102 protein-coding genes and 9 pseudogenes (2 of these 111 only partly in view) are annotated in these 113,364 nt (G+C 60.3%); 55 read left to right on the plus strand and 56 right to left on the minus strand.

What is annotated here, in order from left to right; genetic code table 11:
* Positions 1-176, minus strand: the 5' portion of a protein-coding gene (locus ACZZZP_RS13365; RefSeq protein ID WP_463383035.1) for a hybrid sensor histidine kinase/response regulator. Its footprint begins 1,753 nt before the window's first position; the window shows 176 of its 1,929 coding nt (coding positions 1-176); the start codon lies at positions 174-176; its stop codon lies off the left edge, out of view.
* 441 nt (positions 177-617) lie between these two features.
* On the opposite strand from ACZZZP_RS13365, the gene ACZZZP_RS13370 reads away from it, so the two are divergent.
* From ACZZZP_RS13370 to ACZZZP_RS13390, 5 genes are all read left to right on the plus strand, one after another.
* Complete coding sequence (locus ACZZZP_RS13370) at positions 618-1,403, plus strand: transporter substrate-binding domain-containing protein (protein ID WP_122495268.1); 786 nt, start codon at positions 618-620, stop codon at positions 1,401-1,403.
* Between the two features lie 85 nt (positions 1,404-1,488).
* A complete protein-coding gene (locus tag ACZZZP_RS13375) occupies positions 1,489-2,217 on the plus strand; it encodes an ABC transporter permease (RefSeq protein ID WP_122495266.1) in 729 nt (242 codons plus the stop codon).
* Complete coding sequence (locus ACZZZP_RS13380) at positions 2,214-2,924, plus strand: ABC transporter permease (RefSeq protein ID WP_122495264.1); 711 nt, start codon at positions 2,214-2,216, stop codon at positions 2,922-2,924. Before ACZZZP_RS13375 ends, ACZZZP_RS13380 begins: the two co-directional genes overlap by 4 nt.
* A 9-nt stretch (positions 2,925-2,933) precedes the next feature.
* A complete protein-coding gene (locus ACZZZP_RS13385) occupies positions 2,934-4,061 on the plus strand; it encodes a succinylglutamate desuccinylase/aspartoacylase family protein (protein ID WP_463383036.1) in 1,128 nt (375 codons plus the stop codon).
* Between the two features lie 12 nt (positions 4,062-4,073).
* Complete coding sequence (locus tag ACZZZP_RS13390) at positions 4,074-4,838, plus strand: ATP-binding cassette domain-containing protein (protein WP_122495260.1); 765 nt, start codon at positions 4,074-4,076, stop codon at positions 4,836-4,838.
* Between the two features lie 191 nt (positions 4,839-5,029).
* On the opposite strand, the gene dcd is transcribed toward ACZZZP_RS13390, so the two are convergent.
* The 5 genes from dcd to apbC all read right to left on the minus strand — a co-directional run bounded on the left by dcd (position 5,030) and on the right by apbC (position 11,528).
* Positions 5,030-5,596: a dCTP deaminase gene (dcd, locus tag ACZZZP_RS13395; protein WP_108097498.1), complete on the minus strand. Its 567-nt coding sequence runs from the start codon at positions 5,594-5,596 to the stop codon at positions 5,030-5,032.
* A 675-nt stretch (positions 5,597-6,271) separates the two neighbouring features.
* Positions 6,272-8,728: a TonB-dependent siderophore receptor gene (locus tag ACZZZP_RS13400; RefSeq protein WP_463383037.1), complete on the minus strand. Its 2,457-nt coding sequence runs from the start codon at positions 8,726-8,728 to the stop codon at positions 6,272-6,274.
* Between the two features lie 119 nt (positions 8,729-8,847).
* Complete coding sequence (locus tag ACZZZP_RS13405; RefSeq protein WP_463383038.1) at positions 8,848-9,801, minus strand: FecR domain-containing protein; 954 nt, start codon at positions 9,799-9,801, stop codon at positions 8,848-8,850.
* Positions 9,801-10,310 carry a sigma-70 family RNA polymerase sigma factor gene (locus tag ACZZZP_RS13410; protein ID WP_122495253.1) on the minus strand — a complete coding sequence of 170 codons (510 nt, stop codon included), beginning with the start codon at positions 10,308-10,310 and terminating at the stop codon, positions 9,801-9,803. Before ACZZZP_RS13410 ends, ACZZZP_RS13405 begins: the two co-directional genes overlap by 1 nt.
* 123 nt (positions 10,311-10,433) lie before the next feature.
* Positions 10,434-11,528 (minus strand): iron-sulfur cluster carrier protein ApbC, encoded by a 1,095-nt coding sequence (apbC, locus tag ACZZZP_RS13415; RefSeq protein ID WP_463383039.1) that lies wholly within the window; start codon positions 11,526-11,528, stop codon positions 10,434-10,436.
* A 203-nt stretch (positions 11,529-11,731) separates the two neighbouring features.
* On the opposite strand from apbC, the gene metG reads away from it, so the two are divergent.
* The 9 genes from metG (at position 11,732) to ACZZZP_RS13460 (ending at position 19,478) form a co-directional block, all read left to right on the plus strand.
* A complete protein-coding gene (gene metG, locus ACZZZP_RS13420) occupies positions 11,732-13,777 on the plus strand; it encodes a methionine--tRNA ligase (protein WP_463383040.1) in 2,046 nt (681 codons plus the stop codon).
* A gap of 62 nt (positions 13,778-13,839) precedes the next feature.
* A complete protein-coding gene (locus ACZZZP_RS13425) occupies positions 13,840-14,640 on the plus strand; it encodes a DUF4349 domain-containing protein (RefSeq protein WP_463383041.1) in 801 nt (266 codons plus the stop codon).
* Between the two features lie 79 nt (positions 14,641-14,719).
* The gene (locus ACZZZP_RS13430; RefSeq protein ID WP_463536583.1) at positions 14,720-15,271 is read left to right on the plus strand and encodes an Rnf-Nqr domain containing protein; all 552 of its coding nucleotides are present in this window, start codon (positions 14,720-14,722) and stop codon (positions 15,269-15,271) included.
* Positions 15,268-16,413, plus strand: coding sequence for an electron transport complex subunit RsxB (gene rsxB, locus ACZZZP_RS13435; protein WP_463383043.1), 1,146 nt, complete (start codon positions 15,268-15,270; stop codon positions 16,411-16,413). Before ACZZZP_RS13430 ends, rsxB begins: the two co-directional genes overlap by 4 nt.
* On the plus strand, positions 16,394-17,395 hold the full coding sequence (locus ACZZZP_RS13440) for an RnfABCDGE type electron transport complex subunit D (protein ID WP_463383044.1): 1,002 nt from the start codon (positions 16,394-16,396) through the stop codon (positions 17,393-17,395). The genes rsxB and ACZZZP_RS13440 overlap by 20 nt, the downstream gene beginning before the upstream one ends.
* Complete coding sequence (locus ACZZZP_RS13445) at positions 17,388-17,987, plus strand: RnfABCDGE type electron transport complex subunit G (RefSeq protein ID WP_463383045.1); 600 nt, start codon at positions 17,388-17,390, stop codon at positions 17,985-17,987. The genes ACZZZP_RS13440 and ACZZZP_RS13445 overlap by 8 nt, the downstream gene beginning before the upstream one ends.
* On the plus strand, positions 17,984-18,565 hold the full coding sequence (locus ACZZZP_RS13450) for an Rnf-Nqr domain containing protein (protein WP_463383046.1): 582 nt from the start codon (positions 17,984-17,986) through the stop codon (positions 18,563-18,565). The genes ACZZZP_RS13445 and ACZZZP_RS13450 overlap by 4 nt, the downstream gene beginning before the upstream one ends.
* Entirely contained in the window at positions 18,552-19,190 is a 639-nt protein-coding gene (nth, locus tag ACZZZP_RS13455; protein ID WP_463383047.1) for an endonuclease III, read from the plus strand. Before ACZZZP_RS13450 ends, nth begins: the two co-directional genes overlap by 14 nt.
* 105 nt (positions 19,191-19,295) lie before the next feature.
* Positions 19,296-19,478: a PA3496 family putative envelope integrity protein gene (locus tag ACZZZP_RS13460; protein ID WP_122495234.1), complete on the plus strand. Its 183-nt coding sequence runs from the start codon at positions 19,296-19,298 to the stop codon at positions 19,476-19,478.
* A 147-nt stretch (positions 19,479-19,625) separates the two neighbouring features.
* Here the strand turns inward: ACZZZP_RS13460 and gloA are convergent, their stop codons facing one another.
* From gloA to ACZZZP_RS13475, 3 genes are all read right to left on the minus strand, one after another.
* Complete coding sequence (gloA, locus tag ACZZZP_RS13465; RefSeq protein ID WP_463383048.1) at positions 19,626-20,018, minus strand: lactoylglutathione lyase; 393 nt, start codon at positions 20,016-20,018, stop codon at positions 19,626-19,628.
* Between the two features lie 86 nt (positions 20,019-20,104).
* Entirely contained in the window at positions 20,105-21,322 is a 1,218-nt protein-coding gene (locus ACZZZP_RS13470; protein ID WP_108097514.1) for an argininosuccinate synthase, read from the minus strand.
* 136 nt (positions 21,323-21,458) lie between these two features.
* Positions 21,459-22,370: a flagellar protein MotY gene (locus tag ACZZZP_RS13475; RefSeq protein WP_463536584.1), complete on the minus strand. Its 912-nt coding sequence runs from the start codon at positions 22,368-22,370 to the stop codon at positions 21,459-21,461.
* A gap of 148 nt (positions 22,371-22,518) precedes the next feature.
* Between ACZZZP_RS13475 and pyrC the strand changes: the two genes are divergently transcribed.
* The 4 genes and pseudogenes from pyrC (at position 22,519) to bfr (ending at position 25,310) form a co-directional block, all read left to right on the plus strand.
* Positions 22,519-23,565, plus strand: a complete 1,047-nt coding sequence (pyrC, locus tag ACZZZP_RS13480) for a dihydroorotase (protein ID WP_463536585.1) — start codon at positions 22,519-22,521, stop codon at positions 23,563-23,565.
* A pseudogene (gene rnt, locus ACZZZP_RS13485) lies at positions 23,562-24,232 on the plus strand (ribonuclease T). Before pyrC ends, rnt begins: the two are co-directional and overlap by 4 nt.
* Positions 24,233-24,419: 187 nt before the next feature.
* Positions 24,420-24,638, plus strand: a complete 219-nt coding sequence (locus tag ACZZZP_RS13490; RefSeq protein ID WP_122495230.1) for a bacterioferritin-associated ferredoxin — start codon at positions 24,420-24,422, stop codon at positions 24,636-24,638.
* A gap of 201 nt (positions 24,639-24,839) precedes the next feature.
* Entirely contained in the window at positions 24,840-25,310 is a 471-nt protein-coding gene (bfr, locus tag ACZZZP_RS13495) for a bacterioferritin (protein ID WP_463383051.1), read from the plus strand.
* A 58-nt stretch (positions 25,311-25,368) separates the two neighbouring features.
* Here the strand turns inward: bfr and grxD are convergent, their stop codons facing one another.
* Both grxD and ACZZZP_RS13505 read right to left on the minus strand, forming a co-directional pair.
* Positions 25,369-25,695 carry a Grx4 family monothiol glutaredoxin gene (gene grxD, locus ACZZZP_RS13500; protein ID WP_122450487.1) on the minus strand — a complete coding sequence of 109 codons (327 nt, stop codon included), beginning with the start codon at positions 25,693-25,695 and terminating at the stop codon, positions 25,369-25,371.
* 126 nt (positions 25,696-25,821) lie between these two features.
* Positions 25,822-27,929 (minus strand): annotated as a pseudogene (locus ACZZZP_RS13505) (molybdopterin oxidoreductase family protein).
* A gap of 398 nt (positions 27,930-28,327) precedes the next feature.
* Between ACZZZP_RS13505 and ACZZZP_RS13510 the strand changes: the two are divergent.
* From ACZZZP_RS13510 to ACZZZP_RS13520, 3 genes are all read left to right on the plus strand, one after another.
* A complete protein-coding gene (locus ACZZZP_RS13510; RefSeq protein ID WP_108097521.1) occupies positions 28,328-28,540 on the plus strand; it encodes a cold-shock protein in 213 nt (70 codons plus the stop codon).
* A 278-nt stretch (positions 28,541-28,818) separates the two neighbouring features.
* Positions 28,819-29,739 (plus strand): ornithine carbamoyltransferase, encoded by a 921-nt coding sequence (argF, locus tag ACZZZP_RS13515; protein WP_463383053.1) that lies wholly within the window; start codon positions 28,819-28,821, stop codon positions 29,737-29,739.
* Positions 29,736-30,791, plus strand: a complete 1,056-nt coding sequence (locus ACZZZP_RS13520) for an ABC transporter ATP-binding protein (RefSeq protein ID WP_463536586.1) — start codon at positions 29,736-29,738, stop codon at positions 30,789-30,791. The genes argF and ACZZZP_RS13520 overlap by 4 nt, the downstream gene beginning before the upstream one ends.
* Here the strand turns inward: ACZZZP_RS13520 and ACZZZP_RS13525 are convergent.
* The 5 genes and pseudogenes from ACZZZP_RS13525 to ybaK all read right to left on the minus strand — a co-directional run bounded on the left by ACZZZP_RS13525 (position 30,788) and on the right by ybaK (position 34,836).
* The gene (locus ACZZZP_RS13525; RefSeq protein WP_463536587.1) at positions 30,788-31,324 is read right to left on the minus strand and encodes a GGDEF domain-containing protein; all 537 of its coding nucleotides are present in this window, start codon (positions 31,322-31,324) and stop codon (positions 30,788-30,790) included. The genes ACZZZP_RS13520 and ACZZZP_RS13525 overlap by 4 nt on opposite strands.
* On the minus strand, positions 31,294-31,854 hold the full coding sequence (locus ACZZZP_RS13530; RefSeq protein WP_463536588.1) for a hypothetical protein: 561 nt from the start codon (positions 31,852-31,854) through the stop codon (positions 31,294-31,296). Before ACZZZP_RS13530 ends, ACZZZP_RS13525 begins: the two co-directional genes overlap by 31 nt.
* Positions 31,855-31,935: 81 nt before the next feature.
* Positions 31,936-32,720 (minus strand): annotated as a pseudogene (locus ACZZZP_RS13535) (PhzF family phenazine biosynthesis protein).
* A gap of 97 nt (positions 32,721-32,817) precedes the next feature.
* Positions 32,818-34,305, minus strand: coding sequence for a glycerol kinase GlpK (glpK, locus tag ACZZZP_RS13540; RefSeq protein ID WP_463383057.1), 1,488 nt, complete (start codon positions 34,303-34,305; stop codon positions 32,818-32,820).
* A 60-nt stretch (positions 34,306-34,365) separates the two neighbouring features.
* Entirely contained in the window at positions 34,366-34,836 is a 471-nt protein-coding gene (ybaK, locus tag ACZZZP_RS13545; protein WP_463384715.1) for a Cys-tRNA(Pro) deacylase, read from the minus strand.
* A 130-nt stretch (positions 34,837-34,966) separates the two neighbouring features.
* Here ybaK and ACZZZP_RS13550 point away from each other — a divergent pair, with 130 nt between their 5' ends.
* The 3 genes from ACZZZP_RS13550 (at position 34,967) to ACZZZP_RS13560 (ending at position 39,282) form a co-directional block, all read left to right on the plus strand.
* Entirely contained in the window at positions 34,967-35,725 is a 759-nt protein-coding gene (locus ACZZZP_RS13550; protein WP_122450480.1) for a DeoR family transcriptional regulator, read from the plus strand.
* 131 nt (positions 35,726-35,856) lie between these two features.
* The gene (gene glpD, locus ACZZZP_RS13555; protein WP_463383058.1) at positions 35,857-37,398 is read left to right on the plus strand and encodes a glycerol-3-phosphate dehydrogenase; all 1,542 of its coding nucleotides are present in this window, start codon (positions 35,857-35,859) and stop codon (positions 37,396-37,398) included.
* Positions 37,399-38,112: 714 nt separating this feature from the next.
* Entirely contained in the window at positions 38,113-39,282 is a 1,170-nt protein-coding gene (locus ACZZZP_RS13560) for an integrase core domain-containing protein (RefSeq protein ID WP_463383059.1), read from the plus strand.
* Between the two features lie 420 nt (positions 39,283-39,702).
* Here the strand turns inward: ACZZZP_RS13560 and ACZZZP_RS13565 are convergent, their stop codons facing one another.
* The 7 genes and pseudogenes from ACZZZP_RS13565 to ACZZZP_RS13595 form a co-directional block, all read right to left on the minus strand.
* A complete protein-coding gene (locus tag ACZZZP_RS13565; protein ID WP_463536589.1) occupies positions 39,703-40,866 on the minus strand; it encodes a MalM family protein in 1,164 nt (387 codons plus the stop codon).
* Positions 40,794-42,485: an outer membrane protein transport protein gene (locus ACZZZP_RS13570; protein ID WP_463383061.1), complete on the minus strand. Its 1,692-nt coding sequence runs from the start codon at positions 42,483-42,485 to the stop codon at positions 40,794-40,796. The genes ACZZZP_RS13565 and ACZZZP_RS13570 overlap by 73 nt, the downstream gene beginning before the upstream one ends.
* A 19-nt stretch (positions 42,486-42,504) precedes the next feature.
* Positions 42,505-43,506: a transporter gene (locus ACZZZP_RS13575; protein ID WP_463383062.1), complete on the minus strand. Its 1,002-nt coding sequence runs from the start codon at positions 43,504-43,506 to the stop codon at positions 42,505-42,507.
* Between the two features lie 80 nt (positions 43,507-43,586).
* Entirely contained in the window at positions 43,587-44,348 is a 762-nt protein-coding gene (locus ACZZZP_RS13580) for a C39 family peptidase (RefSeq protein ID WP_122495203.1), read from the minus strand.
* Positions 44,349-44,491: 143 nt separating this feature from the next.
* On the minus strand, positions 44,492-44,956 hold the full coding sequence (locus ACZZZP_RS13585) for a DUF6160 family protein (protein WP_108095687.1): 465 nt from the start codon (positions 44,954-44,956) through the stop codon (positions 44,492-44,494).
* Positions 44,957-45,332: 376 nt separating this feature from the next.
* Positions 45,333-48,065 carry a helix-turn-helix transcriptional regulator gene (locus ACZZZP_RS13590; protein WP_463383063.1) on the minus strand — a complete coding sequence of 911 codons (2,733 nt, stop codon included), beginning with the start codon at positions 48,063-48,065 and terminating at the stop codon, positions 45,333-45,335.
* A pseudogene (locus tag ACZZZP_RS13595) lies at positions 48,062-50,772 on the minus strand (LuxR C-terminal-related transcriptional regulator). The gene ACZZZP_RS13590 and the pseudogene ACZZZP_RS13595 overlap by 4 nt, the downstream one beginning before the upstream one ends.
* A gap of 163 nt (positions 50,773-50,935) precedes the next feature.
* Between ACZZZP_RS13595 and pabB the strand changes: the two are divergent.
* Positions 50,936-52,278 (plus strand): annotated as a pseudogene (gene pabB, locus ACZZZP_RS13600) (aminodeoxychorismate synthase component I).
* Positions 52,279-52,369: 91 nt separating this feature from the next.
* Here the strand turns inward: pabB and thrH are convergent.
* Complete coding sequence (thrH, locus tag ACZZZP_RS13605; protein ID WP_463383065.1) at positions 52,370-52,987, minus strand: bifunctional phosphoserine phosphatase/homoserine phosphotransferase ThrH; 618 nt, start codon at positions 52,985-52,987, stop codon at positions 52,370-52,372.
* Between the two features lie 182 nt (positions 52,988-53,169).
* Here thrH and ACZZZP_RS13610 point away from each other — a divergent pair, with 182 nt between their 5' ends.
* Positions 53,170-53,790 carry a phosphoadenosine phosphosulfate reductase domain-containing protein gene (locus tag ACZZZP_RS13610; protein ID WP_122495193.1) on the plus strand — a complete coding sequence of 207 codons (621 nt, stop codon included), beginning with the start codon at positions 53,170-53,172 and terminating at the stop codon, positions 53,788-53,790.
* 222 nt (positions 53,791-54,012) lie between these two features.
* Here ACZZZP_RS13610 and ACZZZP_RS13615 read toward each other — a convergent pair whose 3' ends face one another.
* Entirely contained in the window at positions 54,013-54,504 is a 492-nt protein-coding gene (locus ACZZZP_RS13615; RefSeq protein ID WP_463536590.1) for a MarR family winged helix-turn-helix transcriptional regulator, read from the minus strand.
* A 114-nt stretch (positions 54,505-54,618) separates the two neighbouring features.
* Between ACZZZP_RS13615 and ACZZZP_RS13620 the strand changes: the two genes are divergently transcribed.
* Positions 54,619-55,812, plus strand: coding sequence for an MFS transporter (locus ACZZZP_RS13620; protein WP_463383068.1), 1,194 nt, complete (start codon positions 54,619-54,621; stop codon positions 55,810-55,812).
* A 41-nt stretch (positions 55,813-55,853) separates the two neighbouring features.
* On the opposite strand, the gene cysB is transcribed toward ACZZZP_RS13620, so the two are convergent.
* The 5 genes from cysB to ACZZZP_RS13645 all read right to left on the minus strand — a co-directional run bounded on the left by cysB (position 55,854) and on the right by ACZZZP_RS13645 (position 59,839).
* Positions 55,854-56,828 carry an HTH-type transcriptional regulator CysB gene (gene cysB / locus ACZZZP_RS13625; protein ID WP_122495187.1) on the minus strand — a complete coding sequence of 325 codons (975 nt, stop codon included), beginning with the start codon at positions 56,826-56,828 and terminating at the stop codon, positions 55,854-55,856.
* A gap of 140 nt (positions 56,829-56,968) precedes the next feature.
* Positions 56,969-57,472: a universal stress protein gene (locus ACZZZP_RS13630; protein WP_122495185.1), complete on the minus strand. Its 504-nt coding sequence runs from the start codon at positions 57,470-57,472 to the stop codon at positions 56,969-56,971.
* A 111-nt stretch (positions 57,473-57,583) separates the two neighbouring features.
* Entirely contained in the window at positions 57,584-58,489 is a 906-nt protein-coding gene (locus tag ACZZZP_RS13635) for a 5'-nucleotidase (RefSeq protein WP_122495183.1), read from the minus strand.
* Positions 58,490-58,514: 25 nt separating this feature from the next.
* Entirely contained in the window at positions 58,515-59,480 is a 966-nt protein-coding gene (locus ACZZZP_RS13640) for a putative 2-dehydropantoate 2-reductase (protein WP_463383069.1), read from the minus strand.
* On the minus strand, positions 59,480-59,839 hold the full coding sequence (locus ACZZZP_RS13645; RefSeq protein ID WP_463383070.1) for a YbbN family protein: 360 nt from the start codon (positions 59,837-59,839) through the stop codon (positions 59,480-59,482). Before ACZZZP_RS13645 ends, ACZZZP_RS13640 begins: the two co-directional genes overlap by 1 nt.
* A gap of 34 nt (positions 59,840-59,873) precedes the next feature.
* Between ACZZZP_RS13645 and ACZZZP_RS13650 the strand changes: the two genes are divergently transcribed.
* Both ACZZZP_RS13650 and ACZZZP_RS13655 read left to right on the plus strand, forming a co-directional pair.
* Positions 59,874-60,296 (plus strand): PilZ domain-containing protein, encoded by a 423-nt coding sequence (locus ACZZZP_RS13650; protein WP_122495178.1) that lies wholly within the window; start codon positions 59,874-59,876, stop codon positions 60,294-60,296.
* 181 nt (positions 60,297-60,477) lie between these two features.
* Positions 60,478-61,554: a 3-deoxy-7-phosphoheptulonate synthase gene (locus ACZZZP_RS13655; protein ID WP_463383071.1), complete on the plus strand. Its 1,077-nt coding sequence runs from the start codon at positions 60,478-60,480 to the stop codon at positions 61,552-61,554.
* Between the two features lie 60 nt (positions 61,555-61,614).
* Here ACZZZP_RS13655 and ACZZZP_RS13660 read toward each other — a convergent pair whose 3' ends face one another.
* Together ACZZZP_RS13660 and ACZZZP_RS13665 are read right to left on the minus strand one after the other, a co-directional pair.
* A complete protein-coding gene (locus ACZZZP_RS13660) occupies positions 61,615-61,884 on the minus strand; it encodes a GNAT family N-acetyltransferase (RefSeq protein ID WP_122450458.1) in 270 nt (89 codons plus the stop codon).
* A gap of 19 nt (positions 61,885-61,903) precedes the next feature.
* Entirely contained in the window at positions 61,904-63,448 is a 1,545-nt protein-coding gene (locus tag ACZZZP_RS13665; protein WP_463536591.1) for a hypothetical protein, read from the minus strand.
* Positions 63,449-63,619: 171 nt separating this feature from the next.
* Here ACZZZP_RS13665 and ACZZZP_RS13670 point away from each other — a divergent pair, with 171 nt between their 5' ends.
* A complete protein-coding gene (locus tag ACZZZP_RS13670) occupies positions 63,620-63,892 on the plus strand; it encodes an Lpp/OprI family alanine-zipper lipoprotein (protein WP_463536592.1) in 273 nt (90 codons plus the stop codon).
* A gap of 285 nt (positions 63,893-64,177) precedes the next feature.
* Here ACZZZP_RS13670 and ACZZZP_RS13675 read toward each other — a convergent pair whose 3' ends face one another.
* The 3 genes from ACZZZP_RS13675 to ACZZZP_RS13685 form a co-directional block, all read right to left on the minus strand.
* A complete protein-coding gene (locus tag ACZZZP_RS13675; protein ID WP_463383072.1) occupies positions 64,178-65,137 on the minus strand; it encodes a L,D-transpeptidase family protein in 960 nt (319 codons plus the stop codon).
* A gap of 75 nt (positions 65,138-65,212) precedes the next feature.
* Positions 65,213-65,494, minus strand: a complete 282-nt coding sequence (locus tag ACZZZP_RS13680; protein ID WP_122450455.1) for a hypothetical protein — start codon at positions 65,492-65,494, stop codon at positions 65,213-65,215.
* Positions 65,495-65,628: 134 nt separating this feature from the next.
* Complete coding sequence (locus tag ACZZZP_RS13685) at positions 65,629-66,234, minus strand: arylesterase (protein ID WP_463383073.1); 606 nt, start codon at positions 66,232-66,234, stop codon at positions 65,629-65,631.
* 10 nt (positions 66,235-66,244) lie between these two features.
* On the opposite strand from ACZZZP_RS13685, the gene ACZZZP_RS13690 reads away from it, so the two are divergent.
* Both ACZZZP_RS13690 and ACZZZP_RS13695 read left to right on the plus strand, forming a co-directional pair.
* On the plus strand, positions 66,245-66,928 hold the full coding sequence (locus ACZZZP_RS13690) for an ABC transporter ATP-binding protein (RefSeq protein ID WP_122495168.1): 684 nt from the start codon (positions 66,245-66,247) through the stop codon (positions 66,926-66,928).
* On the plus strand, positions 66,928-69,432 hold the full coding sequence (locus tag ACZZZP_RS13695) for an ABC transporter permease (protein ID WP_463383074.1): 2,505 nt from the start codon (positions 66,928-66,930) through the stop codon (positions 69,430-69,432). Before ACZZZP_RS13690 ends, ACZZZP_RS13695 begins: the two co-directional genes overlap by 1 nt.
* Positions 69,433-69,605: 173 nt before the next feature.
* Here ACZZZP_RS13695 and greB read toward each other — a convergent pair whose 3' ends face one another.
* The 10 genes and pseudogenes from greB to ACZZZP_RS13745 form a co-directional block, all read right to left on the minus strand.
* Positions 69,606-70,085, minus strand: coding sequence for a transcription elongation factor GreB (gene greB / locus ACZZZP_RS13700; RefSeq protein ID WP_463383075.1), 480 nt, complete (start codon positions 70,083-70,085; stop codon positions 69,606-69,608).
* Positions 70,086-70,155: 70 nt separating this feature from the next.
* Positions 70,156-70,434 carry a DUF971 domain-containing protein gene (locus ACZZZP_RS13705; RefSeq protein WP_463383076.1) on the minus strand — a complete coding sequence of 93 codons (279 nt, stop codon included), beginning with the start codon at positions 70,432-70,434 and terminating at the stop codon, positions 70,156-70,158.
* Positions 70,434-71,399: a HEAT repeat domain-containing protein gene (locus ACZZZP_RS13710; protein ID WP_463384716.1), complete on the minus strand. Its 966-nt coding sequence runs from the start codon at positions 71,397-71,399 to the stop codon at positions 70,434-70,436. The genes ACZZZP_RS13705 and ACZZZP_RS13710 overlap by 1 nt, the downstream gene beginning before the upstream one ends.
* A 5-nt stretch (positions 71,400-71,404) precedes the next feature.
* A complete protein-coding gene (locus ACZZZP_RS13715) occupies positions 71,405-72,259 on the minus strand; it encodes an ABC transporter ATP-binding protein (protein ID WP_463383077.1) in 855 nt (284 codons plus the stop codon).
* Complete coding sequence (locus ACZZZP_RS13720; protein WP_463384717.1) at positions 72,259-73,035, minus strand: ABC transporter permease; 777 nt, start codon at positions 73,033-73,035, stop codon at positions 72,259-72,261. The genes ACZZZP_RS13715 and ACZZZP_RS13720 overlap by 1 nt, the downstream gene beginning before the upstream one ends.
* Before the next feature lie 143 nt (positions 73,036-73,178).
* Positions 73,179-74,588, minus strand: coding sequence for an ABC transporter substrate-binding protein (locus tag ACZZZP_RS13725; protein WP_463383078.1), 1,410 nt, complete (start codon positions 74,586-74,588; stop codon positions 73,179-73,181).
* Between the two features lie 296 nt (positions 74,589-74,884).
* Positions 74,885-75,130, minus strand: a complete 246-nt coding sequence (locus tag ACZZZP_RS13730; RefSeq protein ID WP_108096737.1) for a 4Fe-4S dicluster domain-containing protein — start codon at positions 75,128-75,130, stop codon at positions 74,885-74,887.
* A gap of 39 nt (positions 75,131-75,169) precedes the next feature.
* Positions 75,170-76,906, minus strand: a complete 1,737-nt coding sequence (locus ACZZZP_RS13735) for a fumarate reductase/succinate dehydrogenase flavoprotein subunit (protein ID WP_122450444.1) — start codon at positions 76,904-76,906, stop codon at positions 75,170-75,172.
* Positions 76,903-77,653, minus strand: a pseudogene (locus tag ACZZZP_RS13740) (GntR family transcriptional regulator). Before ACZZZP_RS13740 ends, ACZZZP_RS13735 begins: the two are co-directional and overlap by 4 nt.
* A 359-nt stretch (positions 77,654-78,012) precedes the next feature.
* Complete coding sequence (locus ACZZZP_RS13745; RefSeq protein ID WP_463383080.1) at positions 78,013-79,320, minus strand: dicarboxylate/amino acid:cation symporter; 1,308 nt, start codon at positions 79,318-79,320, stop codon at positions 78,013-78,015.
* Between the two features lie 368 nt (positions 79,321-79,688).
* On the opposite strand from ACZZZP_RS13745, the gene ACZZZP_RS13750 reads away from it, so the two are divergent.
* Positions 79,689-80,687, plus strand: a complete 999-nt coding sequence (locus ACZZZP_RS13750; RefSeq protein ID WP_463383081.1) for an AraC family transcriptional regulator — start codon at positions 79,689-79,691, stop codon at positions 80,685-80,687.
* A gap of 182 nt (positions 80,688-80,869) precedes the next feature.
* Entirely contained in the window at positions 80,870-81,742 is an 873-nt protein-coding gene (locus ACZZZP_RS13755; protein ID WP_463383082.1) for a pseudouridine synthase, read from the plus strand.
* A gap of 99 nt (positions 81,743-81,841) precedes the next feature.
* Here the strand turns inward: ACZZZP_RS13755 and ACZZZP_RS13760 are convergent, their stop codons facing one another.
* The gene (locus ACZZZP_RS13760) at positions 81,842-82,084 is read right to left on the minus strand and encodes a DUF3820 family protein (RefSeq protein WP_463383083.1); all 243 of its coding nucleotides are present in this window, start codon (positions 82,082-82,084) and stop codon (positions 81,842-81,844) included.
* A 296-nt stretch (positions 82,085-82,380) separates the two neighbouring features.
* On the opposite strand from ACZZZP_RS13760, the pseudogene ACZZZP_RS13765 reads away from it, so the two are divergent.
* Positions 82,381-83,092: pseudogene (locus ACZZZP_RS13765) on the plus strand (4'-phosphopantetheinyl transferase family protein).
* Here ACZZZP_RS13765 and fhuF read toward each other — a convergent pair.
* The 3 genes from fhuF to ACZZZP_RS13780 are packed head-to-tail and all read right to left on the minus strand — an operon-like array spanning position 83,089 to position 86,104.
* Positions 83,089-83,733, minus strand: coding sequence for a siderophore-iron reductase FhuF (gene fhuF, locus ACZZZP_RS13770; protein WP_463383085.1), 645 nt, complete (start codon positions 83,731-83,733; stop codon positions 83,089-83,091). The pseudogene ACZZZP_RS13765 and the gene fhuF sit on opposite strands and share 4 nt — an antisense overlap.
* Entirely contained in the window at positions 83,730-85,331 is a 1,602-nt protein-coding gene (locus ACZZZP_RS13775; RefSeq protein WP_463383086.1) for an ATP-binding protein, read from the minus strand. The genes fhuF and ACZZZP_RS13775 overlap by 4 nt, the downstream gene beginning before the upstream one ends.
* Positions 85,332-85,375: 44 nt before the next feature.
* On the minus strand, positions 85,376-86,104 hold the full coding sequence (locus tag ACZZZP_RS13780; RefSeq protein WP_463383087.1) for a response regulator: 729 nt from the start codon (positions 86,102-86,104) through the stop codon (positions 85,376-85,378).
* Between the two features lie 908 nt (positions 86,105-87,012).
* Here ACZZZP_RS13780 and ACZZZP_RS13785 point away from each other — a divergent pair.
* The 6 genes and pseudogenes from ACZZZP_RS13785 to ACZZZP_RS13810 all read left to right on the plus strand — a co-directional run bounded on the left by ACZZZP_RS13785 (position 87,013) and on the right by ACZZZP_RS13810 (position 95,991).
* Positions 87,013-89,925: pseudogene (locus ACZZZP_RS13785) on the plus strand (ribonucleoside-diphosphate reductase subunit alpha).
* 461 nt (positions 89,926-90,386) lie between these two features.
* Positions 90,387-91,559, plus strand: a pseudogene (locus ACZZZP_RS13790) (ribonucleotide-diphosphate reductase subunit beta).
* A gap of 275 nt (positions 91,560-91,834) precedes the next feature.
* A complete protein-coding gene (locus ACZZZP_RS13795; RefSeq protein WP_463536593.1) occupies positions 91,835-93,208 on the plus strand; it encodes a hypothetical protein in 1,374 nt (457 codons plus the stop codon).
* Positions 93,209-93,343: 135 nt separating this feature from the next.
* A complete protein-coding gene (locus ACZZZP_RS13800) occupies positions 93,344-93,568 on the plus strand; it encodes a hypothetical protein (protein ID WP_463536594.1) in 225 nt (74 codons plus the stop codon).
* 791 nt (positions 93,569-94,359) lie between these two features.
* Positions 94,360-94,713 carry a DUF3077 domain-containing protein gene (locus tag ACZZZP_RS13805; protein ID WP_463383090.1) on the plus strand — a complete coding sequence of 118 codons (354 nt, stop codon included), beginning with the start codon at positions 94,360-94,362 and terminating at the stop codon, positions 94,711-94,713.
* A 693-nt stretch (positions 94,714-95,406) separates the two neighbouring features.
* Entirely contained in the window at positions 95,407-95,991 is a 585-nt protein-coding gene (locus ACZZZP_RS13810) for a hypothetical protein (protein ID WP_463536595.1), read from the plus strand.
* Positions 95,992-96,624: 633 nt separating this feature from the next.
* On the opposite strand, the gene ACZZZP_RS13815 is transcribed toward ACZZZP_RS13810, so the two are convergent.
* On the minus strand, positions 96,625-97,032 hold the full coding sequence (locus ACZZZP_RS13815) for a hypothetical protein (protein WP_463536596.1): 408 nt from the start codon (positions 97,030-97,032) through the stop codon (positions 96,625-96,627).
* A 447-nt stretch (positions 97,033-97,479) separates the two neighbouring features.
* Here ACZZZP_RS13815 and ACZZZP_RS13820 point away from each other — a divergent pair, with 447 nt between their 5' ends.
* The 4 genes from ACZZZP_RS13820 to ACZZZP_RS13835 all read left to right on the plus strand — a co-directional run bounded on the left by ACZZZP_RS13820 (position 97,480) and on the right by ACZZZP_RS13835 (position 101,244).
* Complete coding sequence (locus ACZZZP_RS13820; protein WP_463536597.1) at positions 97,480-97,920, plus strand: hypothetical protein; 441 nt, start codon at positions 97,480-97,482, stop codon at positions 97,918-97,920.
* Between the two features lie 4 nt (positions 97,921-97,924).
* A complete protein-coding gene (locus ACZZZP_RS13825) occupies positions 97,925-98,365 on the plus strand; it encodes a PAAR domain-containing protein (RefSeq protein WP_463383094.1) in 441 nt (146 codons plus the stop codon).
* A 62-nt stretch (positions 98,366-98,427) separates the two neighbouring features.
* Positions 98,428-99,339 carry a hypothetical protein gene (locus ACZZZP_RS13830; protein ID WP_463383095.1) on the plus strand — a complete coding sequence of 304 codons (912 nt, stop codon included), beginning with the start codon at positions 98,428-98,430 and terminating at the stop codon, positions 99,337-99,339.
* A 1,518-nt stretch (positions 99,340-100,857) separates the two neighbouring features.
* Positions 100,858-101,244: a hypothetical protein gene (locus ACZZZP_RS13835; protein ID WP_463383097.1), complete on the plus strand. Its 387-nt coding sequence runs from the start codon at positions 100,858-100,860 to the stop codon at positions 101,242-101,244.
* Between the two features lie 182 nt (positions 101,245-101,426).
* On the opposite strand, the gene ACZZZP_RS13840 is transcribed toward ACZZZP_RS13835, so the two are convergent.
* Complete coding sequence (locus tag ACZZZP_RS13840; RefSeq protein WP_463383098.1) at positions 101,427-101,789, minus strand: winged helix-turn-helix transcriptional regulator; 363 nt, start codon at positions 101,787-101,789, stop codon at positions 101,427-101,429.
* A 97-nt stretch (positions 101,790-101,886) separates the two neighbouring features.
* Between ACZZZP_RS13840 and ACZZZP_RS13845 the strand changes: the two genes are divergently transcribed.
* The gene (locus tag ACZZZP_RS13845) at positions 101,887-102,690 is read left to right on the plus strand and encodes an alpha/beta fold hydrolase (protein ID WP_463383099.1); all 804 of its coding nucleotides are present in this window, start codon (positions 101,887-101,889) and stop codon (positions 102,688-102,690) included.
* Between the two features lie 35 nt (positions 102,691-102,725).
* On the opposite strand, the gene ACZZZP_RS13850 is transcribed toward ACZZZP_RS13845, so the two are convergent.
* Entirely contained in the window at positions 102,726-103,472 is a 747-nt protein-coding gene (locus ACZZZP_RS13850) for a class I SAM-dependent DNA methyltransferase (RefSeq protein ID WP_463383100.1), read from the minus strand.
* A gap of 179 nt (positions 103,473-103,651) precedes the next feature.
* Between ACZZZP_RS13850 and ACZZZP_RS13855 the strand changes: the two genes are divergently transcribed.
* The 6 genes from ACZZZP_RS13855 to bamE all read left to right on the plus strand — a co-directional run bounded on the left by ACZZZP_RS13855 (position 103,652) and on the right by bamE (position 106,959).
* Entirely contained in the window at positions 103,652-104,152 is a 501-nt protein-coding gene (locus ACZZZP_RS13855; protein ID WP_463383101.1) for a hypothetical protein, read from the plus strand.
* 267 nt (positions 104,153-104,419) lie between these two features.
* On the plus strand, positions 104,420-104,983 hold the full coding sequence (locus tag ACZZZP_RS13860; protein WP_463383102.1) for a hypothetical protein: 564 nt from the start codon (positions 104,420-104,422) through the stop codon (positions 104,981-104,983).
* Positions 104,984-105,444: 461 nt separating this feature from the next.
* On the plus strand, positions 105,445-105,723 hold the full coding sequence (locus ACZZZP_RS13865) for a type II toxin-antitoxin system Phd/YefM family antitoxin (protein ID WP_463383103.1): 279 nt from the start codon (positions 105,445-105,447) through the stop codon (positions 105,721-105,723).
* The gene (locus ACZZZP_RS13870) at positions 105,683-106,006 is read left to right on the plus strand and encodes a type II toxin-antitoxin system RelE family toxin (RefSeq protein ID WP_463383104.1); all 324 of its coding nucleotides are present in this window, start codon (positions 105,683-105,685) and stop codon (positions 106,004-106,006) included. The genes ACZZZP_RS13865 and ACZZZP_RS13870 overlap by 41 nt, the downstream gene beginning before the upstream one ends.
* 79 nt (positions 106,007-106,085) lie before the next feature.
* Entirely contained in the window at positions 106,086-106,649 is a 564-nt protein-coding gene (locus ACZZZP_RS13875) for a hypothetical protein (RefSeq protein ID WP_463536598.1), read from the plus strand.
* Between the two features lie 28 nt (positions 106,650-106,677).
* Complete coding sequence (gene bamE, locus ACZZZP_RS13880) at positions 106,678-106,959, plus strand: outer membrane protein assembly factor BamE domain-containing protein (RefSeq protein ID WP_463383106.1); 282 nt, start codon at positions 106,678-106,680, stop codon at positions 106,957-106,959.
* A 141-nt stretch (positions 106,960-107,100) separates the two neighbouring features.
* Here the strand turns inward: bamE and uraH are convergent, their stop codons facing one another.
* On the minus strand, positions 107,101-107,511 hold the full coding sequence (gene uraH / locus ACZZZP_RS13885; protein ID WP_463383107.1) for a hydroxyisourate hydrolase: 411 nt from the start codon (positions 107,509-107,511) through the stop codon (positions 107,101-107,103).
* A 15-nt stretch (positions 107,512-107,526) separates the two neighbouring features.
* On the minus strand, positions 107,527-108,063 hold the full coding sequence (locus tag ACZZZP_RS13890) for a GlcG/HbpS family heme-binding protein (RefSeq protein WP_463536599.1): 537 nt from the start codon (positions 108,061-108,063) through the stop codon (positions 107,527-107,529).
* Positions 108,064-108,168: 105 nt separating this feature from the next.
* On the opposite strand from ACZZZP_RS13890, the gene ACZZZP_RS13895 reads away from it, so the two are divergent.
* Both ACZZZP_RS13895 and ACZZZP_RS13900 read left to right on the plus strand, forming a co-directional pair.
* Positions 108,169-108,840 carry a heavy metal response regulator transcription factor gene (locus ACZZZP_RS13895; protein ID WP_463383109.1) on the plus strand — a complete coding sequence of 224 codons (672 nt, stop codon included), beginning with the start codon at positions 108,169-108,171 and terminating at the stop codon, positions 108,838-108,840.
* Entirely contained in the window at positions 108,837-110,201 is a 1,365-nt protein-coding gene (locus ACZZZP_RS13900; RefSeq protein ID WP_463383110.1) for a heavy metal sensor histidine kinase, read from the plus strand. Before ACZZZP_RS13895 ends, ACZZZP_RS13900 begins: the two co-directional genes overlap by 4 nt.
* Positions 110,202-110,443: 242 nt before the next feature.
* Here the strand turns inward: ACZZZP_RS13900 and ycaC are convergent, their stop codons facing one another.
* The gene (gene ycaC / locus ACZZZP_RS13905) at positions 110,444-111,076 is read right to left on the minus strand and encodes an isochorismate family cysteine hydrolase YcaC (protein ID WP_122495088.1); all 633 of its coding nucleotides are present in this window, start codon (positions 111,074-111,076) and stop codon (positions 110,444-110,446) included.
* A gap of 163 nt (positions 111,077-111,239) precedes the next feature.
* Between ycaC and ACZZZP_RS13910 the strand changes: the two genes are divergently transcribed.
* A complete protein-coding gene (locus ACZZZP_RS13910) occupies positions 111,240-112,148 on the plus strand; it encodes a LysR substrate-binding domain-containing protein (RefSeq protein ID WP_463383111.1) in 909 nt (302 codons plus the stop codon).
* 367 nt (positions 112,149-112,515) lie between these two features.
* On the opposite strand, the gene ACZZZP_RS13915 is transcribed toward ACZZZP_RS13910, so the two are convergent.
* Positions 112,516-113,364 carry the final stretch of an amidase gene (locus ACZZZP_RS13915; RefSeq protein ID WP_463383112.1) on the minus strand. It continues 855 nt past the right edge of the window, so the window shows 849 of its 1,704 coding nt (coding positions 856-1,704); its start codon lies beyond the right edge, outside the window; it ends in the stop codon at positions 112,516-112,518.

A 113,364-nucleotide genomic window follows, 5' to 3' on the forward strand; every position in this document is an offset into this window, starting at 1 on the left:
TGACCGAGAATTTCGCCTTCTTCGTAGCCTTTGAAGCGCTTGGCGCCAGCGTTCCAGCTGCTGACCAGACCGTTGGCGTCGAGCATATAAATGGCGTAGTCCGTGACCGCATCGAGGAGCATCCGGTAGCGGTCGTCGCTCATGAGAGGGTCGGGCTTGCGCTTTAACTGGGGCATGCAGGCTCCGCGGAGCTGTTGACTGAAGAAAGAGAGGGGCAAATCTTAACGGTCCTCGCAGCGGTGGGTCCATGGTCCACGCCACAGGAGGCAGTGGTGTCGGGCCTGATGAGGTGTAGAGGCCACCCTTGGGGTTTGGTTCTGTGTAAATGCACCCGCCGAAAGTTGGAAACCCCCACCGTCATACGGCATTCGCTACCGCCACGCACCAGGCTGTTACCGAATGCCCCGTGTTGGCGCACCGTTTCGGTGCAATGAAAAATTATCGTTAGTTGCCAAGGTTTTACGGGGCAGGTGGATAGCCAGGCGCGGCGGCTTTCTGATCCAATATGTCGATAGCGGTACAGTGGTTCGAAAATTGCTGGCATACACTCGTTCGGGACTGTTTCCCGTCGTACTTCCGCGTTATCTCACGTGATCTACACACTAAGGACACAAGCAATGAAGAAAGCATGGCTGACTCTTTCTGCCCTGGCCCTTTGCATTGGCGCCGGTGCGCTGCAAGCCAAAGAATTCAAAGAAATCCGCTTCGGTGTCGATCCTTCCTACGCTCCCTTCGAATCCAAAGCCGCTGACGGCAGCCTGGTTGGCTTCGACATCGACTTGGGTAACGCCATCTGCGCCGAACTGAAAGTGAAGTGCAAATGGGTTGAAAGCGATTTCGACGGCATGATCCCTGGTTTGAAAGCACGCAAGTTCGACGGCGTGATTTCCTCCATGACCGTCACCCCGGCCCGCGAAAAAGTTATCGACTTCTCGGACGAACTGTTCTCCGGTCCTACGTCGCTGGTATTCAAGAAAGGCGCTGGCCTGACCGCTGACCCGGCGTCGCTGAAAGGCAAAACCGTGGGCTACGAGCAAGGCACCATTCAGGAAGCCTATGCCAAGGCCGTGCTGGACAAAGCCGGTGTGAAAACCCAGGCCTACCAGAACCAGGATCAGGTTTACGCCGACCTCACCAGCGGCCGTCTGGATGCGTCCATCCAGGACATGCTGCAAGCCGAGCTGGGCTTCCTGAAGTCGCCACAAGGCGCTGATTACGAAGTGAGCGAGGCCATCGACAGCGAACTGCTGCCAGCCAAAACCGCTATCGGCATCTCCAAGGGCAATGACGAACTCAAAGCCCTGCTGAACAAAGGCATCAAAGCGCTGCACGACGACGGCAAATACGCCGAAATCCAGAAGAAGCACTTCGGTGAGCTGAATCTGTACCTCGGCAATAAATAAGCCGACCGGGCCGTCGCAATAACGGCCCAGTAACCGCCCACCCCGTCATACGGGTGGGCGTTTTGTTTAGCGATGAGCGTTCCTCATGTTCGAAAACCTGCTGCAATTTCTCGGGCTGTCGGCCTTCAGCTTGAAAGGCTTCGGCCCGCTGCTGCTGCTTGGCACCTGGATGACCATCAAATTATCGGTTCTGTCGCTGCTGGTGGCCGTTGTGCTCGGCCTGCTCGGCGCCAGCGCCAAACTGTCGAGCCTGCGCGCCCTGCGCATTCCGGCGCAGCTGTACACCACTCTTATTCGCGGCGTGCCCGACTTGGTGTTGATGCTGCTGATTTTCTACAGCCTGCAAACCTGGCTGTCGTCGTTCACCGACGCGATGGAGTGGGATTACATCGAGATCGATCCCTTCGCCGCCGGGGTCATTACCCTGGGCTTTATCTACGGCGCGTATTTCACCGAAACCTTTCGCGGCGCCATTCTGGCCGTGCCCCGTGGGCAGATTGAAGCCGCCACGGCCTATGGCTTGAAACGTGGTCAGCGCTTTCGCTATGTGGTGTTTCCGCAAATGATGCGCTTCGCCCTGCCCGGCATTGGCAATAACTGGATGGTGATGCTCAAAGCCACGGCGCTGGTGTCGATCATCGGCCTGGCCGACGTGGTGAAAGCCGCGCAAGACGCCGGCAAGAGCACCTATCAGTTGTTCTACTTTCTGGTGCTGGCGGCGCTGATTTACCTGGCGATCACCAGCGCGTCGAACTTTGTTTTGCGACGCCTCGAACGGCGCTACGCGGCTGGCGCGCGGGAGGCGGTGCGATGATCGAGTTACTGCAGGAATACTGGAGACCGTTTCTCTACAGCGATGGCGTCAACATCACCGGGCTGGCCATGACCATGTGGCTGCTCAGTGCGTCGATTTTTTTCGGCTTTCTGGTCTCGATTCCGTTATCGATTGCCCGCGTTTCGCCCTCGCGCCTGGTGCGTTGGCCGGTGCAGTTTTACACCTACCTGTTCCGTGGCACGCCGCTGTATATCCAACTGCTGATTTGCTACACGGGCATCTACAGCATTGCCGCCGTGCGCGAAGTGCCGGTGCTCGACTCGTTCTTCCGCGACGCCATGAACTGCACCATTCTGGCCTTCTCGCTGAACACCTGCGCCTACACCACCGAGATTTTCGCCGGCGCCATTCGCAGCATGAACCACGGCGAAGTCGAAGCGGCCAAGGCCTACGGCCTCAATGGCTGGAAGCTGTATGCCTACGTGATCATGCCCTCGGCGCTGCGCCGTTCGTTGCCGTATTACAGCAACGAAGTGATTCTGATGCTGCACTCCACCACCGTGGCCTTCACCGCCACCGTGCCGGACATTCTCAAAGTCGCGCGGGACGCCAACTCGGCCACCTTCCTGACCTTTCAATCGTTCGGCATCGCAGCGCTGATCTACCTGGCCATCACCTTCACCCTGGTAGGCCTGTTTCGCTTGGCGGAAAAACGCTGGCTGGCTTTCCTCGGTCCCGCGCATTAAGGGTTGCCCATGCGTCATCAACAACACGAGCTTCTCGCCCCGGTGCCTGGCACCGCGCGGCAGATTCACAGCTTTCATTTCGGTTCGGCCTCGGTCGATCAGGCCGCCAAGCGCGCCTACATTCAGGCCTCGCTGCATGCCGACGAGTTACCCGGCATGTTGGTGGCCTGGCACCTGAAACAGCGCCTGAGCGAGCTGGAAAACGCGGGCCAGATACTGGGTGAAGTGACCCTGGTGCCAGTGGCCAATCCCATCGGCCAGGCGCAAGTCGTCATGGATATGCCGCTGGGCCGCTACGAGCTGGAAACGCGCGAGAACTTTAACCGCGCCTTTATCAACGTCAGCCAGCACGTGGGCGACGAAGTGGAGCCGCTGCTCAACGACGACGCTGCGCACAACCTGCAACTGATTCGCGCCAGCCTGCACCAGGCGCTTACCCACGCCACGCCGACCACGCAATTGCAGTCGCAGCGCCTGACCTTGCAGCGCCTGGCCTGTCAGGCCGATGTGGTGCTCGACTTGCACTGCGACTTCGAAGCCGTCGCGCACCTGTACACCACGCCCGAAGCCTGGGAGCGGGTCGAACCGCTGTCGCGCTACATCGGCGCCGACGCCAGCCTGCTGGCCAGCGATTCCGGCGGCCAGTCGTTCGACGAAAGCTTCAGCCTGTTCTGGCTACAGATGCAGCAGCGCTTCGGCGAGCGCTTCCCAATTGCCCAGGGCGCGATTGCCGTGACCGTGGAACACCGTGGCGTGCTCGACGTTTCCCACGCGCAGGCGGCGGCCGATTGCCAGGCCATTCTCAATTACCTGACCCACGTTGGTGTGCTGGCCGGTGAAGCCCCTGCCCTGCCCGCGTTGCGCCAGCCGGCAACGCCGCTGGCCGGCGTGGAACCGGTGACCACGCCGGTGGGCGGCTTGCTGGTATTTTGCGCCGCGCCGGGCCAAGTGATGGCAGCGGGCGACCAGATCGCCGAAGTCATCGACCCGATCAGCGACAGCGTGACGCCCATTTATTGCAGCACGGCGGGCCTGCTGTACGCCCGTTCGATGCGCCGCATGGCCACGGCCGGCATGGCCGTCGCCCACGTGGCCGGCAGCCAGGCCTACCGCAGCGGCTACCTACTTTCGCCTTGAGGTTTTTCGTCCATGTACAAACTGACCATTGATGGCCTGCATAAAAGCTATGGCGACAATGAAGTGCTCAAAGGCGTTTCGCTGAAGGCCGCAAGTGGCGACGTGATCTGCCTGATCGGCGCCAGCGGCTCGGGCAAGAGCACGTTTTTGCGCTGCATCAACTTCCTTGAGCAACCCAACGACGGCGCCATGAGCCTGGACGGGCAGCAAGTGCGCATGGTCGCCGACCGTGGTGGCATGCGCGTGGCCGACGAAGACGAACTGCAACGCCTGCGCTGTCGCCTGGCCATGGTGTTCCAGCACTTCAACCTGTGGAGCCACATGACGGTGCTGGAAAACATCACCATGGCGCCACGGCGGGTGCTGGGCGTAAGCAAGGAAGAAGCGGAAACCCGCGCGCGACGTTACCTGGAAAAAGTCGGCTTGCCGGAGCGCGTTGCCAACCAATACCCGGCGTTTCTTTCCGGCGGTCAGCAACAGCGCGTGGCGATTGCCCGGGCCTTGGCCATGGAACCGGAAATCATGCTCTTCGACGAACCCACCTCCGCCCTCGACCCCGAGCTGGTGGGCGAAGTGCTGAAAGTGATTCAGGCGCTGGCCGAGGAAGGCCGCACCATGATTCTGGTCACCCACGAAATGGGCTTCGCCCGTCAGGTGGCGAGCCAGGTGGTGTTTCTGCACCAAGGCAAAATCGAAGAACAAGGCGCGCCGAAGGATGTGCTGGATAACCCGCAGAGCGAGCGGTTGCGGCAGTTTTTGAGCGGGAATCTCAAGTAACCCGTCGTTCATCGTCATCCCCGCGAAGGCGGGGATCCAGAATCTTGAACGGGGCGCGATACGTGGTACGGCTCGATATTCTGGACTCCTATCGTCGGACCGCCGCTTTCCCGGGAATGACTGGATCGGTCTAAACCACAGGGCATAAAAAAACCGGGCACAGGGCCCGGTTTTTTATTGGCTGAAACGAATCAGGCTTTAGGCAAGGTAACGCCCAGTTGGCCTTGGTATTTACCGCCGCGATCTTTGTACGACACTTCGCACGCTTCATCCGATTGCAGGAAAAGCATCTGCGCCACGCCTTCATTGGCGTAAATCTTCGCCGGCAAGGTGGTGGTGTTGGAGAACTCCAGCGTCACGTGGCCTTCCCATTCCGGCTCCAGCGGCGTGACGTTAACGATGATGCCGCAGCGCGCGTAGGTGCTTTTGCCCAGGCAGATGGTCAGCACGTCGCGCGGAATGCGGAAGAACTCAACCGTGCGCGCCAACGCGAAAGAGTTTGGCGGAATGATGCAGACATCGCTTTTAACGTCGACGAAGCTCTTTTCATCAAAGTTCTTCGGATCGACGGTGGCCGAGTTGATGTTGGTGAACACCTTGAATTCATCGGCGCAGCGCACGTCGTAACCGTAGCTCGACACCCCGTAAGAGATCAGCGCGTTAGCGCCTTCGGCCCGCACCTGACGCTCCACAAAGGGCTCGATCATGCCGTGCTCTTGGGCCATGCGGCGAATCCACTTATCCGATTTGATGCTCATGGCGAGGTGTCCTGAATAGCGAGGTGAAAAAGTGTGGGCATCTTACCGGGAGCCACGGCGAGGTTCAAAGGGGCGCACGCCTGAAGCCGCAATCCGCCCCGCCACACACTCCGTGGCACGCGCCGGAACTGTGGGAGCGACTTCAGTCGCGATGGCCGTTACGCAGTCTCGCGCAAGACCGCCTTTTTCAGGGATCGCGACTGAAGTCGCTCCTACAGGTCTGTCGCCGCTGCCTGAATTTGTGGGAGCGACTTTAGTCGCGATGGCCGTTACGCGGTCCACGCTAGGCCACCTTTTTCAGGGATCGCGACTGAAGTCGCTCCTACAGGACTGTCGCCGCTGCCTGAATTTGTGGGAGCGACTTTAGTCGCGATGGCCGTTACGCAGTCTCGCGCAAGACCACCTTTTTCAGGGATCGCGACTGAAGTCGCTCCTACAGGTCTGTCGCCGCTGCCTGAATTTGTGGGAGCGACTTTAATCGCGATGGCCGTTACGCAGTCTCGCGCAAAACCACCTTTTTCAGGGATCGCGACTGAAGTCGCTCCTACAGGTCTGTCGCCGCTGCCTGAATTTGTGGGAGCGACTTTAGTCGCGATGGCCGTTACGCAATCTCCAGCAAAACCTCCTTTTTCAGAGTTCGCCAGCAAGCTGGCTCCTACGGGGTACACCGGTGCGTCAGAACTGCGGGGTGTATTTGACGGTGAACATGACGTTGCGCGGGTCGCCGTAGTAGTTGCCGCCATCAACGTCGTTGTAAGCGGGGATGTAGTACTTCTTGTCGAACACGTTGTTGAGGTTCATCGCCACGCCAATTTCATCGCTGGCCTGGTACGCCACGCGCGCGCTCCATACGGCCAGACCGGGCAAGTCGAATTTGTCGTCCTGGCTGGGTGTATGGCTGCTGGCGTTGACGCCGGCACCAAGGCTGACGCGGTTGAAATCGCCCGGCAGCTTGTAGTTGGACCACACGCGCAGCATGTGCTTGGGCGTCCAGGTGCTGAAGATTTCGCCTTCTTTCTGCGGATCTTTCAGGTATTTGGTGGTGTTGTAGGTGTAGCCGGCCGAGAGTTCCAGATCGGTTAACACCTCGCCACTGACCTCGGCTTCAAAGCCTTGGCTGCGCACTTCGCCCGCCGCTCGCGAACACAGCGAGCCGTTGCAGATATAGCCCAGGCTGGAGAGCTGCGTGGCGCGGTTTTGGTGGTCGTAGCGAAACAGCGCAAAGGACACATTGACCCGCCCGTCAGCCAGCTCGCCTTTCAAGCCGGTCTCGTAGTTGCGGCCTTCGATGGGTTTGAGCGGTTTGTTGTCGAGCGTCGGTTCTGGTTGGGGAATAAATACTTCGGCATAGCTGACGTAGGCCGACCACTCGGGCGTGAGTTCATAAACCAGGCCGCTGTACGGGGTGAAACGCCCGGTGCTGCTGATTTGTGAATCCACGTCCCAGCCGGGCTGGCGCTGGCCGAGTTTTTCCTGGTAGGCGGTGTATTGGTAGTCATACCAACTGGTGCGCCCGCCCAAAATCAGGGTTAGCGGCTCCAGCAGTTTTGCCCGCCAGGTGCCGTAGATGCCTTTCTGGCGAACGTCGTATTCGCTGGGGTTGAGGCTGGCATTCGGTTTGGTGAGGATGTTTTCCATGTCCTCGTACGGCCGGTGGTGGTCGATATCCAGAATGCTTGCCGTCCAATCTCGGTAAGCGGCGTAAGCCCCTTCGCTGGTGTACTTCGAATAGTTGCCGCCCACTACCAGAGATTGCTCAAAACCCAGGCCCTCGAATTTGCCATCCACGAACATGTCGAGGCCGACGTTCTTGCTTTGATAGTCAGTGGCATAGTCGAAATAGCCAGAGCCGCTGCCCTCGGCAACGACCAGATACTGATAAGCCGCCTCATTGCTCTCAACCATGCCAAACGCCGAGCTCTTGAATTTCCAGTCGTCGTTAAAGCGATGCTCCAGGTCCAGATAAACCGAGGTCTGGTCATTCATGCCGCGGTTCCAGGTGGAGCCGGTGAAGGTCGAGCGCGGCAGGCCGATGTCGCTGCCGTCGGCATTGCGCACCAGTCCGAGAAAAAACGGCCGGTAATGCCCTTGATGGTGATTGAAGCCAACGCCTACCGTGGTGCTGTCGCTGAGGTCGACATCCAGCGCGCCGTATACCGTCTGGTCCCAGTTCCATTTGTAGTCGACGAACGAGTCGCCTTGGGAATAGTCCACCACGGTGCGACCACGCACCGTGCCGGCCTCGTTCAGCGGGCCGCCGGCGTCCAGTTGCAGGCCGTAGCGGTCCCACGAACCGGCCTTGCCGGTGATGCTGACGGTGGGTTTGCCCTGCCCGCGCTTGCGCACCAGATTGACCGCGCCGCCCGGGCTGTTGGCGCCTTGCAGCAGGCCCGCCGAGCCGCGCAGAAATTCCAGACGGTCGTAGATGGCCATCGATTCGGTCAGGTAGCTGCCCAGCGAGTAAATGTTGCGGGGCGTCGGCACGCCGTCGTATTGCAGCGCTTCGATATCGAAGCCGCGCGAGAACATGAACATGCCCGGGCCTGGCGACTTGGTGGAGGTCATGCCGGTGGTGTTGACCAGCGCTTCGGTGAGGCTGGTGATGTTCTGGTCGTCCATGCGTTGGCGGGTGAGCACGCTGACAGACTGGGGAATGTCTTTGAGCTTCTGCTCGCTTTTGCCGATGCTCAACGCGCCGGTGGTGTACGAGCCGCTGCCTTCGGTGGTAGTGCCGAGGGTTTGGCCGTTGATGTCGGTGGCGCCCAACTCCAGCGCCGAACCGGCTTGCACCGTGACCAGGCTATAGCGGCTGGCGCCCTCCTCGCGCAGTTGCAGATGGCTGCCGGCGAGTAGCTTGGCAAACCCTTCCTGAACCGAGTATTCGCCCCGCAAACCCGGCGAGCTGAGGCCGGCTGTTTGCGTGGAAGCGAACGACAGCATCACCCCACTGGCCGCCGCAAACTGGCTGAGCACGGTGCCCAACGGGCCAGCGCCGATGGTGTACTGGGTGCGGCTGGCATCGGTTTGCGCCCAAGCGGGCTGCGCACTGCCAAGTAACAGCGGGCCGCCGAGGGCGAAGCCGAACAATGCCAGGCGAACGCCTTTTGCCAGAAGGGGGTAATGCTGAGTCATCAATCTCGATCCTTGTGCCGTGGGCAGATTTAGTGGCGGTTAAACCGCTCTACTGCTTGAGCCGGACGAGATTCGAAATCGGCAACCCAGATAAGAAATATTTTCATCGGCGCGGTACATCACGCCTCAATACGCACCCAATAGCGGGAAAAACTGCGCAGCCGCACCGGCAGCGAAGCCGTCAGGTTGGCGAGCACGGCGTCGGTATCGTCGAGAGTGAAGGCGCCCGACACGCGTAAATCCGCCACGGCTGGCGCACAGCTCAAGTGCCCGGGGCGATAGCGCGCCAGCTCGTCGATAAAATCGCCCAGACGCCAGTCGATGGCGACCAGCATGCCGGTGGTCCAGGCGCTGCGATTGGGGTCGGCCGGTTGTACGGCGCCCAATTGGCTCGCGCTGAATTGCAGCTGCTCGCCGGCGTTTACCCGCTGCGCAGCCTGCGGCATCTGCTCGCTGCGCACTTCGACCGTGTGTTCGAGCACGCTCACCGAGGTGAAATGTTCGCCCAGGCGGACGTTGAAATCGGTGCCCAGCGCGCGCACGCGACCGTGGCGGCTCTGCACCAGCAAAGGTCGGGGCGCGGCAGTTTGCGTGTCGGCGGCCGTGCGCAGGCGAATTTCGCCATGGCGCAGGGTGATCAGGCGTTCGCTGGCGCTGAAGTGAACGTCGACCTGCGTGTCAGTGTTCAGGTCCAGACGGCTGCCATCGGCAAGCATGACCTGCCGGCGCTGGCCCGTGCGCGAGGCGTAATCGGCGCTCATTGGCGAAAACTGGTAGCCCGCTCCCACCGCCCCAACGGCGGCAAACAGCACCAGCGATTTCATCGCCAGACGCCGCTCCACGCCGGCCTGGGTCAGCACGGGCATGGCCAGTTCCATTGGCACGCCGCGCAACTGCCGTTGCAGTTTCTCCACCCGCGCCCAAGCGCGGGCGTGATCGGGCGAGGCGGCCAGCCAGCGCTTCCACGCCTGGCGCTGCGCCTCGTCGGGCGCGCCGTCGTTGAGCTGCACGTACCAGTGCACCGCCATTTCCAGGCAATGGGCGGTTAGCGCTTGGGCGGCGGGGCTGGTCATCAATCTTCGACCAGCAGCAGGCATTGCAGCAGCGCTTTGCTCAAATGGTTTTTGACCGTGGTGACGGAAACGCCAAGGCGCTGGCCAATCTCCACGTAGCTGAGTTCTTCCAGCTGAGCCATGAGAAAAATCTGCCGCGTGCGTGGCCCGAGGCCGTCGAGCATGGCGTCAATGGCCAGCAGCGCCTCAAGAATCAGGTGGCGGTTTTCCAGGCTTTCTTCATAAGCCTCGGGGCGTGCAGCCAGTGCGTCGAGGTAAGCATTTTCCACGGCGCGACGGCGGAACAGATCCACCAGCAAGCCACGGGCAATGGTGGTCAGGTAATGACGGGGTTCGCGAATGCTCGGCGCCGTGCGGGCATTGAGCAGCCGCACAAAAGTGTCTTGCGCCAGGTCTGCCGCATCCGCGGAGTTGCCGATACGGCTGCGCAGCCATTTTTGCAGCCAGCCGTGATGCTCGCCGTAAAGGCTTTCCACGCTGTGCAACGGGAAGAAGTTGTCGGTAGACATGCCGCCAGAAACGCCACAGATGAGATTTCATCTCATCTTCCACGATTTCTCATCTGCGGCGCAACGGCTGTGTGCAGGCGACTGCTGCATTGGCGCTCGGACGAACGCCAATGTGCAGGCCGATTAGTCGTCGGAAATCACAATATTCGGCATACCCGGCGCGCTCTGCCCGCTTTGCGCAATGCGCGCGCCAACGGCACGGGCGACTTCTTGATAGAGCATGGCGATCTGGCTTTCCGGGTCGGCGATGGCGGTGGGTTTGCCGCCATCCGATTGCATGCGAATCGCCATGGACAGCGGCATCGAGGCCAGCAGATCAACGTCGTATTGCGCCGCCAGCTTCTCGCCACCGCCCTCGCCGAACAGGTGCTCGGCATGGCCGCAGTTGGAGCAGATATGAACGGCCATATTCTCCACCACGCCCAGCACCGGAATGTTCACTTTGCGGAACATTTCCACGCCTTTGCGGGCGTCCAGCAGGGCCAGGTCTTGCGGGGTGGTAACAATCACGGCACCGGCCACGGGCACTTTCTGCGCCAGGGTCAGCTGGATGTCGCCGGTGCCGGGCGGCATGTCGACGACCAAATAATCTAGGTCGCCCCACGCGGTTTGCGTGACCAGTTGCAGCAACGCACCGGACACCATCGGCCCGCGCCAGACCATCGGCGTGTTGTCGTCGGTGAGGAACGCCATGGACATCACTTCAACGCCGTGGGCCTTGATCGGCACGAACCACTTCTGCTCTTTCACCTGCGGGCGGGTGCCCTCAGGAATGCCAAACATGATGCCTTGGCTGGGGCCGTAGATATCGGCATCGAGAATGCCGACCTTGGCGCCTTCGCGCGCCAGGGCCAGGGCCAGGTTGGCAGCCGTGGTGGATTTACCCACGCCGCCCTTGCCCGAGGCTACGGCAATCACATTTTTCACATTGGCCAAACCGGGCACCTGAGCCTGGGCTTTGTGGGCGGCAATGTGGGTGTCGATCTGCACCGTGGCGCTGTCGATGCCGTCGACATTTTCCAGGGCCATTTGCAGCATTTGCGCCCAACCATTCTTGAACAGGTCGGCGGCGTAACCCAGCTCCAGGCGCACGCGCACCTTGGCACCGTCGATGCTGACATCGCGCAGGCAACCGGCGCCGACGGGGTCTTGACTGAGGTTGGGATCAGTGAACTGGCGCAGGGTCGCTTCGACCAGCTGGCGGGTAACGGTGCTCATGGGGCAACTCCGAAAGACTGAGCAAAACAGGCGGGCATCTTACTTCAAGCCAATAGGGTGTGGATTAAAAGCATCGCGGCTGAAGCCGCTCCTACACAACGGTGCGGTCTTAGGAGCGGCTTGAGCCGCGATGCGGATGAAAAAAAACCGCCACGCCTTTATAGTTGCCGACTTCCCTCGTAATGCCAGTGCAGCCGATTACCATGTCCGAGCCCCGCAAAATCCTCGTCACCAGCGCCCTGCCCTATGCCAACGGTTCGATTCACCTTGGCCATATGCTCGAGTACATCCAAACCGATATCTGGGTGCGCTTTCAGAAGCACCGCGGCAATCAATGCATTTATGTCTGCGCAGACGACGCTCACGGCTCGGCCATCATGTTGCGCGCTGAGAAAGAAGGCATCACCGCGCAGCAACTGATCGACAACGTCAAAGCCGAGCACAGCGCCGACTTCGCCGCCTTTCTGGTGAATTTCGACAACTTCCACTCCACGCACTCGGAAGAGAACCGCGCGCTGTCGACCTCGATTTACCTGGCCCTGCGCGACAAAGGCCACATCGCCACCCGTTCGGTTACCCAGTACTTCGACCCGGAAAAAGGCATGTTCCTGGCCGACCGCTTCATCAAGGGCACCTGCCCGAAGTGCGGCACCGAAGACCAGTACGGCGACAATTGCGAAAAATGCGGCGCCACCTACGCGCCTACCGAACTGAAGAACCCGCGCTCGGCCATTTCCGGCGCCGTGCCGGTGCTGAAAGACTCCAAGCACTTCTTCTTCAAGCTGCCTGAATTCCAGGCCATGCTGCAAAGCTGGACCCGCAGCGGCACCTTGCACGACGCGGTCGCCAACAAGCTCGCCGAGTGGCTGGATTCCGGCTTGCAAGAGTGGGATATCTCCCGCGATGCGCCCTATTTCGGCTTCGAAATTCCGGACGAGCCGGGCAAGTATTTCTACGTGTGGCTGGATGCGCCGATTGGCTACATGGCCAGCTTCAAGAACCTGTGCGACCGCACGCCAGAGCTGGATTTCGACGCCTTCTGGAACAAGGATTCGACGGCCGAGCTGTACCACTTCATCGGTAAAGACATCGTCAACTTCCACGCCCTGTTCTGGCCGGCCATGCTCGAAGGCGCCGGCTACCGCAAGCCGACCGGCATCAACGTGCACGGTTACCTGACCGTTAACGGCCAGAAAATGTCGAAATCGCGCGGCACCTTTATCAAGGCGCGCACCTACCTCGATCACCTGTCGCCGGAATACCTGCGCTATTACTACGCGGCCAAACTCAGCCGTGGCGTGGACGATCTGGACCTGAACCTCGAAGACTTCGTGCAGAAGGTCAACTCCGACCTGGTCGGCAAAGTGGTGAACATCGCCAGCCGCTGCGCCGGCTTTATTCACAAAGGCAACGGCGGCGTGCTGGTCGACACCAACGCCGCGCCTGAACTGACCGACGCCTTTCTGGCCGCCACCCCAAGCATTGCCGAAGCCTATGAAGCGCGCGACTTCGCCCGCGCCATGCGCGAAACCATGGCACTGGCCGACCGCGCCAACGCCTGGATTGCCGACAAAGCGCCGTGGGCGCTGGCCAAACAGGAAGGCAAGCAAGACGAAGTGCAGGCCGTGTGTGCCCTGGGCATCAACCTGTTCCGCCAGTTGGTGATTCTGCTCAAGCCCGTGCTGCCGACCCTGGCGCGCGATGCCGAAGCGTTCCTCAACGTGCCGCCGCTGACCTGGAACGACCACAAAACGCTGCTGGCCAACCATCAGCTCAACGCGTTCCAGCCCCTGCTCACCCGCATCGACCCTAAAGCCGTGGAAGCCATGACCGACGCCTCGAAAGAAGACCTGGCCAGCAGCGAAGCCGCTGCACCCGCCGCCGCTGGCAATGGCGAACTGAGCAAAGACCCGCTGGCCGCCGAAATCGGTTTCGACGCCTTCGCCGCCGTCGACCTGCGCATTGCCCTGATCGAAAAATGCGAGTTCGTTGAAGGCGCCGACAAGCTGCTGCGCCTGACGCTCGACATTGGCGATGCCAAGCGCAACGTGTTCTCCGGCATCAAAAGCGCCTACCCGGACCCAAGCAAGCTGGAAGGTCGCCTGACCCTCTACGTGGCCAACCTGGCTGCACGCAAGATGAAGTTCGGCGTGTCGGAAGGCATGGTGCTGGCGGCCGGCCCTGGCGGCGAAGAAATTTACCTGCTCAGTCCGGACAGCGGCGCCAAGCCGGGTCAGCGCGTTAAGTAACGTCACCATCAGACGGGGCTGAGCGATCAGCCCCGTTTTTTTATTTCTGCAAGGAAGCGACGATGAAAGCTTTTTGGATTGTTCCCCTGCTGCTTCTGGCGCTGGCCGGGTGCGGCAAACAAGACGGCTACTCGAGCGATAACGCCGTTTCCGGCAGCGCCGACGTTCAGGGCGAGAAAGCCAAAGCCGGGGCGTTCCTGGCGTACGAACACTACGTCACCCTCGAACTGGACAAAGCAGCCGTGCGCCAGCGCCTGGCCGATACGCGTGAAGCCTGCACCAGCGGCCGCTTTGGCCAATGCGACCTGCTTGGCATCGAACAAGGCGAAAGCAGCTACAACGCCGGGCAACTGCGCGTGCGCATCGTGCCCGACGGCGTTGAAAAGCTCGTGTCCCTCGCGGGCGAAGGCGGCAAGCTGGTCAGCCGCACCACCCGCGCCGAAGACCTCGCCCAGGCCGTCTCCGACAACAACCAAGTGCGCGAGCGCCTGCAACGCCAATACAAAACCCTCGAACAATTCCAAGACCGCAAAGACCTCAGCGTCAGCGACATGCTCGCCCTCGCCCGCGAAATGGCCGAGGTGCAAGTTCAACTCGACGCCACCTCCCAGGAAGCCGCGCAGCAACAACGGCGCATCGACACCAACCTGCTGACCCTCACCTTCAACACCCAAGAACAACGCCCCAGCCGCTTCAGCCGCATCGGCGAGGCCTTCGGCAACCTGCTCGACAACGCCACCGACGGCTCCACCAAAGCCTTGGAAGTGCTGGGCTACAGCATTCCGTTCCTGATCGTGCTGTTCCCGCTGGCGCTGCTGGTGCGTTGGTTGTGGCGCAAGGTGACGCGGCGCAAGACCGCCTGATCTACGCGTAGCTGTACCGAGCTGGCGCCATCCCCGATAATGGCGCCCCTCTCTGGCAACACAACGAAACCCGCGCGCAATGACTGCTTTTTTCCTCGCCCTGCTTGGCGCCGCCTTGGTGAACAACCTGCTGGTGCTACTGCCTGCTGGCGCCGATGCCGTGGGCACGCACCCGGCACGCATGGCGCAGTTGGGGCGGGTGAGTGCGGTGTTGATTGCCCTCGCGACGCCGCTGGGTTGGCTGCTGTTTCACGGCGTGTTGCTGCCGCTTAAGCTCGATTTCCTTCGCTTGTTTCTGTACGTGCCACTGCTGGCCGCGCTCGCCTGGCTGGCGGTTTCCGTTTTCCGTAGGAGCGAGCTTGCTCGCGAAGCTTTGCCCTTGTTTATCTCCAGCGCCGCCGCGCTCGCAAGCATCTTACTGGCCGAACCTCACACCTTCGCGCTGGCCGTGGCGCAAGGCATTGGCGGTGGACTGGGTTTCTGGTTGGCGTTGCAGGTGCTGGGCGATCTGCTTGGTCGCATTGACCACGACGCTGTGCCAGTGGCCTTTCGCGGCGCGCCGCTGTTGCTGATTGGCGCGGGCTTGATCGGCGTTGTGCTGCTGGGTCTGCAAGGGCTGGCGCCGCTATGAGTAGCCTGATCACTGCCATCGACGCCTTGTTGCCGCAAACCCAGTGCGGCAAGTGCGGGCACCCCGGCTGTAAGCCTTACGCCGAGGGCATCGCCCAGGGTGAGGCGATCAACAAATGCCCGCCCGGCGGCGAGGCCACCATTCAAGCTTTGGCGCAGTTGCTGAAGGTGCCGGTGCTACCACCGGAACTGCCGCCCATTGCCCCGCAGGTGGCGTTTATTCGCGAGGCCGAATGCATCGGCTGCACCAAGTGCATTCAGGCATGCCCGGTGGATGCCATTGTCGGCGCGGCCAAGCTGATGCACACCGTGATCACCGACGAATGCACCGGCTGCGAATTGTGTGTGGCGCCCTGCCCGGTTGATTGCATCGACCTGCAGACGCTGCCCGAACCCGCCGCGCAGGAGCAGCGACTGCGTGCCGATCATTTCCGCTGGCGCCATGAAAATCACCAGGCTCGCTTGCAACGGGACGAAGCGCGTCGCCAGCGCGACCGTGCAGCGCGCGCTGAGCGCCAGGCACAACCTCAAGCGATGGCGTTGGATCCCGTGCAAGCGGCCATCGAGCGAGTGAAAACACAGAAATCCGTCAGCCTCGATGAGCGGGTCAAGCGCCTGAAAATCGAAGCGGCCATGGCGCAGGTGGCCTACAGCAAGGCGCAAAAACAACTCGCCACTTACGGCACACCGGAACTGGCGCAGCAGGTTGAGGCATTGGGCCAGGCTGCGGCGGCGGCGCAAGCAGCGCTGCAAGCGGCCAAGCCTGCTGCCAGCGAAGACAGCCAGGTGGCGTTGAAGAAAGCCAAGGTCAATCTCGCCGTCGCACGCGCGGCGCTGAAAACCGCCGAAGGCAGCGGCGCCGGGGCAAGCGAATTGCAGCCGTTGCAAGCGGCTCTGCTGGCGGCCGAAACGGCGTTGCACCAGGCCGAAGACGCCTGCAACAAGCCGGCGCCAGACCTGCAGCGCATCGACAAGCGCCCTGTCGACACCGGCTTGCGCGACCTGAAAACCGACCTGGTGATGGCCCGTGCCGAGGTCAACAAGTTGCAGCGTCGTCAGCCTGTCGATGAGGCGGCGCTGGCCAAGGCGCAGCAGCGTCTGCACCAGGCGCAGGAAAAGCTCGATGCCTACCAGCCCGGCTAATCCGGCGTTCGACCCGCGCCCTGGCATGCAATGGGTGTTGCTCGCCTGCGTGCCCGGTGCGCTGGTGCTGTGCTGGCACTTCGGTTGGGGCACGTTGCTGCAATTGCTGCTCGGCCTGGCCACGGCGCTGGCGTGTGAAGCGCTGACGCGACGTGTGCAAGGGGCAGCGCACTTTTCGCTCGGCGATGTCGAGTGGCTGGGCGACGGCAGCGCGCTGGTGACCGCCACCTTGCTGGCGTTGGCGCTGCCGCCGTACGCGCCGTGGTGGCTGAGCGTCAGTGCAGCGGCGTTTGCTCATCTTGTCGGCAAAGCGCTGTTCGGCGGCTTCGGCAAAAACCCGTTCAACCCCGCCATGCTCGGCTACGCCTTCGCCCTGCTGGCCTTCCCCGCGCAGATGACGCAATGGCCCGCGCCGGGCGATGCCCACGGTTTGTTTGCCGGGTTACAGCACATTTTTATCGGGCCGGTGCCGGTGGACGGCTGGAGCCAGGCCACGGTGCTCGACAGCCTCAAGCACAACGACCGGCTGACGGTGGACGAACTGTTCCAACGCAACCCAGCGTTCAGCCATTGGCAGGCCGGCTGGGTGAATGTGGCGTTTCTGCTTGGCGGCCTGTTGCTGATTCAGCGCAAGGTCATTCGTTGGCACACGCCGGTGGGCGTGCTCGGGGCGTTGTTTGTGGCCAGCTTGCTGTGCTGGAACGGCTCCGGCTCGGATTCCAACGGCTCGCCGTTTTTTCATCTGTTCTCCGGCGCGACGATGCTGGGCGCATTTTTTATCGCCACCGAGCCCGTGTCCGGCCCTGGCAGCGACCGCGCCAGCCTGTGGTTCGGCATCGGCGTTGGGCTGTGGCTGTACGTGATCCGCACCTGGGGCAACTACGCTGACGGCATGGCCTTCGCCGTACTCGGCATGAACCTGATGGTGCCGATCATCGAGCGGCGGGCCCTGAAACCCATCGCGGAGGTGACGAATGACTAGGCGCAATGCGCTGGTTATCGGCGCGTTATTGCTCGCGCTGATGACTGCCGTGGTGGGCGTTCAGCACCTGCTCGGCGACCAGATCGCCAGGGAACGGCAGGCCGCCAGCGAGCGCGCCTTGTTGGATTTGCTGGCGCCCGGCAGTTACGACAATCATCCGACTGCGGCACCGATTGCCTTGGCCGATAGCGAGCAGCTGCGCCTGCCGGAGCCGTCGTTTGGCTACCTCGCCACCTTAAACGGCGTGCCTGTCGCGGTGCTGCTTCCAACGCGCGGCGAAGGGTACGAAGGCAGCATTGAGTTGCTGTTGGCCATCGCGCCGTCGGGGCAGCTATTGGCCGTCAAGGTGCTGAGCGAACGGGAAACGCCAGGCCTGGCAGACCTCAGCAACGCGGCAAGAAGCCCGTGGTTGCGCGGTTTTTTCGGTCGCAGCGCCGGCGATGCCGATTGGCGGATGAAAGCCGACGGCGGCCCATTCGACCAGATGGCGGGCGCCACCGTGACATCGCGGGCGGTCAGCCAGGCGGTACAACAAGGCCTGCGGTATTTCGATGCGCATAAAGCTCACCTGCTTCAAGGGGTGGCGCCATGAGGCCGCTTAATTGGCTAGCCCTGGCGCCGCTGCTGGGTGCCAGCGATATGCTTGTAAAAAGCCTGGGACTGAGCTTGGTGGCGCTACTGCTGCTGATTGCATTGGGCGTGCTGGCTGGACTGTTGCGCCGACTGGACGCCACGTTACGGCGCGCGGTTCTGCTACTGGCGGCGTGCGCCTTGCTGACCGTCGCGGACTTGCTGCTGCAAGCCACCGCGCTGGAGCTGCGCACCGCCCTGGGGATTTTCGTGCCGCTGCTTCTGCTCGCGGTAGTGCAGGCGCCGGCAAACGCGCTACAAGGGCTGCGCCACGGTTTGCTGTTCAGCGGGGTCGCCCTGCTGCTCGGCGCGCTGCGCGAATTGCTCGGCCGAGGCACACTGCTTAGCCATGCCGAGTGGCTGTTCGGCCCAAGCGCTTCTGGCTGGTCTGTTCCCGGCTTTAGCGGATTGCCGCTTTTCGCCCTGGCACCCGGCGCGTTTATAGTGCTGGGCGCGCTGTGGGCGTTGTCCCGATCAGTGTTTCCCTCTTCCCAACCCTCTTCTCTTTCTGCCGACCCGACCGCCGATGAACGCCGCTAAACGCTACGAAATTTTTCGCCGCCTGCACGAAGACAACCCCGAGCCGAAGACCGAGCTGGCCTACACCACGCCGTTCGAGCTGCTGATTGCGGTGATTCTCTCGGCGCAGGCCACCGACGTCAGCGTCAACAAAGCCACGGCCAAGTTGTACCCGGTGGCCAATACCCCGGAGGCGATTTACGCGCTGGGCGTGGACGGGTTGAGCGAGTACATCAAGACCATTGGCCTGTACAACAGCAAAGCCAAGAACGTGATCGAAACGTGCCGACGCCTTATCGAGCTACACGGCAGCCAGGTGCCGGAAGACCGCGAAGCGCTGGAAGCCTTGCCAGGCGTGGGCCGCAAGACCGCTAACGTGGTGCTCAACACCGCGTTCCGGCAACTGGCGATGGCCGTGGACACGCACATTTTTCGCGTCAGCAACCGCACCAACATCGCACCGGGCAAAAACGTGGTGGAGGTGGAGAAGAAACTGCTGAAGTTTGTGCCCAAGGATTTTTTGATGGATGCGCACCATTGGCTGATTTTGCACGGCCGTTATGTGTGCCTCGCCCGCAAGCCACGGTGTGGTAGCTGTCGGATTGAAGACCTGTGCGAGTACAAAGCCAAAACCTCGGACGATTGACTTTTTGATGTTCCTACTATCGCTCGATTGAAAAAATCTTTTTTACCCGTCCCGAATTTGCCTATATAAGGTGCGCCAATGGCCCTGTAGCCGGAGTGGACGTCAATGAGCACTAGCAAAGAAGAACTGGAACTCGACGAAGACGTAGTAAGTGACGAAAGCGAGGAAGTGGTGGAAGCACCGGTTGAGGTGGCAAAAACCAACCTGACCAAGCGCCGCATCATCGACAACCTCTTGGAAGAGCGACGGTTGCACAAACAACTGGCCGAATACGATTTTGATTTCTGATCTGCCAATAAAAAGCCCGACATGATGTCGGGCTTTTTATTGGGCGCTATGTCGCTTTTGTAGGAGCGACCTTGGTCGCGAAGCCTGGAAACTCGGAAATCAGCGTTTGCAGGGTTCGCTAGCAAGCTAGCTCCTACAGGGCATTCTTTAGTCGCCGCGCGAGGGCGACAGCAGTTCAATTTTGTAGCCATCCGGATCTTCGACGAAGGCCAGAATGCTGGTGCCGTGCTTCATCGGGCCTGGCTCGCGGGTGATTTTTCCGCCACGGGCGCGGATGTCTTCGCAGGCTTTGTAGACGTCGGCCACTTCCAGCGCGATGTGGCCATAACCGGTGCCGAGCTCATAGTTCTCGACGCCCCAGTTGTGGGTCAGCTCGATCACGCTGTTGTCCGCTTCGTTGCCGTAGCCCACGAATGCCAGGGTGAATTGGCCGTCGGGGTAGTCTTTGCGGCGCAGCAGGGTCATGCCCAGCACTTCGGTATAAAACGCGATGGATTTGTCCATATCGCCGACGCGCAGCATGGTGTGCAGCAGTCTCATCAGTCGTTCCTCATCGGTTGCCTGTGACAGGCTTATAAATGCAAACCCCGGCTCGTGGCCGGGGTTTGGTCAGCCGCAAAAGCTTATCAGAACAGCTTGCGACCCTTGTTGGCGGCGATGCGCATGCGCAAGGCGTTCAACTTGATAAAGCCAGCCGCGTCGGCCTGGTTGTAGGCGCCGCCGTCTTCTTCAAAGGTGGCGATGTTGGCGTCGAACAGCGAGCCTTCCGACTTGCGACCAGTGACGATGACGTTGCCTTTGTACAGCTTCAGACGCACCACACCGTTCACGTGGGCCTGCGAGGCGTCGATCATCTGTTGCAGCATCAGACGCTCAGGGCTCCACCAGTAGCCGGTGTAGATCAGGCTGGCGTACTTGGGCATCAGCTCGTCTTTGAGGTGAGCGACTTCGCGGTCCAGGGTGATCGATTCAATGGCGCGGTGAGCACGCAGCATGATGGTGCCGCCGGGCGTCTCGTAGCAGCCACGGGATTTCATGCCGACGTAACGGTTTTCCACGATGTCGAGACGACCAATACCGTTTTCGCCGCCGATTTTGTTCAGCGTGGCGAGCACGGTGGCCGGGGACATTTCCACGCCGTCGAGGGCGACGATGTCACCGTTGCGGTAGGTCAGTTCCAAGTAGGTCGGTTTGTCTGGAGCGTTCTCAGGGGAGACGGTCCATTTCCACATGTCTTCTTCGTGCTCGGTCCAGGTGTCTTCCAGCACGCCGCCCTCGTAGGAGATGTGCAGCAAGTTGGCATCCATGGAGTACGGCGATTTCTTCTTGCCGTGACGCTCGATCGGGATGGCGTGCTTTTCGGCGTAGTCCATCAGCTTCTCACGCGAGAGCAAATCCCACTCACGCCACGGAGCGATCACTTTTACGCCAGGCTTCAACGCATAAGCGCCGAGCTCGAAGCGAACCTGGTCGTTGCCTTTGCCGGTGGCGCCGTGGGAAATGGCGTCAGCGCCGGTTTCGTTGGCGATTTCGATCAGACGTTTGGCGATCAGCGGACGGGCGATGGACGTACCCAGCAGGTACTCGCCTTCGTACACGGTGTTGGCGCGGAACATGGGGAAAACGAAGTCGCGAACGAACTCTTCGCGCAGGTCGTCGATGAAGATTTCCTTGACGCCCATGGCCTGTGCCTTGGCACGGGCTGGCTCAACTTCTTCGCCTTGACCGAGATCGGCGGTGAATGTCACCACTTCACATTGATAGGTGTCTTGCAGCCACTTGAGAATCACCGAAGTGTCCAGGCCACCGGAATACGCCAGGACAACCTTCTTTACGTCCGCCATGCCATCACTCCACGGGGTTCTACGGAAAACCCGCGATTCTACTGGCCGCGCCGCACAATTTACAGAGGCGCGACAGCTAATGACGATGAAGCGACGGATTCTTTCGTCTAAACGACGGGAAGCGCACAACCTGCAATCAGGACGTGGCAGCAGGTTTTATCGGCGCGGTCGCGGGAGTGGGGGGCGCTGGCGGCATGGGTTCGCGGGACAAATGCACGGTTACCCGGCGATTTTTCGCACGGTTGGCGGCATTAGTGTTGGGAACCAGCGGATAACGCTCACCGTGGAAGCGAACGACAAACTGGCTTTCAGGGATGCCATTGGCCTTGAAATATTCCTGCACGGCTAACGCGCGACGGCGGGACATATCCAGGTTGGTGAGGCGGTTGCCGCCGTTGTCGGAATGGCCGTCCAGCTCGATATGGTTAACGCTCGGATCAGCCTTGAGGTACTGCAGGATGATTTCCAGCTTCGCGCGAGAAAGTTCATCCAGGTCGGCGCCGCCACCCGGAAAGGCCACTTGCACTTGTTTGATCTGGTCGAAATTGACGGGCAGCAGCTTGGTCGTGCAGTCCAGGTAATCGTGGTAGGCCTTGTTGAACTTGACCGGCAGCAGGCGAACTTCAACGCCCTCGCCGCCGTCCGGCATGCGGTGGCGCACTACGGGACTGCGACCTTCCAGTAACCCGGTGAGCATGCGCGCGCCTTGCTGCTGGCTGCTGTTAAAAGGCATGGCGCCGTTGTCGACCGTGACCCGACCCAGATTGATGTCGCCTCGCCCTGGTTGCCACGGTGCTGCGGCAGCAACCAGGGTGGCCGAACCTGCACCCAGCCAGCGTTCGCGGGCTTGCAGGCGGAAAGTGACCTGTTCACCGGCACGGCGTACGAAGTGGCCTTGGCCGAAATCGGTGATGTCCTGCGACAAGCGGCACTCGAATTGATCGCCGTCGACCTTCCATTCGACCTTTTCCAGGCGCGTTTGGAAGGTGATCGCCATGGCCGGCAGGCTGGCGAATAAGCTGAACAAGGCGAGATAGCGCTGGCGCACGGTAGGCTCCATGAAGAATTACGGCGTTCTGAGTGGGGTATCGGTTGGCGTTTGGAAAACTTGATAGCGGGTGCCGCTACCAGGCTTTTCCGGTAGCATTCGCAGCAGTTTTCACCGCACAAATTTCGCTGATCTGGTATCGCCCCCCATGACTGACCGCCTCACCCTGCTGCGTCCGGACGACTGGCATATTCACCTGCGCGACGGCGCGGTGCTGCCTCATACGGTCGCCGACGTCGCGCGCACCTTCGGTCGCGCCATCATCATGCCGAACCTGGTGCCGCCGGTGCACAACGCCGCCGAAGCCGATGGCTATCGCCAGCGCATTCTTGCCGCCCGCCCGGCCGGCAGCCATTTTGAACCGCTGATGGTGCTGTACCTCACCGACCTCACCAGCCCGGACGATGTTCGCAGCGCCAAGGCATCCGGTTTCGTACACGCCGCCAAGCTGTATCCAGCCGGCGCCACGACCAATTCCGATTCCGGCGTGACCAGCGTCGACAAGATTTTTCACGTGCTCGAAGCCATGGCTGAAGTGGGCTTGCCACTGCTGGTACACGGCGAAGTGACGCGCGGCGAAATCGACGTATTCGATCGCGAAAAGGTGTTTATCGATGAGCACTTGACCCGTGTGGTCGAGCGTTTTCCTACGCTCAAAGTGGTGTTCGAACACATCACCACTGGCGATGCGGTGCAGTTCGTCAACAGCGCCCCGGCCAATGTCGGCGCGACGATCACGGCTCACCACCTGCTGTACAACCGCAACCATATGCTGGTTGGCGGCATTCGCCCGCACTTCTATTGCCTGCCAATTCTCAAGCGCAACGTGCACCAGGAAGCCCTGCTGGACGCCGCCACTAGCGGCAGCGCCAAGTTCTTCCTCGGCACCGACTCGGCGCCCCACGCTCAGCACGCCAAAGAAGCCGCTTGCGGTTGCGCCGGCTGCTACACGGCCTACGCGGCGATTGAGCTGTACGCCGAAGCATTCGAGCAACGTAACGCGCTGGACAAGCTGGAAGGCTTTGCCAGCCAGCACGGCCCGGACTTCTACGGCCTGCCGCGCAATACCGATACCATTACCCTGGTCCGTGAAGAATGGACCGCCCCGACCAGCTTGCCGCTTGGCGAGCACAGTGTCGTCCCGCTGCGCGCCGGTGAAAAACTGCGCTGGCGCTTGCTGGAGCAAACCGCGTGAGTGAAGACAACTACGACGACGAACCGGAAGGCGGCAGCAGCAATTCGCGCCACCCCATGGCCGCGCGTTTCGCGGCTATTTGCCGGTGGTGGTCGATGTGGAGACTGGCGGTTTCAACTCTGCCACCGACGCCCTGCTGGAAATTGCAGCCGTCACCGTGGGCATGGACGAAAAGGGTTTTCTGTTTCCGGAGCACACCTACTTCTTCCGTATCGAGCCGTTTGAAGGCGCCAATATCGAAGCGGCTGCGCTGGAGTTCACCGGCATCAAGCTCGATCACCCACTGCGCATGGCGGTTAGCGAAGAGTCGGCATTGACCGATATTTTCCGTGGCATCCGCAAAGCGCTGAAAGCCAACGGCTGCAAACGCGCCATCCTGGTGGGCCACAACAGCAGTTTTGACTTGGGCTTTCTCAATGCGGCCGTCGCGCGCAATGACCTGAAGCGCAACCCGTTCCACCCCTTCTCCAGCTTCGACACCGCCACCCTCGCCGGCCTCGCCTACGGGCAAACCGTGCTTGCACGGGCGTGTCAGGCGGCGGGCATGGATTTCGACGGTCGCGAGGCGCACTCCGCGCGATACGACACCGAGAAAACCGCCGAGCTGTTCTGCGGCATCGTGAACCGTTGGAAGGAAATGGGCGGCTGGCAGGATTTCGACGACTGATCACTGCCCTGCTCCGCTTAAAAAAAACCCGGCCTCTGCGCCGGGTTTTTTCATGCGTGAAATAATGCGTGGGACCGTTCATCGCCCCGAGTGAATATCAATGAGAAACGCTCGGTCTAGTTTTTGACAAGCATTCTCATTAACATTAATATCCTCCGCATCAAGTCACTTTGAGTCCGGGCCTTATATGTACGTATGCCTCTGCATGGGTGTCACCGACGGTCAGATCCGCGATGCAATCTACGAAGGTTGCTGCAGCTACCGCGACGTTCGTGAGTCGCTGGAAGTCGCCAGCCAGTGCGGCAAATGCGCGACGCTGGCCAAGAAAGTGGTACGCGAAGCGCTGACTGAAGTGCAAAGCAGCCAAGCCGCGCTCGGTTATCCAGCACAATTTTCTGCGGCGTAAAGTAGTCAATTTCCCAAAAAACCGGACCGAGTGTCCGGTTTTTTTATGCCTGAAATTCAACTAGTTAGCGCCAAGACGCAGAATCTAAACATTCGTATTCGGGTTTATTTTCCGTTTAAATTCAACTACTTACATTTGACAGCGTAATGATGCAGGGGCAGACTCTCACGCTATCACCCCTTTGCACGGCAGGCCGCAGACATGAAAGGCGACAAGAAAGTCATCCAGCACCTCAACAAAATCCTCGGCAACGAGCTGGTCGCCATCAACCAATACTTCCTGCATGCGCGCATGTACGAAGACTGGGGCCTGAAGAAACTGGGCGAGCATGAGTACCACGAGTCCATCGACGAGATGAAACACGCGGACAAGCTGATCAAGCGCATCTTGTTCCTGGAAGGCCTGCCGAACCTGCAAGACCTCGGCAAGATTCTGATCGGCGAGAACACCAAAGAGATGCTCGAGTGCGACCTGAGGATCGAACACAAAGCGCACATCGACCTGAAGGAAGCCATCGCTTACTGCGAGAGCATTGGCGACTACGCCAGCCGCGAACTGCTCGAAGACATCCTCTGCTCCGAGGAAGAGCACATCGACTGGCTGGAAACCCAACTCAGCCTGATCGACAAAGTCGGCCTGCAGAACTACCTGCAGTCGCAGATGGACGAGTAAATCGTCAGGCAATAAAAAAGCCCCGCTTCGGCGGGGCTTTTTATTGCGCGTCAGCTAATCAAGCGTCGGCTTTGGCAGCGGCGGCTTTAACCATAGTTTGCAGCTCACCGTTTTCGAACATCTCAACCATGATGTCGCTACCACCAACCAACTCACCACCGACCCACAGTTGCGGGAAGGTTGGCCAGTTAGCGTATTTCGGCAGGTTGGCGCGGATTTCAGGGTTTTGCAGGATGTCGACGTAGGCGAATTTTTCGCCGCATGCCATGACAACCTGAGCGGCTTTCGACGAGAAGCCACATTGCGGGGCGTTCGGCGAGCCTTTCATGTACAGCAGGATGGCGTTGTTCGCGATCTGCTCTTTGATAGTTTCGATGATATCCATGGGTACCTCAGCACTAAGGCCTATCTGACTGTCAAACTCGCCGACTCACGGGCCGACACGGTGACGCGCATTGTATCGGAAAGCCGCGCACTTGGCTCGACCCTCCTATCGTCGTAGTGAGAGTGCCTACGCCGCTGCCACCACAACCGGCACGCCATTGAGCGCCGCATTGCCGGACAGCACGTCGAGGTGGCGTTCATCCGTCAGGTCGTTGGCGCTGGCACCTGGTTGTGCGCTGGCAATCGCCATTTGCACGCCCGGCCGGCCGTGGCCCCAGCCGTGCGGCAAGCTCACTACGCCAGGCATCATGTCATCGCTGCCGGCGACTTCTACTTCAATCATGCCTACACGCGAACGCACACTGACGCGCTGTCCGTCAGTAAGCGCGCGACTAGCCATGTCGGCCGGATTCATCAGCAGTTGATGACGTGGTTTGCCCTTCACCAGCCGGTGATAGTTGTGCATCCAGGAGTTGTTGCTGCGCACATGGCGGCGGCCAATCAGCACCAGCTCACCGGGTTGCGGTACCGGCTGCGCCGCGAAACGGGCGATGTCATCGAGCAAAATCTGCGGCGCTGCCAGCACGGTTTTGCTTGGGGTTTTCAAACGCGCCAACAGATTCGGTTTCAAAGCGCCCAGATCGATGCCATGGGGGTGTTCGCGCAACATGGCGACCGACAACTTGTGCTCGGAGCTGTCGCCATACAGGCCCATGCGCAGGCCCATGTCGATCATCTTCGCCGGCTCCATGGTCGGCTTGAGGGTTGCCTCGGTCTTGCTGGCAAAGGCTTTGGCGAGCCCGACGAAAATTTCCCAGTCATGCAGCGCGCCTTGCGGTTTGGCCAGTACCGGCTCGTTAAAGCGGGTGACGTTGCGCACGGCGAATACGTTGAAGGTGGTGTCGTAATGATCGTGCTCAAGCGGCGCGGTCGGCGGCAGAATCAGGTCGGCGTAGCGGGTGGTTTCGTTGATATAGAAGTCGATGCACAGCATGAACTCCAGGCCATCCAACGCCTGCTCCAATTGGCGGCCGTTGGGCGTCGACAGCACGGGGTTGCCCGCGACAGTGATTAACGCGCGAATCTGCCCCTTCTCCCGGCGTCAGCATCTCTTCGGCCAATGCCGAAACCGGCAATTCACCGCCGTACTCCGGCAGGCCAGACACCCTGCTCTGCCAGCGACTGAAATGACCGCCCGACGTGCTTGCCACCAAATCCACCGCCGGCTCGGTGCACAGCACGCCGCCGACCCGGTCGAGGTTGCCAGTCACCAGATTGATGAGTTGCACCACCCACTGACAGAGCGTGCCAAACACCTGGGTGGAAACGCCCATACGGCCGTAGCACACAGCCGAATCGGCGGCGGCAAAATCTCGCGCCAGCTGGCGAATCGTCTCAGCCGGCACGCCGCAGCGCGCTCATGGCCTCCGCGGTGAAGGCCGCCACGGCGCTGCGCACCTCGTCCAGCCCTTCGACTGGCAGATGGCTGACGCGGGTCAGGCCTTCTTCAAACAGGGTATTGAGCACGCCAAACAGCAGCGCCGCATCCTGACCCGGACGGACGAAAATATGTTGGTCGGCAATAGCCGCCGTTTCGCTGCGGCGCGGATCGACCACCACCACCTTGCCGCCGCGCGCCTTGATGGCTTTCAGGCGTTTTTCCACATTCGGCACGGTCATGATGCTGCCGTTGGACGCCAGCGGATTGCCGCCCAGGATCAGCATAAAGTCGGTGTGATCGATATCGGGGATCGGAATCAGCAAACCGTGGCCGTACATCAAGTGGCTGGTGAGGTGATGAGGCAATTGATCCACCGACGTTGCCGAATAACGGTTGCGCGTTTTCAGTTGGCCTAGAAAGTAATTGCTGTGGGTCATCAGCCCGTAGTTGTGCACGCTCGGGTTGCCCTGATAGACCGCAACGGCGTTCTGCCCATGGCGGGTCTGAATGTCGGCCAAGCGGCTAGCGACCAGTTCGAAGGCTTCGTCCCACTCAATGGCGTGCCATTCGCTGCCGACGCGGCGCATCGGTTGGCGCAGGCGGTCGGGGTCGTGCTGGATATCTTGCAGGGCAACGGCTTTGGGGCAGATGTGGCCTTGGCTGAAGCTGTCCAGGGCATCGCCTTTAATAGAAAGGATCTGCTGGGTGCCGTCGGGCTGGGTTTCGGTCTCAATGCTCAGCCCACAAATGGCTTCGCATAAATGGCACGCACGGTGATGGAGGGTCTTGGTCACGGCCTAGCCTCTTTTTTATTTGGCACGACGCATTCGGTCGTTAAGTGCTGACTATGGAGCGCATCAGGCCGCTGCACCATAGGCTTAAGCCCCATGAATTGGGGCTCATCAGGAGAATCCATACCGTTCTTCAGACGGTCCTTACAGCGTTTTTTACTGCCAACGGAGCCGCGTTTCGGCAGATATATGCCATTTATATCGATTACAGAGGCTTCGCTAGTCGCATTACTCCAACAAAGTGCGTATCTTTAGGCCACTGTGCTGCATGTGTACCGCGAATCGCAACTTGGTGTTTAGATCTCGATCCAACCATCTACACGTATTCCGATAACTCTTTGCACTCAGTACTGGCTGGGCCTGTAGCCCGCCGCAATCCACTCTGTTCAAGGATCTACACCATGGCTAATCGCGAAACTGGTACCGTTAAATGGTTCAACGATGAAAAAGGCTTCGGCTTCATCACTCCAAGCAACGGCGGCGCTGACCTGTTCGTGCACTTCAAAGCTATCCAATCCGATGGCTTCAAAAGCTTGAAAGAAGGTCAGACCGTATCTTTCGTGGCCGCTAAAGGCCAGAAAGGCATGCAAGCTGAAGAAGTACAGGTAGTCTAAGACTCCCCGCGCTTCAAAAAAACCCCGCTTCGGCGGGGTTTTTTTATGCCTGGAAAACAGGCCAGGCCTAGGCGCATAAAGGACCGAGACATCTCGTATAAACGCAACGCGTGCCAAAGATGACACGGCGCGACATTTCCTTATAAGATCCCGCCTCCCCATTTCGTCGCACCGTGCGGCCCACAGCCGCTGGTAGAGCCCTTTTTTCTTTGAAAACCTTTTCCCGAAAAGGCCCGGCTTGTTCACCAGCGCAATCGTTGTACAAAAGGTAGTGAATGATGAGCGCAAGACACTTTCTCTCGCTAATGGACTGCACGCCCGATGAGTTGCTGGGCCTGATCCGTCGTGGCATCGAGCTGAAGAGCCTGCGCAATCGAGGCATCCTTTTTGAGCCGCTAAAAAATCGCGTGCTCGGCATGATTTTCGAAAAAGCCTCCACTCGCACCCGCCTCTCTTTTGAAGCCGGCATGATCCAGCTCGGCGGCCAGGCTATTTTCCTGTCCCCTCGTGATACCCAGCTCGGCCGTGGCGAGCCGGTTAGCGATGCCGCCATCGTCATGTCGCGCATGCTCGATGCCGTGATGATCCGCACCTTCGCCCACAGCACCCTCACCGAATTCGCTGCCCATTCGCGCGTGCCGGTGATCAATGGCCTGTCGGACGACCTGCACCCCTGCCAGTTGCTGGCCGACATGCAGACCTACCAAGAACTGCGCGGCCCGATTCAGGGCAAAACCGTGGCCTGGATCGGCGACGGCAACAACATGTGCAACAGCTACATCGAAGCCGCTCAGCAGTTCGATTTCCACTTGCGCGTGGCCTGCCCTGAAGGCTATGAGCCCAACGCCAGCTTCCTGGCCGCCGCCGGCACTCGCGTGACCATCGTGCGCGACCCGCGTGAGGCCGTGGCCGGCGCCCATCTGGTGAGCACCGACGTCTGGACCTCCATGGGCCAGGAAGAAGAAGCCGCCGAACGCCTTGCTCTGTTCACGCCGTACCAAGTCACCCGCGCCCTGCTCGACCAGGCCGCCAGCGACGTGCTGTTCCTGCACTGCCTGCCCGCTCACCGTGGCGAGGAAATCAGCGAAGACTTGCTCGACGACCCGCGCTCCGGCGCGTGGGACCAAGCTGAAAATCGCCTTCACGCGCAGAAAGCGCTGCTGGAAATGCTGGTCGAGCCCGGCTACCGCCCGGCATGAGTGCGGCGCCACTGCTGACCCTGCGAAACCTCAGCTGCGGCTACCGCGACCACCTCGTGGTGCAGCAGCTGGATCTCACGCTGCATGAAGGTGAAATCGGCTGCTTGCTTGGCCCTTCTGGCTGCGGCAAAACCACGACGCTGCGTGCCATCGCCGGGTTTGAGCCGGTGCTCAGTGGCGACATCCAGCTCGCCGACACCTTGCTCTCGCGCCCCGGCTTCACCTTGGCGCCCGAGAAGCGCCGCATCGGCATGGTGTTCCAGGACTACGCGCTCTTCCCGCATTTAACCGTTGCTGACAACGTCGCCTCTGGCATCCGCCAGCAGGCCAATTGCGCCCAGGTCACAGCGGAATTGCTTGAGCTGGTGAAGCTGTCGACGTTAAGCAAACGCTACCCCCATGAATTGTCTGGCGGCCAGCAGCAGCGCGTGGCGTTGGCGCGTGCGTTGGCCCCGGAACCACAATTGCTGCTGCTGGATGAGCCGTTTTCCAACCTCGATAACGAACTGCGCCGCCGCTTGAGCCAGGAAGTGCGCGAGATTCTCAAAGCGCGCGGCACCAGCGCCATTCTGGTCACCCATGACCAGGAAGAAGCGTTCGCCGTTAGCGATCAGGTTGGCGTGTTCAAAGAAGGCCATCTGCAGCAATGGGACACGCCGTACAACCTCTACCACCGCCCGCAAACGCCCTTTGTGGCCAGTTTTATCGGCCAGGGCTATTTCATTCGCGGCGAGCTGCTCAGCCGCGAATCGGTACAGACCGAGCTGGGCGTGGTCAATTGCCAGGCCCGTGATTGGTCCAGCGGCAGTCCGGTGGACGTGTTGTTACGCCCCGACGATCTCACTTTCACTGAGCAGGGCGAACAACAGGCGCAGGTGCTGAGCAGCAGCTTTCAGGGCGCCAGCACGTTGTACCGCTTGCGCCTGGCCACGGGCGCGCATGTGGACGCGTTGTTTCCCAGCCATGTGCAGCGCCAACCCGGTGAGTACGTTGGCGTGCGGATCGCGGCGCAACAGGTGGTCACCTTCGCCGCGCCCGGCAGTCAGCTCTAAAGCACAACCACCCGATCGCGGCCGCTGTCCTTGGCCTGATACAACGCGCTGTCACTGCGCTGCAGGTGGTTTGCCACGGTTCGGGGCTCACATAGCGGCTGATGCCCACCGACAACGTCAGCCGCAGCTGTGGGAAGCCTTCCCACTGCGTAGTTTTTCAGCGCCTGGCGCAACCGCTCCATGGCGTAGGCAGCGCCGGCTTCGTTGGTGTTCGAAAGCACCAGCAAGAACTCCTCGCCGCCCATCCTTGCGACAAAATCCACGTCTCGCACCATGCGTTGCAGAATCTTCGCCAACTGGCACAGCACCGCGTCGCCACCGGGATGCCCGTAGGCGTCGTTAACGTGTTTGAAGAAATCCAGGTCGAGCATGCACACCACAAAATCGTAGGTGCCGCGATCAGCCAGGGCTTTTTGCTGGTCGAGGATGTCATTGGCGAAGCGGCGGTTGTACAAGCCGGTGAGCTCGTCGGTAATGGCCAATTGCTGGATGCGCTCAAGCGCTACCTGCAGGTCGCGGTTGCGCTCCTGCAAATATTGCGCAGCCGGCTCATCTCCAGACCGAGCATCGATACCCCGCCGGTGAGCACGAAAAACGCCAACGCGCGAATCGCCTCCACGTGCCAGTCGAAGCGCACGCCGCGATACAGCAGCGCGGTCATCAGCACGGCGTAACAGCCGACGGTGAACACGCCAATGCGCACGAAGCCGCCCAACGTCAGCCGGAAGGCGCCGAACATCAGCACCACCAACACCATCATCAAGAACAGCGAACGCAGGCTGTCGGCGTAGTAGACGCTGACGAAAATCACGCCAATCGCCCAGCTCATCTGCGGCACCGTCAGGCTGGGGTCACGAAAACGCAGATTGAAACTGAACCAGGTCAGGGCCAAGAAGCCGGCGGTACTGGCGACCACGGCGATGGTCAGCAGCAGCATGCCGGCAAGGGTCAGCTGCATAAAACCGCCGGCAAATGCCAGCCAGCACAGCAACAGATAGCCCAGCGAAGCGCTGCTGGCTAGGAGGATTCGGCGCACACGCAGCGGCTGGTGGCGAGACGGCATTGGCAATCCTTTTTCCATAAGGAACGTTAGGCCAGTATAACCAGCCGCCCGCGCCTCGCCCGGCTGCTCAGCGGTACGTGGTCACAGATGCAACGTACCGCTTGCCACCAATACCGCGTGGCCGCCAATGCTGACGCGTTCGCCATCGAGACGGCAAAACAGCTCACCGCCGCGCGCCGGCTTGCTGAAACGCTTCGAAGTGGGTTTTGCCCAGACGTTCGGCCCAGTAGGGAATCAGGCTGCAATGGATCGAGCCAGTCACCGGGTCTTCATCAATGCCGATGGCCGGGGCGAAATAGCGGGAGACGAAGTCGTGCCGCTCGCCCGGCGCGGTGACGATCATGCCCAGCCACGGCAGCTGCGCAACGGCCGCCAGGTTGGGTTGGCAGTCGCGTACCGCTTGTTCGGTTTCAAGCACCACCAACAGCTCTTTGCCGGTGTTGAGCACTTCAACAATCGGCGCATTTACCGCCGCTTTAATCGCCGCGCTGGCATCGAAGCGTTCGCCGGGCAGGCTGGGAAAATTCCGCCCCAACCGCTCGCCTTCGCGGCTCACGCTCAGTGCGCCCGATTGGCGGGTGAAATTCAGTTGATCGGCGGTTTCGCCGTGCACGGTGAACAACGCGAAGGCGGTAGCCAGCGTGGCGTGGCCGCACAACGGCACTTCACAGGCGGGGGTGAACCAGCGGATGTGCCAGACATCGCCCTCTTTCACCACGAATGCGGTTTCCGCCAAATTGTGCTCGGCGGCGATGGCCTGCATGCGCGCCTCGTCCAGCGCAACGATCCAGCCGGTAGACAATGGCCGGGTTGCCGGCAAACGGTCGCTGGGTAAAGGCGTCGATCTGGTGAAAGGCGAGGGACATGGGCGCGCTCCTAGCGGATGAAGGCGCTCACGATACCCAGATTGTCAGCGGCCGGCCTGATACAGCCGGCGCTTTTTCCAGCGCAACAGCGGGCGTATCAGCCGTCGCTGCGCACGCGTTTTACCGCGTCCAGCCAACCGGCGTAGAGCTTCTCGCGGTGCGCGGTGGCCATGCGTGGGCCGAACAGATGCTGGCGATGCCAGTGCTGGGCGATGGCGTCGAGGTCGGGATAGATCCCAGCTTGCAAGCCGGCCAGATAGGCCACGCCCAGCGCCGTGGTTTCGGTCACTTCCGGGCGCTCCACCGGCACGCCAAGAATGTCGGCGAGGAACTGCATCACCCAGTTGTTCTCGACCATGCCGCCATCCACCCGCAAGGCGCTGGGGGCGGCGGCGCCGTCTTGGCGCATGGCTTCGAGCAAGTCGCGGGTTTGGTAGCACACCGACTGCAAGCCGGCGGTGACGATTTCCTTGATGCCGGTGTCGCGGGTCAAGCCGAAGATCGCGCCACGGGCTTTTGGATCCCAATACGGCGCGCCCAGGCCGGTGAATGCCGGCACCAAAAACACACCGCTGGCGTCGCCGGTTTGCTCGGCCAACGCTTCCGTGTCGCGGGCATGGCTGATCAACTTGATGCCGTCACGTAGCCATTGCACCGCCGCGCCGGCGACGAAAATCGAGCCTTCCACCGCATAGGTCACCTCGCCTTTAAGGCGGTAACCCACGGTGGTCAGCAAGCGGTTTTGCGACACCACCGGCTGCTTGCCGGTGTTTTGAATCATGAAGCAGCCGGTGCCGTAGGTGCTTTTCACCATGCCCGGCTGGAAGCACGCCTGCCCCACCAGCGCAGCTTGCTGGTCGCCCGCCATGCCCAACACGGGAATGCTGCTGCCGAACCAGTTTTCTTCGGTTACGCCGAAGTCGGCGGCGCAGTCCAACACTTCCGGCAACACGCTGACCGGGATGTCAAACAGCGCCAGCAGGTCGGCGTCCCATTGCTGGGTGTGAATGTTGAACAGCATGGTGCGCGAGGCGTTGCTGGCGTCGGTTTTGTGCGACTTGCCGCCGGTAAGGCGCCAGAGCAAAAAGCTATCGACCGTGCCAAAGCGCAGTTCGCCCTGCTCGGCACGCTCACGGGCGCCGGGCACGTTCTGCAAAATCCAGCGCAGCTTGGTGGCGGAAAAATACGGGTCGATCACCAGGCCGGTTTTCGCCGCCACGGTTGCCTCATGCCCCGCCTCTTTCAGGCCTGCGCAGTAATCGGCGGTGCGGCGGTCTTGCCAAACGATGGCCGGGTAAATCGGCGTGCCAGTGGCGGCGTCCCAGACCAAGGTGGTCTCGCGCTGGTTGGTGATGCCAATGGCGGCCACCTCCGATGCCTGCAAGCCGCTCTGGCGCAGTGCTTCTCGGCAGACCTTGAGGGTGGTCAGCCACAGGTCTTCACCGTCGTGCTCAACCCAGCCGTCCTTGGGAAAATACTGTTTGAATTCCTGTTGAGCGCGAGACACCGGCGAACCCTGGGCGCTGAAGACAATGGCGCGGCTGCTGGTGGTGCCTTGATCGATGGCAAGAAGGTACTGGGACATCTGCGCTTCCTTGTTATTTTGGGTGGGGACATCGCCAAGGCGACGCCGCGGACCGACCGTTTACTCGCGGCCAATGGCCGCAAACTGCCCCTGGCAATGCGCCGCCAATACCTCGGCAGCTAATTCCACTTCCAGGCCACGTCGGCCGGCGCTTACATAAATGTGGGGATGTTGTTTGGCGCTGTCGTCGATAAACGTGCGCAGGCGCTTCTTCTGCCCCAGCGGGCTGATGCCGCCGAGCAAATAACCCGTGGAACGCTGAGCGGCGGCCGGGTCGGCCATGTCGGCCTTTTTCACCCCGGCAGCGTGCGCCAGGGCTTTCAAATCCAGCGTGCCTGCCACCGGCACCACCGCCACCAACAACTCGCCCTTCTCGCTCGCGGCCAGCAGGGTTTTAAACACCTGGGCCGGCTCCAAGCCGAGTTTTTCCGCTGCTTCCAAGCCATAGGAGGCGGCCTTCGGGTCGTGGCTGTAACTCAGCACGCGGTGCGCGGCGCCGGCTTTTTTTAACAGGTCGATGGCTGGGGTCATGTTCGAATGTGAAAATTCCGACAAAGTTCGCGTACCTTAGAGGCAGACCCGGCAAAAGTCGAGCGCCTGTAGACGGCGCCCCAGCCGATGCCCGAGCGCCTATAATGCGGCGCAAAAAAGGAAGCCCTTAATGACCCTGGCGCCCCGGCAGCAAGACATTCTCGACCTCGCCCGCGAACGCGGTTACGTCAGCATCGACGAGCTGGCCCAAGCCTTTGCCGTCACCCCGCAAACCATCCGCCGCGACATCAATCAGCTCGCCGAACAGGGCCTGCTGCGCCGCACCCACGGCGGCGCGGCGAGCGAGGCTTCAAGCACCCAGAACACCGCCTACGCCATGCGCGCCGGGCTGATGCGCGACGAGAAACAGCGCATCGCCGAGGCGATTGCCGCCCAGGTGCCGGACCACGCTTCGGTATTTATCAACATCGGCACCACCACCGAAGCCATTGCCCGCGCGCTGCTCAATCACCGTGGTTTGAAAGTGATCACCAACAACCTGCACGTGGCCGCGCAGCTCAGCGACAAAGCCGACTTCGAAGTGCTGGTGGCCGGCGGCACGGTGCGCAGCGACGGCGGCATCGTTGGGCAGACGGCGGTGGATTTCATCCAGCAATTCAAAGTGGATTTCGCCCTTATGGGCATCAGCGGCATCGACGACGACGGCAGCCTGCTCGACTTCGATTACCAGGAAGTGCGCGTGTCGCAAGCCATCATCGATAACGCCCGGCAAGTGCTGCTGGCCGCCGACTCCAGCAAGTTCGGCCGCAACGCCGTGGTGCGCCTGGGCTCCATCAGCCTGGTCAATCAGTTGTTTACCGACCACACGCCCTCCCCCGCGCTGGCCCGTCTGCTGGCCCAGCACAAAGTGCAGCTCAAGCTGGTTTAACCCCGCCCTTCGGCAATCTCTGGTGCCATTCGGCGTGCAATCGCACGCCCGACTGGTCAGTGGCAAAACATTCCGCTACCATTTTCGGAAACGAACATTCCTACGTTCACTTTCGACTTCAGAGGCTTGCCATGCACGCGAAGCAGAACCCCACCAGCTCGGTTGCCGAAATCTATGACCTCGCAGTAGTCGGCGGCGGCATTAACGGTGTGGGCATCGCGGCAGACGCAGCGGGCCGAGGCTTATCGGTGTTCCTTTGCGAAAAGGACGACCTGGCGCAACACACCTCCTCGGCCAGTAGCAAGCTTATCCACGGTGGCCTGCGCTACCTCGAACATTACGAATTCCGCCTGGTACGCGAGGCACTCGCCGAACGCGAAGTGCTGCTGGCCAAGGCGCCGCACATCGTTAAACCCATGCGTTTTGTATTACCCCATCGCCCGCACCTGCGCCCGGCGTGGATGATTCGCATGGGCCTGTTTTTGTACGACCACCTCGGCAAACGGGAAAAACTGCCGGGCTCGCGTGGCCTGCGCTTCGGTGCCGGCAGCCCGCTGAAAGCGGAAATTGCCCGCGGTTTCGAATACTCCGATTGCTGGGTCGACGACGCCCGCCTGGTGGTGCTGAACGCCATGGCCGCCCGTGAAAAAGGCGCGCACATTCACACCCGCACCCGCTGCGTGAGCGCCCGGCGCAGCAAAGGCCTGTGGCATATCCACCTGGAGCGTGCCGATGGCAGCCTGTTCTCCATCCGTGCACGCGGCTTGGTCAACGCCGCCGGCCCCTGGGTGGCGCGCTTTATTAAAGACGACCTGCAGCAAAAATCGCCCTATGGCATTCGCCTGATCCAAGGCAGCCATATCGTGGTGCCGCGCCTGTACGACGGCGAGCAGGCATACATCCTGCAAAACGAAGACCGGCGCATCGTGTTCGCCATTCCGTACCTCGAACGCTTCACCCTCATCGGCACCACCGACCGCGAATACCAAGGCGATCCGTCGCAAGTGGCCATCAGCCCGGAAGAAACCCAGTACCTGCTCGATGTGGTCAACGCCCACTTCAAAAAGTCCATCAGCCAGGCCGACATCCTGCACACCTACTCTGGCGTGCGGCCGCTGTGTGACGACGAGTCGGACGACCCTTCCGCCGTCACCCGCGACTACACGCTGGCGTTGTCTGCGCAGCCGGGCGACGCGCCGTTGTTGTCGGTGTTTGGCGGCAAGTTGACCACTTACCGGAAACTGGCCGAGTCGGCGATGAGCCAACTGGCGCCCTTCTTCAGCAACATGACCGCCAGCTGGACCGCCGCCTCGCCGTTGCCCGGTGGTGAGCAAATGAGCAGCCGTAGCGCGTTGGTCGAAGCGCTGAATAGTCAGTACGGCTGGTTGCCAACTCAGGTGGCGCGGCGTTGGGCCAGCACCTATGGCAACCGCAGCTTTGCCCTGCTCGAGGGTGCCAGCTCGCTAGAGGATCTTGGCGAACGCTTGGGCGCCGGGCTGTATGCGCGTGAGGTCGATTATTTGTGCCGTGAGGAATGGGCCCGCGAGGCGCAAGACATTCTGTGGCGGCGCAGCAAGCTCGGGCTGTTTATGACGCCTGGGCAGCAAAGTCGGTTGAGTGCCTATTTGCAGGCGCAGCATCCGCGCAGCCCGCAAGGGGCGCATGCCGCGTAGGTTTGAATTCTGTGTGTGCTAAGCAAGACCTTGGCCCCGCGATTGCGGGGCTTTTTTTATGTCGATCAAGAGCATCGCGACTGAAGTCGCTCCCACAGGATGGCAGCCGGCTTGAGTTCCATAGGCTGGGCCGGTCCGCGTACGGTGAGCCGCAGGCGAAGCCCAACGGGGGCGCGGAGTTTCACACCGTCTCGCCAATCGACGCCGTCATCCTCGCGAACGCGGGGATCCAGAATTTCCAGTCGTTCGACTGATTTGGCCTACCGTATTCATTACGGCGAGCGCTGAACGTTTTGTTTCGCGCCTTACGCGCATCTCAACCTAACTCCGTCATCCTCGCGAACACGGTGGTCCGACAATTCGGGATCCAAAATTTCCAGTCGTACGACTGATTTGGCCTACCGTATTCATTACCGCGTGTGCTGAACGTTTTGTTTTGCGCCTTACGCGCATCTCAACCTAACTTCGTCATCCTCGCGAACGCGGGGATCCAGAATTTCCAGTCGTACGACTGATTTGGCCTACCGTATTCGTTACCGCGAGCGCTGAACGTTTTGTTTCGCGCCTTACGCGCGACTCACTTTTTCCAGTCGCTGAAAAAGTAAGCAAAAAAAGCTTGCCCCGGTACGACTCACCCACATAGGTAACAAATCAGTTCAACCACATGGGTAACAGTTTTTAACCTAATGGGGTCTCCCTCAGGAGGGTGCCCTCATGCCGTGGCGAGAACTGAAACCTATGGACGAGAAAGTGTTGTTCATTGCTGATTACCTCAGGCAGGTCAGCAGCTTCACTGCGTTGTGCGAGCACTTCGGCATCAGTCGAAAGACCGGCTACAAGTGGGTGGAACGCTACAACTTAGCCGGCATGGAGGGGGTGGCTGAGCAAAGTCGGCGGCGTCGCGAACAGGTGTGCACGCCCTTTGTTATCCGCGAGTACATCCTTGATCTAAGGCGCCGATCTGCGGTTGAACTGGGGCCGAAGAAGATCCAGGCACTCGTGGAGCAGCGATATCCTGGGCAAAGTCCTTCCCGGACCACGATCTACAGCATCCTCAAACAGGCGGGATTGGTCACGCCCCGCCGGCTTCGTAAGCGGGTGCCTAGCTATCCAAAGCCGCTTAAATCGACCAACGAACCTAATGAACTCTGGAGCGCCGACTACAAAGGTCAGTTCCTGACTCAGGACGGGAAGTGGTGTTATCCGTTGACGGTGATGGATCACGCCAGTCGTTTTCTGCTGGCTTGCGAAGGCATGTCCGGCACACGGCTAAAGGAGACCAAGTCGGCTTTCGAAGATTTGTTTCGCTGCTACGGATTACCTTCGCGCCTGCGAACAGACAACGGCACCCCCTTCGCTAGCGCTGGCAAAACAGGTCTAAGCCAACTCTCCATTTGGTGGCTACGGCTGGGCATCATTCCTGAACGAATAGCACCTGGCCGCCCCGAACAGAATGGGCGCCACGAACGTATGCATCGGACGCTGAAACGGGCCGTCACTCACCCCTGTTCTGCGCATATGGCGGAGCAGCAAAGGCAGTTCGACCTGTTTCGTCATAATTACAATGAGCAGCGGCCGCACGAAGCGCTAAACCAGAGCACGCCCAAAACCCATTACCAGAATTCGCCACGGCCATACCCGGAACGCTTGCCGGAGCCGACATATCCTGGCTATGTCGAACCGCACCGGGCCGACTGCAGCGGGATCATCAATCGCCAAGGTATGCGCATTTATGTGGGGTATCTTTTAAGGCACGAACTAATTGGGCTGGAGCAAATTGGCGATGATCTTTGGGCCGTTCATTTCGGCCCGGTTGTGATAGGTAGGCTGGACGAAAGGGAGCAGAAGGATGGGTATCTATCCTTGAAAGTGTCACCCATGTGATTGAACACTTTTGTTACCCATGTGGTTGTCTCGTACACCCTACCTTGGCCCTACGCTGCGCTCCGGGTCCCCTCCTTCCGTCGCCGCTCCGGGGGCCGTCACAACGGGCCATCCATGGCCCGATGTTCCTTTCGCGGCTCCCGGCCGCTCAACCCCCTGCGCGTCGACTCCACTCGGCCTGCGATGAATGGGGCGGGTAGATCACGAGCCAGATCAAAGGCCAGATCAAAGGCCAGATCAAAGGCCAGATCAAAGGCCAGATCAAAGGCCAGATCAAAGGCCAGATCAAAGGCCAGATCAAAGGCCAGATCAACATCTCGCGACTAAAGTCGCTCCTACAGTTTGTGCGAATTGTGGGAGCGACCGGGCGGCGTTCCGCTTTAGTAGCGATTCCTGCAAACGAAAATCTCGCCCGCGCCGCTATTTAACAATCGCCAATTCAAACCCACCCTCGTCGCTGTGCGCGTGGCTTTGCATGCCGGCTTCGTCCAGTGCCAGGTCTTGCAGCGGTCGTTTGAAGGGTTTGTTGTCGAGGGTTTGCAGGTGTTTGTCTTCTTCGGTGGTCAGCAGCAGTACGTAGCGCTCGCCTTGCGCGGCTTTCACCGGAACGGTGCCTTCGATAAAGGCGTAGCGGTACCAGGTTTCGCCGTGCAGTTGGTACACGGCATCGCTGACCAAGCGGGTTGGGCGCTTGGCTTCGTCGAGGAAGAGCAGCGAGGGGTAGACGACTTTTTTGTTGGCGAAGCTGCGCACGCGCAGGCCGTAGGTGCGGCCGGCGGCGGGCAGTTTCAGGGCGGCGTAGTAGCTGCGGCCCATGGGGAAGTTGAAGCTGGGGGAGAAACGGTTGAGTTCTTCGTAGCGCGGTTCGTCGCTCGACAGTTCAGTGAAGTCGCCCTCGGCCAGTTGGCCGCAGCATTGCTGTACGAGGTTTTGGTACAGCCCGTCGCTGTCGCCCTCGCCGCTGCCGGCCAGCAGCGCTTGCATGGCGGCGGTGGGCTGGCCGTCGAGGCCGGGTAGCACGCTGCCTTTGTTGTTGAACTCAATTTGCCGGCCATCGCTGTAGCGCACGTTCGAGGGCGCTTCCACGCGCTGCGGTGCGTTGCTGCCCGGCACGGCGGAGTTGCGCATGCGCCCCTGCTCGTCAACCCAGGTGTAGTAAGGCGTGCCGTTTTCCGGGCGGGCGAAGTTGCGGCCTTCCAGCACGTCGGCGTCGATGTAGTCGCCCGTTCGCTCGCCGTTGGCTAACAGGCTGTTGCTCTTGGCGCCCGCTGCCTGGGCGCCGGCGTAGAAGCTGTTTTGCAGGTTGCCGCTGGCGTCGACCCAGGTGAAGTAGCGGCGTTTGCTTTCGTTGCTGGTTTTCGCCCCGGGCCAGGTTGTGCCTGCTGTGCTGGCGTTCTGGTTCATGCGTTCCTGGTCGCTCTGGGTAATGCGCTTGGCGGCCTGGCGTTGCTGTTCGCTGTAGTGGCTGTCGACGAAGGTGTTGTGCACGCGCCCTTGGTCATCCACCCAGGTCAGGTAGCGACCAGGCGCGGCCTCGGCGGTGGCGGCCAGCAGCAGTGCGGCGAGCAGAACGATGCGCGGCATAAGCAGACCTCAAAGGTGGTGGTGTAGGTCAGGGCCATGATGTACGCCTTCACGGTGGTGTCGATGTCCAGGTCGGCGTAGGGGTTGTAGACCAGGTTGTCGATGCCGGTGCAGTTGACGTTGCAACTGGTGCCCGCCGGAATGCTTTGTTTGGACACGAAGTAGTTGAAGCCGAAGTCGATGGTGGTGTCTTTGTCCCAGCGATAACCGAAGCCCAGGCCGTAGAGGTTGGCGTCGCCGATGGGCACCAGCACGTCGGCTTTGTCTTTGGGAATTGCCGAGGGCCGGTATTCATAGCCGGCACGCAGGGCCAGGCGGTCGCTGATGTCGTATTGGGCGCCGACGGCGAAGCTCCAGGTGTCTTGGTAGCCACGGTCGAGAATGATCGAGTGATCGGTGGCGTTGCCGCCGCCGAAAATCTTGGCGATGCGCAGCAAGTCCAGCTCGCGGTCGAATTCGATTTCAAATTTGTTCCAGTCGCTGTAGTCGCTCCACTTGGCGTCGAAGTTGAATTGCCATTTGTCGAAGGGCCGTAGCTTGATGCCGGTGCTGAAGTTGTCGGGCAGCACCATGTTCAGCGAGGCATTGCCGCTTTCTTCACTGGCGTTGCCGTAAGGGAACAATGGGCTGAGTACCTGGCCGAACACCGAACCTTGCAGGCCGGACCAGAAGCCTTGCCAGTCTTTGCTGTATTCCATGCGGTATTTGCCCTGCAAGTGCATACGCGCCTCGCTTTGGTACGTCGCGCCCCAGGCGAACCAGTCGGTGGGTTCCCACAACACGCCAAGGTTGTAGGTCGGCGACAGGCTCTGTTGCAGGTCCAGGTCCATGTTGGCCAAGGTGCTGTAGGGGCCGATCTTGCCGCCGCACAGGTTGATCAACGGGCTGAGGATGTCGTCGATGCCGGGCTGGCAGATGGCTTGGTTGAGCATCCGCACCACGCCCGTGAGCATCCCCGGATTACGAAAATCCTGGTTCAGCGCCATCGCCTGGTGCGAGAAACCCACCGACAACCCCAGCGCCAGCGTGTCGTTGGCCTGATAGCCCACAGACGGCGAAAAATACGTGATGCGCTGCAACGCCACTTCCTTGCCTTGGTAACGCCCGGCGTCGTCGCCGGAGTCGCGCGAATAGCCCAGCGCCATCGGTGCATAAATGTTGGTGGCAAAGGTGAATTTGGAACCGGGCGGGTTGATCGAAACGCCGGCCAGCGGCGCCATCAGCACCGGCAGCTCGGTCATGCCGCCCATGCCCGGCAAGTACATCACCGGCGTTAGCGTGCGGCTGCTGGAATTTTTTATTGGGTCGTCGTCGAAGCCCAGCGTGTTACTGCCGTAGTCGGGCGGCGCTTTGAACTTGGCGCGAATGTCCATCACGCCGCTGAGCAGCTTGATGGTGCTCTGCCGGCCTTTGAGTTTGGTCAGCGCGGCCGGGTTGTAGTGCACGGCGTCGATGCCGGTGGAATCGGCGGTCACGGCGTTGCCCATGGCCATGGCTTTGGGGTTGCCGATGGTCAAATCGTTGGCCAGTTGCGCCTGCACCGAGCCGGTGTAAGTCCCGGCAGCAAGCCAGCAGAGCCCGGAAATCGCCCACACCTGCGGCGACGTTCTGATCGTCATGACGGTGGTCGCTCCTGGCTTATTGGGCCTTTAAACCCTGAATATCCAGTGGCATCGACACCCCCAGCAGTACGTCGGGAGAGTCTTCCGTCATGCCGAACCCGGCATTGATGTTGACGATGTAATTGGGCGAGGTGCGCAGGCCCAGCGAGAAGTTCATCAAGGCGCTGGTTTGCTCTTTGCCCTCCAGCGTGGTGTCGGAGAAGGTGTAGGTAGGCTTGAAGGTCTGCGCCATTTGGTACGAGGTGGACAACGACACGTCATACGACAGCGCGTAAGCAAAGCCCATGCTCATGGACATGCTCGAGCCCGGGTCGACTTTCTCCAAGTGCCGCCCGCCGCGCTCCTGGTCGACATTGGCCGGCACGTTGTAGGTGTAACCGACCGAGCCGAACAGCACGACCGGGTCGATCACGTACGACACGTTCACCCCGCCGCCGATGCTGTAAAAGCCGTTGCCGGTGGACAGGTCGTGCTCGGGGTTGATTTCGTACGGGCTGGTGCCGGTCGGCAAGCCGATGGTGCCGTACAAGGTGGTCACCGGCTTGCCGCGGTGGGAGGCCCACGGCTGCCAGCGCAGGCTGGCCGACAGGTCGCCGAGGCTGTACACGTTGAGGTCGCGTTCGGTGTCGTACTTGGCGATCAGCGGAATGCGCATGCTGAAGGTGAGGTTGTCCCACACGCCGTAGTCAAAGGTGAACGAGTTGGTGAAAGTGTGCTGCGCTTCGCTTTCGCCGATCACGCTGTAGACGTTGTTGCCGGTGCGGTACGTGGTGATCTGAGTATCTCGCAGCAGCGAATAGTCGAAGCCGTAGGTCAACGTGCGCTCGCCTTGCTTGAGCAAGGTGTAGCTTTTCTCGGCGGCCTGAAACACCTCGGCCAAGGCCTTGGAGCTGTCGGCATCGTCGTCTTTTTTGCTCAAGGCTTCGCGGGCTTCGTCTACCGTTGGCTCATCGCTCCAGGCAGGCGCGCTCAGCGTTAGCGTCAGCATGGCCACGCAGGCCACTCCCTTAATCCCCATGACGCCAATCCCCAGTTATTTTTTTGTTATGCCGGGCAGGTCTTGCCGTACGTGTTGGCCTTTATGTTTTTCAGGTGCTGCTATTTGCGGCGGATGTGGCGAATGTCGCCGCCCGAACCCAGCTCGTCGGCCTGGTTCGTGGTGAATTTGGTTATCTGGGGAAACTCGCGAAACGCCAGCAGGCTTACGGTGCGGTCGTCCACCAGACGCAGGTCTTTCTCGGTCAAGGCCATGGCGTTTTTCGGTTCCTGGCCACTGGGATAAATCACGAACAACACGTTCTGGTCCCAGATTTCTTCAAAGCGCGCGCGGGTAAAACTGATGTTGCCCAGCGCCGGATCGGCGACGAACACGTGCTCGTTGTACACATCACGAACCACCACAAAATGCTTGAAGCCGGCATATTCGATGGGCACCAAGGCCGGGTGCTCAAGCTCGTCTAGGTCGGAAAACGCCGCCCGGAAGCCGCCGCTTTTGTAGCCAAGCGCGGCCACGAAACGCTTCATATCCAGCAGGGAAAAGCCCCGCCGCTCAACAATCTTGTCGGCCTCGCCATAGCGCAACAGCCCTTCCATGACTTGCCGTTCCTGTAAGTCGCGACCCAGGAAATAGTCGAGCATGGTGGTCAGCGCCGCCGAACCACAGCTGTAGTCGTAGGCCTGACGGATGACGTTGCGAAATTGCAGTTGGCTCATGGGCTCCAGCGTCACCGACTCACGCATGGGCATGCCGGGCGTTAGTTGTTGGGTCAGGTTGACCGTGCCTTGGGCCGGCGGTTTGGTGTCCACCGCTTCGGTGAAACCCAGTACGCCCAGCAAGCTGCCAATCAGAATTTCGATCATTACAGGTCCAAAAACCGTCTGCGCTTAGGCCATGCCTCGTTAAAAAGCCTGACCGTCGCTCGACGCGTTTTAAATCTGAGTATTGGAAAAAGCCTTACCGGCGCGTACCGATAAGGCTTCGGGTTAGCAAGGGTGTTGCTAACTCAGTGTCCCCATACCTTGACGGTGGTGCCCGCCATGTTGATATCGGAGATCGCCAGCGAGCCGATGCTGGCCGCGCCGGTGGTTGCGCCGTTGGCGTAAGTACCGCCCACGTAGATACCGCCGACCGACACGGTACCGGTCATGTTTGGCAGGCTGATGGCCAGTTGCTGAGTGTCGGTGCCACCGATAGAGGTGGTTACTACGTCGATTTTCAGCGGGTTGGCGTCGGAGATGGTGAAGCCGGTGAAGCCTACGTTGGTGATGTTCAAGCTACCGCCGCCGGTGTCGTTGTCGGTGTACTTCACGTTACCAACGCTACCGCCGAAGTTACCGGAGATGCTGATCCCGTCCTGGCCGGTTACGCTCGACAGCGCGGAATCATCCATTGCGCGCAGATCGGCTTGAGCCATGAAAGGTGCAGCCAGTACTGCTGCAGCAAGAGCGAGCTGTTTGAAACTTTTCATTGTTTTTATCTCCAAGATCACAGGTGGGTATCCCCGGGTGTTGCCGGCCACTCCTGTAACCGACAACTGGATCAACTCGCGTCGATCCCCATGCCTGTCGCGCCCTTCCTGGTAACGACAGACCTGGATTCATGAAGCGTGATGCTTCGCGCCCTGTGACAAAGCTACTGAGTGCAGACCCGGCTGCCAGCCCATCCAAGGGATGGACGATGGCCATGCGCTAAAGAGCGGTAGCACATCGCCAGCCTTTGCCTGATTAAAAACGTAGCGAGCGACGGTTAGGCAAGGCAAAAACGGGCGAAAAAGCGCAGTTGGCTGCAGCCAATGAGCATTTGTAGCCCGTTTTTAACGCCGCCAAACCGAGCGCAGCAGTTTTTTAGGCCTCACTCAGTAGGCCCATGCTTTTGCCTTTAAGCACGGCTTGGGTCCGGCTGCGTACACCAAGCTTGTTAAAGAGGTTATGCAGATGCCACTTGATCGTGGCTTCGGAGAGGTGCACCGCCTGGGCAATATCGCGGTTGGAAAGCCCCGCCGCCACGAAGCGCAGAATCTCCCGCTCGCGGTGACTAACGTCCTGATTTTCATTGAAACTTTCCGGGTCTACCGACAGCCGACGGCATTGCTCGCGCAAGGTTTCGGCCAGCCCTTGCCAGGGCGCGGCGCGCTTGGGTTCAGCCGCGCGCCACGCGTCCCAGAGCGGTAGCAGCCATAAAGCGTCGTCTTGAAACAGGCGGCGGTAACCGCTGTTCCAGGCGTCTTCGAGGGTTGGCTGAAACAAGGCAAAGGCTTTTTCGCTGTTACCTTTGCGCCAATACGCCACAGAAAGTAACAGCGACAAACGCAGGCGACGGTCGCGCTGGTGCTCGGCGGTCTGTTTCGCCAGGCACGCTTCCAGGCTGGCCTGGGCTTTGTCGGCACGCCGCTCGCACAAGGCCAGGCGCCCTTCCGACAACGCCAACGCGGTTTCCGCGTCCAGGTAGCGCCCGGGCGGCAATACGGCCAGGTGCTGCTGCATTTGCAGGCAAATACGTTCGGCTTCGTTGGGCCGCTGTAACCACAACAGAAACTGCACTTTGCAGCTCATGCCCAGGGCAAACACGCGCTCGTAACCGGCGCCGTGCAGTTCCCCCAGCCATTCGTCCAGCTGAGCCAAACCCTGCTCCGGCTCGCCGGCAAAGAAGCGCGCGCGGGCCATCACCAACTTGCCCCGACTGATCAATTCGGTGGGCGTGGCCACATCGCGCCACGTTGTCGCCAATGGCAGCTCGGCCAAAATCGCCGCGTGGCGATCCTGCTCATACAGTAAGTCGGCATAGGCCAACGCCAGCGGACCACCCACTCGGCTGCGACGGCCGAACACACGCTCAACCCGGCTGCGCGCCGCCTCGGCCAGTTCACGGCCGCGCTCCAGCTCACCGCTTTCTTTGCAGATCAGCGATTCGATCAGGCTGGTCATCGCGTGCAGGTACTCGCTTTCGGTCTGGCGCAAGTTCTCCCGCGCCAGGGCGATGGATTTCGCCGCCTCGCCGAAGTCGCCGAGCAAGGCGTACGCCGCCGCCTGCACGCACGACAGACTGACGCGAAACACCGGCTGGTTGTCCGGCGCCATGCCCAGCCAATGGCGCGCCACTTTCAGGCAGGCTTCGAGTTTGTCTTGGTACAGCAGCACCAACGCCTTGAGCACTTGCGCGGCGGCAAGCAACTCGACCAGCGCGAAGTGCAACGTCTGCCCGCGGCCTTGCAGCAGGCGCGTGCTGACCTCCTCGATCAAGGCTTCGGCGTCGGCAAACTTCTGCTCGAAGGCCAACTGCCAGGCGTAGAAAATCTGGAACACCGGGTGCTCACGGATCACGTCGGTGGGCACACTTTTGAGGATTGCCAGAATGCCGTACACGCGGTTGCTGGCGATCAGCTTGGCGCCCTGGCGTTCCAGCAGTTCGGCGGCGAACGCATAGTCGCGAGCACGCAGGGCATATTTAATTGAGCGGTCGGGCAAGTCGTGGCTTTCGCACCAGCGCGCGGCGGAATGCAGCAACGTGGTCGGGTCGCCGTGTTTGGCCAAACGGCCCTGGAGGAATTCGGCGAACAGGTGGTGATAACGGAACCACTCGCCGTGCTCGTCCAGAGGAATGATGAACAGTTGCTCGGTTTGCAGGCGCGCCAGCATTTCGATGCCGTCGCGGTGCCCGGTCAAGGCATTGCACAACTCGGCGTTGAATTCATCGAGCACCGAGGTGTGGTCCAGAAACAGCTGCAAGCTGTCCGGCAGGCTGGCAACCACGTCTTCAGCCAGGTAGTCGGCAATGTTGCGCTCGGTACCGGAAAGCCCGGCGAGAAACGCCGCGCGGTCCGGGTGGCGCGCCAAGGCCAGCGCCGCTAGGTGCAGCGCGGTAATCCAGCCCTCGGTGCGGTTCTGCAACAGCGTCAGCTCGTCGCGACTGAGCACCAGCTGTTTCACTTCGCGGAAATAAGCCGCGGTTTCCTCAAAGCTCAGGCGCAGGTCTTCGGCTTTAAGCCACAGCGTCCAAGGTTTCAGCGACGGTTCTTCCACCAGCAATTGCGCCTGATAACGGGTGCTGGCGAGCAGGTGCACGGTGGTCGGCAAGTGCTCGATCAGGTAGCGCACCGCCGGCCCCATGGCCGCGTGGCGAATGTGGTGGAAGTCGTCGAGCATGATGTACACGTCGCCGTCCAGGCGCTTGAGGTCGGCGAGAAAGGCATCGATCAGCGCCTCTTGCGGCCAGCTCACATCGCCCTGCAACAGGCTCGCCGTGTTCGTGCCAAAGCCCGGTGCCACCGCGTTAATTGCCGCCACCAGGTATTGCAGCAGGCGCTGCGGCTCGCTGTCGGCTTCATCGCAAGACAACCACGCCACGCGGGCATTGGTACTGAGCAAACGCTGCCGATACTGGGCCAGCACCGTGCTTTTACCAAAGCCGGCCGGCGCGCTAAGGATGACCAGGCGCTGCGAGCGCGAGGCGTACAAGCGTTCGATAAGGGCTTGGCGCAGCAACTGCGGCCGACCACCCGCATCGGCGGGAAACAGCTTGGTGCGCAGCAGCGGCAAGGTGGGCAAATGAGCGAGTGAACCGGTGACGGAAGTGTTCATTGCAGCAGCCCCAATTCACGGGCGCGGCGGATGGCTTGCGTCCGATTGCGCACCTTGAGCTTCTCGTAAATGTTGTGCAGGTGCCATTTCACCGTGCCCAACGCCAAGGCCAGTTGCTGGCCGATTTCTTCGTTGGACATGCCCTTGGCTGCCAGCAACACCACGTCGCGCTCGCGCTCGGTGAGGCCTTCTTCCAGCACTTCCAGCGATTTGCGCGCGTCCTGCCCCGGCCACACGGCCAGCAGCCCGCGAATAAAGCCTTGCAACGCCGGCTGGCGCTCCGCCGCTTCGAGGTTTTGCAGCAACAGGCGAATGCCCTCGCCTTCTTCGATAAACAGACTGCGCACGCCTTCGCGCTCGGCGCTGATCAGGCACTGCACCAACAACGATTGCGCCCGTTCCTGATAGCCGAGGCGCTGATAACTCAGCGCCGAAAGCAGGTCCAGACGCAGGCGTTGCAGGCCGTGCCAGCCGTTCTGCAGTTGGCCGCGCAGTTGGGTAATTTCGTGCAGCGCCTCGCTGTAATGGGCGCGCGCCTGTTGCAGGCGGATGCGGGTCAGGCCGTGCACCCACATCACCGGGTTGAAGCTCATGGCTTTATAGGGCGCGGCGAGTTTGGGCCAGTCGACGCCTTGAAAACGCGCTTCGGCGCGCTTGATGCGGTCGGTGGCCTGCTCTTGCAAAATCAGGGCAATTTCCTCCCCGGCCGCCTGGGCGTAGAAGCGCCAGGACTGGTTGCGCGCGGCCAGGTTTTGCATCAGCACCAGGGTGTTCTGCGCGTCTTTGGGTTTTTCCAGAATCCGCTGGGTGCGCGCCAGGCTGAGCATGCCTTGGGCGTAAAGGTCGATGGGGTTGATCACGTCGAGCTTGCCCAGCGCCCAGCCGAGGTTTTCCTCCAGCGCCTGAAAGCGCCCCTGCTGATACGCCACCAGCGATTCGGTGATCGTCGGCAGCGCCAGCGCCCGGGATTTCTCGCCAAACCAGGGAATCAGCCGCGCGCGCAGTTGATCGAACAACAGCTGCGCCTGCTTCACCTGCCCTTGCTCCAGGCACAACAGAATTTCGACGTTGGCCAGTTGCATGTCGAGGTAACGGCCTTCGAGGAAGTGTTTGCGTTGCTGGGCCAAGGCCAGCAACCGTCGCGCCTGCTCGGGCTGGGCCAGCATCACCAGCGCCAACGCGCCGATAATCAGCAGTGCCACCTCCAGAAACGCGGTGTGTTGGCCGAGCTGCGCTTCCACCTTGCGCGCCAGGGCGACGCAGGTGTCGAGGTCGTCTTTTTGCAGGGCCAGCACGGCTTTGATCGCCAGAATCGCCAGCACCTTGTCGCTCAGCGGCCCTTCGGACTTGTGCTTGCCCCAACGCGCCAGCAGCTCGTCGAGCATGCCGTTGGCCTCGGGCAACGACAGCTCGGCGGCACGGCTCCAGACGTCGGCCAGCACCAGCACGGGGAAACGCTCGGCAATTTCATCCGGCACGCGCTGACGCCAGCGGTAAATCAGGTTGAGCTGCCCACGGTTGATCAATTCCAGGCCACAGCCATCCACCAGCGCCGCGAGCATTTGCGGGTCATCGGCCAGGCAGGCGTGCTCAATGGCCAGGTTTTGCATGTGGTGATTGGTGAACCACAGGCTGGCGTTGAAATGCAGTTGGCTGAGGCGGTCGGGGTCGCGCTCTTTCAGGCGTGAGCGGAGGAAATCGGCGAACAGGTTATGGAAGCGGTACCACTGTCGCTCGCGGTCCAGGGGCAGCAGAAACAGCTGCATGGCTTCGAGTTTTTCCAGCAACTGTTGGCCATCCTGGCGCCCGGTCAGGGCATTGGCCAGGTCGCCACTCAATTGCGTGGCCACGCCCAAGGCCAGCAGCACGTCTTGCATCTCGGCGCTCAATCGCTCGAAGACGCTGCGCAGCAGGTAGTCGCCGACGGCAACCTGATCGCCGCCCAGTTCAACCATCTGCTCGGAGGCTTGCGGTTGATGGCGCAGCCACAAGCTGGCCAGGTGCACGCCGACCACCCAGCCTTCGGTGTGGGAATGCAGGGCGTCGAGGGCCACTTCATCCAGGTGCAAACCGCCGCGATCGAGGTACTCGCGGGTTTCGGCCTTGCTCATGCGCAGCTCTGTCGCGCCGATTTCCAGCAGCACTTCCTTGGCGCGCCAGGTGGCCAGGTTCAGCGATGGCGTGGAACGGCTGCCCACCGCCAGCACAAAGCCCGCCGGGGCCAGTTTTATCAGGCGATTAAGGCTGCTTAACAGCTCGGCGTCCTGCACCAGATGCAAATCATCGAGCACCAGCAACAGCGGCTGTTCACGCTGCGCGAGGTCGGCCAGCAGGCTTTCCATCAGGGCGGCGGCAGGCACACGCATGGTGTTTTGCAGGTACGCGAGGGCGTCTTCACCCACCCCCGGTATCGCCGCGCGCAAGGCGTCGATCAGTTGCTGGAAAAAGCGCGAGGGGTCGTCGTCTTCGGCGCTCAGGAAAACCACGCCACGGCGCTGCCTGCATGGGCATAGCTCTGCGCCAGCGCAGCCAGGGCGCTGGTTTTGCCGAAGCCGGCCGGGGCCGAGAGGAGAATTAGCCGAGCATGCGGATTGGCTGCCAGCGCGGCTTTCAGGTGCGGGCGCGGCAAATAATCAGCGGGAACATGAGGAGGTCGCAACTTCGAACGAAGGAGGCTACCGGCGGCTGGATTGTGCACTTCATCCATGACCTGGATCCCTTGAAAATTATTATTCTGATAGGAAATTTCGTACCCTTGGGATCTGTCCATACTAATCAGCTCGCTATCTCCGAGTAAACCCACTCACTCGCTCTAGGATCAATGCTGGCGGCCCTCTACAATCGGCGCCCGCGCCCGACTGACTGTGCCCATGCCTACCTGTTCGTTGCATCCGCTGCCCTATCGGGCAGACCCAGCCGAGTACTTTTCCTACATCCGCCAGGCGCCTGGTGCGCTGCTGTTCGACGGCGGTCGGCCGACTTCCCAGCGTGCACGCTATGACCTTATGAGCGCCTGGCCATTGGCAGCGCTGGCACCGGCCGCTGACGAATCGGCCAACGACTTTATCCAGCGCCTGCGCGCGGCCCTGGCTCAACTGGGCGCGGCGGACGTTCCAGCCGGCTATGAGTTGCCGTTCGCGGGCGGCCTGATGGGTTACTTGAGTTACGACTTCGGTCGTCGTCTGGAAACCTTGCCGGCCAACGCAGTGGACGACTTGCACCTGCCCGACGCGCAACTGGGTTTGTATGGCTGGGCGCTGATCAGCGACCACCAGGCCGGCCGCAGCCAGTTGCTGTTTCACCCGGCGCTGCCCGAGGCAGAACGCCAGCGCTTGATCGCGGTATTTGCAGGGCCCACGCCAGCGAGCAGCGCGCCGTTCAACCTGCTCGAAGACTTCGCCGCCAACCTTAGCGAAGCCCAGTACCAACAGGCGTTCGAGCGCATTCAGGGCTACATCCACGCCGGCGACTGTTATCAGGTGAACTTCGCCCAGCGCTTTAGCGCGCCGTGCCAGGGCGACCCGTGGTCGGCTTATCAGGCGCTGCGCCAGGCCTGTCCGACGCCGTTTTCCGGTTATGTGGCGCTGGGCGGTAACCAGGCGATTGTGAGTTTTTCCCCGAGCGCTTCGTGCAGGTGCATGACGGCCAAGTCGAAACCCGGCCCATCAAAGGCACCCGGCCACGGGGCCAGACGCCCGCCGAAGACCAAGCCTTCGCCGACGACCTGCTGGCCAGCGCCAAAGACCGCGCCGAGAACCTGATGATCGTCGACCTGCTGCGCAACGACCTCGGCCGCAGCTGCGCCACCGGCTCGGTGCGCGTGCCGCAATTGTTCGCACTGGAGAGCTACCCCAACGTGCATCACCTGGTGAGCTGCGTAACCGGCACCTTGGCGCCAGGCAACGATGCGTTGGACGTACTCGCCACCAGTTTCCCCGGCGGCTCCATCACCGGCGCACCGAAAATTCGCGCCATGCAAATCATCGACGAGCTGGAGCCGACCCAGCGGGCGATCTACTGCGGGTCGTTATTGTTTCTGGACGTGCGCGGCGAAATGGACAGCTCGATTGCTATCCGCAGCCTGCTGATCAAAGACGGGACGGTGAATTGCTGGGGCGGCGGCGGCATCGTCGCCGACTCGCAGTGGCGGTCGGAATACAACGAATCGATCACCAAAGTGCGGGTGTTGTTGCAGACGTTGGAAGGGTTGTAGCCAACAAACAACCCTGTGGGAGAGGCTTCAGCCTCGATGCTTTTCAGCTAGCAGCATCGAGGTTAATCGGCCTCTCCAACAGGTGCTGGTCTTACAAACTCAGCTCGCGGTTCGACGCTTTCAAGAACTCTTTCTTCAAGTCTTCAAACGTATGCACCGCCGGGAACTGCGGGAATTCGCGGATCACGTTTTCCGGGGCATGGAACAGGATGCCGGCGTTGGCTTCGCTGAGCATGGTGGTGTCGTTGTACGAGTCGCCAGCGGCGATCACGCGGTAGTACAGGCTCTTGAATGCCAGCACCGATTGACGCTTGGGGTCTTTCTGGCGCAGTTGGTAGCTCACCACGCGGTCGGTTTCGTCGGTGATCAGCTTGTGGCACAGCAGCGTCGGGAAGCCCAGTTGGCGCATCAGCGGCTGGGAGAACTCGTAGAAGGTGTCCGACAGAATCACCACCTGGAAGCGCTCGCGCAGCCAGTTAACGAATTCCACGGCGCCATCGAGCGGCTTGAGGGTGGCGATCACTTCCTGGATGTCGGCGAGCTTCAGGCCGTGCTCATCAAGAATGCGCAGGCGCTGCTTCATCAGCACGTCGTAGTCCGGAATGTCCCGGGTGGTGGCTTTGAGCGCGTCGATACCGGTTTTTTCCGCGAAGGCGATCCAGATTTCCGGAACCAACACACCTTCCAGGTCGAGACAGGCGATTTCCACAGGGCACTCCTAAACAGGATTCAGAAAGAAGGCGGCACTCTAGCCGCTCTCCTGCGGCCACGCAACGCGGCTCCGGGCGATGTTCGACGGCGCTGATAGTGCCTATCAGCAGGGCGCGCTGCAGGCTCGCGGCGGTTTTTGCTACCATCGCCCTCCCCGCCGAAATGAACCTGGAGCCCCTCATGGATCTTGATCTGGACAAGCTGAACGCCGAATTCGCCAACCAGCCGGAAAAGCTGGTGGAGTGGGCGCTCGGCCTGGGCAAGACGGCCATTTGCACCACCAACTTCCGCCCCTTCGAAGCGGTGATTCTGCACATGGTCAGCCAGGTGAAACCGGACATTCCGATCATCTGGATGGACAACGGTTACAACACCGAAGCCACCTACAAATTCGCCGATGAAGTGACCCGCGCGCTGAACCTGAACCTGATCACCTACCTGCCCAAACGCAGCCGCGCCCACCGCGAAGCGCTGGAAGGCCCGGTGCCGGCGCTGGACGATCCGCGTCACGAAGCCTTTACCGAAGAAGTGAAACTGGAACCCTTCACCCGCGCCCTGCGTGAAACCGCCCCGCAAGTGTGGTTCACCGCCCTGCGCGCCACCGACACCGCCGTGCGCGCACAGATGGAGCCGATCAGCATCAACCCGGATGGCTTGATCAAAGTTGCGCCGCTGCTGCATTGGTCGTCGAAGGATCTTTATCAGTACCTGACTCAGCATAATTTGCCGAATAACTTCGACTACTTCGACCCAACCAAGGGCGAAGATAATCGCGAGTGTGGCTTGCACATTAACCATTAAAAGCAGGATCAAAAGCTCGCGGCTGAAGCCGCTCCCACAGGCACCGAGGTGTCTGTGGGAGAGACTTTAGTCTCGAGCTTTTTGCTTTTGTGGCGCTCGACCTCGATTTGCGAGGCGGCTGGAATTTTAAAAAGCTCGCGGCTGAAGCCGCTCCTACAGCTTTACATTGCTACTGTGGGAGCGGCTGGGCGGCATTCCGATTGGCCGCGATACTTTTCGGGGCTAACCGCGCAACCCGCTGATTAGCTTGCCCAGCAATTCGCTTAGCTGCGTCTGCTCCGCTGGTGCCAGCACTTCAAGCGCGCGCTGTTCGTTGTCGACGTGCAACGGCAGCACTTTATCGATCAGGGCCAGGCCCGACGGGGTCAGTTGCACCAGGGTGCTGCGCCGGTCGCTGGGCGATGGCAGGCGTTCGATCAGGCCGCTGCGTTCCAGGCGGTCGAGGCGGCTGGTCATGGCGCCGGATGACAGCATCAATCCTTCGTAGAGTTCAGTCGGCATCAATTGGTACGGCGCGCCCGCACGGCGCAACGTGGCGATGACGTCGAACTCGCCTTTTTGCAGCCCGAACTGCGCCGCCAATGGCGATAGTATCTGCCGCTCCATCAGCTGCGCCGCCTCCAATAATCGCCCAACGGTGACCATTACGGCTGCGTCGATATCCGGACGTTCGCGCCGCCATTCTGCTTCTGCCTGTTGCGCTCGATCGTTCATTCGGGCCTCACTTGATAAAACCATCTCGATATAAAGCTAATACTAATGCCTTGCGCAAAGGCACGCTCGAACTTTAATCTTGATGTCGAGATACTTTACAACGAGATACAAGGCATGAGCGTAACCCCGCGTACCCACCTATTTATTGTGCTGGCCGTAGTCGGGCTGGCGTTGAATCTGCGGCCGGCTTTAGCCGCCATCGGTCCATTGCTCGACAGCATCGAATCGGCCACCGGCATGAGTTCCACCCAAGCCAGCCTGCTGACCACCGTGCCGGTGTTCGTGATGGGCGTGTGCGCCCTGGCCGGTGGGCGGCTGCGGCGCTGGCTGGGCGAACGCAACGGCATCGGTTTAGGTATCGCGCTCATTGCGCTGGCGTGCGGCCTGCGTCTGGCGGCCTCGGGCCGCTATGGGTTGCTCGCCACCGCCGTAATGGCCGGCATTGGCATCGCGCTGGTGCAAACCTTGTTACCGGCGTTTATCAAGCGCTGCTTCGGCGCGAGGGCGGGCAATGTCATGGCGCTGTACACCACCGGCATCATGGCCGGTGCGGCAGTGGCCGCCGCGGCTGTAGCGGGTGTGGCGGCGGTCGGCGGTTGGCCAATGGCGCTGGCGGTGTGGGCGGTGCCGGCCGTGCTGGCGGTGCCGCTGTGGTATGTCGCGTCCCGCCAGCAGCGGGTGAATCACACGCACGAAGCCTTGGCCGCCTCCGCGCCGCCTGCGTTCTGGCGCAACGGCCGAGCGTGGCAGTTGATGGTGTTTTTTGGCATTGGCACAGGCGCGTACACCTTGGTGCTCGCGTGGCTGCCGCCCTTTTATACCGGCCTCGGTTGGCAACCGTCCGCTGCGGGTTTTCTGCTCGGCGCGTTGACGCTGACTGAAGTGGTCGCCGGCCTGGCGGTGTCGGCGTTGATCGGCCGTTTCCCGGATCGTCGTGTGCCGCTGTACAGCGTGCTGCTGATGCTGCTGGCCGGCCTGCTCTGCCTGATCATCGCGCCCCTGCCCTTGGCGCTACCGGCGTGCTTGTTGCTCGGCTGCGGCATCGGCGCGTTGTTTCCGCTGTCGTTAATTGTGGCGCTGGACCACGCCGATAGCCCAAGCCGCGCCGGCGAATTGGCCAGCTTCGTTCAGGGCGGCGGTTACATCATCGCCAGTTGTATGCCGCTGTTGGCGGGCGTGCTGCGCGACCGCCTTGCCGACCTCACGCAAGCCTGGATGATCATGGCGCTCGGCGCCGTGGTGCTGATTGGCTTGAGCACCTGCTTTGCGCCGGCCAGTTACGGGCGCATCACCAACCTTCGCCCATAAAAAAGGCGCCGATCAAGGCGCCTTTCTCATCTGTACCGGGCTTAGTGCACCGGCAACTCAACGCCGTGGAACAGCTCTTCCAGCTCCACTTTGTTGTGGCATTGCACCGCTTTGGCCATTACGTCGCGGGTCAGGTGCGGGGCGAATTTCTCAATGAAGTCGCACATAAAACCGCGCAGGAACGTGCCGCGACGGAAGCCAATCTTGGTCACGCTCGGCTCGAACAATTCGCTGGCGTCCAGCACAACCAGGTCCGGATCAAGCTTGGCGTCGACTGCCATCTTGGCCACGATGCCCACGCCCAGACCGAGGCGCACGTAGGTTTTGATCACGTCGGCGTCGGCAGCGGTAAACACCACTTTTGGCGTCAGGCCACGGTGGCTGAAGGCTTCGTCGAGCTTCGAGCGGCCGGTAAAGCCGAACACGTACGTAACGATGGGGTATTCGGCCAAGGCTTCGAGGGTGAGTTTCGGCAGCTTGGTCAGCGCGTGGCCTTGAGGCACCACCACGCAGCGGTTCCAGGTGTAGCACGGCATCATGATCAGGTCGTTGAACAGCTCCAGACCTTCGGTGGCGATGGCGAAGTCGACGGTGCCGTCGGCGGCCATTTCGGCAATCTGCATCGGCGTGCCCTGGTGCATGTGCAGAGCCACGTCGGGGTATTGCTTAATGAAGTTGCTGATCACCGCCGGCAACGCGTAACGCGCCTGGGTGTGGGTGGTGGCGATGGAGAGCGTGCCTTTTTTCTCGTTGGAGAATTCCTGGGCAATCTGCTTGATGCTTTCGACCTTGCGCAGAATTTCGCCAGCGGTGGTGATGATGCGCTCGCCAGCCGGCGTCACGCGGGTGAGATGCTTGCCGCTGCGGGCGAAAACCTCGACACCCAATTCATCCTCCAGCAGGCGGATCTGCTTGCTGATACCCGGCTGCGAGGTATACAGACTCTGCGCCGTGGCGGACACGTTGAGATCGTGGTGCGCGACTTCCCAGATGTAGCGCAGTTGCTGGAGCTTCATAGATATCCCTCAAAGCGAAAAGGCGATGCAGCAGACGCCAAAGGCGTTATATAACCATAGTAGAGGTTAGAAGGCTAAATCTAGACTATTTTATTAGCACACGCAGCCCCATGCGTGTGCGCAGTGCAGCAAAACGTTTTTTAGAAATCGGCCCGCGTGCGGTGCTGCAGCATCGGCACCAGGTACACCGGCACTTCCGCCAGCTGCACCAGGCGCGTTGCGGTTCTGCCCAAGGGAATGTCCTGCGCCCCCGTATGGCTGCTGTGGCTGCCGATCACCAGTAAATCCACATTGAAGCGCTGCGCCTCGGCCAAGATCACTTGCGGTGGGTCGCCCTGCACCACCCGCACCGCCCGAACCATTTGCATGTCTTGCTGGGCATCGCCCATTTCATCTCTGAAGCCTTCAAACACTCGCTGTTCAATACTGGCCAGCACGCCGCTGAGGCCGTTGGTGCGAATTTCCGTGAGCACCGCTTCATCCAGGTAGGTTTTCAATACCGATTCAGCGAACAACCCCAACGGTTCCACGGCGTGCACGACATATAAATCCGCTTTGAAGGCGCGCGTCATGGCCAGGGCGTGTTGCAACACATACGGGGCGTAAAGGCCTAAATCGGTGGCGTAAAGAATCGATCGAATCATGCGGCCTCCTAACTGCATTCTTAACGGCCTGGGTTGAGCTTAGCAGTGCTGGCTATAAATCCAGCCGCTGTTAGTAGTGCAAGACGAACGGGCAGCAAAACGGCCGGGAGACTAGTGCTGTGGCTCGTTACTGATGCCGTGCGGCACGTGGCCGGTGGCAACCACTTCGCGGCTTTTCTCGCAGTGGCCCGGTTGGTCGTCAAAAAACACGTCGGCGCCAAAGGTTTCCAGAATCGCGGTTTTTTCCAGGCCACCAAGAAAGTACGACTCGTCCAAGCGAATATTCCACTCGCGCAAGGTGCGAATCACGCGCTCGTGCGCCGGCGCTGAACGGGCCGTCACCAGTGCCGTGCGGATCGGACAATTTTCCGGCGGGAACTCCTGCTGCAAGCTGTGCAGCGCAGCGAGGAATGGCTTGAACGGCCCGCCGCCTAACAACTCGCGCGCCGACTCGCGCTCGTGGGTTTGGAAGGCCACCAGCCCACCGGCCTGATACACGCGCTCGGACTCATCGGAAAACAGCACCGCGTCACCGTCGAAGGCGATGCGCAGTTCCGTGCTGGCCGCCCGCCGCGCGCCACCGGAGAGGATGGTCGCCGCGCCAAAGCCGGAACGCAGGGCGCTGCGCACGTCTTCGGCGTGGGTGGACAGAAACAGGTGGCAGCCAAACGCCGCCAGGTAAGGATCGGGACTGCGGCCGCCAACAAAGGCGGCGCGGGTGATATCCAGGCCGTAGTGGCTGATGGAGTTGAACGCGCGCAGGCCGGTGTCGGCGCTGTTGCGCGAGACCAGGATGACCTCGACGCGCTGCTGGCCGAGGGTGGTGTTCAGCGCCAACAATTTTTGCACCAGCGGAAACGCATCGCCCGGCTCAAGCACTTCGTCCTCGTGCTCGATCTGGTATTGGCGATACGCCTCCACGCCTTCGCTTTCGTAAATGCGGTGGCTTTCGCGCAGGTCGAACAGCGCCCGCGAGGAAATTGCCAACACCAGTTTGTCCGCCAGCCCTTTGCTCATAAATGCCTCAGTCCGGGTCGGTTAATCAGTGATTGCGCGAGTCGATAAACGCCAGTTGCTGCGCCAGGGCGCGAATGCGCGGCAGCTCGACCCCGGCGCGTTCGGCGGCGGCCAGCGGCTCGGCGTAGATGTACTGCAACTCCAGCGGACGTTTCTCAACAAAGTCGTGGTACATGCTCGGCAAGTAGTCAGGCATGCGGTCGGTGGAGGCCAGCAGTTTCTCGGCGAACACCTCGGGAATGGCGTAACCGCAGGCGGCGGCGCCTTCGATCACTTCCTTCATGATGGCCAGAATCAGCGCGCGGGTTTCGCTGTGGCCCATCAACGCCGTGGTGCCGGTGTTCAGCACCACCGAAAGACCGTTGTACGGCACGTTCCACACCAGTTTCTGCCAGCGCGCCTGGGCCAGATTCGGCATGGCAGTGGAGTCGAGGCCGGCATGTTTGAACAGCGCGGCGCCCTCCTCGGCGATGGCCAGTTGAGCGTCGGCGGCGCTCGCCGGGCCGCTGTGGTAACCGAGGTTCACGCCGCCAAGTGCCTGGTGCTCGATAACGCCCGGTGCCGAGCGGTGGACGCAGATGTAGCAAAGGCCGCCCAGCAAGTGCAGCGAGTCGGGCAACAACGGTTGCAGGCCCTCTTCCACCGCCAGGCCGTTTTGCAGCAGCACCACCTTTGCGCCGGGCGCGGCGGCCTGGGCAATCAGCGGGGCCAATTCGGCGTTACTGGTGCTCTTGGCGCCGACCAGCAGCCAGTCGCACGCTGGCATGTCAGCGACATTGCAATATGCCTGAACGTTTTCAAGCTGCAGTGCACCATGCACGGCACTGTTCAGTTTCAGGCCACCTTCGGCCACCGTGGCGTATTCGCTGCGCAGCAGGAAATGCACGTCAAAGCCGGCCCGCGCCAGCATCAGCCCATAAAAGCCGCCAATTGCGCCGGTACCGATAATGCCGATGCGTGGACCGGTGCCGGATTCAGGGGAAAACGCCATCAGGGAAGCTCCTCAGGTAAACGGGCTAAGGCCGCATCAATAGCGGTCTTTAGCTCCACAGGCTGCAAGCGCGATTGCACCGCGCCGAAAAATTGACCATCGCGCACGACAAACAGCGCGGGTAAGTGAAAAACCTCATAACGCTCGACTAAACCGCCATTGTTGGCGGCATCGACCCAGCACAGGCGCGCCACCGGAAGCGCCATGCCCGGCAGCTCGCGGCGGGCAAAGCGGCAACTGGCACAACCTATGCTGGTAAATATCAGCAGTGAAACGCCCGGCCAATCGAGCAACAGGCGATCCGCGTCGAAATCGGTCAGCTCGGATTGCGTGGCTATACTGCTAGCAGTGATGTCCATGAGCCATCATCCGAACGTGTGGAGTTTTTTGGTAATGCGTCAGTTTTTGCGTCATCCCAGTGATATGCCAGTTGAGCTGATTCAGCGCAAGCACGCCTTCCTGCCGCGTCAGCGGTTGAACAATATCAGCCTCGGCGGCGTGGCCTGCAATTCCCCCAAAGGTTTTCGCCGTGGCACGGCGGTGGAGCTGCGCATTCCGCTGCTGGGCGATCAGGCCCGCTACAGCGGCGTGGTGGCCTGGTGTAAGAAGCAGCCCACCGATTATTTGGTTGGCATCGCTTTTGTGGACGAAGAAACGCTGTTTCGCGCGCGTATGGTCGAGCAGGTATGCCAGATCGAACACTACCGGCATCTGCGCGAACAAGAGCTCGGTCAGCCGCTGCCTGTCGAAGCCATTGCCAAGGAATGGATCGCCGAACACGCGGCGACGTTCTCCACCTTCAGCGGCCTGCATTAATAGTCGTGCCGATAGCGCCCGCTTCGGCCGATTGATTCCCCCTTATAAGCACGACCGCCCCATTGTCGAGGCGGGCTGTACGCGCTAAGGTTCCCACCCCCGTTACGCTCCGCGCTCTGTCGCCAATGGCTGACGGCCAACCTCCGTGACCTGACTGACGACCTGACCAACGAGTAGCACGATGGCTGATTTACCGATCGATGACCTTAACGTCGCCTCCAACGACACCCTCATCACCCCCGACCAGCTCAAGCGTGATATTCCGCTGACTGAAGCCGCCCTGCACACCGTGGTGCAAGGCCGTCAGGTGATCCGCAATATTCTCGACGGCAAGGACCACCGCCTGTTTGTGGTGGTGGGCCCTTGCTCGATTCACGACATCAAAGCGGCCCACGAATACGCCGAGCGCTTGAAAGTGCTGGCCGCCGAGGTGTCGGACACGCTCTATCTGGTGATGCGCGTGTATTTCGAAAAGCCGCGCACCACCGTCGGCTGGAAAGGTTTGATCAACGATCCTTACCTGGACGACTCCTTCAAGATTCAGGACGGTCTGCATATCGGTCGCCAACTGCTGCTCGACCTGGCTGAAATGGGCTTGCCCACCGCCACCGAAGCGCTTGACCCGATTTCCCCGCAATACCTGCAAGACCTGATCAGCTGGTCGGCCATTGGCGCGCGCACCACCGAATCGCAAACCCACCGCGAAATGGCGTCGGGCTTGTCGTCGGCAGTCGGCTTCAAGAACGGCACGGACGGCGGTCTGACGGTCGCCATCAACGCGCTGCAATCGGTTTCCAGCCCTCACCGTTTCCTCGGTATCAACCAGGAAGGCGGCGTGTCCATCGTCACCACCAAAGGCAACGCCTACGGCCATGTGGTGCTGCGCGGCGGCAACGGCAAGCCGAACTACGATTCGGTGAGCGTGGCCGTTTGTGAGCAGGAACTGACCAAAGCCGGCATTCGCCCGAACATCATGGTCGACTGCAGCCACGCCAACTCCAACAAAGACCCGGCGCTGCAACCGCTGGTGATGGAAAACGTTGCCAACCAGATTCTGGAAGGTAACCAGTCGATTGTTGGCCTGATGGTGGAAAGTCATTTGGGTTGGGGTAATCAGTCGATCCCCAAAGACCTCAATGCGTTGAAGTACGGCGTGTCGATCACCGACGCCTGCATTGACTGGAACACCACCGAGAAAACCCTGCTGGGTATGCACAGCAAACTCAAAAGCGTATTGCCCAAGCGTCAACGCGGCTGATTCAAACCGCGCACACAAAAACGCCGGGCTCAGCCCGGCGTTTTTTTTTAACTGCAGAAATCAGTGCCGATTGCGCCGTTCCATGTAGCGCTCTACGTACGAGCACGATGGAATCACGGTGTACCCCATGCGTTCGGCATACTCCAACGCGCGCTCGGTTAATGCCGCAGCAATGCCACGGCCGCGCAACGAGTTGGGCACAAACGTGCGGTAGATATCGAGCGTCTGCTTACCCAGGTCCATATAGGCAAGGTAAGCACGATCACCATCCACGGTGGTCTCGAATTGATGACCTGCCTGGTCATGGTTGATAGACAGCGCCTCGCTCATCACAACTCCTCAGCGGGTCTTAGAACATGACCCTTACCTTATCGATCTTATCCAGGCGCAGAAACATCTCCGCCGACCCCGAGCCAAATTGGACACTGAGGTAGGCTTTGCCGTTCTCCACTTTGCGCAGCACACCCTGATAATAAGTACCTTCGTGGGTAATGAACTGCAAACGCTTGCCAGCGTAATCGGGCAGGCTGGCGACACTCACAAACTCATATTGCTGCGTCGTGGCATTTGACTCAACTTTTTCTGCGACGATCATTTCGTTGGGCAATGGCTCTTTGCGCGCGCCCGGGTCGAACCAGGTGAAACTCACCGGCGAGACCGATTGCTGATTCACCAACAGCGCCGGGTGCAACATGCCCACCACGTCATTGGCCTCGAAGAACTGTAGGCCATCCCAGCTCACCCCGGCGTTCGGATTAAGTTCCAACCGCAGCGATTGTGGGTCTTTCAGATAACGGCCATAGGCTTCAAGCACCGACGGGGCCAGCGCCACACGTTGGCTGCGCATCACTTTGTCGAACTGCTCCACCGCCGTCTTCAGGTACACCTCACTGGTCTGCCCCATCTTGCCGGCGCAGTATTCCAGCACTTTGCGCTGATACTGGTTGTCATTGATTTCCATGGCTACCAACGACAACTCCGGCGGATGCACACGCATGTCGCCCGGGTTATCCGACATATTGGCCAAGGCCAGCGTCAGCTTCACTTCGGCCATGTCGCGCGTGTCGGCGGTCATGGAAAAGTGCACGGTCTTTCGTGCCGGCTCAAAGCGATACGAGAACTCCGCATCGCTTTCAAAGGTGCGATAGCCCATGTCCAACAGTTCGGTGGTGCCAATGAAGCGAACCTTGCCGCAGCTCACTTCACTCATCGCCGTAAACAGGCTGCGCTCAGACGGCGCGTCGTAAAGCTGCTGCATAAACGGGCCATGGACATCGAGCGCCAGGCCTTTAAGGTTGACTGCCATTTGTTCCGGAAACTTGCCTTCGGCCAGGCTTTCCTTGAAGCGCAACAGTTCACCCAGGCCATTGAACTTCAACTGCGCATGCTGAACCCGAACACTGTCGCCCATCATGGGCACACGCACAGTAAGGTTTTCCAACCCTACGCGGCCATCGAACGATGAGGTAATGCCGCCGTAAGTGATATCCATAAAAGGCGATAACTGCGCGATCGCATCGTTCATGATCGAACGTACCGATAGCCACAGCGACAGCTTGATTAATACCGCAAGGGCAATTACCGAAAGCAAACCCCATTTAACGATTCTGGCCACGCTGACGTCCTTTATGTCACGACACGCACGATGCTGTAGGTCTTGTGCGGCGCAGCTTAACAGGCCGGCAAAGTGCCAGCTACTGCTGAAAATGGGCGCTGCGACACGGTGCTTAAAAGACGCTAAACCACACTTCAAACGAAGCGTTTGTTGGTCCGCTAGTTGCGGCAAAAAAGAAGGCGCTGGGTGCGCGAAAGTGTGGCGATGACAATATCCGCCAGCGCTGCGTTTTACCTGTCGTAAATGCGCACGTCGCAGCCGCAACTGGATACTTTTCATCCAGCACTATTACGGCTTGCTTACATAGCACTCAATTTCACCAAAAAAAGTAGGGCGCTGGCGTTACGTCCGTTTACTTACTACAAGTAATGAGTAGTATGTAGACCGGCCAATTACCTCGAGCTCGGGGCAATTCGCTTTATGGAAAAAATGCACCTTAAGGGGAACACAATGAACAACGTTCTGAAACTTTCCGCTCTGGCTCTGGCTGCCGTTCTGGCAACCGGCTGCAGCAGCACCACCAAAGAAACCGAAGCTCGTCTGACCGCTACCGAAGACGCTGCTGCTCGCGCTCAAGCTCGTGCTGACGAAGCCTACCGCAAAGCTGACGAAGCTCTGGCTGCTGCTCAGAAAGCTCAGCAAACTGCTGACGAAGCTAACGAGCGTGCTGCTCGTATGCTGGAAAAAAGCCAGCCGCAAGTAATTGCGCTGAGCCGGGCCTAGTGCCCGGCTTTTTTTCGTGTGTAAAAAAAAGCGATCGGCTGCGCGTCGGCGGGGCTGCGTTGAAAATCACTTTTCAATGCTCATTGGCTACAGCCAACTGCGCTTGAAAAGCGCTTTTCGCCTTGCCCCGCTCTAGCTCGCTCGATCTGGAGCGGCGTGAAGGCTGAGAGCGGAAAATCAAGAACCTGTAGGAGCGGCTTCAGCCGCGAGCTCTTGATTTCTTTACACGCAACAAAAAGCCCGCTGCGGGGTTAACCGGCAGCGGGCTTTTTTTTGTGTGGCGGCTTACTGCACAACCGGTGCGGTGTTGGCGACGACCGAGCCGGGCGTGGCGATTTCCACGGGCAGGCCGTCTTCGGCTGCAACCACGTCGCGCACCACTTCCCAGTCCAGGCTCACGCTGTTGGTGAGGTCTTCGCGTTTGAGCAGGGCGTTGATCACGGCGGTGTGTTTGTCCACGACCGATGGGTTGCCGTTGTCGTCCAGCGGCGTGTGCGCTTCCAGGTAAACCTTGCCGTTGCTCACGCCGAATTTGTACGGGTCGTTGAGGATGCGCACTTTGGTACCCACCGGCACCAGCTTCGCCAGCTCCAACACGTTGTTGTTGAGCATGCGGAAGCAACCGTGGCTCACGCGCATGCCAATGCCGAATTTCTTGTTCGAGCCGTGAATCAGGTAACCCGGCAGGCCGAGGTTGAATTTGAACGGACCGAGCGGGTTGTCCGGACCTGGCGGCACCACGCTCGGCAACGGATCACCGTCGGCGGCGTGTTCAGCGCGAATCGAGGCCGGTGGGTACCACGCCGGGTTGGCGGTTTTGGCGGTAATGGTGGTGACGTTGATCGGCGAACCCCAGCCTTCACGGCCAATGCCCAACGGATAGGTGTGCACCACGTTCTGCCCTTTCGGGAAGTAATACAGGCGGTACTCCGCCAGGTTGATCACGATGCCTTCACGCGGGCCAGGTGGCAGCACGAAGCGCGTCGGCAAAATAATCTGCGTGCCTACGCCTGGCAACCATGGGTCAACGCCCGGGTTGGCGGCGACCATTTCCAGGTAGCCCAGATCATTCGCCACGCCGATGTCGGCGAAGGTGTCTTCGTACTTGGCGGTGATGACTTGAACCTGGCCAATGATGTCTTCGCCCGGTGGCGGCAGCGGAAATTCCAACGCTGCGGCAGGGCCGACCGCGAACAGCGCGGCGAGTGACAGGGAACGGGCGACTGCAGGAGCGCGCGACAACATCCGGTGATCCTTGGCTGAATAGCGAGTGAGAAAAGAACGCGATTGTACACGCGCTCACGGGCGGCCGGGAGTGGCCTAAACGCCCGGCCAGCGTGGGCGGTCGCCGTCACGCTGGGCCTGGAGCGTGGCGTAGCACGCTGTGCACAGGCGCTTGTCGCGCAGCAGCGGTTTTTCCAGATTCACCCATTTGGGCTGGGCCGGCAGCAAACCGCCGCACAAGGTGCGGTCAGCGTGGCCGCTCAATTCGAGCTGGCGAGCCACCAGGTGCACACGCACTTCACGGCACGCGAACAGGTCGAGCTGCTCGTCGGGTTCGATCAGTTGGTAAGCGTGTAAAGACCAAGCGGGGCGCGGCATTGAAGGCTCCTGGAGACGGCGCCACCTTAGCCGAAAGGTGACGCATAAAAAAGCCTTCTCAGCAGACCTTTTTAAACGTTTCGTCCATCAGCCGCGTCCGAACAACGACGCCGAAAACAGCCGAGCGTATCGCCCTACAGCAACGGCTTCAGCGCCGGCCAGGCGTTGTCGAGCAACTTCGATTGCGCACCCGCAGCCGGGTGAATGCCGTCGGCCTGCATCAGCTCCGGCACGCCGCCAACGCCCTCAAGGAAGAACGGCACCAGCGGCACTTGCTTCTGCGCCGCCACCTCAGTAAAGGTCGCGGCGAAGGCCTTGTTGTAGCGCTCGCCATAATTGGGCGGCAGGCGCATGCCGAGCAGCAGCACCTTGGCGCCGGTCTGCTGGGCCTGGTCCACCATCGCCGCAAGGTTCTGTTGCAATTGGCCCGGCGGCTGGCCACGCAGCCCGTCGTTACCGCCCAACTCGATGACCACCACGCTCGGCTTATGCTCTGAGAGCAGCGCGGGCAGACGCGCGAGGCCGCCTGCGCTGGTGTCGCCGCTGATGGAGGCATTAACGACTTTGTCGTCGAAGCCATCGGTTTGCAGGCGTTTTTGTAACAAGTTGACCCAGCCCTGACTGGTTTCCAGGCCCAAACCGGCGCTGATACTATCGCCGACGACCAGCACCGTGCTTGCCACCGCCCCTTGTGCCCAAAGCATTACCACCAGGGCACTCGTTACCCACCATGTACGCATTGGAATCTCCATGACTGCGAGCATTCTTACTGCGCGGAACCTTAGCAAAGTGGTTCCTAGCGCGGAAGGCGATTTGACCATCCTGCACGACCTCTCCCTCGACCTGCTGCGCGGCGACAGCCTCGCCATCGTCGGCACGTCCGGTTCGGGGAAATCCACCTTACTCGGTTTGTTGGCGGGCCTCGACCTGCCCAGCAGCGGCGAAATCATCCTCGCCGGCCACACCCTCAACACCCTCGACGAAGACCAGCGCGCTCGCGTGCGGGCCGAGCATGTGGGCTTTGTGTTCCAGTCGTTTCAATTGCTCGACAGCCTCAACGCGCTGGAAAACGTGATGCTGCCGCTGGAGCTCGAAGGCCGGCGTGACGCCCGCGAGCGTGCCCGCGACTTGCTTGAGCGCGTGGGCCTGGGCAAACGCCTGACCCACACGCCGCGTCAGCTGTCCGGCGGCGAGCAACAACGCGTGGCCATCGCCCGCGCCTTTGCCGCCGAACCCGCCGTGCTGTTTGCCGATGAACCCACCGGCAACCTCGACACCCACACCGGCGAGCACATCAGCGACCTGCTGTTCGAAATCAACCAGGAACGCGGCGCCACCTTGGTGCTGGTGACCCACGACGAACGCCTCGCGCAGCGCTGCCATCGCCGCATTCGCCTGGAAGCCGGGCATATCGTGCAGACAGCGGAGGCGTGATGACGCGCCTACCCTTCTCCCGCCTGCTCAACCTCGCCGCCCGCCAGCTCCGTCGCGACACGCGTGCGGGCGAGTTGCGCGTGTTGTTTTTCGCCTTGGTGATTGCCGTGGCCGCCAGTACCGCCATCGGCTTTTTCAGCGCGCGACTGAACGCCGCCATGCAACTGCGCGCCACCGAATTTCTTGGCGCCGACATGCTGCTCACCGGCAGCACGCCCGCCACCCAGGCGCAACTCGACGCCGGCAAACAAGCGCAGTTGCAACACGCGCAGCTGGTGGAATTTTCCAGCGTTATTGCTGGCGACAACGGCATTCAACTGGCCAGCGTCAAAGCCGTAAGCAGCAGCTACCCGTTGCGCGGCCAGTTGAAAAGCGCACCCGCGCCCTACGGCGAAGAAACCACCGGCGGCGGTCCGGCGCCTGGCGAAGCCTGGGTCGAAGCGCGGCTGCTGGTGGCGCTAAACGTGAAGGTGGGCGACAGCGTGGATGTGGGCGCGAAAACCTTGCGCCTGAGCCGCGTGCTCACCTACGAGCCCGACCGCGCCGGCGACTTCTACAGCCTCACGCCGCGCCTGCTGATGAACATGGACGACCTGGCCGCCACGGGCGTGGTGCAGCCCGGCAGCCGCGTGCGCTACGCCGAACTGTGGACCGGCAGCGCTGAAAACCTTGAGCAGTACCGCCAGGCATTGAAACCGATGCTTGCGCCTAACCAGAAAATTGAAGGCGCGCGCGACGGCAACCGCCAGGTCGGCGGCGCGCTGGGCCGCGCCGAGCGTTACCTGAACCTGTCCAGTCTGGCCGCTGTGTTGCTGGCGGGCGTTGCCGTGGCCTTGTGCGCGGCGCGGTTTGCCGCCAAACGCTTCGACGCCAGCGCCTTGTTGCGCTGCCTGGGCTTGTCGCGTCGCGAAGCGCTCACCGTGTTCACCTTGCAGTTGGCCATGCTCGGTCTGCTGGCCGCGGGTCTCGGCGCGCTGCTTGGCTGGCTTGGGCAATTGGGCCTGTTCCATCTGCTCGGCGGCTTGTTGCCGGCTACCGTGCCCAGCGGCGGCGTTATGCCCGCCGTCGCCGGCATTGCCACCGGCCTGGTCGCCCTCGCCGGCTTTGCCCTGCCGCCCTTGGCTGCGTTGGGCCGCGTGCCGCCGCTGCGGGTTCTGCGCCGCGACCTGATGCCCGTGCCGCCGAGTTCCTGGCTGGTTTACGGCACGGCGCTGGGCGCGCTGACCTTGATCATGTGGCGCCTGAGCCTCGACCTGCCGCTGACCCTCGCCCTGCTGGGCGGCGGCCTCGTGGCGGCATTAGTGCTCGGCGGTGCGCTGGTGTTGGGCCTGCAAGGCTTGCGTCGCCTGCTGGCCGGCGCGCCATTGCCGATGCGCTTGGGCCTCGGCCAACTGCTGCGCCATCCGCTGGCTGCGGCTGGGCAGTCGCTGGCTTTCGGCTTGATTCTGCTGTCCATGGCACTTATCGCCCTGCTGCGCGGCGAGCTGCTGGATAACTGGCAGCAGCAATTGCCCAAAGACGCGCCCAACTACTTCGCCCTCAACGTGCTGCCCGGCGACAAAGACGCCTTCGCCGCGCACCTGGCCAAGCTCTCGCCCCACCCTGCTCCGTTGTACCCCGTGGTGCCCGGTCGCCTGATCGCCATCAACGGTCAGCCGGTTAAACAAGTGGTGAGCAAAGACTCCACCGGCGACCGCGCCGTGCGTCGCGACCTGAGCCTGACCTGGGCCGCCGACATGCCCGTGAGCAACAAACTGGTGGCCGGCAGCTGGTGGGGCGCCGAGCCCAAGGGCGACGTGCCGGGCGTGTCGATTGAAAGCAAGCTGGCCGAAAGCCTGAAAGTGAAACTCGGCGACCGCCTGAGTTTTAGCGTTGGCGGGCTCGACCGCGACGCAGTGGTCACCAGCTTGCGTGAGGTCGACTGGGACACCTTCCAGCCCAACTTCTACATGATCTTCGAACCCGGCACGCTGCAAGACCTGCCCGTCACCTACCTCACCAGCTTCTACCTGCCGCCGCAGCAAGAGCAGGCGTTGGTGGAACTGTCGCGGGCGTTTCCGGCGGTGACCCTGCTGCAGATCGAAGCGATTCTGGCGCAGCTGCGCAGCATCCTTGCCCAGGTGACGCTGGCCGTGGAGTACGTGCTGTTGTTTGTGCTGGCGGCCGGGCTCACCGTGCTGTTCGCCGGCTTGCAGGCCACGCTGGACGAGCGCATCCGCCAAGGCGCCCTGCTGCGCGCGCTGGGTGCCGAGCGCAAAGTACTGCAACGGGCGCGGCTGGCGGAGTTTGGCGTGCTGGGAATTGCCAGCGGTTTGCTGGCCGCGCTGGGCAGCGAACTGGTGAGCTTTCTGCTCTACCGCTTCGCCTTCGACATGGCCTGGGCGCCGCATTGGTGGTTGCTGATACTGCCCCTGATCGGCGCCCTGCTGGTCGGCACTGCTGGCGTAATCGGCACCCGTCGCGCCTTGAATGCCAGCCCGTTAACCGTGCTGCGCGAGGGCTGATTAAAGGTCAACAGCATCGCGGCTAAAGCCGCTCCCACAGAATAATCGTTCGTGTGGGAGAGGCTGGGCGGCATTCCGATTAGCCGCGATGCTATAGGCGGATTGCCGCGCAGCCGCTCCCACTACAATCATTGGCTTTTTGTGGGAGCGGCTTTAGCCGCGATGCTTTTTAATCAAGCCGGCTTCACATACTCGATCACGTTCACCCACCACCACTTCTCGCCTTCAGGCGTCTGCACCATAAATTCGTCGCCCACTGCTTTCTTCAGCAGCGCCCGCGCCATGGGGGAGTCGATGGAGATGTAGTCGTTGCGGCCATGAATTTCGTCGTAGCCGACGATGCGAAATCGCTTGGTTTCGCCGTCGTCATTTTCAATGTCTACCCACGCACCAAAGAACACGCGGCCTTCCTGTTCTGGCGAATAGGCGACCACGCGCATGTCTTCCAAACGCTTGCGCAAATAACGCACGCGGCGGTCGATTTCGCGCAGCAGTTTCTTGTTGTACTGGTAGTCGGCGTTCTCGCTGCGGTCGCCCAGCGAGGCCGCCCAAGTGACTTTTTGCGTGGTGTCCGGCCGTTTCACGCGCCAGAGATAATCCAGCTCTTGCTTGAGCGCTTCATGGCCTTCGGTGGTGATGATTGGCGTGCTCACGCTGCGGTACTTCCCAAAACCTCGAAGCGCCGGATGTTAACGCGTCAATCGCGTCGCGCCAAAGCCGCCGTCACGCTAATCCACGCAGATAGTCCCACGGATAAATGCCGCGCTCGTGCCCGTCGCTGAACACCAGCTGCACGCCATAGCCCTGCGGATGAATACCGGTCAGTTGCACGCTTTCGTCCACCAGCGCGATGCGCCCGCCCATCCGCGCGGCCTTGCAGCCGGAACATGGGCAGGCGACGCGCAACTGCGCGTGGCTCAACTCGACGGTAACGCCGGCCGTCCACTCGATCAGCAATTGCCGTTCTTGCCGGCGGTTGCGCAAGGCCACGGGCGCGTCCATTACGCCTGCACCTGAAGCTGGGCGATGGCGATGCGCACGGCTTTGCGCACTTCCGGATCGCTGTCGTGCTCGGCGGCTTGCAACGCGGGCAGTGCGGCGCCGTCGGCTAGTTCGCCCAATGCCAATGCGGCCTCTTTGCGCAGGTTGCTGATGGAATGGCCCAGCACCTCGACCAGCGCGGCCAAGGCCCCGGCAAAGCGCAATTTCCCCAAGGCTCGCGCGGCGCGCAGCCGCACCTGCCAGTAGTCGTCTTGCAAGGCGGCGATCAGGCTGGGGCCGGCATCGGTAGCGCCGACTTTGCCGAGCGTGGTGGCCGCTTCTTCGCGCACTTGCCAGGCCGGATCCACCAAGGCCGCCTGCAACGCCGGCAGCACGCTGGCATCGGTAGCCAGACCGAGGGCGCCGGTGGCGGCGCGGCGAACTTCAGCATCCGGGTCGCCGCTGGCCAGGCGCGCCAGCTCGGGCAACGCGCTGTGCTGCTTAAGCCAACCCAGAATGCCCACCGCCTCGCGGCGCACAAAGGCATCGCTGTCATTCAGCGCCAACACAGCGGCCGGCGCGCTTTCCGGCAGGCGCAGTTCACGCAACGCGCGCAAGGCACTGGCGCGCACAAACGCATCGGCATGGGCCGCCCACGGCAGCACCACGCGGCCGGCTTCGAGGGTTTTCAACTCGCTCAAGCTTTGTGCCGCCGCGCCGCGCACGGCTTCGTCGGCATCGGCCAGGGCGGCGCACAACGCGTTCACCACCTCGTCTTCCTCCCAGGCTTCGAGCAAGCGCGCGGCTTCGCTGCGCACCTCGGCGGCGTTGTCATCGGCCAGGGCGCGGGTCAGCCACGGCAGGCCGTCGGGGTCTTCGAGGTCGGCCAACTCAATCAGGGCGATGCGGCGCACGCCCGCATCGCTGCTGTCCAGGCGCGGTTGCAGGGCGAGAATGTCGGGGTTGTCGGTGTGCAGTTCAGTCAGATCAGTCATAGGGCTATTCGCAGAGGCGGATGATCGCTGGGCAAACCCAGCGGCGTAAGCCGAGGCAGCTCGCGCCCTTCTTCGTGGCGCAGCAGTTCCAGGCAGTGACGTTTGAGGTGGGTGAAGGCCGGGCTGGTCAGCAGCTCGGCGCGGCGCGGGCGGGAAAAGTCCACGCGCAGGTCTTCGATAAAACGGCCGGGGCGCGGGCTCATCACCAGAATGCGGTCGGCCAGAAACAGCGCTTCGTCGATGTCGTGGGTAACGAACACGACGGTGGTGCGGATGCGCCCCCAGATGTCCAACAGCAGCTCCTGCATGCGCCCACGGGTTTGCGCGTCGAGGGCGCCAAAGGGTTCGTCCATCAGCAACAGGCGCGGCCGATTAATCAGCACGCGGGCGATTTCAGCGCGTTGCTGCATGCCGCCGGAGAGCTGATTCGGCCAACGGCTGGCGAAATCTTGCAGGCCGACCAAACGCAAAAAATCCTGCGCTTGCTGGCGCCGCGCGGTCTTGTTCAGGCCCTGCATTTTCAGGCCGAAGGCAACGTTATCGAGCACGCTGCGCCAGGGCAGCAACGTGTGATGTTGGAACACCATGCCACGCGTTGGCGACGGGCCATCGACCACTTCGCCGTCTACACGCAACACGCCGGCACTGGGCTGCAAGTGCCCGGCCAGGGCGCCGAGCAAGGTCGATTTCCCGCAACCCGACGGCCCGAGAATGCACACAAACTCGCCCGCCGCGACGCTGAAATCCAAGGTTTGCACCGCCTCGAACGCCTGCGCGCCCTGCCCCAGGCGAATGGTCAGGCGCTCGACATCGATACGCCCGGCCGCCAGAAAATGTTCGTGACTGGTCATCAATTGCTCCCCCGATACCATGGCGTCATAAGCGCGCCCAGGCGTTTAACCAGCGCGCTGCTGCCCATGCCCAGCACGCCGATCAGCAGCATGCCGACGATGATGTCCGGGTAGTTTTGAATGGTGTACGACTCCCACGTGTAGTAGCCGATGCCGAACTGTCCGGAGATCATTTCCGCCGTCACCAGGCAGAACCACGAGGTGCCCATGCCGATGGCCAAACCCGTGACGATGCTCGGCGCCGCGCCCGGCAACACCACCTCCCGCAAAATGGCCCAACGCCCCGCGCCCAGGCTGCGCGCCGAGGCGATCAGGCGCGGGTCAACGCCTTCAACGCCATGCACCGTATTGAGCAGCACCGGGAACAGCGCGCCGGTGAAGGTGATAAACACCATCGACAGCTCGGACGAAGGAAACATCAGAATCGCCAAGGGAATCCACGCCACTGCCGGAATCGGCCGCAGCACTTCGAGCGGCGGCAACAGCGTGTCTTGCGCCCACTTCCAGCGGCCGATGGCCACGCCCAACAGCACGCCGAACAACGCAGCCGCCAGGTAACCGGCGAACACCCGCATCAGGCTGCTCGACAGATGCGCCCACAGCTTGCTGCTTTCCACCAGCGCCACGGCGGCCTGCGCCACGGCGCTTGGGGTGGGCACGTAGGTGAACGTCAGCAGGCCGAAATCCAGGTGATGGCTGGCGGCGACGTGCCAGAACAGCAGGCAGGCGGCCAGTGAGGTTAGGCGTAGGGGCCAGCGGTAAAGGGTGGAACGGATCACTGCGTACTCCTACAAAATTCTGGATTCCGGCCTTCGCCGGAATGAGGGTGGTTGGATGAAATGACGCCGTCATCCCCGCGTAGGCGGCGGTCGGACGTTCCGGGATCCAGGGGTTCACGCCTTGCGCGGTCTCGGCGAAATCAAAGCCCCGCCACGGACGGTTGGTTAACACTGGCAAAATCCAGCGCCGTGCCGCCGTTGGCGCTGGCATACGCAACCGCCTGATCCTTCAACAAAAACGCGTTCACCTCGCCCTTGTCGTTGCGCACAAACCAGGCCTGGCTGGCGAGCAGCTTGATGCCGCTGTCGGCTGCCTGGGCGTAGATGGCGCGGATGTCCTTGCCTTCTTTTTCCAACGCAGCCAGGGCCTTCAGCGCTTCTTCCGGCGAGCTGTAGTGGCGCACTTTGTCTTCGCCGCGTACCCAGATTTGCGCCAGGCGTTTAAAGTCGGTGATCGGTTTGCCGGTGATCGCGTCGTTGGCCTTGAGCGGCGCCGGCGCATAGTTGGCCAGCGCTTTGTCGTAGTCCTGGCCGGACTGTTTAAACGCCGCGCGGATGTATTGGTCGTCGACGAACTTGTCGACATCCAGGCCCTTATCGGTCTTCTTCAGCAGCTTGAGCGTGTCGATGGCCGTGGCCACCGCTTTGCGGTATTCCGGCTTCCAGGTCAGGTCGCGCGTCTGCAAACCGAGCGGGCCGTGGAACAGGTAGTTCACCTCGGCTTCGACGCCGGTAACCTTCTCAATCAGCTCGCTGTATTTCTCCGGCTCGGCGGCAATCAGCTGGTCGGCCTCCAAGCTCGCCCGCAAGTAAGCGGTGACGATTTCCGGGTACTGCTTGGCGTAATCGGCCGCCACCAGGGCGCCGTGGAACGTGGGCGCATTGGCTTGTGAGCCATCGTAAATTTTCCGAGCGAAGCCACGGTTGGGAAACAACTCGGCGAACGGCACAAAGTCGGCGTGCGCTTCGATGCGGTTGCTGCGCAGGGCCGAGCCGGCAATTTCCGGCGCCTGGGCGATAATCTTCACGTCTTTCTCCGGGTCCCAGCCCTGAGCCGCAACCGCGCGCAGCAACATGCCGTGGGCGGTGGAGGCGAACGGCACGGAAATGGTCTTGCCCTTCAACTGCGCCAACGACTGCACGCTGGAGCCAGCCGGCACGACGATGCCGTTACCGCTGCCCGTGGTGCTGCCCGACAACACGCTGATAAACAGGCTCTGCTTGCCGGCATCGCGAAACGCCACGCCATTGAACGAGCCGGGGAAATCGGCCATGGCGCCGAAATCCAATTTGCCGGCCACCATCTCATTGGTCAGCGGCGCGCCGCTGGTGAAGTTCTTCCACTCCACCTCGTAGGTGGCGTCTTTGTACTTGCCGTCGTGGGGCAGGTATTTGTCCAACAGGCCCAACTCACGAATCAGCAGGCCGCCGGTGGCGCAGTTGATGGTGGTGTCCTGGGTGCCGATGGCGACACGGATTTTTTCCGCGTGGGCATGGGTGGATGCCAGGCCAATGGCCAGCGCGAGGCTGGCAAGAGTGCGTAAGTGCATGGGTGTTTCCCCTCGAATCGTTGGTTGTTTTATGTCGTCTCCGCCACGGTTTTGGTGGTGGGAAACGAGGGGGTTTTGCGGGCAAGGCGTCCGGGGGTCCGGATGGCGTTCTTAGACATCCCACCGTCATTCCCGCGTAGGCGGGAATCCAGAATTTTGGATGAATCGGAGATTCTGGATCCCCGCCTGCGCGAGGATGACGGAGGTTTGTTTTTAGGTTTTTGTGTTGAGCCGACGCGCCTCTTAAAAGCATCGAGGCTAAAGCCTCTCCTACAGGGACGGTGGCGGCGTCGGGATCACCTCAACAAATACGGAATCTCAACCTTCACCGCCCCGGTCGGGCAGTCTTTTTCGCAGGGCATGCAGTACCAGCACTCGTCGAAGGCCATGTAGGCCTTTTGCGTGGCGGGGTTGATGGCCAGCAGGTCCATGGGGCAGACCTCGACGCAGACGGTGCAGCCTTTTTCGGCGATGCATTTGTCTTCGTCGATGGTCACCGGCGCGTTGCTGCGGAAGAAAATTTCCTGGGGCTGATAGGCCATGACACGGTGTCCTCGGAGCCTCTGGCTCTCTCGTTAGGTTCAGGCGGCCGCTTCGGCCTTTACGCGCAGGCGGTTGTAGGCCTGCTGCTCTTCGTCATCGAGGGCGATCAGGTACGGTTCCACCGGTTTCTTGAAGCTGGTCATGCGCCCGTCCGCGCCTTTGTGCAGGTGGCAGTGCACGAACCAGTCGGCGTCGTTGCGCTGCGGGTGGTCGACGCGGTGGTGGTACAGCCCCCAGCGGCTTTCGGTGCGGAACAGCGAGGCGCGGGCGGCCATTTCGGCGCAGTCGCGGATCACGCTGACTTCCAGGGCGCGCATCAATTCGTGCGGGTTGTTGGCTTTGAGCTGGTCAAGGTCGTGCTCGATGGCGGCGAAACGGTCGAGCCCCAGCTGCATTTTCTTGGTCACTTTCGGCGGTTGCAGGTAGTCGTTTACGAAGCGGCGCAGTTTGTATTCCACCTGGGCCGGCGGCAGGCCGTGCTCGCGCAGCAGCGGTGCGTACACCCGCGCACGCTCGCGTTCGATTTGCTCGGCATCCAGCGCAGTGAAGTCGCGTTCGGCCACGTAATCGGCGGCGTTGTGGCCGGCAAACCAGCCGTAGGTGAAGGCGCCAAGCATGTAGTTATGCGGCACGGCGGCCATGTCGCCTGCCGAGTACAAGCCCTTCACCGAGGTTTCGGCGCGCTCGTTCACCCACACGCCAGAGGCGCTGTGGCCGGAGCAGAAGCCGATTTCCGAGATGTGCATTTCCACCATGCTCTGGCGGTAGTCGGTGCCCCGGTTGGCGTGGAACTGGCCGCGGCTGGGGCGCTCGTTGCTGTGCAGAATCTCTTCGATGTTCTGGATGGTTTCTTCGGCCAGGTGATCGAGCTTGAGAAACACCGGGCCGTTGCCGCTCTCCAGCTCCTGGTGAAACTCCCACATCATTTGCCCGCTCCAGTAGTCGCACTCGATAAAGCGCTCGCCTTTGTTGTTCGCGGTGTAGCCGCCCAGCGGCCCGGTGACGTAGGCGCACGCCGGGCCGTTGTAGTCCTTGATCAGCGGGTTGATCTGGAAGCACTCCAGGTTCGCCAGCTCGGCCCCGGCGTGGTACGCCATGGCGTAGCCGTCGCCGGCGTTGGTGGGGTTTTCGTAGGTGCCCATCAGGTAACCGGAGGCCGGCAAACCCAGCCGCCCGGCCGCGCCGCAGCAGAGAATCACGGCCTTGGCCTTGATCAGATGAAAATCGGCGGTGCGGCTGTCGAACCCCATTACGCCGTTGACCGTGCCGTCGGCATCGGTGAGCAAACGGGTGGCGATCACGCGGTTGGTAATTTCGACCCGGGCGCGTTTGAGCTGGCGGTACAGCACCTTTTTAATGTCGTGCCCCTCAGGCATCGGCAACACGTAGGCGCCCATGTGGTGAACCTTTTTCACCGCGTAGTCGCCGGTTTCGTCCTTCTCGAACTTCACGCCCCAGCGGTCCAGTTGCTCGATGGTTTCGAAGCTGTGGGTGGCATAGGCATACACGGCGGCCTGGTTGACGATGCCGTCGTTGGCCACGGTGATTTCCTTGGTGTACTGCTCGGGCGTGGCGTGGCCGGGAATGATGGCGTTGTTGAGGCCGTCCATGCCCATGCTGATGGCGCCGCTGCGTTTCACGTTGGCTTTGTCCAGCAGCAGCACGCGCAGGTTTTTGTTGCGCTCTTTGGCCTTGATCGCCGCCATGGGGCCGGCCGTGCCGCCGCCGATGATGACGATGTCGTACTCGCGCTCGAGGGTTTGGTACTGGCTCATGCGTGACGTCCTTTGTGGCGGTCAATGCGCAGGCGGTACTGGAAGGCATCGCCGCGGTAATAGAGGTGTTCGAAATCCAGCGGCGTGCCGTCGGCGTCGTGGGTCAGGCGTTCGATGCGCATGATCGGCGCGCCCTCTTCTACGTTCAGCGCGCGGGTTAAATCGGCGTCGGCGAGAATGGCGTCAATGGCCAAATCGGCGTGACCCAAGGCGATGCCGCAGTCGTTTTCCAGAATCAGGAAGATGTCGCGGGTAACCAGATCGGCCTTTTCCAGGCGCTCACCTAAATGTGCTGGCACGTAGGTCACTTCCAGGGAAATGGGTTCGCGGTTCACCAGGCGCACGCGCTTGATTTCGGTCACCGGCGCGCCCTCTTCCATTTTCAGCCGCTCGGCCACCAACGCCGACGCGGGAATGTGCTTGACGCTGTGCAGGCGGTTGATCACCTCGTAGCCCATCTGCCGCATCGACTCGCCGAGGCCCTGCAAGGTGCTGACGTTTTGAAACGCCCTTGGGCTTGGCCACAAACGTACCCTTGCCGTGAATCTTGAAAATCAGCCCTTCCTTCTGCAAATCGCCCAGGGCCTGACGCACCGTAATGCGGCTGACCGCAAAGGCCGCGCCCAGCTCGCTTTCGGATGGCATACGGCTCAGCGCCGGGTACGTGCCGTCAAGAATGCGCGCGCGCAGCACGTCTTTGAGCTGGCTGTACAAGGGAACGGGGGACAGGGGAATTAACTCGGCCATGGGATTTCTCGTCGCTGCTTCGGCACTTGTTATAACAAGTTGTGACGAGAAGATAAGGGCATAAACAAAAGCCGCCAAGGACTTTTATTGCATAAGGATATGAATGAAAAAATGGATGCCGAGTGCGCCTGCCCTCACCCCTAGCCCCTCTCGCCTGTCCGGCCGACCTAGCGGGAGAAGGGAACCAATCGACGCTCGCCGCAATTACTCGGTTACCCCCTCTCCCGCTAGGTCGGCCGGACAGGCGAGAGGGCTGGGGTGAGGGGCGGTTGATGTTCGAATAAGCAAAAAAAAGCCCGTCAATGACGGGCTGTAAAAGCTTCCTCTCTCGTGAAGAGGCAGTAAATCGTAAAACTTAATTAGCCATGCGCAGGCTTGCTCTCGCCTTCAACCGCCACCACTTCAGCGGTAGCGCCTTGTTCCAGCTCGCGCTGCAGGGTTTCGTTATCAACCTGGCCACACCATTTGCCGACCACGATGGTCGCCACGCCATTACCGACGAGGTTGGTGAGGGCGCGGGCTTCGGACATAAAGCGGTCGATGCCGAGAATCAGCGCCAGACCGGCAACCGGCAGGTGGCCAACGGCCGACAAGGTGGCAGCCAACACGATAAAGCCGCTACCGGTCACGCCCGCCGCGCCTTTGGAGGCGATCAGCAGCACCAGAATCAGGGCAACCTGGTGGGAAATGTCCATCGGCGTGTCGGTGGCTTGCGCGATAAACACGGCGGCCATGGTCAGGTAAATGGAGGTGCCGTCGAGGTTGAACGAGTAACCGGTTGGAATCACCAAGCCAACAACCGACTTGTTCACGCCCAGTTTCTGCATCTTGTCGATCATGCGCGGCAGCGCGGTTTCGGAAGACGAGGTGCCGAGCACGATCAGCAGTTCTTCACGGATATAACGCACGAACTTGAGAATGCTGAAACCGTGGAAGCGTGCGATGCCGCCCAGAACCACCAGCACGAACAGCAGGCAGGTGACGTAGAAGCACGCCATCAGGTAGCCCAGTTGCACCAGCGAACCCACACCGTATTTACCGATGGTGAAGGCCATGGCACCCAGGGCACCCAGCGGTGCCACTTTCATGATCACGCCGATGATGCCGAAGAACACCTGCGAGATGCGTTCGATGAATTCGAACACCGGACGACCGTAGTCACCCGCGCGGTGCAAGGCGTAGCCGAACAGGACCGAGAAGAACAGCACTTGCAGGATGTCACCACCGGCAAAGGCACCGACCACCGTGGCCGGAATCACGTTCATGATGAACTCGATGGTGCTTTGTTTTTCACCGGCCGCTGCGTAAGCCGCGATACCCGAGGTATCCAGCGACGCGGGGTCGATGTGCATGCCAACGCCAGGCTGCACAATGTTGACCACAAACAGGCCGATCAGCAGGGCGATGGTGGAAACGATTTCGAAATAGAGCAGCGCGTAACCGCCGGTTTTGCCGACTGCTTTCATGCTCTGCATGCCGGCAATACCGGTAACCACGGTGCAGAAAATGATGGGGGCGATGATCATTTTGATCAGCTTGACGAACCCGTCGCCGAGCGGCTTGAGGGCAACAGCAGTGTCTGGGTAGAAGTGCCCAAGCAACACGCCGATAGCGATGGCTACCAGCACTTGAACATAAAGAACCTTATAGAACGGTTTGCGGGTCATGGCATGTTCCTCAACGACTGCACGGCGTCATTCCAAACGCGCGCGCTGCCTGTGCGCTAACCCTCCTGAACCGGAGGGATTTGTTGTTGGCCAGCCTGCATAGCTGCAAGCCTTGATCGCCTATTGCAGAGGTCATGCCATCCTTACGAAAGCGCTCCAATCCCTTTAAATTCAGCGAGTTGCAAACAAAACCCGAGCAAAATGGCGCCGCTTTTGGCGGCTTTCCGCCAAGCACTGGCGGATATCCCCCGCCACCGCCGCACGACTGGGGGAAAATCGCCTACAAAAAGCATAGCCAAGGACACAACCCTTGTTCCGTTGCAGCGCCGTGCTTACCATCGACCGGCCTTTTCTGCCGAGCCCCGTCCATGCGCGAACGCACCATCGCCAGCCATTTCGTTCGTGCCGCCCTGCGTGGCGCCGAGCGCCAGGGTGTGGACTGCACGGCGCTGCTACGCGAGGCGAACATTCAGCCAGCGCTGCTCAGCGAGCCACGCGCCCGCGTGGCGCCGGAACAGTTCGCCAGGCTGATGCAGCTGCTCTGGGAAAAACTCGCCGACGAATACATGGGCTTTGGTCGCAGCCGCAGCAAACCCGGCACCTTCGCGATGATGTGTTACGCCCTGATCCACTGCCACACGCTGGAAAAGGCACTGCTGCGCGGCACCTTGTTTTACAGCCTGTTCGACGACGCGCCGAAGATCACCCTCAGCCGTGAAGGCGAATGGGCGCGGCTCACGGTGGACGACAGCAACTTGCTCGACCCGGACCACTTTCTGGTGGAAAGCCTGCTGGTGATCTGGCACCGCCTGGCCAGTTGGCTGATCGGGCAACGCATTCGCCTGCAAGAAGCCACCTTTCGCCACGCCGAACCCGACCACAGCGCCGAATACGACCTGCTGTTCCCCAACGCGCGGCGCTTTTCGGCCGACAGCACCAGTCTGCTGTTTCAGGCGCGCTACCTGGCGATGCCGCTGCTGCAAGACGAGCGCACGCTCAAGCATTTCCTCGAACACTCGCCCGCCGACCTGCTCGCCCGCCCCGACGGCGGCGACAGCCTGATCAGCCAAATCCGCCGCCTGCTCGGGCGCGACTGCAGCGAATGGCCCGACCTCGACTCCGTGGCTCAGCAACTGCACATGAGCCCGCAAACCCTGCGTCGGCACCTGCGCGAAGAAGGCTCAAGCTTCCAGGAACTCAAAGACCACCTGCGCCGCGACTTGGCGATTTACCACCTGGGCCGCGACAACCTGGCCATTCAAGACATCGCCGAGCAGCTGGGGTTTTCCGAACCGTCGGCGTTTCATCGGGCGTTCAAAAAATGGACCGGATTAACCCCCGGCGCGTATCGCGCGCAGGAAAGCTAAACGGCGCGCCCGCACCGCCTATCTGTAGGAGAGGCTTCAGCCTCGATAGGCCCACCTTCGATTGATGGCTTGAAAGTACCTTTTCCAGGAATCGAGGCTGAAGCCTCTCCTACAGGTTGCGGGTCCCGCAAAATCTTGCGCAAACACAGGTAGAATTCCGCCTCTTTTTCTGGCGCTTTTTCATGTCCCACCCCGCCCGTCGCAGCACCTTGTACCTTCCCGCCGGCCCGTGGCTCACGGTGCTGGATTGCCTGTGCGCGCACTTCTCGGCGATCAGCCGCGACACCTGGTTGGAACGCATGGCGCGCGGCAAGGTATTGGATGAGCACGAGCAGCCCATCGGCCCGGCGCACCCGTACAAACAGGGCCTGCGCATTTATTACTTTCGCGAGGTGCCGAACGAAACCCCGGTGCCGTTCGAGGAAACCGTGCTGTATGCCGACGAGCATTTAATCGTCGCCGACAAGCCGCACTTCCTCTCGGTAACGCCCGCTGGCGAGTACGTTGAACAAACCTTGCTCGCGCGACTGAGCAAGCGTTTCAACAGCCATGACCTGGTGCCGCTGCACCGCATCGACCGCCTCACCGCCGGCCTGGTGTTGTTCTCCGTGCAGCCCGCCACCCGCGCCGCGTATCAGCGTTTATTTGCTGACCGCGCTATTCACAAAACCTACGAAGCCATCGCCCCCGCCCTGCCCCAGGTGCAGTTTCCCCACGAACACAAAGTGCGCATGGTGGCTGGCGAGCCGTTCTTTTTGATGAAGGAAGGCGACGGCACGCCCAACAGCGAAACGCTGATGGACGTGCGCGAGCGCAACGGCGAGTTGTGGCGGTATGGCTTGTACCCGGTGACCGGCAAAAAACATCAACTGCGCCTGCACATGGCGGCGCTCGGCGCTGGCATTTGCAACGACCCGTTTTACCCGGTGCTGGTGGAGGACGCGGTGGATGACTACAGCAAGCCGCTGAAGTTACTGGCGCAGAGCTTGCGGTTTATCGACCCGTTGAGTGGGGTTGAGCGGGAGTTTCACAGTCAGTTGAGGCTGGATTGGTAGGTTAGCCCTCCCCCCGACTGTGGGAGCGGCTTTAGCCGCGATTGGCCAGGCCTGGAAACCAGTGTCTTGGGCACAACAGCATCGCGGCTAAAGCCGCTCCTACAGGGGTTTGGGGTTGCATGCGCCGCGCGGTTTCTTGCGCAATGGCGTCAACAATTCGCCCAGGCCGTTGTGGTCGATCTCCTGCATTAACTGCAACAGCGCGCCGATCTCGCCTTTTGGGAAGCCTTCGCGGGCGAACCAGTTGAGGTAATGGCCGGGCAAGTCGGCGATCAATCGGCCTTTGTATTTGCCGTAAGGCATCTCGCGGGTGACGAGTAGCAGCAGGTCTTCGGGTTTCATGGCCAACCTTTGCGCAGAACGGAAAGATGCGAATGATCGCCCAAGGCAAAAAAAAACGGGAGCCCAAACGGGCTCCCGCACTTAATCAGTGACTAAGGTTTGGCGCGCTACGCCTCGAAGCGTCAGCGCCAAACTACAACCTCACCTGCGTTCCGAGAAACGCGGCCGCAGTCTGGCAAATGTGGCCGGTACAATCCGTGTCGCTTTGTTACGGTTGTGCAAAGAAATGTAAGTGCCCGCCCCCAAAGCGCCGCGCAACGCTGGCCCGCCGCGCCGCGACCCGGCAGAATGCCGCGATGCACACCTACTCCCTCCCCGCCTGTTGTGGCCCGCTCAACGACCATTGGCCCTTGCCGCAGCCATTGCCAAACAGTCAATTCGTCAGCACCCCGTTCGACCCAGCGCGGGTGCAGCCCGACGATTTTCAGCGCAGCCACATTCCGCCGACCCACGGCGTCGCAAAGCGCCAGGCCGAGTTTCTCGCCGGCCGCATCTGTGCCCGCGAAGCGTTGCGCCGCTTGAATGGCAGCGAAATCGTGCCCGCTGTCGGCGCCGATCGCGCGCCGCAATGGCCTGCCGGCATCAGCGGCTCGATCACCCACGGCAAGCAATGGGCAGCCGCTGTGGTCGCCGACAGCCGCCACTGGCGCGGGCTGGGGCTTGATGTGGAAAACCTGCTCAGCCACGACCGCGCCGCCCGCTTGCAGGAAGAAATTCTCACGCCCGCCGAACTGCGCCGCGCCAGCGCTGCTCGACCCGGAGCAGTTGGGCCTGCTGGTAACGCTGACGTTTTCCCTGAAAGAAAGCCTGTTCAAAGCGCTGTACCCGCTCACGTTGCAGCGCTTCTATTTTGAACACGCCGAAGTGCTGGAGTGGGATGCCGCCGGCAGCGCACGGTTGCGGCTGCTGACTGATCTGTCGGAAGAATGGAAAAGCGGCGCGGAGTTGGTCGGCCAATTCGGGCAGTTCGACGGCCGCTTGCTGAGCCTGGTCGCCGTGGCGGTTTAGCGGCGGCTGATCGGGCAATGCTCGCAGTGGCCGATGCCTTCCACTTCATACGCCAGGCAGCAGGTGCGGCGCTGACGACGCGGCGTATACGCCACGGCCTTATACAGCGGGCTTTCAGCATCGCGAAGCCAGGCGAAACCGCCGTCCAGCTCGGCCTCGGTCAGCGCCCCGAGGGTTTGCAACGTGCTTTCAAAATAATCGCCGACGTTCCCCCACAGCACCGCAGCCGGCACCTGACCAAACGCCGCCAGAGTCTCGATCACGTCGGGCAGATGCCGCTCCATTAAATCGGCAAAACATTTGGCCTGCGTGCCCGGCTCGCCATCGTTGGCGAAGTGAATGGCGCTGGGCAGCCCGCGCTCATCCAGCACCACGCGCAGGCCAGACAACGGCAAGCGCCAGCCGTGCACCAGCGTGGCGACCAGCACGGGCGGCAGCAAGGCCATGAAGTAATACTTGGAATACTGCGAAACCAGCACCGCGCGCTGGTTAGCCAATAACGCGTCGCCGTAAATAGCGCGCAGCCGCTGTTGCAAATCTTCGGGCTGTAAAAACTCGCTCAGGCTCACGCCGCCCGCATCCGCCACTGTCGGCGCGAACGCGGCGAGGCGCCCGGCAAATAAGCGTTCGCGAAGACTCATTGTTTACGCGGCCACACCAGACTGAAACACGCGCCGCCCAAGGCTTCGCTGCGGCTGATCTGCGCGCGGCCGCCGTGCCAGTAGATAATCCGCCGCACGATGGAAAGCCCCAGCCCGTGCCCGCCCGACGCACGAGTGCGGCTGTCGTCCAGGCGCAGGAACGGCGTGAACAGCCGCTCCCACTCGGCTTCGGGAATGCCCGGACCGTCGTCTTCCACGTCCAGACGGCAGCGCTTGAGGCCCACCTGATAACTCAGGCGCACCCGCGACTCGGCGTGGCGCATGGCGTTGCTCACCAGGTTTTGCAGGGCGCGGTGCAGGTAGCGCCACTCGGCTTCCACCAGCGCGCCGCTGCCATCAACGGCGGGAATGCTCGGCCCGCGCTCCACACGCACGCCCGGACGCAGCGGCGCCAACTCGTCGATCACCTGATCAAGCAAGGCGTCGAGGTCGATGGGCTGGAAATTCAGCGCGGGGGCGCCCTGCTCCAGGCGCGCGTAGGTGAGCATTTCGTCGACCAATTTATCCAGGTCCTGAATGTCGCCATCCATGCCATCCATGTACTTGCGCCGCGCCGCGTCGGTCTGCGCGTCGCCAATCATTTCCAGGCCAAAACGCAAGCGCGCCACCGGCGTGCGCAGTTCGTGGGAAACGGCGCGCACCATCTCGCGCTGAATGGTCAGCGAGCGCTGCAAATGCTCGGCCATGGCATTGAACGCCGCCGCCAGCCGCCCCACCGAATCGGCGCCGCCGGCCGGCACCCGCGATTCCAGCTTGCCCAGGGCGATGCGCGTGGCGGTTTCTTCCAGGCCGAGCAGGCGCTGCTCCAACTGGCGCACCAACAGGTAAACGATCAAGCCGATCAGGCTCAGGCCGATGGCGCCGATCAAGAACAACAGTTGCGGCGGATAGGGGTTCATTTGATACAGCGGGCCGATTTCCAGCACCCACGGCGTGCCGGCCACGCCGGAAAACACATGAATGGAATCGCCCTCTTTGCCGAGAGCCATCACGGTGTCGCCTTCGTCGATGCGGCGGCGCTGGTCGTCGTCCAGCTCGGCATCAACCGGTTTGACCAGGCGCAAGTTAAAGCCGAACGACTTCGCGGCGGCCAGCGCCTCCAGGCGTTGCGGTTGTTCGGCGATGGGATAGCGAATCAGCTCATCGATGAGCAAGTACACCGTGGCGCGCGCCAGCTGTTCGCTGATCTGCTGCACCTCGCCCACCAGCACCAGTTGCTCCGCTTCGCTGACCAGGCCGTAGACCTTGGCCGCGTGGGGGCCGGTTTGCTCGACCAGCACCTGGCCGTCGAGAACGCGGCTGCGCGCGCGGCTGTCAAGCACCTGCGCGTCTAACGGCTCAAGCGCCAAAGGAATGCCGAGTAAACGCCCCCAGACGATCACCGCGCGGCGGCGCTCCACGGGGGTCATGCTTTCCAGGTTGTCGCTCATCAGGCTGAAGGTGCCGCGCGCCAGGCGTTCGCGGTATTGGTCGGCACGCGCCTCGTTGAGCCAGTGCAGGCTCAGCACGCCCAGCAACGCCACCAGCACGAAGGCGGCCAGCATGCCGCCGTAAATGCGCAGGAAAATCGAGTTCATGCCGGGCGTCCTGGGTTTGTTCTTATATAAAGAAGCGCCGCCCGTTAGCTCGCGAGCGCTTCTGCCGCCTCAGCTACAAAGAGGTAACCCTTGCTACGCACGGTTTTGATCAGCCGTGGGTGCATCGGATCGTCGCCGATTTTCGGCCGAATACGGGAAATGCGCACGTCGATGGAACGGTCGAGGCCGTCGTACTCAATGCCGCGCAGGGCGGTAAAAATCTCTTCGCGAGACAGAATGCGCCCGGCGTTGGAGGCCAGCAGCCAGAGCAGATCGAATTCCGCGCTGGTCAGCTCGATGCTCTGCTCACGCAGCCAGGCTTCGCGCATGGCGCTGTCGATCACCAGCACGCCGTACTGCAAGCGGCGCTGGGCGTCGGCCGGCACCGGCTCGCTGGCGCCCTCGCTGCGCCGCAGCAGTGCACGAATGCGCGCCAGCAGCACACGCGGGCGGACGGGTTTGCACACGTAATCGTCGGCGCCCATTTCCAGACCGAGCACCTGGTCCATGTCGTCGCTGCGCGCGGTGAGCATAAGGATGGGGCCGTGGTAGCTGCCGCGCACTTTGCGGCAAATAGACAAGCCGTCTTCGCCCGGCAGCATCAGGTCGAGCACCACCAGATCGGGTTGATCCCGCAGAATGCGCGCCGCCGCTTTCGCCCCGTCCGACTCAATGGCCACGCGCAAGCCATTGCCTTCCAGGTACTCACGGGTGAGCTCGGCCAGACGCTCGTCGTCTTCGACAATAAGGATGTGCCAGGCTTCTTGCTCCACCACTGACTCCTAATAAAATGAGGGCGGGACTGCGAAAGGGCGGCATTGTATATCGGCTAAGTCCTGCGTAGGACCTTGCCCTTTCTCGTTCACGGGCGCGCGGCGCGGAACCGCGCGACGGTCAGTCCCCTCGCCCCTCGGGGAGAGGGCTAGGGAGAGGGGGGGAACGCGCCAGCGCCGCACTCGACCAACCCCACGCATAAAGCCCCTATCCCCTGCAACAAAAAACACAACATGTAGTGTTAGCCTCACCACCGCACGATGTAGGACTCGCCCTACAAAACCCAGCATTTCATCAGCGACGAATGGCGTAATCCGGTCAATCCCGCTGATGGTGCGGGCTCAGCGAAGTTACCCCAAAGTAACCCACAGCTTTATCCACAGGTTGTGTGTAACAGTCGCCTTGCAATGCGTCGGTGAGCGCTCTATCTTGTATCCCCATCGCGCCAAACACCTACATGTTGGGTTTTGACCCGTTACCGGACACTAGAAGAATGAAACGCAACGGCCCGTTCGCTGGCCTGCCGCCGGTGGCACTAGCGCTAAGAAATTCACCCAATTGCCGCCTCGGCAGCAGATGGGAAAGCTGGCCGAAATTATGCTCGACGAACGGCCCGCTTCGGTGTAAAGCCTCCAGGCACACACCACTAGGTATTGTGGTTACGTTTTAACCAACGAACGTTGCTTTTTGAGCCAGGGATGAGCTTGAGCAGTACCCCTCAGACCTGTTGAACGCCTTGCTGCCGGCCTCCCCTTACTCGGGCGCGCCAGGCGCAGGGCGATCTGTTTTGTGGCATGTGGTTATTTGAAATACCTGGCTTTGGGCCCTTGGGCTCTAAGACACACGGAATGAACGGCTTCACCAGACAGTGTCCAAACTTAGATAAATGCAGAACACGGAGACATTCATGCAGACCGACCTCTCTCGCGAGAACCCCCAGGCCGTAGCGCCTCAAGTGCCTGACACCACTCAGGACCTGAACGCCACCGCCCCTGGCCAGCTGCGCGTGATCAAACGTAACGGCACCGTGGTGCCGTATACCGATGACAAAATCACCGTTGCCATTACCAAGGCCTTTCTCGCAGTTGAGGGCGGCACCGCTGCCGCTTCGTCGCGTATTCACGAGACCGTTGCACGCCTGACCGAACAAGTCAGCGCCACCTTCAAGCGCCGCATGCCGTCTGGCGGCACTATCCACATCGAAGAAATTCAGGACCAGGTTGAACTGGCCCTGATGCGTGCCGGCGAGCAGAAAGTGGCCCGCGACTACGTCATCTACCGCGACGCCCGCACCAAAGAGCGCGCCGTACGTGGCAGCAACGAACCGGCACAGCCGCACCCAAGCATTCGCGTGACCCACCCCGACGGCAGCGTGACGCCGCTGGACATGGGCCGCCTGAACACCATCGTCACCGAAGCCTGCGAAGGCCTGGCTGAAGTGGACGGCGACCTGATCCAACGCGAAACCCTGAAAAACCTGTACGACGGCGTGGCCCAGAACGACGTCAACACCGCCCTGGTGATGACCGCCCGTACCCTGGTTGAGCGTGAGCCGAACTACTCCTACGTGACCGCCCGCCTGCTGATGGACAACATCCGCGCCGAAGGCCTGGGCTTCCTCGGTGTCGCCACCAGCGCCACCCACCACGAGATGGCCGACCTGTACGCCAAAGCGCTGCCGGCCTACATCGAAAAAGGCGTTGAGTTCGAACTGCTCAACCCCGTGCTGAAAGACTTCGACCTGGAAAAACTGGGCAAAGCTATCAACCACGAGCGCGACCAGCAGTTCACCTACCTGGGCCTGCAAACCCTGTACGACCGCTACTTCATCCACAAAGACGGCATCCGTTTCGAACTGCCGCAAGTGTTCTTCATGCGCGTGGCCATGGGCCTGGCGATTGAAGAGAAGCAGAAAGAAGACCGCGCCATCGAGTTCTACAACCTGCTGTCGTCGTTCGACTACATGAGCTCCACCCCTACCCTGTTCAACGCCGGTACCCTGCGTGCACAGCTGAGCTCGTGCTACCTGACCACCGTGCCGGACGACCTGGGCGGCATCTACGACGCCATTCGCGACAACGCGCTGCTGAGCAAATTCGCCGGCGGCCTGGGCAACGACTGGACACCGGTTCGCTCGCTGGGCGCCTACATCAAAGGCACCAACGGCAAATCGCAAGGTGTTGTGCCGTTCCTCAAAGTAGTCAACGACACCGCCGTAGCGGTAAACCAGGGCGGCAAGCGCAAAGGTGCGGTATGTGCCTACCTGGAAACCTGGCACATGGACATCGAAGAGTTCATCGAGCTGCGTAAAAACACCGTGTGACGACCGTCGCCGCACCCACGACATGAACACCGCCAACTGGATTCCAGACCTGTTCATGAAGCGCGTCTTCGACGACGGCCCGTGGACCCTGTTCTCGCCAAGCGAAGTGCCAGACCTGCACGACCTGACCGGTAAAGCCTTCGAAGAGCGCTACGAGTACTACGAAGCCCTGACTCAGTACGGCGGCAAAATCAAACTGTTCAAGACCATCCAAGCCAAAGACCTGTGGCGCAAGATGCTCTCCATGCTGTTTGAAACCGGCCACCCATGGCTGACCTTCAAAGACCCATGCAACCTGCGCAGCCCCCAGCAGCACGTGGGCGTGGTTCACAGCTCGAACCTGTGCACCGAAATCACCTTGAACACCAACAAGGACGAAATCGCCGTTTGCAACCTGGGCTCCATCAACCTGCCGAACCACATCGTCGACGGCAAGCTGGACCTGGCCAAACTGCAACGCACCGTGAACACCGCCGTTCCCGCATGCTCGATAACGTTATCGACATCAACTACTACTCGGTGCCGCAAGCGCGTAACTCGAACTTCAAACACCGCCCGGTTGGCCTCGGCATCATGGGCTTCCAGGACGCGCTGTACCTGCAGCACATTCCGTACGGCTCGGACGCTGCCGTGCAGTTCGCCGACAGCTCCATGGAAGCGGTCAGCTACTACGCCATTCAAGCCTCGTGCGACCTGGCTGATGAGCGTGGCGCCTACGAAACCTTCCAGGGCTCGCTGTGGAGCAAAGGCATTCTGCCGCTCGACTCGCAGCAAATCCTGATCGAGCAACGCGGCCAGAAATACATCGACGTCGACCTGGCCGAAAGCCTGGACTGGGCGCCGGTTCGTGAGCGCGTACAGAAGAGCATCCGTAACTCCAACATCATGGCCATCGCACCGACCGCCACCATCGCCAACATCACCGGCGTGTCGCAGTCGATCGAACCGACCTACCAGAACCTGTACGTGAAATCGAACCTCTCGGGCGAATTCACCGTGATCAACCCCTACCTGGTACGCGACCTCAAAGCCCGCGGCCTGTGGGACTCGGTCATGATCAACGACCTCAAGTACTACGACGGTTCGGTGCAACAGATCGAGCGTATTCCGCAAGAACTGAAAGACCTCTACGCCACCGCGTTTGAAGTCGACACCAAGTGGATCGTGGACGCCGCCAGCCGTCGCCAGAAATGGATCGACCAGGCCCAGTCCCTGAACCTCTACATCGCAGGCGCCAGCGGCAAGAAACTGGACGTGACCTACCGCATGGCTTGGTACCGTGGCCTGAAAACCACCTACTACCTCCGCGCCCTGGCCGCCACCAGCACCGAAAAATCCACCATCAACACCGGCAAACTGAACGCCGTGTCGAGCGGTGGTGGCGAAAGCCAAAGCGCAGCACCGGCCCAGTCGGCAGCACCAGCCCAACAAGCCGGCCCAGCACCAGTTCCGAAGGCCTGCGCCATCGACGAGCCGGATTGCGAGGCTTGCCAATAAGGTAGTCCCGCGCGAGATTCTGGATTCCGAAATGTCGGACCACCGCCTGCGCGGGGATGACGGAGAATTTTAATCACCCACCGTCATCCTCGCGAACGCGGGGATCCAGAATCTCAAGCCAAGCCAGAAGGCGGCCCACCCCCGCCCCCTCCCCCGGCTACAAACAGCTAGCCCCCTCTCCCCACGGGAGAGGGTTGGGGTGAGGGGAAGCCCCAACACAAATCCCCACCAAACAACCCAACCCAACCCGGCAACCCATCGCCGGGCTGGAATAAAACCAAAAAAGTCAGTCCCTGCTTTGCGTGCACAAGCATCGAACTAGACTAGAAACTCCCAAAGGCCGCCCGCCCCAGGCGCACGGCCCAAAGCCGGGAGCAAACACATGCTGGAGCTGGGATGAATTCGACAAAGAGGACAGCGCCGAAGCCGCTGCCCCTTCCACCAACGCCGCCGTCAACGACATGAGCCTCGACAAGCTTAACCAGGTTGGCGGTAACGCCGCCCTCGAAGCCCGCGCCGTAGACGCCAACGACTCCGACGCCGTGGCCCGCGCCAAATCCGCCCTGAACGACCTGGACATCCAGGAAGGCCTCGACGACCTGGCCGGCACCAGCGCCCGCGTGCACGTCGGCGACAAGCAAATGATCAACGCCCGTGCCGACCTCAACCAACTCGTACCCTTCAAATACGACTGGGCCTGGCAGAAATATCTCGACGGCTGCGCCAACCGTTGGATGCCGCAAGAAGTAAAGCATGAACGCCGACATTGCCCTGTGGAAGAGCAACGACGGCCTTAGCGAAGACGAACGCCGCATCGTCATGCCGCAACCTCGGCTTCTTCTCCACCGCCGACTCCCTGGTTGCCAACAACCTGGTACTGGCCGTGTACCGCCTGATCACCAACCCCGAATGCCGCCAGTACATCCTGCGCCAAGCCTTCGAAGAGGCGATTCACACCCACGCCTACCAGTACTGCATCGAATCGCTGGGCATGGACGAAGGCGAGATCTTCAACATGTACCACGAGATCCCATCGGTCGCTAAAAAAGCCAGCTGGGGCCTCAAATACACCCGCTCGATCTCCGACCCGAAATTCGAAACCGGCACCCCGGAAACCGACCGTCAATTCCTGCGCAACCTAATCGCCTACTACTGCGTACTGGAAGGCATCTTCTTCTACTGCGGCTTCACCCAGATTCTCTCCATGGGCCGCCGCAACAAAATGACCGGCACCGCCGAGCAGTTCCAACTACATCCTGCGCGACGAAAGCATGCACCTGAACTTCGGCATCGACGTGATCAACCAGATCAAAATCGAAAACCCGAGCCTCTGGGACGCGCAGATGAAAGACGAAGCGACCCAAATGATCCTCCAGGGCACGCAACTGGAAATCGAATACGCCCGCGACACCATGCCTCGCGGCGTACTCGGCATGAACGCCGCCATGATGGAGGACTACCTCAAATTCATCGCCAACCGTCGCTTGTCGCAGATTGGGTTGAAGGAAGAGTATCCAGGGACTACTAACCCGTTCCCGTGGATGAGCGAGATTATGGATTTGAAGAAGGAGAAGAACTTCTTTGAGACTCGGGTTATTGAGTATCAGACTGGTGGGGCGTTGAGCTGGGATTGATGGCCAGCTGATATCAGAGTATGTTCACCCTACACCTGCCATGGATGTTGGGGATGAAGCTAAAAAGCCCCGCCTTGTGCGGGGCTTTTTATTGTCGAATTTTTAACAAAGTATAGTTTAAGATTTTTCCACAAATTATTTTCCAAACTCAGCAGCTTTAACCAAACAAGACCAAACATATTAAACCGCTCGCACCTAGTGAAGGGATACCATTGAAACCGAAAGATATCACACCCATCGTAACTCCAGAGATCTAACAACAAGGTAAGCCCTGCATGCACGAATTTTATGAAATACATTACCACGACAAAATACACACAATGAACTCCGAGTCTGAAGTCCGCGATTTCTTATTAAATGAGCTATCATATTGGGAATGGATCAACAACTTAACTACACCCCCAAGATTTGCGAAACGCTGCGGGCGAAGTTTCTCAGCCATTTCTAACGCACCCCACTCATACCTGCGCCTACCAGAATTACCTCAGCACCTAGACCTAGACGCGGGAATCAAATACATCGACCAAAATAGCGAAGAAGCTAAACTGGTTGAATTAACCCATGAACAGTTCGGCGCAATGACCGCGCTTGCTCTTTATATTTTTATTGTAGACATTAATAGCGACCTGGTAAAACGTAGCGGCATCAGTTATTTATTCAACAGCCCCGCCTACAAACTTCAAATAGCATACGCCGCAGGCCTAATGTTCGAAAATAGCAATGCGCGCTCGTTAATTTTTGACTCTAAGGAAAATTACGTTGGAGGCCGAATATTGCAACTTGAAAACTCTATACATGAAGCAAAAAGACGCATGATTGATTTGGAGAAGGATGCTTCTGCGCAAATCGAAGCGCTTGCTCCACAGCGACGCGCGCATTATCAGCGCTTTAAAACCCAACTGCAGCGTCGAAAACGCGTATATATAAACATTTCAAAAAAGATTCATGACGAAGCGAAAGCGAGAAGCTCACAAGCACATACCTTGCAAGCGCAGGCGATATTCGATTTAGAAGCCGCAACTAAAACCATGCGAGATCAAGTGGATTTAGAAGCAACGGCGACATATTGGAATACTCGCCTTACCGAGCACCGTGAGGCAAAACACTATTGGCTATGCGGCGTAATGCTCTCAATGATATTAACATTTGTTTTTCTCGCAATATATTATAGTTACGGCGGACTTTCTGGAATCAGCAGAACAGACTCAAGTTTTCAGCAACCTAGCTTGAGTAGCACAACCTTCTATTCAGGGTCCCTCCCATTTTACCCCGTTACGGTGGAAGCTGAGATAACAAGCGGACAACCAAGCTCTGATGGGTTGGACAGCACGACGCAAAGCTCTTATATTCGACTTATTGAGAACTTAACCGGAGCAGCACTACTGTTGGCACTGATGGCAGTATGCATTAGAGTTTCATTGCGACAGTTCACCTTATATTCAAGTCTTGAACAAGACGCTACGGCGCGAGTCACCTTCACCAAGACCTATCTTGCGTTAATGAACGAAGGAAAACTAAAATCAGATCAAGATAGACATTTAGTTCTGGAAAGTTTATTTAGAACCACTCCCACAGCCTCCGGCGACGCGTCCTTTTCCAGCCCGGTTGAATTTGTTTTCAACAATATCGCCGAGAAGATAGGAAAATAACCAAACAATGATGCAAAAGGGGAAAGTAGGATATTTTTATCAAGAAGCTCGAAATCAAAAACACTTGACAAACCAGACCCCACTGTTTAATCGCCTTATATAGCAAACCTTATCAACCAGCTTTTAGGAGTACATGTGGAAGCAATCATAACGAATCTTGACGATCCAGCCTGGTGGTTCACCGGCATATTTTTCACAGCACTAGGATTGTTGCTACCCAGCCTATTGGCGCATATACCTAAAACCTTAAAAAGTTACTTAAAGGATGCATATTTCGAAGGAAAATTAGAATTAAAAATTCTAGATTCAATCAAAGCTTGGTCAATTACCAAATTGCGAGGACAAATTCATATTTTCTGATCTTCATACTAATTTGCTGCCTTTATATCGTTTGGCTTTTTTCCGGCTCCTTCATGGACATATTCAAAGTATCGCGATGGCTTGCCGCAGTATTAACAGCCCCCATCTATGTAGCGGAAATAATTTGGGTCGTTCAAGACATCTACACAAAGGACTTGGCAAAATCCCGAGGAAGGCTGAACAGCGGTAAGCGGAAACTCTAAGTGGCCGGAAAATAGCTACGCTAATTCGAACGCATTCTGGCTGAGAACGAGATATTAGTAGCCCAACAAGAAAGCGTGAAGCAATGCAAGCTGTGAGAAACTAGGTCTTGGGAATCCAGCGTCGGTAACGTCATGCGCTGGACGTTGCTCAAGTGCTTGTAGGCCGCCGGACAGACCATTTCAAGTGCCAGCACACCAAGTCCGCGCGGCACTTGGCGCAGGTTGAAATTCGTTAACTCCAATTACCAAAACAATGGCGCAATGCCTGCGTTGACCGTGTTCTGACGCCCCCATATCGTCCCTCCCCAGCGCCTAAGAAACGCCAAGTAGCGGCCTAACCGCTCCCGACAGACGCGGCTTTTTAATGCCTACAGTTTTTTCGTGGGGATTTAAATTTGCTTGATGCCGGGAGTGGACGAATACAAGACCCGCAAGGGGAATATGTCCGGCCTTCTACTTGGGTTTCTTAACTCCCGGCGCCTTCGCCAAGAACGATATCAAGTAGAGGTATATGGAAATGCCACACCAATCCGCACTAACCCACCGCATCACCCACTCCCCTCTTGCCGCCCTCCTAGAGGTGCAACCATGAACAGCCAAAACGCTGCTGTCACCGACAGCCGCACCTTCTGCCACGTCGACAGGAAAACATTGTTCTCCGTAAACGCCGGTATCCCCGTGGAGCACGCGCTGGAGCATGCAGCCGATCTGCTGTTCTGCCTCGAAACCCTGATCGTCAGCCACGGCGCGATCAATGAAGTAGCCGAGCGGACCGGCCTGCAATACCTCGCCGAAATGGCCCGCGCCGTGGTCGACGCGTGCCAAGTGCAAGACCCTGAGTTTTTGGCTCAGGCGCAAGCGCGAGCTAAGGCGGCTCGCGAGCCGAAAGCGCAGGAGCAGGCGGCTCGCGAGCCGAAAGCGCAGGAGCAGGCGGCTGCGTAAGGTGGGAGGTTGTTAGGCGTCTGCTTTGAAGTGGGCGCCCGATAACCCGGACGTACAAAACCCCGCTTTGGCGAAGTTTTTGTGGAGGGAGGGAGATAACTTGGTTTATTTCAAAGACAACGAAGCTGAGCAGGATTTGGCTGGAGCCGACGCTGTACGAGCGAGGCAGAATGAGTTGGAAGACTTGCGCAGCGAACGGCTTGCGATAGAGCGTACCGCCAGCTTGGACATGTCCACTACCGTGAGCCTTGAGGAGATAGAGGCGCGAACAAACTACTACCCACTCTGACGCAACCGCCACCTGCGGTTTCAATGGTTATGACCGTCCTTGCAGGCAATGGCCTGCCAACGCGCTCACCCAGCGCGCACCGCTAGCAGTTGCTTTCCTTCACTGCAAAACCTGAACATACCGCCCTTCACGCGGGCACGTTCTGTGCCCCGTGCTATGTACGCGCTGCGCCTCAGCGCTCATTGTTTTACCAAGGAGCTGTACGGTGATGGATCGCGTTCGAGCCTTTTCCCTTTGCCTCTGCCTTACCCTGCTTGCCGGCTGCGTGCACCGCCACCCGATGCCGGGTGCGCAGGAGTACACCGAGTTCATGGCCGCTCAAACCAAGATCGACGCGATGAATCAGGCGGACGCTGGGTAGCCAGGCTAAGCCCCTCGCCTACTCAGAAAAAGACATTCAGCAGTTGGCTGACTACATTGTTCTTATCCAGTCCAACCCCTTCGAACTGTTGCAAACCTCCGCCAGCCTGGGCTTTGCACCCGCGCAGTTTGAGCTGGCGAAACAGCTACGCGTGGCGGCGCTCCACGACGCTGCCAACCGGGCGAGCTTAAACACCAACTCCTGTGAGTTGCTCAAGCGCGCTGCAGCCAGCAACTTATTGATTGCCGCCTTAAGCGTGCGCGCACAATGCGCGGACGTGAGCCTGGCCCGAAATCTGGAGGAAATGCTCCAGGCCGCAGACGATCGCTATGGCGTATTGGTGACGGTCGCCGCCCACAAGGACCCCTACGCCGCCTTCTACCCAATGAAAGCCTTTGAGCCGATGAGTTGCGTCGATTCGCCAAGCACTGAAGACGGCGCGGGCCGGCCGCCGATGCTGACGCTGGAGCAAGCTCGCGCGGAGGCCTTTTATACCTTTGCCATGCGAGAGGCTAAGCGAGTCCCTGCGGTGGCCAAGCAGTTAGGCGAGCGCGCTTTCAGAGCGGGGTGTTCGGCCAAGGCCTATGCCGAACTGCTGAAAGTGATAGCTCCACAATCCGCCCAGTAAACCGAGGTTCGGCTCGTATCGCCTTCGCTAGTTGTGCGAAAAAGGGACAGATTTATTAAGTGGCTCTAAATCCGAGCCACCAAACAAATCCACCCCTTCTCGCCTTTAGATAACGAGCGTCCAACTTCTACCCAAGCCCCCGCTACGGACAATCCACCGCTCTTCGAGACTGATGTTTAGTCCACAACCCCCGACCATTAATCCGCCCCTCAGACCAAGACTCCGTAACCATCGAAAAAGGGGACAGATTTATTAAGTGGCTCTAAATCCGAGCCACCAAACAAATCCACCCCTTCTCGCCTTTAGATAATGAGTGTCCAGCTTCTACCCAAGCTCCCTATGGACAATCAACCCCTCTTCGAGACTGATGTTTAGTCCACAACCCCCGACCATTAATCCTCCCCTCAGACCAAGACTCCGTAACCATTGAGCATTTGCCGTCAAAGCGCTCAACAAACGTTCGCGGATAACCTTCAGGCTCCTCTCCACCCAACCGCATCCAGTTCGGATCAGGCGACGTCACGGTCTGATAAGGCATGCAGCCCACCAACGTGATCAGCGAGAGGGCCACCGCTAGCTTTTCCATATCAAGCCCAGTCCATTTGAAAAATGGGTTAACCGAGCGAACAGCCGTCACCGGCCTAGCACCTTCGAGTTCATCTCCACCAACGCACCCAACCCATTCGCCAGCTCCCCCACCGTGGCCAAGAGCTTCCCTATGTCCTGCTCGGGATCCACATAGAAGTAGTCGATAACAAACCGAAGCGTTGTCCCAAACTGGTCGCCAATCGGCGGAAGCGCCAACGCGCGAATCTGTATCGGATTACCGCCGCGTGCGCTGTCGCGCACCCACCAGGCGATGAATTCGAGGGCGTCGAGGCCCGTGGCGTCGCGGGAAATGCCGAAGTTCACGGCGATCAACACTTCGTCCGACGCGCCGCCTTGGGTGCGGCGTAGCGCGCCCAATGGCAGGTCGCCGTAGAGGCAGGCTGAAGAGGCTTTCGGGAATATCGGAAAGTTCGACCTTTTCCACCACGGCATCGGTGACGCCTGGAATGGATTCAATGGCGTCCTGCAGCTTTTGTACTTCGGGGGCATATCAGCTCCGACGGGTAGGTGAGAGATAGAACTGCGCTGTCGCGCTACAAAAAAACAAACAGAACGCACCGCCCCGGCCAGAGAGGCGTAGGCGGCCGCCTTGAGTTGGCGCTTGCAGAGGGTAACTGATCCCATACCGACAACTCCCGTGCGCGTCCTAGCAGCCCCTGCATTTCGCAGCACGATTCCCGCGTTCATGTAGCTAATTGCATCCCAGCATTCGGCCATTGAGCAGCTCGTTTCCAAGACGCATCTGATTCATCCAACGCAGCGTTTAACGCAAGGTGGTGGTCCGTTCTGCACCGCCCAATTTTGACGAAATACGCGCTACGCGTGTTCCGGGGCTGAGCAGCAACCCAGTAACGCCAAACCAAGGATCAGGACGCTTACATGCACGCCTACTCGCCTTTGCTTTTCACCAACACCGCTTCCTCCGATTACCTGCGTAGGTTGGGCGAGGCGGCACACGCTGACGATCAATCTGCAGGCCGCCATCCAAAGCCCGCCCTCGCTATTTACCGGATCGCCGTCGAAGGCAGCAAAACGCGGCAAGGCGGCGTTGATAAGCGCGGTTCATCAGTGCTGAGGTTCGATCTCGGCGACGGCCACAAAGTAGGCGCCGCGTGTAAAGGGGATTTCGTGGAGTACGCCGATGGCAGCACGGCCACGATCATCACCACTGCGGGGAAAACCAACAGTTTTATCGCTGTCGTGGGAAGTCGGCTTAGCAATGGTGACGAAATCGTCGCCACGCCCCTGGAAGGAGCTTTGTACGTAGCGCGCGAAGACAAACCACTGCCCGAAGACTTCCTTACCGACGTGGAGGCGTAATCCAATGAGCGAGGGTTTCTTCATCGGCCGCGGCGATAGAACCAGCTGTGGCGGGCAAGTGCTCGACGGCGATGCGCGTATCAACCTTTTTGGGCTGCTACATGCACGCGAAGGCGACCGGGTTACGTGTGGAAAGGATGGAAAAATCTACCGAATCGTCGGCGGTATTTCGCACATGGAAAGCCACGGCAAGCTCATGGCGGGTACGCTTGATAGCCGGAGCAGTTGCCCCTGTACCGCCACGCTGATCCCATCGATCCATACCGCTCGTTATCACAACGAAGCTCCAGCACCGCGGGCGGCGAGCGCTTTCACCGAATCGCCGGCCTCGGTTTCAAACAGCGCCTACACAGCGCCGCGCCAGTCTGCGTTTGCCTCTCCAGCGCCGCCGACCTCCCCCTCGTCACCGACGACGAACCTCAGGAACCGGGTTTCTATGTGGTGACCAAAAGTACGAGCCGCCAAGCGCTGGAAGCCACGCTGTTCCCGCAACCGGATCCGGCGGTGATGCGCAAGTTCAGAGCGCTCAACCCTGGAGCGGGTGACTTTAAGGCGGGCTCGATGATCGTATTGAGCGATCCGAGAAACTATCTGTGCATGCGTGAAGAAGCGCTTCTGATGGAGGCAGCGCAGCAAATCAGCAACGATCTGGAACCGCTGACACCGGACGAAGCTGACTTCATGCAACGACACGGCGCCGAGATCGCCGGTTTTACTGGCGAAACCTCGACATGGCTCGGCGTTAGTGCCGCGGTTATGGAAAGACACATCGCAGGCATGCGCGACACTCTCCTTGCCATTGAGCGGTTGCACCATGACACCTATCGACAGCACGGACATTTGAAAACGCCTGAATTCCACGCCGAACGGAAACGCCTTCTCGCTCAACTGGACGCACGCCTGCTGAACTCGACGCAACTTCGCGGTTTTACAAGCCTGGGTGACCACCCCAAGTTAAAAAAATCGCTCGGCCTATCGACCAAGAGCCTCGTGCACCGCTGGGACAAAGCAGGAGCACCCGGCCAGATTCCGGGTTACGCAACGCACGTAAGCGCGGCAAGCCGAGCCGCCAAATACATGTCCGCCGGCGGCTATATCGCTATCGGACTCGGTGGGGTTTCGTCTTTGCTGGCCATACAGGAAGTCTGCAGCGAGGAGCCAGGGGCCGCGTGCGAGAAAGTGAAGTTTGTAGAAGGAGGAAAGTTTTCTGGTGCAACTGCTGGGGGCATGCTCGGCGGCTGGGCAGGCGGAGCTGCGGCTGGCTCGATTTGTCTGGCTATTGGGGCGTCAACCGCCGGTATCGGGGGAGTTGTGTGTGTCGGAGTTCTTATAGGAACAGGGGCATGGGTCGGTACTACCATTGGCGGCAAAACGGGAGAGAAAATTGGTGAACGGTTATATCAGAATACACAGCCGTGATTAATGATGGGTATTTCTGGGCATCGCTTGCCTACAATATCGCACCATTCGCACTTGCTTTCGCGGGGATTCTTTACAACTTGTATTTAATATATTTCGACCTAGATAAAATATTAGCGGCGTTGAGCAACAGTCGCTACAGCTATACGTGGGCGCCTGCACTCCGCCGACAGGGTTGGCTGGGATCCATGCTTTTAACAGCCCACCTATCGGGGATGATACTTATACCCGGCCCAGCTTTAAGGCGCGGAGAGCTAAGTGCTGTGGATTTAAAGGCCTTCCCGCCCCGTCTTAAAACCAAAATTAAAGTTGTAGCGTCGTTGATGATCGGGGGCTTTATCTGGCTCATCAGCACGTCGATATTTCCCATGTGAGCAAATTAAATGCAACGTACTTGTAATCGCCCCCAATTTAGTAACTAGCCTTGCGGGCGTCGCAGCTCCATCGTAGCGTGCCAGAAATTTAATAAATACAGGCAAGCAGTTCGTCGAAGGGCCTGCAATGGCGGAGCGGAGCAAAAATATATGAGGCAACCAAATTTGACCGTCATAGAGAAAGTCTTCCTCACTGCAGCAATGTTCGACTTAGCAGGACTAGTAATTTGGATCGGCGTTTGCCTGCATTTGGCATATACAAAGATGGAGCTGATACTCGACTGCCTACGAAACTGTGCTGCAATAAAAGTGAGAGCGCCTCTTAGACACGCCGGCCCCTGGGGAAAGTTAATACTAATCGGCGGCATATCTGGGATTGTTACATTCCCTGACTCGCACTTGAAACGCGGACAACTGAGCAGGGCGGATTTAGAAAACCTCCCCCTACCCATCAAACGTAAGCTAGTTATAATTCAATGGACCGTAATCTGGTTATTACTACTGATGGCCTTGATAGGAGTGCCGATTCAGCTCGGTCTATTATGAGGTCGCCCTCACCGAAAGACACAATATCCCACTGGCAGTTGAGCAATTCAGCTATCACGCAAAATATAAACGAAACGAAATGAGTACATCTGATTACATCATCGGCTATTCACTCGGGGTGGTTATTTTATCACTTATTATTTGGAATGGTATGGCCCTGCGAATCGGATATACGCAAATGGATTTGATGCTCAGTCATCTAAAGAAAAGCTCTGCGGTTACGGCTCTGGCATCGCTACGGCACGGCGGCCCATGGGGTGTATTGCTACTGGTAGGGGCATTGCAGGATTCGTAGCATTCCCGAATTTCTATATCAAACGCGGAACAATCGGTGCTGACGACATCAACAACTTTCCAGCCAAGCTAAAAATAAAATTAACGAGACTGTACCGGGCCGTAATCCTGTTACTAAGCTGCATGGCTCTTTTATTGATTATAAAGTACACCATTAACCTTGATCTTTAAGGCAACCACGCATCGGGCGGTAGTTAACTGCCGAGCAAAAGTTCTAGGTATGCTTTGCGTTCATGCGAAACCCACAGAACAAAAAACAGATCAAGCTTTTCACCCCTTTCTTTTCGCAGAAGGTAAATCACTAATGAATACCGCCGAGCAAATTCTCGGTACTCTCTGCGGTTTAGTGCTCCTGGCACAAGCCATCTGGTTAGGCATCGCATTGCATATAGGCTATACGAAAATGGATTTAATGCTTTCCCACCTTAAAAATAGCCCGATAATTGTAGCTCTCGCTCCGATACGGTTTGGAGGCGTCTGGGGAACGCTAATCGTCGTCGGAGGAATATCGAGCGTGGTTACCTTTCCTAACTTCTACCTCAAACGCCGCCATGTTGACGAAGAGGACATTAGGCTCTTCCCCAATTCCCTCAAGAGAAAACTAGCTTTTTTCCAGTGGAACATATTATGTCTACTCGGCGCGATGACGTTGTTCACTATCATAATCAAATCGGAAGTTCTTAAGCAGTGAGCACTTCAACTTCAGATCGCGAACTGCATAAAAATGATCAATTATTATTTTTGGAAATCTATATTTGGCTTCGCATTCCTCTGCGGCCCGTTTGTAATAATGACCACAGGGCCTTACTTACAATTTTTAACTAATCGTCACCCTACCCGAAAGCCCCCCTTCCAGCATCTTTGCCAGCCCGTCTAGCCCTCTATCCCAACATCCTCCCCTTCCCACTTAACCGCCAAGCCTTTCAGCGCCTTTATCACTACCTGCATTTCTTCTAACCGCTGCGCTGGCGAGTACGTGACTTCTGACGGCACCTGGTCGGTCGCGTGGCGGTTAATAAAGCCGCGCGCTTCAAGCATTCGCAGGCGCACGGTGAGCAGTCGGGCGGAGATGCCGTTTATGTGCCGTTTTAGTTCGCCAAAGCGCATCGGCCCGTTGATGGCCAGTGAGCAGAGGATGTGCAGGGTCCAGGGCCCGGAGAGCAGTTCGAGCAGGCCGTGCATTTGGCAGGCTTCGCCGGGTTGCTCGAAATGCGGGGCTGGGGTTGTTGATGGCATGGCGGCCTCATGGCGGGGTTACTTCAAAGTGCCTACTTACGCCCTTGGGCGGCGCGCGCTTAGCATGCTCGCTCACCCGGCAAAGGAGGTTTATTCAATGCATTTATCCATCGGCAGTCAACGCGATAGCTCCGGGCTTAATTGGCGCAGAACGGGGTTGTCGGGCGCCGGCACGGTGTTGCTGATTCACCCGGTGGGTTACGACTTAACGTGGTGGGATGAGCAGGTTCAGGCGCTCGCGCCGCACTTTCAGGTGGTGGCGTTCGACCTTCCCGGCCATGGCGGTTCGGTTGCGCGGGCGGATGGGTTTAGCTTTGCGGGTATCGGTGCCCAGGTGGCGCAGCTGATCGAGCACCTCGGCAACGGCGCCGTGCATGTGGTGGGGATTTCGGTGGGCGGTATGGTGGCGCAAACGTTGGCGTTGGCTTACCCCGCGCGGGTGCGCTCGTTGTGCCTGATCGCTACGGCTGCCAGCTTTGCCGATGCGGCGCGCGAGGGCATGCGCGCCCGCGCGCTGGCGGTGGAACACGGCGGGATGGCGGCCGTGATTCAATCCAGCCTGGAGCGGTGGTTTAGCGCGCAGACCCGGCGCGAACGCACCGAGCTGATGGCCCGCGTGACGGCCATGTTGCTGGCGGACGACCCAACCGTGCACGCGGCCATGTGGCGGATGATTGCGACCTTTGATGTCGAGAAGCGGCTCGGGGAAATCGCCTGCCCTACCCTCGTTTTGGTTGGCGACCTGGACCCGAGCACACCGCCCGCCGCTGCGGCGGTAATCGCGCAAAACATTGCGGGCGCGCAGATGGTGGTGCTGGCCGATACGTCGCATATCGCCATGGTGGAGTCGCCGGGCGCGGTTAATGCAGCGCTGCTCCAATTTTTGCGGGCGATTGAGTAGCTATCTACTGACCCGCGCTTTGGTAACGCTCTTCTTCAAGCTTTCACACAAACAAATAGCGCGTTTCCCACCACCCCATCCCACTCCACCAACTTCTGATAATCGTGCGCCATCACCCGCACCTCGAAGTACCGCTCCAACAACCCGCGCAGCTCAGCAAAGCTCACCGCCACCATCGCGTGCTCGTCATGCCACACCTGCATCGCGCCCTCGCCCACTGTCCGTTCAATTCGCAGTTTCAACGATTGCCGCTCCCCTACTCCGGGGTAGCTCCACGACGAGCTGAAGCCGAAAAGGCTGTCCTGGTGCTGGGCGGTGTGGGAGACGAAGGAGGCGTTGTCGATGTGGTTTTTGTCCACGGCGTTGAAGCAAAACACGCCGCCTGCGGCCAGGGCGTTGTGGGCGGCGGCGATGCAGCCGGTGAGGCGCTCGAGGGTGGCGCTGTAGTGGATGGAGTACAGAAAGCAGGTGATGAGGTCGACCGGTTCGGCCACGGTGAAGGCGCACATGTCCTGGGCGCTGAAGTGCGCTTCGGGGCAGCGCAGTCGGGCTTTGTCGAGCATGGGTGGGTTGATGTCGAGGCCGGCGCTTTGGTAGCCGGCGTCGAGGAAGTGGCGCACATGGGGGCCGGTGCCGCAGGCGAGGTCGAGGTGGCGCTTGCCGGCGTTGCCGAAAAGTTGGTGCAGACGATGGGCGCTGTGGCTTTGGGCGCGGTAGTCGATGTCGGCGCACATCAGGTCGTAGTAGCCGGACAGGTCGGTATAAAGGGCGTTGCCGGGCATGATGACCTGCGCGTGCGGTGGGCATTAAGGGGCGCGGATGATAGCCGAAGCGTCCCGCTCGCCGGGAAAAATAGGCGCCAGGCCACAGTTTGATGACATGCCTGCGCAGGGCTGACAGTTGTCTGTTCCAATCGCCGTTCGCTTGTTTTTTAGCTGTGCTCACCTCAGGAAGCCGCCCCATGGATCTGCGCTTACTTACCCTTTCCGAGTTTCATAAGGTGCATTTCTATCGCCTGATTACCCTATTGCTGCTGATGGTGATGAGCGGCATGACGGTAATGGCGCTGTTCGAAACGCCCAATGGCGAAGCCAAGGTGTTCGCGCTGTTTATGCTGCTGATAACGGGGCGTTTCGCGGTAGAGTGGTTTTGGGTGAAGCGCAGCCTGCCCGTGTTGGTGCATGGCGATGAGCTGTTGGTGACCGGCCTGGAACACCGCCGTATCCCGCTCACGCAGGTGCGCTCGGTAACTTCGCGGCACGCGATTTTCATGACGCGGCGTTATCGCTCTTGGTCGGAGCATCTGGCGTTTATCGAGTTCACCCTGAGCAATGGCGAACGGGTGACGACGCTGTCGGAAAGCGGCGTGTTCGATTTTCCGGCGGGCAAGGAAACGTTGGTGGCGTTGCGGGCGATGGTATTGGACGCTAAGACCAAGAGCCTTTCTGCCTCGGCTCGTTGACGTTGTGCTGGTGGACGTGGCTGAAGTTTCTGTAGGCCGCGCGACGGAGCGTTTCCATGCTTCTACAGCAACCGCACGGGCCCCGTTGCTTAGGGCCTGATCGCGGGTGGATATGAGCAAATTAGCTGGCGCAATGCCTGCGTTGCCTCTCGATTAACACCTCTTTATTTTCCCGCCCGGTGCTTAAGAGCACGATCCACGCAGCAGACCTTCCGCGCATCAACAAATTGCCCGGTGCCCCCGCGCCTTAAATATCCAGGACGACTAATGGAAAACATTTATCAGCCCCCGGCCGCTTCCTTGTTGGAGAAGAAAGAGCAAGAGACGTTCTTTGTCACCTCGATTGCCAAGATGATAATTATGTTTATCGGGACCCTCGGAGCGTATCAAGTCTATTGGGGTTACAAACAGTGGAGCACTCAGCGCGGCAGCATGCCGAAAAGAATCTGGCCATTTTTCCGAGGCCTGTTTTCGGTATTTTTCGTGCATGCGTTGTCTCGACGAATGAACCATCTGCTCGATGCTCGGAAAATAGTTACCCGGCGCTATAACGATGCGCCGTTCTGGTTCGTAATTATCGCCGTAATGGGCACGCTGCTTGGTCGAAGTACGATTCCGTGGGAAATACCGAAAGCGATGGCCATTGGGTTGGATCTTTTCGGCTTGCTCTGCTTGATCCCCTTAATCGGCTTACAACGCAAAGCTAACCAGGCGAGCGGCGATTCGACAGGTGCCCGCAATTCTCGACTGTCGTTCTCTAACTACCTATGCCTGGCGTTCGGGTTGATGTTCTGGGTCGTTCTGGTTTGGGGGTACGCGTCATTTCTGTAGAGCAGGTTGACGACGGCGCGGCGTGTTTGGATTTTCCGGCGGCTAAGGAAACGTTGGCGGCGTTGCGGGTGATGGTATTGGACGCTAAGACCAAAAGCCTTTCTGCCTCGGCTCGTTGGCGTTGTGCTGATGGATGCGGCTGAAGTTGTCTTCCCCACCGTGCCCCACCCGCCTTTTCTCGCCACTAACGAAGCGGGACCAGTAGACATATCCAGCTCCTAAATGCTCCACAAAATTAAAAAGAGCTTTATTTAGCACCTGTAAAAGCACTACACGTAGTGCTAATCTACGCCTGCTGAGCCCAGTGATCGCAAAGCCAAACTCAGAAAGACGACCTAAACGGATAGCTAGGCCTTTAAGAAAACCCCGGATTAGCTAGTGAACTAGCTCAGCGGTTGGCCAACAGAGATAGCTAAGGCGATCAAGCACGTACGCAGATTGCGAGACAGGTGGATATGGCAATGACATACGCGGTACTGGCCAACGTTGCGGCGTCGGTGACAGACCTTAAAAAAGACCCCATGGGCACCATTCGAGAAGGCGGCGGAGAAACCGTCGTAATTCTTAATCGAAACGAGCCCGCGTTTTACGCGGTGCCGCCGGCACGCTATCAGGCCATGCTGGAATTGATCGATGAATTGCGACTGGCAGAAATCGTACGAGAGCGACGCGGTGGGCCCACCGTCCGAGTAGACATTGATGACCTCATCGCAGAAGCCGGTGGAGCCGGCGAAGCCTAAATACGAGCTCGACTTCAACGATCAGGCGTTGAAGGAATGGAAAAAACTCAACAGCACGCTCCAACTGCAATTCGCTAAAAAGCTCAAAGAGCGCCTGATTAACCCGCGAGTTGAGAGCGACAAGTTGAGAGGCATGCCCGACTGCTACAAAATCAAGCTAAGCAGCGCTGGGTACCGACTCGTATACGAAGTTGCTGATCGGGTGTTGATCGTCACGGTTATCGCGGTTGGTAAACGGGAGCGAAGTCGGGCCTACGAGATGGCGTCAACAAGAATAAAGTGAGTTACGGTCGGCCAAGCCCGCTCGATTAGATCATCGGCAGAACGCCTACAAAAAACATCGCGGTTACCAAGGATCGGTCATGGAAAACATCTACCAAACCCCCGCTGCCCCCCTTCTCGAAACGACCGAGCAAGGGCGCTTCTTCGTCACCTCCATTCCAAAAATGCTGGTGATGTTTTTCGGCACGTTTGGGGCGTATCAGCTGTATTGGTTTTATAAGCAATGGGCCAGCCAACGCAGCAGCATGACAGAAGGAATATGGCCCTTTGCGCGTGCCTTTTTCTCGGTGTTCTTTGTTCACGCGTTGTCGCGGCGAATGACTGCGCAACTCGATGCACAGCAATCGCAAACGCCCCGCTATGACGATGCCGCCACTTGGTACGTGGTGATCACGGTGGTTGGCGTCGTGCTTAGCCGAGCGACCAGTTATGTGGAGTTGCCGTTGGTAGGGTCTATTGCGGTGGATATGTTCGGCCTGCTCAGCGTGGTGCCGTTGGTAGGCTTGCAACGCAAAGCCAACGTCGCCAGTGGCGACCCGCATGGGCATGAAAATAGCAGCTACTCGGCGGCTAATTTTGTATGCCTGGCGTTGGGGCTGTCGCTCTGGGGTGTTTTGATTTGGGCGTATAGCCAGTTTGTTTGACATTCGATTTCACTGGGCAGGAATACGAATGATGCGAGCACTAGTGACCCTTTTGCTGATAGCTGCACTGTCGGGCTGCGCGGGAACCAACTTCAGCTACGACAATGCCCGTAAGGTTCAGGTCGGCATGACTGAAGCTCAGCTCACTCAGCTTATGGGGCGCCCTTATATGGTCACCACACGCGGCAACGAGCAGATGTGGGTATGGAGTCGGGCGAATGGGTTTACCGGCTCAAGCCGCGCCGTCAGCTTCAAGATGAAGAATGGCGTTGTGTCAGAAATTCCGGTCATACCCGAATCGTTTAGATAAGGTTCTGCCGACTTGCTGAATTAGAGCCCACCGCAGGCACTTCGTTGCGCTTCGCTGCGCTCAACCGCAACCTACGAGTGTGTTCGTCGCTGTGCCTCAGTCATAAAAAAGCCCCGCTTCTGCGGGGCTTTTTTGCTTCCATCAATTCCCGCGATAGGTCGAGAAACCATACGGGCTCAGCAACAACGGAATGTGGTAATGCGCCACGGCACCGTCGACGGCGAAGATCACCGGCACTTCGGGGAAGAAGGTGGCGGCGTTGTGGCTGCGGAACCAGTCGCCGGTTTTGAAGGTGACGCGGTAGGTGCCTTTTTCCAGTTTTTTGCCTTCGGGGTAGAGCGCGGGAATGCGGCCTTGTTCGTTGGTGGTGCCGCTGTTGAGCAGGGTCCAGGTGGCGCCGGTTTGTTGTTCCAGGGTGACGCGCACGTCGGAAGACGGCAGGCCGTCTTGTAGGTTGAGTACGTGCACGCTCAAGGGGTTGTCGGCGGCGTTGGCAAGGCTGGCGACGGCGCTGAGGGCCAGGCTGGCGAGCAAGGTGGAGAGGCGTTTCATGGGTGAGCTCCTGGGTTATGGCTGGGTAGGTAGGTGTTGGCTGATGGCTTTCTGGGCGCAGCCTTCGTCGTTGGCGCTGCCGCCCGCACCGGCTACGCCGATGGCGCCGATCACTTGGTCGCCGACGCGCAAGGGCAGCCCGCCGCCCAGTAGCAGCAGTTCGCTGACGGTGGTGAGGTTCGCGGCGTCGGGGTTGCTGCGGGCGCGTTCGGCGAGGGTGCTGGTGGCGGTTTTAGTCGATAGCGCGGTGAAGGCTTTGCGTTGCGCTGCCAGGGTGTTGTGCGGGCCGACGTTGTCGTCACGCTGCACCGCCACCAGGTTGCCGCCGCGATCCACCACGGCAGCGACGGCGGTTTGGCCGAGGGCGTGGCAGGTGGCGAGCGTGGTGTCGAGCAGTTGGCTGGCCAGGGCCAGGGTGACGTCGGCGCGTTGGGCAACCGGCGCGGCAGCCGGGGCGGCCATGGCGGTGGCGCTGAAAGCGAGGGTGAGCAGTGTGCGTGGGGCGATTCGGCTAAGCATGGCGTTTTCCGGTCGGTGACAAGTGGCCGCCATGGTGCGGCGCCCTGCCCCACGGCCCGATTACGCCTGCATTACGAATTTGTAATGGGACAACGGCGCGCAAACGCCTAGCCTTATGCGCCTGTGGTGGAGGAACCCATGCGTATTTTGCTGGTGGAAGACGAAGTGAAAACGGCCGATTACTTGCGTAAGGGGCTGAGTGAGTCGGGCTATTTGGTGGAGGTCGCGCACAACGGCCTGGACGGCCAGCACCTGGCGCAAGAAGAAACGTTCGACCTGATCATTCTGGATGTGCAGTTGCCCGGCATCGACGGCTGGCAGTTGCTGCAAATCATCCGCCGCAAGCAGCAAACGCCGGTGCTGTTTTTGACCGCGCGCGATGCGGTAGAAGACCGGGTAAAGGGCCTGGAGCTGGGCGCTGACGATTATCTGGTGAAGCCATTTTCCTATGCAGAATTGCTGGCGCGGGTGCGTACCTTGCTGCGCCGAGGTCCGCCGCGCGAGGTGGAGCAGTTCTTGGTGGCGGACTTGCACCTTGACCTGCTGCGCCGCCAGGTCACGCGCCAGGGCCAGCGGCTCACGCTGACGAACAAGGAATTCGCCTTGCTGCATTTGTTGCTTAGCCGCGAGGGCGAAGTGTTGTCGCGGGCGCAGATTGCTTCGCAGGTGTGGCAGATGAATTTCGACAGCGACACCAATGTGGTGGACGTCGCCATCCGCCGCCTGCGCGCCAAGGTGGACGACCCGTTCACCTGCAAGCTCATCCACACCGTGCGCGGCATGGGCTACACGCTGGCGGTGCAGCCGTGAAGCGCTGGGCGCCGCGTGCGCTGAGTGTGCGGCTGGCGCTGATGTTTGCGTTGGTCAGCGCGCTGTTGTTGGGCGCGATTGGCTTTTACCTGTACCACTCGTTGCAACGGGAAATCGCCTGGCGCGATGACCAGGCGCTGCTGGGCCGGGTGCAGCGTATGCAGGCGATTCTGAGCGACAGCCAGAGCATCGAGGCGCTGCGTGAACGGCCGCAGTTGTACGAGAACATGTTGGGCAATCGCGACAATCTGCTGTGGGTCGTGGACGACGCCGGCCGCGTGCTCATCGAAATCAACCCGCCCGGTTTGCCCTGCCCTGCTCTGCCCGCCGCCGCCTCGGCCCAGCTCGGCGACGACCCGGCGGGCAATCCGCTGCGTCTGGCCTGGCAAAGCATGCCCCGTGGTGACCAACAGCTCACGCTGATTGCCGGCAAGCTGCTCACCGAGCGTGAACAGATGCTGGCGGCGTATCGGCTGAAACTGTGGCTGGCCCTGGGCGCCGGCATGGTCCTGGCGTTCGGCCTGGGCTGGCTGGTGAGTCAACGCGGGCTGCGGCCTGTGCGGGAATTGGCGCAGCGCACGGCGGCGATCGACAGCCAGCATCTGCACCTGCGGCTGGACGAGTTTCAGACCACGGCGGAATTGCAGGCGCTGAGCCAGGCGCTCAATCACATGCTCGCGCGTCTTGAAGGCGGCTTCGGCCAACTGTCGCGGTTCTGCGAAGACTTGGCCCACGAAATGCGCACGCCGCTGAGTAACCTGATGGGCCACACCCAGCAAACCCTGCAACGTGAACGCACGGTGGCGGAGTACGAAGATTTGCTGGTGTCGAACCAGGAAGAATACGAACGGCTGGCGCGCATGATCGACAGCATGTTGTTCCTGGCGCGCACCGAGCAGGCGGTGATCAATCGTCAGCCGGTGGACTTGCACGCACTGGGCGAGCAGTTGTGCGAATACTTCGAAGGCATGGCCGAAGAGCGCGAGGTGCTGTTGCGCAATGATGCCCAGGGCACCGTGCTCGCCGACCCGGATTTACTGCGCCGTGCGCTGGCGAACTTGCTGGCCAATGCCTTGCGCTATGGCGAAGTGGGTCAGCCGATAACGTTGCGTTCCCGCGCGGTTGGCGCTGAGGTTGAAGTGAGCGTGCACAACCTGGGGCCGGCGATTGCGGCCGAACATCTGCCGCATCTGTTTGAGCGCTTCTACCGCTGCGATCCGTCGCGCGCGCAGCCGGGGGATTCGGGCGGGTTGGGGTTGGCGATTGTGCGGTCGATCATGCAGGCGCATGGGGGCGAGGTTCGGGTGCGCAGTGATGTGGGAGGCACGGTGTTTTCGTTGGTGTTTTTGGCTGAGGGCTAGATGTAAAGATCAAGTGCCCCTCACCCCAGCCCTCTCGCCTGTCCGGCCGACCTAGCGGGAGAGGGAGCCGACCGGAGTGTGGGGCTGGAACAACGCCACCCAAACAAACGTCACCCCTCGCCCGCTTGCGGGAGAGGGGCTGGGGGTGAGGGCCGAAGCACACATAAACGTCCCTGCCCGCACACATCCAACAAACAAAAAAACCGGAGCCTAAGCCCCGGTTTGTTCGTAACCCGCCCTCCTTATTTCTTGGCCGTCAGCGCGTTGTAGCTGGTGAACAAGTTGCGGTAGTCCGGAATGTGGTTGGCGCACAAGGTGCCCAAGCCTTCGATGTCGTTGCGCCAGTCGCGGTGCAGCTCGCAAGCCACGCCGAACCAGTTCATCAATTGTGCACCAGCGGCGGACATGCGGTCCCAGGCGGCGTCGCGGGTCATTTCGTTGAAGGTGCCGGAAGCGTCGGTGACCACGAACACGTCGAAGCCTTCTTCGATGGCCGACAGCGCCGGGAACGCTACGCACACTTCGGTTACTACGCCGGCGATGATCAGTTGTTTCTTGCCGGTGGCCTTGATGGCTTTAACGAAATCTTCGTTGTCCCAGGCGTTGATCTGGCCAGGGCGGGCGATGTACGGCGCCTCGGGAAACATTTCTTTCAGCTCTGGCATCAGCGGGCCGTTGGGGCCGGTTTCAAAGCTGGTGGTGAGGATGGTTGGCAGCTTGAAGAATTTGGCCAGATCAGCAACGGCCAGCACGTTGTTTTTGAATTTGTCCGGTTCGATGTCGCGAACCAGGGAGAGCAAACCGGCTTGGTGATCGACCAGCAGAACCACGGCGTTGTCTTTGTCGAGACGGTTGTATTTGTAAGAAGTAGTCATGGTGCGTTCCTCGCTTTCTGATTGGGTGCCGGTTAGTCGGCGGTAAGGGTGTGTTTCGTTTGCCGCTGCGTTTGTGTTCGCTGCGGTATGGGTAAAGCTTAAAATCGACACCCTTTTTGCACTAGACTGCAAAAATTGCCTCTAGCGTTCTATTTGGAGAACGATGTTGGAAGACCTCAACACCCTCTACTACTTCACCCAGGTGGTGGAACATGGTGGCTTCGCCGCGGCCGGGCGCGCGCTGGACATGCCCAAGTCGAAACTCAGCCGACGCATTACGCAGTTAGAAGAACGCCTGGGCGTGCGCTTGCTGCACCGCACCAGCCGGCACAACGCGTTGACGGAAATCGGCCAGGCCTATTACCAGCGCTGCGTGGCCATGCGCGTGGAGGCGGAAAGTGCGGCCGAGGTTATCGAGCGCAACCGCAGCGAGCCGCGCGGCCTGGTGCGCTTGGCCTGCCCGACTACGCTGCTGAACTCGTGGGTGGGCCCGATGCTGACCCGCTACATGCTCAAGTACCCGCTGGTGGAGCTGGCGATTGAAGCCACCAACCGCCGCGTCGACGTGCTGCACGAAGGCTTCGACATCGCCCTGCGCGTGCGTTTTCCGCCACTGGAAAACACCGACATGGTGATGAAGGTGCTGGGCAACAGCACGCAATGCCTGGTCGGCCATCCGCAGTACGCGCAGTGTCTGGAGGTGGGCTTTGCGCCCGAAGAACTGAGTCGCCTGCCGAGCCTGTTCTGGGGCGGGCAGCAGCGCGAGTATCAGTGGGAGTTGTTCAACAGCGAAGGTGCGAGCCTGCAGATCAACCACCGCCCGCGCATGGTCACCGACGACCTGCGCGCCCTACGCGACGCGGCGCTGGCGGGCGTGGGCATTGTGCATTTGCCGAGGGTGGCCGTACGGGACGATTTGGCGGCCGGCACCTTGGTGGAAATGCTGCCGGGGTGGACGCCGAAATGCGGGATCGTGCACGCCATCTTTCCCTCGCGGCGCGGGTTGCTGCCGTCGGTGCGCACGTTGATTGATTTTCTGGGGGAGGAATTTAGTTTGAGTGATATGGCGTGACGGTCTTCACTCTCCCCGGCCCTCCCGCCTGGAAGAGAGGCTAACCGCAATCGGTGCTAAACGGCGTCGAGGCTCCCCTCTCCCGCTTGCGGGAGAGGGGCTGGGGGTGAGGGCCAGCCGTGACGCGTTATTTGCAAATGTGCTTTGCAGGCCCAGCCAATCGCGGCTAAAGCCGCTCCCACAGATTTGGCACTGGTCGGTTTTCTGTAGGAGCCACCTTGGTGGCGAACCCTGGAAACGGAATTCTCGATCATCGTTTCCAGGGTTCGCTAGCAAGCTAGCTCCTACGGGAGCGGCGTTGAGGTTCAGAGCCTGGTTTGCAGGCCCACCCCATCGCGGCTAAAGCCGCTCCCACAGGTTTTTTTTGCTATTTCAATACCGGCGTGCGCGGCGGGATTACGCGCTTGCTCCCCGTCGCTTCATACGCCGAGGCCAGGCGCAGCAGTGTTGAGTCGTCGTAGGCTCGGCCGGCGAAGGTCAGGCCTACGGGCATGCCGATGTCAGCCATCACGCCCATAGGCACGGTGACGGTCGGCACGCCAAGGTGGCGGATGGCGAGGTTGCCGTTGGCGACCCACACACCGTTGCTCCAGGCGATGTCGGCCGAGGCCGGGTTAACGTCGGCGTCCGCTGGGCCAACGTCGGCCACGGTGGGGAACAGCACGGCGTCGAGGCCCAAGGTGTCCATCCAGTCTTCCAAGTCGATGCGCCGGGTTTTTTCCAGGCCGCGCAGGCCGTCGGGCAAGGTCGGAATCTGGTCCCACGAGGTAATGCCGCGCTCCGCCATGCGCACGTATTCGTCCATGCCGGCGGCCAGGTCGCCCTCGCGGTTGGGCAAGGTGCCGGGGTCGTGGGGGAAGATTTTTGCGCCATCCACATCTACCAGGCGGTTGAGCGCCGGGTCGCCGTTGGCTTGCAGAAACTCGTCAAAGGCCCAGGCCGACAAGTCCCACAGTTCATGGTGCAGGAACTCCGGCGACACCAGCCCGCGGTTGAATACGGTGGGCGCACCGGGGCGGTCGCCTTCGCAGTTGGAGACCAGCGGGAAGTCCACTTCAAGCACTTCGGCGCCGGCGACTTCCAGCGCCTGGCGCGCCTGTTGCCACAGGTCGATCACCGACGCCCGCGTGTGAATGCGCTGCCCGGTCGGCCCGCCGATGCCCGGCGCCTCGCTGGTGCCGGCCTCGGGATCGGCGTTGATAAACATGCGCGGCAC

It is taken from the genome of Pseudomonas sp. AC211 (genome assembly GCF_979258055.1).

Bases quoted from the DNA above. Each gene is read 5' to 3' on its own strand.
- argF (WP_463383053.1), top strand. From the start codon at position 28,819: ATGAGCGCAAGACACTTTCTCTCGCTAATGGACTGCACGCCCGATGAG.
- ACZZZP_RS13645 (WP_463383070.1), bottom strand. From the start codon at position 59,839: ATGGACATCACTGCTAGCAGTATAGCCACGCAATCCGAGCTGACCGAT.
- ACZZZP_RS13680 (WP_122450455.1), bottom strand. From the start codon at position 65,494: ATGCCGCGCCCCGCTTGGTCTTTACACGCTTACCAACTGATCGAACCC.
- grxD (WP_122450487.1), bottom strand. From the start codon at position 25,695: ATGGATATCATCGAAACTATCAAAGAGCAGATCGCGAACAACGCCATC.
- ACZZZP_RS13445 (WP_463383045.1), top strand. From the start codon at position 17,388: ATGACTAGGCGCAATGCGCTGGTTATCGGCGCGTTATTGCTCGCGCTG.
- ACZZZP_RS13375 (WP_122495266.1), top strand. From the start codon at position 1,489: ATGTTCGAAAACCTGCTGCAATTTCTCGGGCTGTCGGCCTTCAGCTTG.
- ACZZZP_RS13670 (WP_463536592.1), top strand. From the start codon at position 63,620: ATGAACAACGTTCTGAAACTTTCCGCTCTGGCTCTGGCTGCCGTTCTG.
- ACZZZP_RS13660 (WP_122450458.1), bottom strand. From the start codon at position 61,884: ATGAGCGAGGCGCTGTCTATCAACCATGACCAGGCAGGTCATCAATTC.
- apbC (WP_463383039.1), bottom strand. From the start codon at position 11,528: ATGAGCACCGTTACCCGCCAGCTGGTCGAAGCGACCCTGCGCCAGTTC.
- ACZZZP_RS13890 (WP_463536599.1), bottom strand. From the start codon at position 108,063: ATGGCGGCCACTTGTCACCGACCGGAAAACGCCATGCTTAGCCGAATC.
- ACZZZP_RS13725 (WP_463383078.1), bottom strand. From the start codon at position 74,588: ATGCACTTACGCACTCTTGCCAGCCTCGCGCTGGCCATTGGCCTGGCA.
- ACZZZP_RS13860 (WP_463383102.1), top strand. From the start codon at position 104,420: ATGGAAAACATTTATCAGCCCCCGGCCGCTTCCTTGTTGGAGAAGAAA.
- ACZZZP_RS13440 (WP_463383044.1), top strand. From the start codon at position 16,394: ATGCCTACCAGCCCGGCTAATCCGGCGTTCGACCCGCGCCCTGGCATG.
- ACZZZP_RS13425 (WP_463383041.1), top strand. From the start codon at position 13,840: ATGAAAGCTTTTTGGATTGTTCCCCTGCTGCTTCTGGCGCTGGCCGGG.
- ACZZZP_RS13410 (WP_122495253.1), bottom strand. From the start codon at position 10,310: ATGTCTACCGACAACTTCTTCCCGTTGCACAGCGTGGAAAGCCTTTAC.
- gloA (WP_463383048.1), bottom strand. From the start codon at position 20,018: ATGAGACTGCTGCACACCATGCTGCGCGTCGGCGATATGGACAAATCC.
- ACZZZP_RS13870 (WP_463383104.1), top strand. From the start codon at position 105,683: ATGACCTCATCGCAGAAGCCGGTGGAGCCGGCGAAGCCTAAATACGAG.
- ACZZZP_RS13795 (WP_463536593.1), top strand. From the start codon at position 91,835: ATGCACGAATTTTATGAAATACATTACCACGACAAAATACACACAATG.
- ACZZZP_RS13755 (WP_463383082.1), top strand. From the start codon at position 80,870: ATGTCCCACCCCGCCCGTCGCAGCACCTTGTACCTTCCCGCCGGCCCG.
- ACZZZP_RS13570 (WP_463383061.1), bottom strand. From the start codon at position 42,485: ATGACGATCAGAACGTCGCCGCAGGTGTGGGCGATTTCCGGGCTCTGC.
- ACZZZP_RS13835 (WP_463383097.1), top strand. From the start codon at position 100,858: ATGAATACCGCCGAGCAAATTCTCGGTACTCTCTGCGGTTTAGTGCTC.
- ACZZZP_RS13620 (WP_463383068.1), top strand. From the start codon at position 54,619: ATGAGCGTAACCCCGCGTACCCACCTATTTATTGTGCTGGCCGTAGTC.
- ACZZZP_RS13750 (WP_463383081.1), top strand. From the start codon at position 79,689: ATGCGCGAACGCACCATCGCCAGCCATTTCGTTCGTGCCGCCCTGCGT.
- ACZZZP_RS13390 (WP_122495260.1), top strand. From the start codon at position 4,074: ATGTACAAACTGACCATTGATGGCCTGCATAAAAGCTATGGCGACAAT.
- ACZZZP_RS13580 (WP_122495203.1), bottom strand. From the start codon at position 44,348: ATGATCGAAATTCTGATTGGCAGCTTGCTGGGCGTACTGGGTTTCACC.
- ACZZZP_RS13370 (WP_122495268.1), top strand. From the start codon at position 618: ATGAAGAAAGCATGGCTGACTCTTTCTGCCCTGGCCCTTTGCATTGGC.
- ACZZZP_RS13650 (WP_122495178.1), top strand. From the start codon at position 59,874: ATGCGTCAGTTTTTGCGTCATCCCAGTGATATGCCAGTTGAGCTGATT.
- ACZZZP_RS13585 (WP_108095687.1), bottom strand. From the start codon at position 44,956: ATGAAAAGTTTCAAACAGCTCGCTCTTGCTGCAGCAGTACTGGCTGCA.
- rsxB (WP_463383043.1), top strand. From the start codon at position 15,268: ATGAGTAGCCTGATCACTGCCATCGACGCCTTGTTGCCGCAAACCCAG.
- ACZZZP_RS13775 (WP_463383086.1), bottom strand. From the start codon at position 85,331: ATGAACTCGATTTTCCTGCGCATTTACGGCGGCATGCTGGCCGCCTTC.
- ACZZZP_RS13685 (WP_463383073.1), bottom strand. From the start codon at position 66,234: ATGCGTACATGGTGGGTAACGAGTGCCCTGGTGGTAATGCTTTGGGCA.
- ACZZZP_RS13845 (WP_463383099.1), top strand. From the start codon at position 101,887: ATGCATTTATCCATCGGCAGTCAACGCGATAGCTCCGGGCTTAATTGG.
- ACZZZP_RS13830 (WP_463383095.1), top strand. From the start codon at position 98,428: ATGCGCAAGTTCAGAGCGCTCAACCCTGGAGCGGGTGACTTTAAGGCG.
- ACZZZP_RS13850 (WP_463383100.1), bottom strand. From the start codon at position 103,472: ATGCCCGGCAACGCCCTTTATACCGACCTGTCCGGCTACTACGACCTG.
- bamE (WP_463383106.1), top strand. From the start codon at position 106,678: ATGATGCGAGCACTAGTGACCCTTTTGCTGATAGCTGCACTGTCGGGC.
- pyrC (WP_463536585.1), top strand. From the start codon at position 22,519: ATGACTGACCGCCTCACCCTGCTGCGTCCGGACGACTGGCATATTCAC.
- ACZZZP_RS13575 (WP_463383062.1), bottom strand. From the start codon at position 43,506: ATGGGGATTAAGGGAGTGGCCTGCGTGGCCATGCTGACGCTAACGCTG.
- ACZZZP_RS13910 (WP_463383111.1), top strand. From the start codon at position 111,240: ATGTTGGAAGACCTCAACACCCTCTACTACTTCACCCAGGTGGTGGAA.
- ACZZZP_RS13450 (WP_463383046.1), top strand. From the start codon at position 17,984: ATGAGGCCGCTTAATTGGCTAGCCCTGGCGCCGCTGCTGGGTGCCAGC.
- fhuF (WP_463383085.1), bottom strand. From the start codon at position 83,733: ATGAGTCTTCGCGAACGCTTATTTGCCGGGCGCCTCGCCGCGTTCGCG.
- ACZZZP_RS13400 (WP_463383037.1), bottom strand. From the start codon at position 8,728: ATGACTCAGCATTACCCCCTTCTGGCAAAAGGCGTTCGCCTGGCATTG.
- ACZZZP_RS13675 (WP_463383072.1), bottom strand. From the start codon at position 65,137: ATGTTGTCGCGCGCTCCTGCAGTCGCCCGTTCCCTGTCACTCGCCGCG.
- ACZZZP_RS13825 (WP_463383094.1), top strand. From the start codon at position 97,925: ATGAGCGAGGGTTTCTTCATCGGCCGCGGCGATAGAACCAGCTGTGGC.
- ACZZZP_RS13745 (WP_463383080.1), bottom strand. From the start codon at position 79,320: ATGACCCGCAAACCGTTCTATAAGGTTCTTTATGTTCAAGTGCTGGTA.
- ACZZZP_RS13405 (WP_463383038.1), bottom strand. From the start codon at position 9,801: ATGACCAGCCCCGCCGCCCAAGCGCTAACCGCCCATTGCCTGGAAATG.
- nth (WP_463383047.1), top strand. From the start codon at position 18,552: ATGAACGCCGCTAAACGCTACGAAATTTTTCGCCGCCTGCACGAAGAC.
- ACZZZP_RS13530 (WP_463536588.1), bottom strand. From the start codon at position 31,854: ATGCCGTCTCGCCACCAGCCGCTGCGTGTGCGCCGAATCCTCCTAGCC.
- ACZZZP_RS13430 (WP_463536583.1), top strand. From the start codon at position 14,720: ATGACTGCTTTTTTCCTCGCCCTGCTTGGCGCCGCCTTGGTGAACAAC.
- ACZZZP_RS13805 (WP_463383090.1), top strand. From the start codon at position 94,360: ATGAACAGCCAAAACGCTGCTGTCACCGACAGCCGCACCTTCTGCCAC.
- ACZZZP_RS13590 (WP_463383063.1), bottom strand. From the start codon at position 48,065: ATGAACACTTCCGTCACCGGTTCACTCGCTCATTTGCCCACCTTGCCG.
- dcd (WP_108097498.1), bottom strand. From the start codon at position 5,596: ATGAGCATCAAATCGGATAAGTGGATTCGCCGCATGGCCCAAGAGCAC.
- ACZZZP_RS13640 (WP_463383069.1), bottom strand. From the start codon at position 59,480: ATGGCGTTTTCCCCTGAATCCGGCACCGGTCCACGCATCGGCATTATC.
- uraH (WP_463383107.1), bottom strand. From the start codon at position 107,511: ATGAAACGCCTCTCCACCTTGCTCGCCAGCCTGGCCCTCAGCGCCGTC.
- ACZZZP_RS13380 (WP_122495264.1), top strand. From the start codon at position 2,214: ATGATCGAGTTACTGCAGGAATACTGGAGACCGTTTCTCTACAGCGAT.
- ACZZZP_RS13690 (WP_122495168.1), top strand. From the start codon at position 66,245: ATGACTGCGAGCATTCTTACTGCGCGGAACCTTAGCAAAGTGGTTCCT.
- metG (WP_463383040.1), top strand. From the start codon at position 11,732: ATGTCCGAGCCCCGCAAAATCCTCGTCACCAGCGCCCTGCCCTATGCC.
- ACZZZP_RS13510 (WP_108097521.1), top strand. From the start codon at position 28,328: ATGGCTAATCGCGAAACTGGTACCGTTAAATGGTTCAACGATGAAAAA.
- ACZZZP_RS13520 (WP_463536586.1), top strand. From the start codon at position 29,736: ATGAGTGCGGCGCCACTGCTGACCCTGCGAAACCTCAGCTGCGGCTAC.
- ACZZZP_RS13865 (WP_463383103.1), top strand. From the start codon at position 105,445: ATGACATACGCGGTACTGGCCAACGTTGCGGCGTCGGTGACAGACCTT.
- ACZZZP_RS13560 (WP_463383059.1), top strand. From the start codon at position 38,113: ATGCCGTGGCGAGAACTGAAACCTATGGACGAGAAAGTGTTGTTCATT.
- ACZZZP_RS13610 (WP_122495193.1), top strand. From the start codon at position 53,170: ATGGATCTTGATCTGGACAAGCTGAACGCCGAATTCGCCAACCAGCCG.
- ybaK (WP_463384715.1), bottom strand. From the start codon at position 34,836: ATGACCCCAGCCATCGACCTGTTAAAAAAAGCCGGCGCCGCGCACCGC.
- ACZZZP_RS13665 (WP_463536591.1), bottom strand. From the start codon at position 63,448: ATGAAAAGTATCCAGTTGCGGCTGCGACGTGCGCATTTACGACAGGTA.
- ACZZZP_RS13550 (WP_122450480.1), top strand. From the start codon at position 34,967: ATGACCCTGGCGCCCCGGCAGCAAGACATTCTCGACCTCGCCCGCGAA.
- ycaC (WP_122495088.1), bottom strand. From the start codon at position 111,076: ATGACTACTTCTTACAAATACAACCGTCTCGACAAAGACAACGCCGTG.
- ACZZZP_RS13730 (WP_108096737.1), bottom strand. From the start codon at position 75,130: ATGGCCTATCAGCCCCAGGAAATTTTCTTCCGCAGCAACGCGCCGGTG.
- ACZZZP_RS13705 (WP_463383076.1), bottom strand. From the start codon at position 70,434: ATGGACGCGCCCGTGGCCTTGCGCAACCGCCGGCAAGAACGGCAATTG.
- ACZZZP_RS13840 (WP_463383098.1), bottom strand. From the start codon at position 101,789: ATGCCATCAACAACCCCAGCCCCGCATTTCGAGCAACCCGGCGAAGCC.
- ACZZZP_RS13635 (WP_122495183.1), bottom strand. From the start codon at position 58,489: ATGAGCAAAGGGCTGGCGGACAAACTGGTGTTGGCAATTTCCTCGCGG.
- ACZZZP_RS13565 (WP_463536589.1), bottom strand. From the start codon at position 40,866: ATGCCGCGCATCGTTCTGCTCGCCGCACTGCTGCTGGCCGCCACCGCC.
- ACZZZP_RS13760 (WP_463383083.1), bottom strand. From the start codon at position 82,084: ATGAAACCCGAAGACCTGCTGCTACTCGTCACCCGCGAGATGCCTTAC.
- ACZZZP_RS13715 (WP_463383077.1), bottom strand. From the start codon at position 72,259: ATGACCAGTCACGAACATTTTCTGGCGGCCGGGCGTATCGATGTCGAG.
- glpK (WP_463383057.1), bottom strand. From the start codon at position 34,305: ATGTCCCAGTACCTTCTTGCCATCGATCAAGGCACCACCAGCAGCCGC.
- ACZZZP_RS13855 (WP_463383101.1), top strand. From the start codon at position 103,652: ATGGATCTGCGCTTACTTACCCTTTCCGAGTTTCATAAGGTGCATTTC.
- bfr (WP_463383051.1), top strand. From the start codon at position 24,840: ATGAAAGGCGACAAGAAAGTCATCCAGCACCTCAACAAAATCCTCGGC.
- ACZZZP_RS13875 (WP_463536598.1), top strand. From the start codon at position 106,086: ATGGAAAACATCTACCAAACCCCCGCTGCCCCCCTTCTCGAAACGACC.
- ACZZZP_RS13615 (WP_463536590.1), bottom strand. From the start codon at position 54,504: ATGAACGATCGAGCGCAACAGGCAGAAGCAGAATGGCGGCGCGAACGT.
- ACZZZP_RS13695 (WP_463383074.1), top strand. From the start codon at position 66,928: ATGACGCGCCTACCCTTCTCCCGCCTGCTCAACCTCGCCGCCCGCCAG.
- ACZZZP_RS13820 (WP_463536597.1), top strand. From the start codon at position 97,480: ATGCACGCCTACTCGCCTTTGCTTTTCACCAACACCGCTTCCTCCGAT.
- ACZZZP_RS13490 (WP_122495230.1), top strand. From the start codon at position 24,420: ATGTACGTATGCCTCTGCATGGGTGTCACCGACGGTCAGATCCGCGAT.
- ACZZZP_RS13815 (WP_463536596.1), bottom strand. From the start codon at position 97,032: ATGCCGTGGTGGAAAAGGTCGAACTTTCCGATATTCCCGAAAGCCTCT.
- cysB (WP_122495187.1), bottom strand. From the start codon at position 56,828: ATGAAGCTCCAGCAACTGCGCTACATCTGGGAAGTCGCGCACCACGAT.
- ACZZZP_RS13630 (WP_122495185.1), bottom strand. From the start codon at position 57,472: ATGATTCGATCGATTCTTTACGCCACCGATTTAGGCCTTTACGCCCCG.
- ACZZZP_RS13385 (WP_463383036.1), top strand. From the start codon at position 2,934: ATGCGTCATCAACAACACGAGCTTCTCGCCCCGGTGCCTGGCACCGCG.
- glpD (WP_463383058.1), top strand. From the start codon at position 35,857: ATGCACGCGAAGCAGAACCCCACCAGCTCGGTTGCCGAAATCTATGAC.
- ACZZZP_RS13735 (WP_122450444.1), bottom strand. From the start codon at position 76,906: ATGAGCCAGTACCAAACCCTCGAGCGCGAGTACGACATCGTCATCATC.
- ACZZZP_RS13460 (WP_122495234.1), top strand. From the start codon at position 19,296: ATGAGCACTAGCAAAGAAGAACTGGAACTCGACGAAGACGTAGTAAGT.
- ACZZZP_RS13655 (WP_463383071.1), top strand. From the start codon at position 60,478: ATGGCTGATTTACCGATCGATGACCTTAACGTCGCCTCCAACGACACC.
- ACZZZP_RS13895 (WP_463383109.1), top strand. From the start codon at position 108,169: ATGCGTATTTTGCTGGTGGAAGACGAAGTGAAAACGGCCGATTACTTG.
- ACZZZP_RS13470 (WP_108097514.1), bottom strand. From the start codon at position 21,322: ATGGCGGACGTAAAGAAGGTTGTCCTGGCGTATTCCGGTGGCCTGGAC.